Source organism: Nonomuraea monospora (assembly GCF_039531895.1).
GTDB lineage: Bacteria > Actinomycetota > Actinomycetes > Streptosporangiales > Streptosporangiaceae > Nonomuraea > Nonomuraea monospora.
Window position 1 is genome coordinate 115343 of sequence record NZ_BAAAQX010000006.1, and the last position, 115343, is coordinate 230685.

Annotated in this window: 97 protein-coding genes and 3 pseudogenes (2 of these 100 running past the window's edge); 49 read left to right on the forward strand and 51 right to left on the reverse strand. The window is 70.6% G+C overall.

The window, feature by feature from the left end; all coding sequences use genetic code 11:
* A protein-coding gene (locus tag ABD331_RS13895) for an RHS repeat domain-containing protein (RefSeq protein WP_344474441.1) crosses the window boundary here: on the reverse strand, positions 1 to 856 show its 5' portion. Its footprint begins 434 nt before the window's first position; the window shows 856 of its 1290 coding nt (coding positions 1–856); its start codon is at positions 854 to 856; its stop codon lies beyond the left edge, outside the window.
* A gap of 147 nt (positions 857 to 1003) precedes the next feature.
* Here ABD331_RS13895 and ABD331_RS13900 point away from each other — a divergent pair, with 147 nt between their 5' ends.
* Positions 1004 to 1783 carry a hypothetical protein gene (locus ABD331_RS13900; protein WP_344474443.1) on the forward strand — a complete coding sequence of 260 codons (780 nt, stop codon included), beginning with the start codon at positions 1004 to 1006 and terminating at the stop codon, positions 1781 to 1783.
* Between the two features lie 305 nt (positions 1784 to 2088).
* A pseudogene (locus ABD331_RS13905) lies at positions 2089 to 2619 on the forward strand (SMP-30/gluconolactonase/LRE family protein); the annotation flags it as partial.
* A gap of 76 nt (positions 2620 to 2695) precedes the next feature.
* Here the strand turns inward: ABD331_RS13905 and ABD331_RS13910 are convergent.
* The 10 genes from ABD331_RS13910 to ABD331_RS13955 form a co-directional block, all read right to left on the reverse strand.
* Entirely contained in the window at positions 2696 to 3763 is a 1068-nt protein-coding gene (locus ABD331_RS13910) for a PrpF domain-containing protein (RefSeq protein WP_344474446.1), read from the reverse strand.
* 11 nt (positions 3764 to 3774) lie between these two features.
* Positions 3775 to 4560, reverse strand: a complete 786-nt coding sequence (locus ABD331_RS13915; RefSeq protein WP_344474448.1) for an N-acyl homoserine lactonase family protein — start codon at positions 4558 to 4560, stop codon at positions 3775 to 3777.
* Positions 4557 to 5429, reverse strand: a complete 873-nt coding sequence (locus tag ABD331_RS13920; protein ID WP_344474451.1) for an NAD(P)-dependent oxidoreductase — start codon at positions 5427 to 5429, stop codon at positions 4557 to 4559. The genes ABD331_RS13915 and ABD331_RS13920 overlap by 4 nt, the downstream gene beginning before the upstream one ends.
* Positions 5426 to 6289: an isocitrate lyase/PEP mutase family protein gene (locus ABD331_RS13925; RefSeq protein ID WP_344474454.1), complete on the reverse strand. Its 864-nt coding sequence runs from the start codon at positions 6287 to 6289 to the stop codon at positions 5426 to 5428. The genes ABD331_RS13920 and ABD331_RS13925 overlap by 4 nt, the downstream gene beginning before the upstream one ends.
* On the reverse strand, positions 6286 to 7785 hold the full coding sequence (gene tcuA, locus ABD331_RS13930) for an FAD-dependent tricarballylate dehydrogenase TcuA (protein WP_344474457.1): 1500 nt from the start codon (positions 7783 to 7785) through the stop codon (positions 6286 to 6288). The genes ABD331_RS13925 and tcuA overlap by 4 nt, the downstream gene beginning before the upstream one ends.
* 28 nt (positions 7786 to 7813) lie before the next feature.
* Positions 7814 to 9124, reverse strand: coding sequence for an MFS transporter (locus ABD331_RS13935; RefSeq protein WP_344474460.1), 1311 nt, complete (start codon positions 9122 to 9124; stop codon positions 7814 to 7816).
* 54 nt (positions 9125 to 9178) lie between these two features.
* Complete coding sequence (locus ABD331_RS13940) at positions 9179 to 10642, reverse strand: aldehyde dehydrogenase (RefSeq protein WP_344474463.1); 1464 nt, start codon at positions 10640 to 10642, stop codon at positions 9179 to 9181.
* Positions 10639 to 11397 (reverse strand): GntR family transcriptional regulator, encoded by a 759-nt coding sequence (locus ABD331_RS13945; protein WP_344474466.1) that lies wholly within the window; start codon positions 11395 to 11397, stop codon positions 10639 to 10641. The genes ABD331_RS13940 and ABD331_RS13945 overlap by 4 nt, the downstream gene beginning before the upstream one ends.
* 80 nt (positions 11398 to 11477) lie before the next feature.
* Positions 11478 to 11774 (reverse strand): hypothetical protein, encoded by a 297-nt coding sequence (locus ABD331_RS13950; RefSeq protein ID WP_344474469.1) that lies wholly within the window; start codon positions 11772 to 11774, stop codon positions 11478 to 11480.
* Positions 11775 to 11817: 43 nt separating this feature from the next.
* A complete protein-coding gene (locus ABD331_RS13955) occupies positions 11818 to 12810 on the reverse strand; it encodes an AraC-like ligand-binding domain-containing protein (protein WP_344474471.1) in 993 nt (330 codons plus the stop codon).
* Between the two features lie 292 nt (positions 12811 to 13102).
* On the opposite strand from ABD331_RS13955, the gene ABD331_RS13960 reads away from it, so the two are divergent.
* On the forward strand, positions 13103 to 14446 hold the full coding sequence (locus ABD331_RS13960) for a hypothetical protein (protein ID WP_344474474.1): 1344 nt from the start codon (positions 13103 to 13105) through the stop codon (positions 14444 to 14446).
* 28 nt (positions 14447 to 14474) lie between these two features.
* Here the strand turns inward: ABD331_RS13960 and ABD331_RS13965 are convergent, their stop codons facing one another.
* Positions 14475 to 14993 (reverse strand): hypothetical protein, encoded by a 519-nt coding sequence (locus tag ABD331_RS13965; protein ID WP_344474477.1) that lies wholly within the window; start codon positions 14991 to 14993, stop codon positions 14475 to 14477.
* Positions 14994 to 15039: 46 nt separating this feature from the next.
* Between ABD331_RS13965 and ABD331_RS13970 the strand changes: the two genes are divergently transcribed.
* The 13 genes and pseudogenes from ABD331_RS13970 (at position 15040) to ABD331_RS14030 (ending at position 40760) form a co-directional block, all read left to right on the forward strand.
* Positions 15040 to 15909: an SseB family protein gene (locus tag ABD331_RS13970; RefSeq protein WP_344474480.1), complete on the forward strand. Its 870-nt coding sequence runs from the start codon at positions 15040 to 15042 to the stop codon at positions 15907 to 15909.
* Entirely contained in the window at positions 15906 to 16295 is a 390-nt protein-coding gene (locus ABD331_RS13975) for a hypothetical protein (protein ID WP_344474483.1), read from the forward strand. The genes ABD331_RS13970 and ABD331_RS13975 overlap by 4 nt, the downstream gene beginning before the upstream one ends.
* 103 nt (positions 16296 to 16398) lie before the next feature.
* Positions 16399 to 16806: a YbaB/EbfC family nucleoid-associated protein gene (locus ABD331_RS13980; RefSeq protein ID WP_344474486.1), complete on the forward strand. Its 408-nt coding sequence runs from the start codon at positions 16399 to 16401 to the stop codon at positions 16804 to 16806.
* Positions 16803 to 17147, forward strand: coding sequence for a hypothetical protein (locus tag ABD331_RS13985; protein ID WP_344474489.1), 345 nt, complete (start codon positions 16803 to 16805; stop codon positions 17145 to 17147). The genes ABD331_RS13980 and ABD331_RS13985 overlap by 4 nt, the downstream gene beginning before the upstream one ends.
* On the forward strand, positions 17147 to 29548 hold the full coding sequence (locus tag ABD331_RS13990) for a WXG100-like domain-containing protein (RefSeq protein WP_344474492.1): 12402 nt from the start codon (positions 17147 to 17149) through the stop codon (positions 29546 to 29548). Before ABD331_RS13985 ends, ABD331_RS13990 begins: the two co-directional genes overlap by 1 nt.
* Complete coding sequence (locus tag ABD331_RS13995; RefSeq protein ID WP_344474493.1) at positions 29545 to 32991, forward strand: toxin glutamine deamidase domain-containing protein; 3447 nt, start codon at positions 29545 to 29547, stop codon at positions 32989 to 32991. Before ABD331_RS13990 ends, ABD331_RS13995 begins: the two co-directional genes overlap by 4 nt.
* Positions 32992 to 33005: 14 nt before the next feature.
* Entirely contained in the window at positions 33006 to 33308 is a 303-nt protein-coding gene (locus ABD331_RS14000) for a YrhB domain-containing protein (protein ID WP_344474495.1), read from the forward strand.
* Positions 33309 to 33677: 369 nt separating this feature from the next.
* Positions 33678 to 34844, forward strand: a complete 1167-nt coding sequence (locus ABD331_RS14005; RefSeq protein ID WP_344474497.1) for a S8 family serine peptidase — start codon at positions 33678 to 33680, stop codon at positions 34842 to 34844.
* Between the two features lie 75 nt (positions 34845 to 34919).
* The gene (locus ABD331_RS14010; RefSeq protein WP_344475022.1) at positions 34920 to 36950 is read left to right on the forward strand and encodes a serine/threonine protein kinase; all 2031 of its coding nucleotides are present in this window, start codon (positions 34920 to 34922) and stop codon (positions 36948 to 36950) included.
* A gap of 273 nt (positions 36951 to 37223) precedes the next feature.
* Positions 37224 to 38114 carry an IS630 family transposase gene (locus tag ABD331_RS14015; RefSeq protein ID WP_425565997.1) on the forward strand — a complete coding sequence of 297 codons (891 nt, stop codon included), beginning with the start codon at positions 37224 to 37226 and terminating at the stop codon, positions 38112 to 38114.
* 626 nt (positions 38115 to 38740) lie between these two features.
* Positions 38741 to 39001: pseudogene (locus tag ABD331_RS14020) on the forward strand (reverse transcriptase N-terminal domain-containing protein); the annotation flags it as partial.
* A 230-nt stretch (positions 39002 to 39231) separates the two neighbouring features.
* Entirely contained in the window at positions 39232 to 40485 is a 1254-nt protein-coding gene (locus ABD331_RS14025; protein ID WP_344474499.1) for a reverse transcriptase domain-containing protein, read from the forward strand.
* Complete coding sequence (locus tag ABD331_RS14030; RefSeq protein ID WP_344474502.1) at positions 40482 to 40760, forward strand: hypothetical protein; 279 nt, start codon at positions 40482 to 40484, stop codon at positions 40758 to 40760. The genes ABD331_RS14025 and ABD331_RS14030 overlap by 4 nt, the downstream gene beginning before the upstream one ends.
* On the opposite strand, the gene ABD331_RS14035 is transcribed toward ABD331_RS14030, so the two are convergent.
* From ABD331_RS14035 to ABD331_RS14050, 4 genes are read right to left on the reverse strand one after another with little or no spacing between them, the layout of a single operon-like run.
* Complete coding sequence (locus tag ABD331_RS14035; RefSeq protein ID WP_344474505.1) at positions 40757 to 41440, reverse strand: hypothetical protein; 684 nt, start codon at positions 41438 to 41440, stop codon at positions 40757 to 40759. The genes ABD331_RS14030 and ABD331_RS14035 overlap by 4 nt on opposite strands.
* Positions 41437 to 42795, reverse strand: coding sequence for a hypothetical protein (locus tag ABD331_RS14040; protein WP_344474508.1), 1359 nt, complete (start codon positions 42793 to 42795; stop codon positions 41437 to 41439). The genes ABD331_RS14035 and ABD331_RS14040 overlap by 4 nt, the downstream gene beginning before the upstream one ends.
* 15 nt (positions 42796 to 42810) lie before the next feature.
* Entirely contained in the window at positions 42811 to 44091 is a 1281-nt protein-coding gene (locus ABD331_RS14045) for a WXG100 family type VII secretion target (protein WP_344474511.1), read from the reverse strand.
* A 1-nt stretch (position 44092) separates the two neighbouring features.
* The gene (locus ABD331_RS14050; RefSeq protein WP_344474513.1) at positions 44093 to 44473 is read right to left on the reverse strand and encodes a hypothetical protein; all 381 of its coding nucleotides are present in this window, start codon (positions 44471 to 44473) and stop codon (positions 44093 to 44095) included.
* Positions 44474 to 44568: 95 nt separating this feature from the next.
* On the opposite strand from ABD331_RS14050, the gene eccB reads away from it, so the two are divergent.
* Positions 44569 to 46020 carry a type VII secretion protein EccB gene (gene eccB / locus ABD331_RS14055; RefSeq protein ID WP_344474515.1) on the forward strand — a complete coding sequence of 484 codons (1452 nt, stop codon included), beginning with the start codon at positions 44569 to 44571 and terminating at the stop codon, positions 46018 to 46020.
* Between the two features lie 4 nt (positions 46021 to 46024).
* Here the strand turns inward: eccB and ABD331_RS14060 are convergent, their stop codons facing one another.
* The 8 genes from ABD331_RS14060 to eccD form a co-directional block, all read right to left on the reverse strand.
* Positions 46025 to 46810: a WXG100 family type VII secretion target gene (locus ABD331_RS14060; RefSeq protein WP_344474517.1), complete on the reverse strand. Its 786-nt coding sequence runs from the start codon at positions 46808 to 46810 to the stop codon at positions 46025 to 46027.
* Positions 46811 to 47962, reverse strand: coding sequence for a hypothetical protein (locus tag ABD331_RS14065; protein ID WP_344474519.1), 1152 nt, complete (start codon positions 47960 to 47962; stop codon positions 46811 to 46813).
* Positions 47959 to 49293, reverse strand: a complete 1335-nt coding sequence (locus tag ABD331_RS14070; RefSeq protein ID WP_344474521.1) for a hypothetical protein — start codon at positions 49291 to 49293, stop codon at positions 47959 to 47961. Before ABD331_RS14070 ends, ABD331_RS14065 begins: the two co-directional genes overlap by 4 nt.
* A gap of 2 nt (positions 49294 to 49295) precedes the next feature.
* Complete coding sequence (locus tag ABD331_RS14075; RefSeq protein WP_344474523.1) at positions 49296 to 49673, reverse strand: hypothetical protein; 378 nt, start codon at positions 49671 to 49673, stop codon at positions 49296 to 49298.
* A gap of 69 nt (positions 49674 to 49742) precedes the next feature.
* Positions 49743 to 50048: a WXG100 family type VII secretion target gene (locus tag ABD331_RS14080; protein WP_344474525.1), complete on the reverse strand. Its 306-nt coding sequence runs from the start codon at positions 50046 to 50048 to the stop codon at positions 49743 to 49745.
* Positions 50049 to 50066: 18 nt separating this feature from the next.
* A complete protein-coding gene (locus ABD331_RS14085; RefSeq protein ID WP_344474527.1) occupies positions 50067 to 50405 on the reverse strand; it encodes a WXG100 family type VII secretion target in 339 nt (112 codons plus the stop codon).
* Positions 50406 to 50611: 206 nt separating this feature from the next.
* Entirely contained in the window at positions 50612 to 51055 is a 444-nt protein-coding gene (locus ABD331_RS14090) for a YbaB/EbfC family nucleoid-associated protein (protein WP_344474529.1), read from the reverse strand.
* Between the two features lie 38 nt (positions 51056 to 51093).
* Positions 51094 to 52479, reverse strand: a complete 1386-nt coding sequence (gene eccD / locus ABD331_RS14095; RefSeq protein WP_344474531.1) for a type VII secretion integral membrane protein EccD — start codon at positions 52477 to 52479, stop codon at positions 51094 to 51096.
* A gap of 189 nt (positions 52480 to 52668) precedes the next feature.
* On the opposite strand from eccD, the gene eccCa reads away from it, so the two are divergent.
* The 13 genes from eccCa (at position 52669) to mtnB (ending at position 67672) form a co-directional block, all read left to right on the forward strand.
* The gene (gene eccCa / locus ABD331_RS14100; RefSeq protein ID WP_425565999.1) at positions 52669 to 56649 is read left to right on the forward strand and encodes a type VII secretion protein EccCa; all 3981 of its coding nucleotides are present in this window, start codon (positions 52669 to 52671) and stop codon (positions 56647 to 56649) included.
* Between the two features lie 30 nt (positions 56650 to 56679).
* Entirely contained in the window at positions 56680 to 56994 is a 315-nt protein-coding gene (locus tag ABD331_RS14105; RefSeq protein ID WP_344474535.1) for a hypothetical protein, read from the forward strand.
* Positions 56991 to 58106, forward strand: coding sequence for a transglycosylase SLT domain-containing protein (locus ABD331_RS14110; RefSeq protein WP_344474537.1), 1116 nt, complete (start codon positions 56991 to 56993; stop codon positions 58104 to 58106). Before ABD331_RS14105 ends, ABD331_RS14110 begins: the two co-directional genes overlap by 4 nt.
* Before the next feature lie 110 nt (positions 58107 to 58216).
* The gene (locus ABD331_RS14115; RefSeq protein ID WP_344474539.1) at positions 58217 to 58627 is read left to right on the forward strand and encodes a hypothetical protein; all 411 of its coding nucleotides are present in this window, start codon (positions 58217 to 58219) and stop codon (positions 58625 to 58627) included.
* Positions 58628 to 58665: 38 nt separating this feature from the next.
* Entirely contained in the window at positions 58666 to 59490 is an 825-nt protein-coding gene (locus ABD331_RS14120; protein ID WP_344474541.1) for an alpha/beta fold hydrolase, read from the forward strand.
* Positions 59491 to 59741: 251 nt separating this feature from the next.
* Positions 59742 to 60767 (forward strand): BMP family ABC transporter substrate-binding protein, encoded by a 1026-nt coding sequence (locus ABD331_RS14125; RefSeq protein WP_344474544.1) that lies wholly within the window; start codon positions 59742 to 59744, stop codon positions 60765 to 60767.
* Positions 60764 to 62497 carry an ABC transporter ATP-binding protein gene (locus ABD331_RS14130; protein WP_344474546.1) on the forward strand — a complete coding sequence of 578 codons (1734 nt, stop codon included), beginning with the start codon at positions 60764 to 60766 and terminating at the stop codon, positions 62495 to 62497. Before ABD331_RS14125 ends, ABD331_RS14130 begins: the two co-directional genes overlap by 4 nt.
* Positions 62494 to 63549, forward strand: a complete 1056-nt coding sequence (locus tag ABD331_RS14135) for an ABC transporter permease (protein WP_344474548.1) — start codon at positions 62494 to 62496, stop codon at positions 63547 to 63549. Before ABD331_RS14130 ends, ABD331_RS14135 begins: the two co-directional genes overlap by 4 nt.
* Complete coding sequence (locus ABD331_RS14140) at positions 63546 to 64403, forward strand: ABC transporter permease (protein ID WP_344474550.1); 858 nt, start codon at positions 63546 to 63548, stop codon at positions 64401 to 64403. Before ABD331_RS14135 ends, ABD331_RS14140 begins: the two co-directional genes overlap by 4 nt.
* Positions 64400 to 65437: a s-methyl-5-thioribose-1-phosphate isomerase gene (locus ABD331_RS14145; protein ID WP_344474552.1), complete on the forward strand. Its 1038-nt coding sequence runs from the start codon at positions 64400 to 64402 to the stop codon at positions 65435 to 65437. Before ABD331_RS14140 ends, ABD331_RS14145 begins: the two co-directional genes overlap by 4 nt.
* Positions 65434 to 66381 carry a nucleoside hydrolase gene (locus ABD331_RS14150; protein WP_344474554.1) on the forward strand — a complete coding sequence of 316 codons (948 nt, stop codon included), beginning with the start codon at positions 65434 to 65436 and terminating at the stop codon, positions 66379 to 66381. The genes ABD331_RS14145 and ABD331_RS14150 overlap by 4 nt, the downstream gene beginning before the upstream one ends.
* Positions 66378 to 67043, forward strand: coding sequence for an acireductone synthase (mtnC, locus tag ABD331_RS14155; protein WP_344474556.1), 666 nt, complete (start codon positions 66378 to 66380; stop codon positions 67041 to 67043). The genes ABD331_RS14150 and mtnC overlap by 4 nt, the downstream gene beginning before the upstream one ends.
* A complete protein-coding gene (mtnB, locus tag ABD331_RS14160; RefSeq protein WP_344474558.1) occupies positions 67040 to 67672 on the forward strand; it encodes a methylthioribulose 1-phosphate dehydratase in 633 nt (210 codons plus the stop codon). The genes mtnC and mtnB overlap by 4 nt, the downstream gene beginning before the upstream one ends.
* 23 nt (positions 67673 to 67695) lie before the next feature.
* Here the strand turns inward: mtnB and ABD331_RS14165 are convergent, their stop codons facing one another.
* From ABD331_RS14165 to ABD331_RS14205, 9 genes are read right to left on the reverse strand one after another with little or no spacing between them, the layout of a single operon-like run.
* Entirely contained in the window at positions 67696 to 67836 is a 141-nt protein-coding gene (locus ABD331_RS14165) for a hypothetical protein (RefSeq protein WP_344474560.1), read from the reverse strand.
* Complete coding sequence (locus tag ABD331_RS14170; RefSeq protein WP_344474562.1) at positions 67823 to 68293, reverse strand: hypothetical protein; 471 nt, start codon at positions 68291 to 68293, stop codon at positions 67823 to 67825. The genes ABD331_RS14165 and ABD331_RS14170 overlap by 14 nt, the downstream gene beginning before the upstream one ends.
* Positions 68286 to 68777, reverse strand: a complete 492-nt coding sequence (locus ABD331_RS14175; protein WP_344474564.1) for a WXG100-like domain-containing protein — start codon at positions 68775 to 68777, stop codon at positions 68286 to 68288. Before ABD331_RS14175 ends, ABD331_RS14170 begins: the two co-directional genes overlap by 8 nt.
* On the reverse strand, positions 68768 to 69088 hold the full coding sequence (locus ABD331_RS14180; RefSeq protein ID WP_344474566.1) for a hypothetical protein: 321 nt from the start codon (positions 69086 to 69088) through the stop codon (positions 68768 to 68770). The genes ABD331_RS14175 and ABD331_RS14180 overlap by 10 nt, the downstream gene beginning before the upstream one ends.
* A complete protein-coding gene (locus ABD331_RS14185; RefSeq protein WP_344474568.1) occupies positions 69085 to 69573 on the reverse strand; it encodes a YbaB/EbfC family nucleoid-associated protein in 489 nt (162 codons plus the stop codon). The genes ABD331_RS14180 and ABD331_RS14185 overlap by 4 nt, the downstream gene beginning before the upstream one ends.
* Positions 69570 to 70745, reverse strand: coding sequence for an S-methyl-5-thioribose kinase (mtnK, locus tag ABD331_RS14190; protein ID WP_344474570.1), 1176 nt, complete (start codon positions 70743 to 70745; stop codon positions 69570 to 69572). Before mtnK ends, ABD331_RS14185 begins: the two co-directional genes overlap by 4 nt.
* Positions 70742 to 71767, reverse strand: a complete 1026-nt coding sequence (locus ABD331_RS14195; protein WP_344474573.1) for an ABC transporter permease — start codon at positions 71765 to 71767, stop codon at positions 70742 to 70744. Before ABD331_RS14195 ends, mtnK begins: the two co-directional genes overlap by 4 nt.
* Positions 71754 to 73334, reverse strand: a complete 1581-nt coding sequence (locus ABD331_RS14200; RefSeq protein ID WP_344474575.1) for a sugar ABC transporter ATP-binding protein — start codon at positions 73332 to 73334, stop codon at positions 71754 to 71756. The genes ABD331_RS14195 and ABD331_RS14200 overlap by 14 nt, the downstream gene beginning before the upstream one ends.
* Positions 73331 to 74416, reverse strand: a complete 1086-nt coding sequence (locus tag ABD331_RS14205) for a substrate-binding domain-containing protein (RefSeq protein ID WP_344474577.1) — start codon at positions 74414 to 74416, stop codon at positions 73331 to 73333. Before ABD331_RS14205 ends, ABD331_RS14200 begins: the two co-directional genes overlap by 4 nt.
* A gap of 50 nt (positions 74417 to 74466) precedes the next feature.
* On the opposite strand from ABD331_RS14205, the gene ABD331_RS14210 reads away from it, so the two are divergent.
* Positions 74467 to 75057 (forward strand): 1,2-dihydroxy-3-keto-5-methylthiopentene dioxygenase, encoded by a 591-nt coding sequence (locus ABD331_RS14210; RefSeq protein WP_344474579.1) that lies wholly within the window; start codon positions 74467 to 74469, stop codon positions 75055 to 75057.
* A gap of 104 nt (positions 75058 to 75161) precedes the next feature.
* Here ABD331_RS14210 and ABD331_RS14215 read toward each other — a convergent pair whose 3' ends face one another.
* The gene (locus tag ABD331_RS14215; protein WP_344474581.1) at positions 75162 to 76355 is read right to left on the reverse strand and encodes an acyl-CoA dehydrogenase family protein; all 1194 of its coding nucleotides are present in this window, start codon (positions 76353 to 76355) and stop codon (positions 75162 to 75164) included.
* Complete coding sequence (locus tag ABD331_RS14220; RefSeq protein WP_344474583.1) at positions 76352 to 76894, reverse strand: DUF4242 domain-containing protein; 543 nt, start codon at positions 76892 to 76894, stop codon at positions 76352 to 76354. The genes ABD331_RS14215 and ABD331_RS14220 overlap by 4 nt, the downstream gene beginning before the upstream one ends.
* Positions 76895 to 77023: 129 nt before the next feature.
* Here ABD331_RS14220 and ABD331_RS14225 point away from each other — a divergent pair, with 129 nt between their 5' ends.
* The 9 genes and pseudogenes from ABD331_RS14225 to ABD331_RS14260 all read left to right on the forward strand — a co-directional run bounded on the left by ABD331_RS14225 (position 77024) and on the right by ABD331_RS14260 (position 85998).
* A complete protein-coding gene (locus tag ABD331_RS14225) occupies positions 77024 to 77590 on the forward strand; it encodes a TetR/AcrR family transcriptional regulator (protein ID WP_344474585.1) in 567 nt (188 codons plus the stop codon).
* 117 nt (positions 77591 to 77707) lie between these two features.
* Positions 77708 to 78181: pseudogene (locus ABD331_RS60920) on the forward strand (ATP-binding cassette domain-containing protein); the annotation flags it as partial.
* A 96-nt stretch (positions 78182 to 78277) separates the two neighbouring features.
* A complete protein-coding gene (locus tag ABD331_RS14230) occupies positions 78278 to 79783 on the forward strand; it encodes an ABC transporter substrate-binding protein (RefSeq protein WP_425566000.1) in 1506 nt (501 codons plus the stop codon).
* Positions 79780 to 80607 (forward strand): ABC transporter permease, encoded by an 828-nt coding sequence (locus ABD331_RS14235; RefSeq protein ID WP_344474588.1) that lies wholly within the window; start codon positions 79780 to 79782, stop codon positions 80605 to 80607. The genes ABD331_RS14230 and ABD331_RS14235 overlap by 4 nt, the downstream gene beginning before the upstream one ends.
* A 232-nt stretch (positions 80608 to 80839) precedes the next feature.
* On the forward strand, positions 80840 to 82189 hold the full coding sequence (locus ABD331_RS14240; RefSeq protein WP_344474590.1) for a hypothetical protein: 1350 nt from the start codon (positions 80840 to 80842) through the stop codon (positions 82187 to 82189).
* A gap of 99 nt (positions 82190 to 82288) precedes the next feature.
* Complete coding sequence (locus ABD331_RS14245; protein WP_344474592.1) at positions 82289 to 82762, forward strand: hypothetical protein; 474 nt, start codon at positions 82289 to 82291, stop codon at positions 82760 to 82762.
* Between the two features lie 60 nt (positions 82763 to 82822).
* Positions 82823 to 84223 (forward strand): hypothetical protein, encoded by a 1401-nt coding sequence (locus ABD331_RS14250; RefSeq protein ID WP_344474594.1) that lies wholly within the window; start codon positions 82823 to 82825, stop codon positions 84221 to 84223.
* Positions 84224 to 84517: 294 nt separating this feature from the next.
* Positions 84518 to 85198: a HEAT repeat domain-containing protein gene (locus tag ABD331_RS14255; protein ID WP_344474596.1), complete on the forward strand. Its 681-nt coding sequence runs from the start codon at positions 84518 to 84520 to the stop codon at positions 85196 to 85198.
* Positions 85189 to 85998, forward strand: coding sequence for an MOSC domain-containing protein (locus ABD331_RS14260; RefSeq protein WP_344474598.1), 810 nt, complete (start codon positions 85189 to 85191; stop codon positions 85996 to 85998). Before ABD331_RS14255 ends, ABD331_RS14260 begins: the two co-directional genes overlap by 10 nt.
* A gap of 183 nt (positions 85999 to 86181) precedes the next feature.
* On the opposite strand, the gene ABD331_RS14265 is transcribed toward ABD331_RS14260, so the two are convergent.
* The 4 genes from ABD331_RS14265 to ABD331_RS14280 all read right to left on the reverse strand — a co-directional run bounded on the left by ABD331_RS14265 (position 86182) and on the right by ABD331_RS14280 (position 91094).
* Positions 86182 to 87975, reverse strand: coding sequence for a discoidin domain-containing protein (locus tag ABD331_RS14265; protein WP_344474600.1), 1794 nt, complete (start codon positions 87973 to 87975; stop codon positions 86182 to 86184).
* Positions 87972 to 88817 carry an SGNH/GDSL hydrolase family protein gene (locus ABD331_RS14270; RefSeq protein WP_344474602.1) on the reverse strand — a complete coding sequence of 282 codons (846 nt, stop codon included), beginning with the start codon at positions 88815 to 88817 and terminating at the stop codon, positions 87972 to 87974. Before ABD331_RS14270 ends, ABD331_RS14265 begins: the two co-directional genes overlap by 4 nt.
* 66 nt (positions 88818 to 88883) lie before the next feature.
* Entirely contained in the window at positions 88884 to 90050 is a 1167-nt protein-coding gene (locus ABD331_RS14275; protein WP_344474604.1) for a hypothetical protein, read from the reverse strand.
* A gap of 180 nt (positions 90051 to 90230) precedes the next feature.
* Positions 90231 to 91094: an intradiol ring-cleavage dioxygenase gene (locus ABD331_RS14280; protein WP_344474606.1), complete on the reverse strand. Its 864-nt coding sequence runs from the start codon at positions 91092 to 91094 to the stop codon at positions 90231 to 90233.
* An 81-nt stretch (positions 91095 to 91175) separates the two neighbouring features.
* Between ABD331_RS14280 and ABD331_RS14285 the strand changes: the two genes are divergently transcribed.
* From ABD331_RS14285 to ABD331_RS14310, 6 genes are all read left to right on the forward strand, one after another.
* Positions 91176 to 92636 carry an alpha-L-fucosidase gene (locus ABD331_RS14285; protein ID WP_344474608.1) on the forward strand — a complete coding sequence of 487 codons (1461 nt, stop codon included), beginning with the start codon at positions 91176 to 91178 and terminating at the stop codon, positions 92634 to 92636.
* 362 nt (positions 92637 to 92998) lie between these two features.
* Positions 92999 to 94297, forward strand: a complete 1299-nt coding sequence (locus tag ABD331_RS14290) for an ABC transporter substrate-binding protein (protein WP_344474610.1) — start codon at positions 92999 to 93001, stop codon at positions 94295 to 94297.
* The gene (locus tag ABD331_RS14295) at positions 94294 to 95232 is read left to right on the forward strand and encodes a carbohydrate ABC transporter permease (RefSeq protein ID WP_344474612.1); all 939 of its coding nucleotides are present in this window, start codon (positions 94294 to 94296) and stop codon (positions 95230 to 95232) included. Before ABD331_RS14290 ends, ABD331_RS14295 begins: the two co-directional genes overlap by 4 nt.
* A 10-nt stretch (positions 95233 to 95242) precedes the next feature.
* On the forward strand, positions 95243 to 96118 hold the full coding sequence (locus tag ABD331_RS14300) for a carbohydrate ABC transporter permease (RefSeq protein WP_425565998.1): 876 nt from the start codon (positions 95243 to 95245) through the stop codon (positions 96116 to 96118).
* Between the two features lie 9 nt (positions 96119 to 96127).
* Positions 96128 to 97579, forward strand: a complete 1452-nt coding sequence (locus tag ABD331_RS14305) for an RICIN domain-containing protein (protein WP_344474614.1) — start codon at positions 96128 to 96130, stop codon at positions 97577 to 97579.
* Between the two features lie 58 nt (positions 97580 to 97637).
* Entirely contained in the window at positions 97638 to 99059 is a 1422-nt protein-coding gene (locus ABD331_RS14310) for a pectinesterase family protein (RefSeq protein ID WP_344474615.1), read from the forward strand.
* Positions 99060 to 99103: 44 nt separating this feature from the next.
* Here the strand turns inward: ABD331_RS14310 and ABD331_RS14315 are convergent, their stop codons facing one another.
* From ABD331_RS14315 to ABD331_RS14325, 3 genes are all read right to left on the reverse strand, one after another.
* Complete coding sequence (locus ABD331_RS14315; protein ID WP_344474617.1) at positions 99104 to 100753, reverse strand: amidohydrolase; 1650 nt, start codon at positions 100751 to 100753, stop codon at positions 99104 to 99106.
* A complete protein-coding gene (locus ABD331_RS14320) occupies positions 100753 to 100878 on the reverse strand; it encodes a hypothetical protein (protein WP_344474619.1) in 126 nt (41 codons plus the stop codon). Before ABD331_RS14320 ends, ABD331_RS14315 begins: the two co-directional genes overlap by 1 nt.
* 101 nt (positions 100879 to 100979) lie before the next feature.
* Positions 100980 to 102953 carry a primary-amine oxidase gene (locus tag ABD331_RS14325; RefSeq protein ID WP_344474621.1) on the reverse strand — a complete coding sequence of 658 codons (1974 nt, stop codon included), beginning with the start codon at positions 102951 to 102953 and terminating at the stop codon, positions 100980 to 100982.
* A 99-nt stretch (positions 102954 to 103052) separates the two neighbouring features.
* Here ABD331_RS14325 and ABD331_RS14330 point away from each other — a divergent pair, with 99 nt between their 5' ends.
* Entirely contained in the window at positions 103053 to 103676 is a 624-nt protein-coding gene (locus ABD331_RS14330) for a TetR/AcrR family transcriptional regulator (protein ID WP_344474623.1), read from the forward strand.
* Here ABD331_RS14330 and ABD331_RS14335 read toward each other — a convergent pair.
* From ABD331_RS14335 to ABD331_RS14370, 8 genes are all read right to left on the reverse strand, one after another.
* Positions 103661 to 105262 (reverse strand): GMC family oxidoreductase, encoded by a 1602-nt coding sequence (locus tag ABD331_RS14335; RefSeq protein WP_344474625.1) that lies wholly within the window; start codon positions 105260 to 105262, stop codon positions 103661 to 103663. The genes ABD331_RS14330 and ABD331_RS14335 overlap by 16 nt on opposite strands.
* Positions 105255 to 106745: an aldehyde dehydrogenase family protein gene (locus ABD331_RS14340; RefSeq protein WP_344474627.1), complete on the reverse strand. Its 1491-nt coding sequence runs from the start codon at positions 106743 to 106745 to the stop codon at positions 105255 to 105257. Before ABD331_RS14340 ends, ABD331_RS14335 begins: the two co-directional genes overlap by 8 nt.
* Positions 106742 to 108160, reverse strand: coding sequence for a purine-cytosine permease family protein (locus ABD331_RS14345; protein WP_344474629.1), 1419 nt, complete (start codon positions 108158 to 108160; stop codon positions 106742 to 106744). Before ABD331_RS14345 ends, ABD331_RS14340 begins: the two co-directional genes overlap by 4 nt.
* A 122-nt stretch (positions 108161 to 108282) precedes the next feature.
* On the reverse strand, positions 108283 to 109197 hold the full coding sequence (locus ABD331_RS14350; protein WP_344474631.1) for a LysR family transcriptional regulator: 915 nt from the start codon (positions 109195 to 109197) through the stop codon (positions 108283 to 108285).
* 144 nt (positions 109198 to 109341) lie between these two features.
* Complete coding sequence (locus ABD331_RS14355) at positions 109342 to 110487, reverse strand: M20 family metallopeptidase (RefSeq protein WP_344474633.1); 1146 nt, start codon at positions 110485 to 110487, stop codon at positions 109342 to 109344.
* Between the two features lies 1 nt (position 110488).
* A complete protein-coding gene (locus ABD331_RS14360; RefSeq protein WP_344474635.1) occupies positions 110489 to 111157 on the reverse strand; it encodes a DUF1028 domain-containing protein in 669 nt (222 codons plus the stop codon).
* Positions 111154 to 111594, reverse strand: coding sequence for a RidA family protein (locus tag ABD331_RS14365; RefSeq protein WP_344474637.1), 441 nt, complete (start codon positions 111592 to 111594; stop codon positions 111154 to 111156). The genes ABD331_RS14360 and ABD331_RS14365 overlap by 4 nt, the downstream gene beginning before the upstream one ends.
* On the reverse strand, positions 111591 to 112874 hold the full coding sequence (locus ABD331_RS14370; protein WP_344474639.1) for a flavin-containing monooxygenase: 1284 nt from the start codon (positions 112872 to 112874) through the stop codon (positions 111591 to 111593). Before ABD331_RS14370 ends, ABD331_RS14365 begins: the two co-directional genes overlap by 4 nt.
* 97 nt (positions 112875 to 112971) lie before the next feature.
* Here ABD331_RS14370 and ABD331_RS14375 point away from each other — a divergent pair, with 97 nt between their 5' ends.
* Together ABD331_RS14375 and aztA are read left to right on the forward strand one after the other, a co-directional pair.
* Positions 112972 to 113472, forward strand: a complete 501-nt coding sequence (locus ABD331_RS14375; RefSeq protein ID WP_344474641.1) for a DUF4760 domain-containing protein — start codon at positions 112972 to 112974, stop codon at positions 113470 to 113472.
* A 32-nt stretch (positions 113473 to 113504) separates the two neighbouring features.
* A complete protein-coding gene (gene aztA / locus ABD331_RS14380; protein WP_344474643.1) occupies positions 113505 to 114206 on the forward strand; it encodes a zinc ABC transporter ATP-binding protein AztA in 702 nt (233 codons plus the stop codon).
* 273 nt (positions 114207 to 114479) lie between these two features.
* On the opposite strand, the gene ABD331_RS14385 is transcribed toward aztA, so the two are convergent.
* Positions 114480 to 115343, reverse strand: partial view of a FecCD family ABC transporter permease gene (locus tag ABD331_RS14385; RefSeq protein WP_344474645.1) — the 3' portion only. It continues 216 nt past the right edge of the window; the window shows 864 of its 1080 coding nt (coding positions 217–1080); the start codon falls outside the window, past its right edge — the gene reads right to left on this strand; it ends in the stop codon at positions 114480 to 114482.

Sequence of the window (115343 nt, forward strand, 5' to 3'; positions counted from 1 at the left end):
ACGGCAGAGCGTATTTGGCGGCCAGTTTGCCCGCGAGTCCCCCGGCGAGCGAGCCGAGAATGTTCAGCGCGGTCTCACCGCACGCCCCCAGGTCGCCGCTGGTGAAACACTTGATGCCCGCCGTGATGCCCAACTCATCGGCGGCGATCTTCGCGATCGCCATGATCGAATTCAGCAGGGCTTGCAGTTGACGGTTGACCTCGGCCATGGCGGCCTTGACGCTGGCCTCTGCTTGTTTCTTGCGTTCGATCTTGCAGGCGGTGCTCTTGGGCTTGGCGCAAGGGTCGGCGGGGCCGGCGTCGTCGATGACCTTCAGGCCGGTCGGGTCCGACGCGCCGATGGGGTTGTTGCCGGCATAGGAGTAGGGATTGCTCCATTGCGGCTTGGAAAGATCGAGCAGCGGATCGGCAGAGATGAACCTGGCAAGGGACGGATCGTAGTATCGGGCCGACAGGTAATCGAGACCCGTGGAGGCGTCCTCGGTCTTCCCGAGGAAGCCGCGGTCCGTCAAGGGCAGATCGTCGATGCCGCGACGCTGGCCGAAGGGCAGGTAGCGTTCGCGGGAAACCTGTCCGGAAACGCCGTCGATGACCAATTGGGTGGAGCCATGCAATCCCGAGGCCATCCAATTCAGGCCGGTGCCGGTACGCATGGCGACGACGGCGCCATCCGGGCCGGTGTAATACCGGGTGGCCTTGACGCCGGCGTCACTGGTCCGGATCTCCATCGGGCCGAGATAGAGCGTGGCCGTGCCGTCGGGATCACGACGGATCATCCGTTCGCCGTCGGCGTCGTAGAGCATCGACGTTTCCTGGCCATCGACGACGGCCTTGTCCAGCTGCCCGAGGGAACGCATTTCCGCGGAGCTTCTTGCTGAAAGTTTCCCCAGCCACAGCCCCTCCACCAGCACCGTTGCCGACGGCCTTCGCGCGTACCCCATCACTCGACGCTGAATGCCGTACCTTACCTTCGCTCACCACATTCGCCTCATGAAGGAGTCGTCGTGCGTACATGGCCGGCCCGCGCCCTTGTGCCCTTCCTGCTGGTTCCGCTGACGGCGGCCCCCTCCGCCTCGGCTCAGACGGACGCGCGCACGTGCGCGAGAGCGAGCCTGCTGTTTTGCGAGGACTTCCAGGCCATGCCGCTCGGCGGCGCGAGCAGCCTGCGCTGGGGCATCGACACCAAGCACGGCACCCTCACCGTCGAGCCCGGCGGGCGGCGCGGGCAGAAGGTGCTGCGCGTGCACACCGAGGGCAACGGCCGCGCGTTCCTGAAGGTGGATGACTTCGCCGCCCCGGGCAACAGCTTCTACGGCCGCGTACGGTTACGGGTCGCCGCGTTCCCGGCCGCGCCGGACTGGGCGCACTACACGCTGGTCGAGGCGACCGGCGACGGGCCGGAGATCGTCCGCCCGCTCGGCGGCCAGTACGCGCCGCCGCCCCACGGCGGAGCCGCGTACTGGGGCGTGGGCGCGGACGGCGGCCCCACCGGCGACTGGACGAACTGGCGGACCACCGCCCCGTCCGTCGCCGGGGCCTGGACCTGCGTGGAGTGGCGGATGGACGCCGCCGACAACCGGGTCTCGCTGTGGTTCGACGGGGTGGCCAAGCCGGAGCTGACCGTGTCGACGCGGGAGCACGGCGGCAATCCGGTGGACTTCGTCTTTCCCCGGTTCGACACCGTCAAGGTGGGGTGGCAGCTCTACCAGGCGAACCCGTCTCCCGCCGGCTTCGACGTGTGGATGGACGACATCGCGTTGAGCAGCCGGAGGGTGGGCTGCTGACCGCCGGTCCGGAGGTCAGCCCCGCATCCTGGTGTACAGGAACAGCGCCAGGCCGCCGAGGATGGCGACAAGGCCGAGGACGGACAGGCCGAGCGCGTACGTGCCGGTGGCGGGACCACCCGGGCCGAGATCGAGGAGTACTGCTTCTGCGAGCGCTGCCTGCGCGGCTTCAACCAGTCCACCGGCAACGAGCTGCCGGTGGACGACCCGCGCAAGGCCGCGGCGACTTCGGCGACGCCGTACGGGAGGTGCTCGGCCAGGATCTCGGGGCCTGATCTCGCGAGAGGCCGAGCACACCGAGCGGCGAGGTGCGCACCCTGCTGGACGCCATCGACGGCATCCCGCTCAACGCGCCGAACGACCTCTGCTTCGACCAGCACGGCGGCTACTACTTCACCGACCCCGTCTGGGCGCAACGCGACGAGCACGGCAGCGCCCCCGCCGCCACCTCCCCGCCCGGCGACCTCTGCTACGTCAGCCCGGACGGCACAGCCCGCCGGATCCACCACGGCCTGCGCTTCCCCAACGGCCTGCACGTCACCCCCGACGGCCGGACCCTGCTCGTCGGCGAAACCGGCACCGGGCTCGTCCACCGCTTCGACCTCACCGCACCGGGTTCACTCGGAGCACCCACCACCTACGTGGACCTCGGCCCCGGCAGCTTCCCCGACGGCATGTACTTCGACCGTGACGGCCGGCTGCTCGTCGCCGGCACCGGCTCCGGCGCCGTCTTCGTCGTCGCCCCCGGCGGCGGCACCGTCGAGGACACCATCCGGTTCGCCGACCCGGACGTCACCAACGTCTGCTTCGGCGGGCCCGACTGGCGCACCCTCTTCGTCACCCAGGCCTCACTCGGCCGCGTGGTCGCCGTCGAATGGCCGGTGCCCGGCGAGGCCCTGTGCGCCGGCCGATCTAGAAGGGGCCCGCCGGATGAACCGTGCCCGCCATCAGGCGGCGGGCGGTCCTGGTCACGCCGACCGACCGGACGGGCGAACCGCCTGAGGGATCGACGTCGGCCAGAACCTCGACCACCCCCTGCGGATGCCTGATGCGGACCTCCTCCCCCGTCACACCCGACGCCACCGCGGACGGGACGGTGCCGGGCAGGCGGACGGCGGCGGCCAGGCACAGCGCGCCGGTCATCGGCAGCGTGTGATGGATCTTCCCCATGGAGACGCCGAGCGCCGTCACGTGGTGCCCGTCGTCGGCGGGCTCGCCGACGAGGACGATGCGCGGGACGATCGGCGACTCCTGGGCGGCCCGGTCCGGGGAGGTGGCGCGGCCGAGAGCCACCGCCGCCGCGCCACGCAACCGCTCCACCCGGACCAGCAGATCGGCGTCCCCGTTCAGCTCGGCCGGCCGCGGGGCGGCGAGGTCCACGCCCAGGTCGCGGGCCAAGGCGAACACGTACGGATGCGTGACGTCGAGGATCGTCACCCCGGCCGAGCCGTCGAGCACCTGTGACGACGCCTCGCCGCGCCCTGGATCGAGGTAGCGGGTGACGACCGGCGCGCCGGACCGCCGTACGCCCGGGATGTGGTGCTCCCCGTCGGCGCGGGCGCGCCCGTCACGCACCGGCACCTCGGCCAGCACCCGCACGCCGGTGTTGCCGTTGCGCAGCCGTACGCGCGTCACCGGCTCGACGGCGGCCACCAGTCCCTCGTCGATCGCGAACGGGCCGACGGCCGTGGTGAGGTTGCCGCAGTTGCCCGACCAGTCCACGATCGGCTGGTCGATCCCGACCTGCGCGAACCAGTAGCACACGTCGTCGCCGTCGCGGCCGGGCTCGACCACGATGACCTTGCTGGTGCTGGAGTGGGTGCCGCCCAAGCCGTCGATCTGCATCGGGTCGGGGCTGCCCATCAGGTCGAGGATGAGGGCGTCACGGCCGGGGCCGGGCGGTGGCAGGTCGCGGGCGTGCAGGAACAGGCCCTTGCTGGTGCCGCCGCGCATCAGCACGGCGGGGATCGGTTCGTTCACGGTGGCTCCCGTCAGGCGATGCGGACGGCCCGGCCGTCGAGGCCGTCGACCGGGTCGAACCTGGTCAGGACGGCGGGGTCGTGTCCCGGCACGATGAGGTCGGGCGAGGTGGCCAGGCCGCGCATCAGGTCGAAGGTGTCGTACATGGCGGGCAGGTCGGTGAGGACGCCGAAGGGGGCGTCGTCCTCGACGTTGGCATACAGGTGGGCCGCGTCGGCCGCCAGCACGACGGTGCCGCGGGCGGTGGCGACGCTGACGATCTGCAGCCCGGCGGTGTGCCCGCCGACGTGGTGCACCCGCACGCCTGGCACCACCTCGCGCTCGCCGTCCACGTACAGCAGCCGCCCGTCGAGCCCGTACCCGGCGAGCCGCTGGATGTCCTCGCGTTCGACGAGTCTGCGGAACTCGTGGCGGGCGGCGTGCCGGCCCGTCCAGAACGCCATCTCCCTGGCCTGGACGACGAACCGGGCGCCGGTGAACGCCTCGACGTCGCCGACGTGGTCGTAGTGGAAGTGGGAGAGGATCACGTACGGCACCGCCGTGCGGTCGACGCCGAGGTCGGCCAGCGCCCGCGACGGCGCGTACCAGTGCTCGCGGCGGCGGCGTGCCGCGGTCTCGGCGGTGAAGCCCGCGTCGAACACGATGTCCTGGCCGGGCGACCGGATGAGCCAGACGAAGTAGTCGAGCTGCGCGGGTTCGTCCATCGGCTCGGCGGCGGACCCGTAGAAGTACTCTCCGTGCTTGCCTGAGGGGTGCTGGCCGAACTTGACGGCGTAGACCTCGTGCGTCGCCGTCACCGCTGCTGCTCGATCACGCGGACGACGACGGTGTGGTACGCCTCCGCGTGTCCCTGTTCGCAGGCGTCGCCGAGCAGGTCGTGTGCCAGGTTCCCGGCGGGCAGCCGCACCCCGGTCTGCTCGGCCAGGTCGAGGACGTACCCGATGTCCTTGCGCATGTAGGCGGCGGGGAAGGCGCCGCGCGGGTGGGTGTTGGGCAGCAGTGCCTTACGGCCGTGGTTGTCCAGCACGAAGCTCGCCGCCGACCCGGCCCCCAGCGCGTCGAAGAGCGTGTCGTCGCCGACCAGCCCGGTGCGGCGGGCCAGCGTGACCGCCTCCGCCAGGGCGACGACGGTCTCGAAGACGACCAGGTTGTTGAGCAGCTTGATCAGCGCGCCGGCGCCGGGCGGGCCGCAGTGCCGTACTTCGGTGGCCATGCAGCGCAGGTACGGCTCGACGCGGGCGAAGGCGTCGGTGCTGGGGGCGCCGACGGTGATGCTCAGCGTGCCGTCGACGGCCGCCTGCCGGGTGCGGGCGACGGGTGCGTCGAGGAAGGTGAGGCTCTCTCCGGCCAGCATGGCGGCCAGGCGCTGGGCCAGTTCCACGGGCGAGGTGCTCAGGTCCACCACGATCTGGCCGGGGCGGGCGTTCGGCAGCACGTCGTTCAGGACGACGGACTCCACGTGGGGTGCGGCGGGCAGCGACAGGAAGACGATGTCGCTGCGGCGGGCCACCTCGGCGGCCGAGCCGGCCTGGTCGGCCTCGCAGGCGTCCAGGGCTTCGGCGTTCAGGTCGAACGCCGTCACCGGCACGCCGGAGCGGCGTACGAGGTTGCGGCACATCGGGCCGCCCATGACGCCGAGGCCGATGAAGCCGAGTCTGATGCTCACGGGGTTCCTTCCTGAGTGGTGTAGCGCGCCTCCAGTTCCTCGAACTCCGGCCGTCTGACCAGCCGTTGCCGCTCGGCCCAGCTCGCGAGCTGCGACTCCCCCGGCGCGGTTCCCCCGCGCAGGGTGTGCAGGGCGTCCTGGATGCCCTTGATCCCGGCCAGCAGCGGCAGGTTGGCGTGCAGGGCGATGGCGAAGCCCAGCTCCCGCAGCCGCCGCTCGGGCAGCATGGGGGTGACGCCGCCGTGCACGAGGTTGATGATCTGCGGCCCCCGCACCCGGGCCGCGACCGTCTCGACCTCGGCCTCCGATCGCGGCGCCTCCAGGAACACCACGTCGGCGCCCGCGTCGCGGTAGGCGTTGGCCCGGGTGCAGGCCTCGTCGAGGCCGGCCACGGCGCGCGCGTCGGTGCGGGCGACGATCAGCGTGTCGTCGTCGCGCCTGGCGTCCACGGCGGCGCGGATCTTGGTGATCATCTCCTCGGCGGGGATGACGTTCTTGCCCGCGAAGTGGCCGCAGCGTTTGGGGAAGGTCTGGTCCTCGATCTGGATCGCGTCGGCGCCAGCCCGCTCCAGGTCCCGTACGGTGCGGCGGACGTTGATCGGGTTGCCGAACCCGGTGTCGGCGTCGACGATGAGCGGCACGCTCACCGCCTCGCGGATCGCCGCCACGTGCGCGACCAGTTCGCTGAAGGTCAGCAGCCCGATGTCGGGCACCCCGAGATGGGTGTTGGCCAGGCCCGCGCCGGTGACGTAGACGCTCTCGAAGCCGCAGTCCTCGATCACCCGCGCGGTCAGGGCGTTGGCGGCGCCGGGCACGACCAGCAGCCGTCCCGAACCGACCAGCGTGCGCAGGGTGCTCACCCGGCATCACCCGCGGCTCGCGCCGCCGCGTTCCGTCCGGCGATCCTGCCGAACACCGCGCCGCGGACGAGGCCCGCCCCCGCGGCGTAGTTGTGGTAGAAGAAATCGCCGGCGATCTCGCCGGTGGCGTACAGGCCGGGCATCGGCCGTCCGGTCGTGTCCACTACGCGCGCCTGTGTGTCGATCTTCAGGCCGCCGTAGGTGAAGGTGATGCCGCAGGTGACGGCGTAGGCCACGTACGGGGGCTTGTCCAAGGTCTGGGCCCAGTTCGACTTGGGCGGCTGTCCCGGCGGGCGGGCCGCGAGGCCGTCGAGGCGCATCGGGTCGAATCGGGTCGCCGCGTCGCCGGCGACCGCCTCGTTGAAGGCCGAGGCCGTCTCGGTGAGCGCGCCGTCGGGCAGGCCGAGCCGTTCGGCCAGCTCCTCCAGCGTGTCGGCCTGGACGGGCGTGCCGGTGCGGTAGCGGGGCTCCAGCAGGTGGGCGGTCTTCTGGTCGAAGATCTGGTAGGCCACTCCCCCGGTCTGGCGCATGATGGCGCTGCCGGTCTTGGCATAGGTGAGCCAGACCTCGGTCTCGCCCTCGTCGACGAAGCGCCGCCCCTCGGCGTTGACGAGGATGGCGTACGGGTAGGAGTAGCGGCTCAGCTTGTCGGTCATGCGCAGGTCGCCGACGGGCGGGTGGGCGGCGTCCTGCGGGCTGGCGTGGCAGCCGCCCCAGTGGCCCGCCGGCAGCGCCCCGGCCAGCAGCGCCTGGGTGAGCATCGTGCCCGTGTTGAAGCGGGTGCCGCGCACCCTGACCAGGTCCCAGCCGGGGCCGAGGTAGCGCAGCCGCATCTCCGGGTTGGCCTCGAAGCCGCCGCTGGCCAGGACGACCGCGCCGCGTACCTCGTCGAAGCCGTCCTCGCGGCGCACCAGCACCCCGTCCACGGTGGCGCCCCTGGTGATGAGGCCGGCGGCGGGGGCGTCGTACCTGACCTCGATGCCGGCCCGCTCGACGGCGGCGAACAGCCGCTCGATCAGGCCGACGCCCTCGCCCTTGGCGCGGATCGCGCCGCCGGGCGGGATGACGTTGACGCGGTCGAGCTTGTCGAGGTCGAAGAGCTTGTTGGCGGTCAGCTCCCACTCGACGCCTTTGGCCCGCATCCACTGGAGCGTCTCGAAGGAGTCGCCGACGACGGTGTCCACCAGCTCGCGCGGCGGGCGGCCCATGGAGGTGGTCAGCCAGTCGTCGGTGTAGCGCTGCCGGGTGTACGGCGCGACGGACACCCGCGGCAGCACCTTGTCGTCCGACTCGGTGAGCAGCGGCCGGATCGAGTCGAGGCCGTCGTGGGCGGCGCGGAAGATGCCGCCGGAGAAGCGACTGTTGCCGCCGCGTTCCTCCTGGCTCGCCGCTTCGAGCACGATCACGCGGGCGCCCGCCTCGTGCGCGGCCAGCGCGGCCACCAGTCCTGCGTTGCCTGCGCCGACGATGACGACGTCGGTCTGCGTGGTGGACAAGGGTTCTTCCTTTCGTCGGGAGGTGAGGTCAGCGGCTCGGCGCCGGGTCGGAGACCCGCTGCGGTTCGGTGAAGCGCAGCCGTGAGGTCTCGGGCGCCAGGTACGCGGCCACCGCGCTGATCACCGCGGTGAGCACCATGTACCCGGCGAAGAACCACGGCCGTCCGTCGCCCGAGGTGACGAGAGCGGTGGCGATGAGCGGCAGCGGCCCGCCGAACAGCGCGCCGGCCACCTGGTAGCCGAGCGACAGACCGGTGTAGCGGACGGAGGTCGGGAACAGCTCGGAGAAGAAACTCGCCTGGGTGCCGTACACGGCGGAGTGCCCGACCGCCATGCAGACGGCGATACCGGCGAACAGCAGCGGGGTCGAGCCGCCGTCGATCAGCCAGAAGAAGGGGAACGTGCACACCGCGAGGAAGACCAGGCCGCCGATGTAGACCGGTCTTCTGCCGAGGCGGTCGGACAGATGGGCGAAGGCCGGCAGCGTGCCGGTCTCGATCAGCGCGGCGACGCTGACCGCGATGAGCACGGTGCTGGTGGAGTAGCCGAGCGTGGTCGTGGCGTAGGTCAGGATGAAGGTGGCGAAGGTGTAGAAGTAGGTGTTGGGCGCGATGTGCGCGGCGATCAGCAGCACGACCCTGCCGGGGTGGCGCCTGATCACCTCGGCCAGCGGCATGCGCACCACCGTGTGCGCCTGCTTCGCGTCCTGGAAGGCCGGGCTCTCCACGATCCGCATCCTGATCACGAGGCCGACCAGCACCAGCACGAAGCTGAGCAGGAACGGCACCCGCCAGCCCCACGACTGGAAGGCGTCCTCGGACATGCCGGTGAAGAAGGCGTAGAAGACGGCGGTGCCGAGCACCAGCCCTGCGGTCACGCCCATCTGGGGCCAGCTCGCCGCCAGGCCTCGCCGGCCGTCGCGGGCGTGCTCGACGGCCATGACGACGGCGCCGCCGTACTCGCCGCCGACCGCCAGCCCCTGCAGCACGCGCAGGGTGACCAGCAGCGCGGGCGCGGCCACGCCGATGCTCGCGTAGGTCGGCAGCAGGCCGATGAGCATGGTGGCCACGCCCATCCCGATGACGGTGACGACGAGCATGGTCTTCCTGCTCAGCCGGTCGCCGAAGTGCCCGGCGAGCACGCCGCCGATGGGGCGGGCGAGCCAGCCGGTGGCGAACGTGGCGAAGGCCAGCAGGGTGCCCGCGGTGGGTGAGAACTCGGGGAAGAACAGCTTGTTCAGGACGAGGGCGGCCGAGGTGCCGTAGATGAAGAAGTCGTACCACTCGACGGTGGTCCCGATCAGCGTCGCGAGTGCGACGCGTCGGCTCTGTCCGGACATGGGTCACCTCCATGAAGGGGTGCTGTGGGGGTGAGGAGGCTGCTGCGCGAGGTTTCAGGTGCGGATGGAGAACGGGTCGCGGGCCGCGCCGGAGTAGTCGATCATGACGTTCTGGACGTAGGTGTACTCGGCGAGCGCTTCCTCGCCGCGCTCGCGGCCGTAGCCGCTGCGCTTGACGCCGCCGAAGGGCGCCTGGGCGGCGGTGCTGCGGTAGGTGTTGATCCAGACCGCGCCGGCCTCCAGCCGGTCGGCGACGCGATGCGCCCGGTCGATGTCACGGGTCCAGACGCCGGCGGCCAGGCCGTAGTCGGTGTCGTTGGCGATGTGGACGGCCTCGTCCTCGTCGTCGAACGGGATGATCGACAGCACGGGGCCGAAGATCTCCTCAGTGGCGACGCGCATGCCGGGCGAGACGTCGCCGAAGACGGTCGGCTGCACGAACAGGCCCTTGCCGTGCCCCTCGGCGGCCCGCCCGCCGGTGAGCAGGGCGGCGCCCTCGCCCCTGGCCGCCTCGATGAGGCCGAGAATCCGGTCGAACTGGGGACGGTTGGCCACCGGGCCCATCTCGGTGGCCGGGTCGAGCGGGTCGCCCAGGCGGATCGCGGCCGCCCGCCGTACGACGGCCTCGCTCACCTGCTCGTACACGCGGCGGTGCACCAGCAGGCGGGAGCCGGCCACGCACGTCTGCCCCGCCGCCCCGAAGATGCCCGCCACGGCACCGCCGACCGCGCGGTCGAGGTCGGCGTCGTCGAAGACGATGTTGGGCGACTTGCCGCCCAGCTCCAGGGTGAGCGGGATCAGGCGGCGGGCGGCCGTTTCGGCGATGCGGGTGCCCGTCGCGCTGCCACCCGTGAAGCTGATCTTGTCGATGCCCGGATGCGCGGTCAGCCAGTCTCCGACCTCGCCGTCGCCGGTGACGACGTTGACCACGCCCGGCGGGAACCCGGCCTCGATCGCCATCAGGCCCAGCTCGCAGGTGGTCACCGACGCGTGCTCCGACGGCTTGACCACCACGGTGTTGCCCGCGGCGAGTGCGGCGGGCAGCTTGTTGGCCAGCAGCGCGATGGGCGAGTTCCAGGCGGTGACCAGCTCGGCCACACCGTACGGCCGGCGGCGGGTGAAGTCGAACATGCCGGGGTGGTCCAGTGGAACGGTCCTGCCGTAGATCTTGTCGGCGTAGCCGGCGAAGAAGCGCAGGTTACGCGCGGCGAAGACCATCTGGTTGCTCGTCTCGCGGATGACCTTGCCGTTGTCGCAGGTCTCCGCCCGCGCCATGTCGCCGGCGCGGGATTCGAGCAGGTCGGCCAGGGCCGTCATCAAGCGGGCGCGCTGCAGGCCCGGCGTGGTCCGCCAGGTGTCGCGGAAGGCCCCGCGAGCGGCCTCGACGGCGCGGTCGACGTCGCCGGCCGTCGCCGCGGGCACGGTCGCCCAGGCCTCGCCGGTGTACGGGTTGATCGACTCGAACCGGTCGGTCCCGTCCTCCGGGCGGCCGTCGATGACCATGCGGGCCTGCCTCACGGCCGCTCCCCTTCCGGCCGGCCCAGCTGCAGGCCACGACCGGCCGCCCGCTTGCGGTCACCGGCGGCGCCGTCCAGCAGTTGCCTGACGCTCTGGCGGGAAGCGTCCAGGTGGGCGTGCATGGCCGCGCCTGCCGCCTCCGCGTCCCGCGCCCGGATCGCCTCGAAGATGCGGAAGTGCTCCTCATAGGCGGCCTTGGCGCGGGCCGGCGCCTCACCGGAGCGCGCCCTGGCGAGCTGGAACTGCAGCCCCACGCTCCTGGCCGTCTCCACCAGCTTGAGGTTGCCACTCATGTCGAGCACCTGCTGGTGGAAGTCCAGGTCGCGGGGGTAGGGCTGGCTCGGGTCGGCCAGCGCCTCCTTGGTGCTGGCCAGCAGCCGCCCCAGCGCCTCGATCAGGTCGTCGTCCGCCCGCTCCGCCGCCAACGCGGCCGCCTTGCACTCCAGCGCCTGCCGCACCTCGACGAGCTGGTCGAAGGTGTCGGCGTCGAAGGCGGCCACGAACATGCCGCGCCCCGGCACCGCCCGCACCAGGCCTTCGGCGGCCAGCGCCTGCAGCGCTTCGCGGATGGGCGATCTGCTGATCGACAGCGTCTCCGCCAGGTTGAGCTCGTTCAGCCGCTCGCCCGGCTCGAACTGGCCGGACAGTATGAGCTGCCGGATGATCGTGGCAACCTCGTCGGCGAAGCGCCGGGCCTGGAACACCGAACTGTCGAAGCCTTCCGGCAGTCCTTTGCGGTCACGTGCGGGGGACATCGAACCTGCCAATCTTGTCGTCTGTCGACAGACGACAAGTTACGGCTTCAACGCTCCTCTTCACAAGCCCTCGCGGAGAACTATGAGCCGATGTAGAGGCACGCCTGCACGAAGTTGCCCTTCACGTGCTCCCTCCACGCCTCGGAAATGCTGCCGTCCGGGTTGTCGGCGGGCAGGTCGTCGCCGGCCCCGCTGCTCTCGTAGACCTGCTCGCAGTGCGCGACGTCGATGGGGACGTCACGGCTGCGAAGCCACTGGCGGGCGTCGGCGCCACGGCGTGCGGCCTCCCGCAGGTGGCTCAGGCGTTCGTCCACGGTGATGCCGCAACCGGCGACGGCCATGGCCGTGACGACGGCGATCGCCACGGCGCCGCGCACCGTTCTCGTCCTTGACGGTCCAGCGTGATGGCGGCCCATGCCGTCACGCGAGGGGCCCGGCGAGCTGGGTGGTCTCCCGCCTGCCGGAGAACGCCTGCTGCCGGTGTTCGCGAGGGCTCAGGTCGTACGCTGCGCGGAACGCGCGGCTGAAGTCGGCGGTGGTCCTGAAGCCCCGGCCAAGCGCGATCTCGCCGATCGGCCGGTCCCTCAGCCGCGGGTCGGCGAGGTCGGCTCGGGCGCGTTCGAGCCGTCGTCGCCGGATGGTGGCGCTGACGGTCTCAGGCCGCTGCTGGAACAGGACGTGCAGGGTGCGTACGGAGATGTGATGGTGCGCGGCGATGACGGCCGGACCCAGGCCGGGATCGCCGAGGTGGCGGTCGATGTAGGCGTCGATACGTGCGGCGAGCACGCGGTGGTGGCTCCCGCCCGGGAGCGGGCGATCGGGCTCGAGATGACCGGCGAGGAACGCGGCGGCCAGGTCCATGCCGATGGTGCCCAGGCGGGGCAGCTCCGCCGGATGGCAGGCAGCGGCCTGCTCGCGCAACCCGGCGAGGAAGCCGGTCAGGATCGCTCCCATGCCGGTCCTGGCGGGCAGTTTGCGTGCCAGCAGCCGGTCCACCTTGCCGTGCGGGAGCGGCAGCGCCTCCTTCGGCAGGAACATCAGCGTCAGCCGGGTCAGCTCGCCGGTGTCGGCGAACTCCGTGACGAAGGGGTGAGAGGTGCTGAACAACGCGATGTCGCCGGCCTCCAGCACGGAGTCGTCGCGCCCCTGCTCCAGCCGTACGGGACCGTTGTGGACCAGGAAGAGCCAGTAGCCGCCGGGGTCGTGGCGCCGGACGTGAGCCGGGGTGCGGCGGCCCTTGAGCGGCGAGGTCGCGTACTCCGCCACCCGCGCGCCCGTCAGGTCGACCGAGTACGCCCGGCCGCGGAAGTCGTCGGCGTGTTCGGTGGACAGGGCCAGCGGCACGATCTCGTGCGCGGACAGGTGCGCCCACCAGGCGAGGCGGTCGGGCTTCGGCACCAGGTCGGTGGACACGGAAGCCACGGAACCACGTCCGGCGGCGCGATGGATCCACGAGGTGCCGAACGAATGATCGCACTCCGTCTCCACGCCCTCCGGCTCGGCGGCGGCAACGCCACCCCACTGCATGCCCCTCACATCCTTTCAACGCGTCTGAGCACCGGAGTGTCCGAGGCTGGCAGGCCCGGCCGTTGTCCGTAACGGTTCGGCATGAAATCGCTGATGAAGTGCGGACAACGCATTGTCCGCGGACAAGCGTTTCTGCTGCACTGATCAACGGTTCGAGCGAGAGAAGGGGGCTACTGCGGTGACCGGCAGAGTGGGCAGACGTCAGGGTCGGGCGAGAGGCAGCACCGAGCAGGCGAACGCGCTGGCGGAGTTCCTGCTGACGCTGACCGAGGGGACGACCGTCCGTGAGCTCGCCGCGCGCTACCCCGTGGGCAAGACGTTGTGGGGCGAGTACCGGGCCGGCGAGAAGATCATCCCGCTCGATCTGCTCGTCCAGCTGGTGGAGGACCGCACAGCGGATGAGCGCTCACGCCGGCAGCGGATGGAGACCGCCGCACGACTGCACTCCGCGGCTCTCGACCCGGCGACCCCCACGACCGCGGCCCCGCCGGTGCCGGTCTCGGCGGATGCTCCGCCGGTCTCCGTGTCATCCGGCGATGATTCGTCCACGAAGGACGCGGAAGCGGGCGAGGCGCCCGCCAAGGCACGCCGGCGCAGCCGCCCGCTGCTCTTCGCCGGCAGTGGCCTGGTACTCGTCGCCTTCGCGCTGCTCATCCCCCTCGCCTGGCCAGGCCCGGCGAGTACACCTGACACCGGCACCACCGTGTTCGCCACCGGACCGGGCGGACAGGGTGTCTTCCAATGGGGCGGCACGGACACGACCGGATGGACCAGGATCGGCGAGAACGCCACCCGCCTCTGGTCCGGGCCCGCGGGCCTGTTCGCCGCCGGGACGGGCAACCGGCTCCTCAAGTACGGCGGACGGCCCGGCCTCTGGACAGCCATCGGCGACGCGGGCCAGGACGTCGCGGTCAGCGGCTCCGGTGTCTACCGCCTCGACGCGGACCGCAAGGCCGTGCGGGTGTGGGACGGGCATGGCACGTCCTGGACACAGATAGGCGGTCCTGCCGCACGCTTGTACGGCGGCGAGCCCGGCCTGTTCGCGACCGACCCGGACGACGGCCGGATCTTCCGCTACCTGGGCCGGCCCGGTGATTGGGAGTTCGTCGGCACCGCCGGCGCCTCGTTCGCGCTGACCAGCGGCGACCTGTACGGGCTCAATCCGGAACGCACAGCCGTGAACCGCTGGGTGCCCGACCAGCGACCGGCCCCCGTGCTGCCCTGGGTGCACGCGGCCGGCCCGGCGGGCACCCTGTACGGGGGCGCCGCGGGGCTCTACTCCACCGACCCGTCGGGCAGGAGGCTGCGCGTCCTGTCTCCCGACCCCGCGAGCCCGGGCACCGGCCAGGGCTGGCAGGACATCGGCGCGGCGGGCGCGGAGGTCGGAGTCGGCCGGCGGGAGGTGTACGTCCTGACCGCTGACCGCTCGGAAATCGTCCAGTGGTCCCGTGACACGGCTGCCTGGCGCCGCATCGGCGGCCCGGCCCTGAGTCTGGCGGTGGGCACGCCGTCCGGACGTTGAGCCGCCGCCTCACCGTCCCGATGCGGGGCTACCGGTCGGCGAGATCGCGGTAGGTGTCCCTGACGACCAGCAGGCGGTCGCGGCGGAAGCGGGGCGGCTCGGCGTCGCGCACCTCCTGCCCGCGCGCGGACCAGAAGGCGTCAGCGGGGACGTCGTCCTGCCCTTCGGGGATGAACTTCAGCACTTCCTCCACCGCCGCGCGTGCCATGGAGAGCGTGCGGCGGGCGTTCGCCGCGTCCTCGGGGACGTTGCTCGCGGTGAAGTCGGCGAGCCACATCCACTCCCCCGCGTCGAGGAGCTGGGAGGGTTCGGGGCCGCCGAAGGCCGGCCAGTCTCTCGGCATCACCTCGCGCCGGGGCAGCGCGAAGTAGTGCTCCCGCTCCGTCCGGCAGCCTCCGCAAACCCCCGAATAGCACTTGACCAGCGATCCTTCGATGCTCAGTACGCCGCTGTCCCATTCGGTCTCCACTGAGCCGCACGCGCACGGGTTCAGGTCGAGGTACACGAGAGCTTCGTCGCGGGTGCGGGCAACCGGCCATTGCGTCACACGCGCAACCTACAGGGAGCCGGTGTGAACGCACTACTGTGTCGCCATGCGGGCACCCACGCCATTGGAGGAGCGGCTTCAGGAGGCGCACGAGCGGGCGGACCTGACCGCCTGCCTCACCCTGTTACGTTTCGCCGACTTCGCCTGCCCGGTGAGCGACGCCGCTGCCAGAGGCGAGCGGCAGGTGGCCTGGCCCACCGTGACGGGCGCCGACCGGGTCTGGGTGGCGGTCTACACCTCGGCGGAGGCGATGCGCGAGGCCACCGACGACGTCGTCGGGCACTTCCGGGTCCTCTCGCTGGCCGAGCTGGCGGCGGGCTGGCCCGATCCGCGCTGGGGGCTGGCGGTCAATCCAGGGCTCGAACCGTCGTTCCTGCTGGAGCCGGGTACGCTCGCGCGGCTGGCGGTGCCCACGCTGGAGCAGGACCTGGCGGCCGAGCCGGACAGCGGCCTGCCGGTCGTGCAGAAACTGCTCCCCGTAGCGCGGCTCCAGGAACTGCTGGACAGCGAGCGCCCGCGGGTCTCCGGCTACTGCCATCACGCCCTGGACGTCGCGCACATCGCGACGCCCTCCGTCCTCGCCGACGCACTGCTCCAGGAGGACGCGCTCACCGCGGAGGGCACGGTCAACCTGTTGCGCTGGCCGGCGATCGGGCTGGAGCTCTATCGCACCCCGTACGGCGGCACCGACGAGGCGGGCCGCGCGGCCGTGGCGGGCTGGGTGATCGAGGAGCCGCCGTTCGTCGGGATGGGCCTGGTGGCGAACGCGGGTCAGACCATCAGGGAGTACAAGGTCGACGCCGTCGCTCTCCCCCACGCCGCCGAGATCGTGGAGCTGGGGGCCGACGGCCAGGAGCGTACGCGTGCGAGGTACGACGCCGACCACGGCCGCTGGATCCTGGTGGAGAGCGGGTGAGGCAGCCGTCGTATCGGGCCCGCTGGGCCGAATCGGACTACGAGGCGTCGCCGGACCTCGTCGGCGGCCGGCTCTGGATCCGCCTGTACGGCACGGCGCCCGAGGACGGCTTCGAGGAGATCGGCCCCGGCCGGTTCCTGCGCAGAGTGCCGGCGGCGGACTGCTCCGCGATCTGGCATGTGACCACGGTCTGCGAGTGGCGTGGCGCTCCCTTTCTGGTGCACACGGCGCACGGGACGCGGTTGCTCGTCGAGTACACCGGCGGCGACGCGCTTCAGGCCGCCGCGCTCGGTCTGGAACGGGTCGACCGTGGCGTGTACCGCCGCTGGGTGCGGCGCGACGAGGTGATGGCGATGAAGGAGAAGGCCGTGCCGGTGAGGACGTAGCACAGAGCGCGGTGTTTGTTGGCATGTGACGCAGAAGGTGCTCGCGGACCTTTCTCACCATGATCCATCGCGGCTATGGTCACCCCCAGCTAGGGGGTGCGCGTTGCTGGAAGAGCGTGATGTGGCAGGGCTGCGGGCTTACGCCGACGAGTTGCGCGACACTTTCATGCGCATGCAGCGCGAGGCGAGCGACCTCAACGCGCGGGCCCAGGCGATCCAGATCACCGAGAAGTCGCTCGACGGGCTGGTCTCGGCCACCGTCAGCGTCCGCGGCGAGCTGATCAGACTGGATCTCGACCCTCGGGTGTTCCGGCGTCCCGACGCCAGAGGCCTGGCGGACACGATCACCGACACGGTGCGGCGCGCCACGGCCAGGGCCGTGGAGGAACTGGTCAAGCTGTTCGAACCGGTGATACCACCCGAACAGTTACGCGCCCATCTGGACGGCGACCTGGACACCGTTCTGGATCAGCTCTCCAGCGGCATGTCAGGGGAAGGACGCCGCCGATGACCGCCGGCGACTCCGCGGACGTGCACGTGCGCGGCACGATCTCCTCCAGCCTGAACCACTGGGACGCCATGGCGGCCGACCTGAGCACCTCCTGGCCCGGCATCGCGGCACGCATCCGCGCGTTGAACGCCGCCCACCCTCAGGGCGACGGGGCCGACGGCAGGTCCTTCGACATGAACTACCTGGCCGGCGGCGGCCCGGAGAAGTTCCTGCGTGACACCGAAGAGCTGATCAAGGAGATCTCCGGCTCCGGCCCGCTGCTGCGTGCGACGGTGACCAACACGCTCACCGCCGAGCAGGCGATCGAGCTGGGCCTCAAGAACACCTACCGCCAGGCATGATGGCGAGCAGAACCAATGCCGGCGACGCACGCAAACCCGCGGCGAGCGCCCACGCCTTCGACGGCGGCATCGCCACCAAGGACGTCGAGCCCGTCTGGCAGACCGAGGCGCTGCCCGGCTGGGTGGTCCACCACCTGATCCCGCTCCTCACCGCCGGCCAGAGCTGGCCCAAGGGCAGCGAGAGCAGGCTGTGGGAGCTGCGCGTCGAGTACGTCAAGCTGATGAACCTGCTCATCGGCACCCTCGACCCCACCGCCGCCACGGTGCAGACCCTCAACGGCAGCCTCCAGTCGCCCGCCAAACCGGCCGTCTTCAAACGACTCGCGGCCCTGTCCGACGACAAGGCCGGCGTGGTCGCCAAGGCGCAGGAAGCCTTCTCCTACGCCAAGATGGTCGACAACTTCGCCCGGGAGACGCAGTACTCCAAGCTGTCGGTCAACGTCGCGTTCTGGGTCGCGGTGATCGCCGCGTTCATCGCCCTGGTCGCCGCCGGCTTCACCCCGCTGGCGGGCCTGCTGGTGCGCAGCGCGGGCACGGCGGGCGCGAGCAGGATCGCCCTGATCATGCAACGCCTGGTCCTCGCGGCCTCCCGGGCCGGAACCGCCGCCAAGAGCGGCCAGATCACCAAGCTCGCCGCGGCCGGCACCGGCGGCAAGTTCCTCAACGGAGCGCTGCTCTACGAACTGTTCGAGGAGATCACCGAAGAGGTCTTCATCGACGTCTGGGCCCAGTACCAGCAGATCAAGATGGGCACCCGCGACACCTGGGACTGGAAGAAGATCCAGGCCGCGGCGATCGGCGCCGGCACCGGCGCGGTCATCGGCACCAAGCTCGGCGGGCCGATGTCCCGCTTCACCAACGACCTGCCCGGCATCTCCCGGCTGAACAGGATGGCGGGCGACAAACCCGGCGTCGGCAACGCCTTCCTGCGCTTCCCCGGCCGCGCCCTGAACACCGGCTTGAACAACATGGCCGCCTCACCCGCCGGCAGCATCGCCGCCAACTACGTCGTCTACGACCAGTTCGCGCTGCCCGGCGCCGAAGGCTTCTACGGCGGCTTCCTCGGCGGCGCCGGACGCACCGGCACCATCAGCCCGTTCAACCCGTCCGTCGCGCTGGCGATCGGCAACCCGCTGTCCACCCTGAGCAGCAAACTCGACACCGCGATCACCACGCCACCCGACCCCCACGCCACCGCTGACGCCCTCCTCGCCGTACCCCGTCCCAGCTCTCCCGATGGCGCCGCCGCGCTGGCCCTCCCACCTCAGCAACAGACAGCCGACCTCACCGGCCCGGCCCGGCGCGACCGGGCCGCCACGTTCACCGAGCCCGCCCTTCCGCACTCCACCCCCAAGCGGACACCGACCGCGCCCGACATCATCACGCCGGACGCCATCCCGTCCAGGGCCGCGCAGAACAACAGCGCCAAAACGCAGCCGGACCTCCCCGCACCACAACACCGGCCGGAGCCCGCCGACCAACAGGATCCGCAGCCGGAGCCTCAGCCCGCTGCGCAGGACAACCCGCCCGTCCACCGACAGCCCGCAGCCACGCGGGACCAGGCTCCTGCCGAACCTCCAGCCGTACCCACCGGACCACCGCAGACCAGCAGCGCCCCCGAGCCAGCTGACGTCCCGGAACCCGCCAACGCCCCGGAACCCGCCGCCGCTCCAGAACAGGCCACCGCTCCAGGACAGACCACCGCTCCAGGACCGGCCGACATGCCGGACGGCACCGGCGAACCTCAGACCGTCCTCCCACCGGAAGCCACCGGCCCCCCGCAGGACACCGGCACACCCGGCACCACCACCGAGACGGCCTACACCACCGGCTCCACGACGTCACCGACGTACGCGGGACCCGCGGCCTCCCCCATGCCGACCCCGCAGAACCCAAACGGCGCTCCCGCACCAGGCCTGCTCACCCGCCTGATCGGGGCGGCCCGCCGTACCAGGGACTCCTACGCGCTCGTCGCCGGCCGCCCCGACAAGAACAGCGGATTCGTCGCCGACGGCCGCCACCCTGACGTGCCCTCGCTCACCGTGCAGGAGGCCAGGGCGGCGTTCGAGGCCGAGGTCCGCGCCTCTGACCTCGGGGCGACGGTCATCGGCCTGCGCTGGACCGGCCCCGGCACACTGGTGGTCGAGCTCAGCGACCTCCCCGCTCAGACGTTCGTCTTCGAGGTGGGCCCGGTCCGTCGCGGGCGTCTCGGCCGTACCGTGGTGGGTGAAGGCAATGTCAACGAGGTGCGCCTGGCTCCGCGCGTCGCCCCCGACCAGGTGGCCCGGCTGGTGCTGCACGAGATCGTCGACACCCTGCACGCCAGGAACCATCCTCGCCAGCATCTGCTCCGGCGGTTGGGCGGCCTGCTCAGCAGCCGGAACGAGTGCCTGACGGCCCGCCGGCACGAGGAGGCGTTCCTGACCCGCAGGATCGGCGAGGTGAGCGCCGCCGAGCAGCCCGCCCTCATGGCGCAGCGTGACGCCGTGCGCAATATCCTGCTGGCTCACGGCCTGCCGAGGCTGCCGGTCACCGGCCCTCCACCGGATCCGGCGCAAGCTCCCTCGCCGGTGGCCGACCCGCTCACCCGGCTGCGCGAGCGTGATCAGGCGGTCGCCTCGGCCCGCCTCGATCTGGATCAGGCGCTGGCGGAACAGATATACCGGCTCCTGCGGATCGAGAGGGCCCTCATGATGCAGGAAGTGGCGGCGATCGGCACGGCTGCGAGCCCGCTGCTGATCGCGGTCTCGCAAGCGAGGGCCGCTTACGAGGCCGCTCAGTCGCTCCTCCACACCGCAGGCGGTTCCACCACGCGGGTGACCGGCTTCGCCCAGGCGTTGCACACGGCTCGCCGGCTCCACCTGCTTTATGAGGAGCAGGTGGACGCGATGGCCACGGAGCCCGCCCTGCCGGTGACGCCGCAGGACCCGGATGCGCTCCGCCAGCACATCGCGACTTTGCGTAGCGTCGCTGCCAACCTCGCCGGCGCGGCGCGGACCCCACCCGGCACGGCGGCGGATCGGCAGGCCGCGGCAGCCTCAGCGGTGCGAGCCGCCGAGACCTATCAGAGCCTCCTGGACCAGGTGGACGCGGGGCGGGTGGTGCTCGCTCCGCCGAATGTGCTGGTCACACAGCTGCTCCGGCTCGGCGCCACCTACGAGCGGCACCACCGGCAGATCGCGGTGCGGGATCGGGTGGCGAGCGCGCACGGCGCCCAGAACATCGACGACCTGCACCGTGCCCTGCTCGAGCACGTTTCCGGCCGTCAGAGCGCGGCCGTGGCACTGCGCGCCACCATCGAGTCGCTCGCCGAGACCGTCAAGGCCCAAGGCAACACGGTGACCGCCTACAATCTGGCGGCAGGCCACGCCTACGCCCTCGCGGCGGAAGCCCTGGCCGGGCAGCATCTCAGCGAGGCCCGCCTGTGGCGGGCCAGGGCGGAGAATCTCAGCCGGATCGCCGAGTTGCACAGAACGGCCTGGGAGTTGGCCAAAGCCGCCCGTGACGCTCACCGGGAGCTCGCCGACCCGTTGGCTGAGGTGATCGCGGGCACATCGATCGGCGACACCCGATTGGGCGTTCTCACGGACGCGGCCGCCGCGGCCCTGCGAAGCTATCAAGAGGAGATCGACCAGCTCCCACCGGCCGTACCACCCGACCTCCCCAAGCTCTCCGAAGTGCCGTCTACAGCACGGACACGGCTCTGGACGCGGACTCAAGAAAGAGCCGAGGCGCTGGAGGCCGCCTACTTGCACAACGTCGACCTCAGTCTCAGGCACTGGCGCGACGCCGAGACAGCGAACCTGGACGCGCTCGACGCTCGGAACAAGGCGGCTGAACACGCTCAGGCTCACGACGACAGCGCCGACGAGCGCGCTCGCAGGGAAGAGGCGAACGCCAAGGTGGCGGCGTCCACCGCGGACCACCACCTTCGCATGGAAGAACGCTACGCGGCCGCCGCGGCGGCTGCTCTGCACGCGCTCCAAGCCATCGAGCCGGTGCTGGCCGCCCTGGCCGAAGTGACCACGCAGCATGATCCCGCGACCCCGCAGGTCGAACTTGCCCTGAACGAGCTGACGACTCGGGAGGGGGCATACGACTCGGCGTACCGGGCGACTCTGCCGCCCGTGGAGGCGCTGCCGGGGAGCAAGATCGCGGGGCCGGTCGCGAACCTCACCGCGCTGACCGAACTGGTCAATGAGATGCTCACGCAGCAGGGAGTGGCCGGGCGGATCACCGAGGAAGAGCTGCGCTGGTCGATCCGCCAGGCCTTCCACACCGCGCTCTCCTCGGACGGCATGGTCTTGCGCCTGAACACGGCCACCGGCGCGCAGCTTCGCCTGCGGTTGAAGCTGGACGACCTCAAGGAGGTCGCACGACCGGACAGCTCGCACTCCGAGACCATGTTCGGGCTGCTGCGTCAGGGCGGTGGTCAGAGCGCCATGACCGACCTCCGCTCGCTCAGCGGCAACATGAACCTGCCTCTGATGGCCTGGCTCCGAGCGTTTCTGGACGCGATTCCGATCGGCACCGCCTGGCCTGCCGATCTTGCCAGGGCAGTGGCGTATTTCGGTGTGCTGAACGTCAACCTCAGGCGGGGGCGCACCCACGCGGTCACCATCTCCGCGCAGGACACCGGGCTGGGCGGCAACGTCGAGGACAACCGGGGTATGGCCGCGATGTTCGACGCCAGAGCCACCTGGGAGGTGGAACTGCTCACGCCGTCCGGCCGCCCGGTCTGGCGAGCGCTTCCCGCCGACGATGAAACCGCGCGCCAGAGACTGTGGGTCTCTCATGCCTACCTTTCCGGCCCTGCCGACACCATCCAGCTTCCGGAGGCCGACCGGCGGCAGACCCCCTTCCCTGAACACGTCGTCTCCGACATGACCGGCCTGTCCACGCTGGCCGACAAGGTGACCGACCGGCTCGAGAGCGCCGGGCTCAGCCCTGTGGCCCGTGACCAGGTCACCACAATGATCACCGAGGACCTGCCCAGTAACCTGGGGGAGGCCATCAACAACCCGTCGGGCCTGCGCCGGATCATCACGGTCAACGGTCAAGTACGAGCCGTGGTCACGGTACACACCACAGTGGTCTCCGAAGGAGAGCTCGTCGGCGGCCCGACCACCAAGCACCACCAGGAGCGCCTGCGCAACGCGTCTTCGAACGCCGGCCAGAGCCGGTCTGACGGCCACAGCGGAGGCGTGGGAGCGGCGGTGGGCGCCAACGCGGATCCGGAGGGCAAATCCGCAGGGGACTTCGCCCCGCATGCCACCGTAAGACGTGATCCGGGGCAGTCGTCCTCGGTATCGACCAGCGCGAACGCGGTGGCGATCCACCCGAGCGTGCAGCGTTGGGCGGGCCACACCCAGGGCTACCTGCTGGATCTGGAGCACACGGTGACGATCCAGGTGTTCGGCAAGGGCTCGGAGACGGTGTCCCTCGATCCCGCGAAGAGCACCGGGCTGTTCCGCGTTCCGGAACCGGACGCCTACCGCTACGGCCTGCCGGTCGACGCGGCGGCGGAGGCAGGGCACGCCCCGGACGGCACTGTCCTCCTCAGGGACGACCCCGTCCGGGAAGACCCGCCCGGCAGAGTCCGCAAGCTGCCCTCCATGCTCGGTGACCGTGAAGGGCAGACTCGCGGCGCGGGCCCCGCACTGGTACAGCAGGTCACCGGCATGGACGCGATCCGCGCACGGGTCGAGGAACAACTTCGGGCCAGGGGCCTGCTGCCCAAACTCAAGAACGGTGTGTCCGTCTACTCCTTGATCCCGTGGGTCAGAGCCGGCCAGATCGCCAACGAGCAGCTCATCGCCGAACAGTTCTCGGCGTCACGTCTGGAGGCGGGCTACGACCAGGCGGCGCAGGAAGGCCTGTTCATCAACCTGGTCCATTACGGGGAGGGCTTCGCAGCCAGGCACTACACCCTGCGCATCAAGCTGACGCAGGACTTCGGTCGCTTCGACTATCAGGGCATCACCGACGCCGAGCCGGTCGTGGACCTGGACATCGGCTCGGACACCCACGTCGTGACGCAGACTCGCGGCACGTCTTCGGCAATCACCTGGCGGGCCGGTGAAGGCTTCAGTAACGACCCCGGAATCGACGCCAGCGCGCTGGACGGCTCTTACAGCCACGGCAAGGGCGGCCAGACCACGGTCACCACCGCCACCACCGTCAATCAGGTCACGCTCATGGAGGGCAGCGGGCTGACCGCGGTCTTCCGCATCCCGCACACCATCAGTGTCGATCTCCTGATCGGCCCCAGCCACGAGGAGAGCTTGGTCAAGGGGCAGGCGGGTGACGCGCGGATCCTGCTTCCCGCCGATCTGCTTCCTCTCGCTCCATCGGACGACGGGCACCCCCGGCCGGAGAGCCCTCGTCATCCGACGTCGAAGAAGGCCATCCGGCTGGCCAGAGTCATCCACCTCGACGTCGGCGACACGGCGACGACCGCCGCGAACATGCTCGCCGACCCGCTTGACCGCGATTCACCCCAGTTCCAGCACCTGGCGGCGTTCTTCAACGTACGCAACCTGATCAGCCACCCCGAGGTGATCTCCTCCGGCTCCCTTGAGACGTCCTCCTCCGGCCACCGCACCGGAGTGGACACCCTGACCGCGACCGGGGAACCGCAGAACCAGCCGGTCTCCCTCTCCCTGGCACCGGGCGAGTCCCGCTTCCTGTCAGCCACCGATCTGGTGATCGGCGACATCAACCTCACACTCGGCTCCCACGCCGGCCTCACTCAGCAGTCCAGGTCTCGAGGGCTCGGAGTGACGACCGGGGTGCCGGTGCCGGGCATGCTGGGCTCCGAGGGCGGCATCGGAGGCTCTCTGTCGACGACGACCACACGCGAGCAGAAGGTCATCTCCGGCCCGGAGCGGCTGGGTATCGACACGGGCAAGCAGTACCTCTTCGCGATGGACGTCACATCGGAACTGACCGTGGGCGTCGGCGCCGAGGCAGTCGAGACGGACACGGGTACTGTCATCTACCGGCTCGCTGAGCGCGACGCGCTCGACCTGTACGCGAGCGGAGAGGTGAAGCTGCCCCTGCACCAGGCGGCCGACGCGGCCGAACGGCTGATGAACGGCGACCTGCGGCTCAGCCGCCGGGTCGCGGTCAGGTTCCTGGACCGCTACTTCGAGGACCTGGCCGACGCGCGAGCGCGGAACGCGGGCCGGCCGGTGGTGCCCGGTGTCCCGCTCACCGCGTGGCACTTCACTGGGCGGGCTCTCGCCCGGCTCCTTGAGCTGTTCCCCGATGACCGGCTGACCGAGCTGCTGCCGCCGGGCATGCCTCCCGGTCCACCGAGCGAGACGGCCGGCGACACTCGCGACCGCCTGCTGAGCAAGCCCGAGTTCTACCCCTACGTGCTGGACAAGCTGCGAGCCGACGCCCAGCGGCTGGAGAACGGCGAGGTCCCCGGCGAGCTGGCGCCGAACTACAGCGACTCCATCGGCATGAGCACCGTCAAACAGGTCGGCCTCCACCCCGCCGGCGAACCGGACACCGACGTGGATCTGCTGAGCCAGATCAGGGACGCGGTCAACGAGGTGGCGCCGGGCGCGCTCGACCAGGACAACAAGCTGTGGCGGGGGCTGATGACCGACTTCTCCCGCGAGAGCTGGCTGGGGAAGATCGACAGCCTGCTCGACCCTGACTCGCCGGGCAACGACTACACCGTCGAAGTCGACGGCATCGAGGATCTGCTCGAGGTCACCGTCCGGGCCGAGCTGGACGAGAAGGTGGCGTACCGGGGTGAGGTCTTCGACCACGGCCAGATCTTCCAGACCTACTCCATGCTCGAAGAGAACGTCTCGGAGTCTTCGAACGCCGCCGTCAGCCCGAGCGGCAAGCTGGGACAGGAGTCGGCGGAGAACAAGGACTCAGGCTCCACAGCCGCGAATCGCGGGCAGACCGGCAAGGGCTCAAGCAATGCGCAGCAGGCCCGGGTACAGCGGGTGGCCTCGTTCGAGGGTCCCCTCGGAGAGGTGCGCCAGGGCATCAGGCTCTCCATCGAGGTGCGGAGAGTTCCCAAGGCGCAGAAGGCAGGGCAGGGCCAGGGAGTGCCGCGGCTGCCACGGTCGGCCTCCAGGCTCGTGTCGGGCTCCATCGACCGGTTCATCCCGGCGGGCATGGTCTCGCGCCCCGGCACGGTCCCCGCTCCCGCGCCCGCCGTCCCCGATCCCCGGCCCATGCCCGTACCCGAGAACTTCGCGGTCGAGACCACACGCGTCAGGCACCTCGCGGCGACCGTCGAGCAGAGGCTCAAGGAAGAGCTGGGCGTCGACCTCCATCCCGCGGACGCGAAGGCGCTCGCCCGGCTGTTGTCGGGAAACTCCAGGAACAGCCTCTTCGAGCGGATGACCGCCAAGGACGGCCACCTGGTGATCCAGGTGCCCGGCAACGATGGAGAGACCATCGGCATCCGCGTCGGGGCGGTGCTGTCCGAACCCGTGGTGATCGCCGCAGGTCTGAAGGCCACCGAGATCGGCCAGGCCGACCGCCGGCAGTGGACCACCTCGGCAAACGCGGACCGCACCCGGCTGCGTCCGACCGGAGTCACCTTCGGCAGTGACAGCCGCGACGAGTTCCTGCCGTCCGGCTTGTCGGGCGATGTGGCGGCCGGCAACCGTGACCTGACCGTCGACAGCTCCTCGGTCAGCGGCGGCAACCGGGCCGAGACCAGCGTCTTCGAGAAGGCCGACGCCGGCTCGGTCAGGTTCCGGGTCGACTACCACGTACGTTTCGAGGTCTGGTCGGACCCGGGCACCGACGTGAACCCGTCGGACATCACACCGGCGCGGCACGTCGCGACGGGCAACGCCGACGTGCTCCTCTTCGACAAGGTCATGCGGGCGATCCAGCAGCAGGCCGAAAGCCCGGGCGCGACCGCCGCCCTCTCCGGCGGCCCGGGCCTCGTCAGTTTCGGCGCCGACCCGTCCGCTCCCCCGTACGGGCAGCTCAGGCAGGCCCAGTTGCTCTCCCGCGAGCGCGGCGCCGGCGTCCAGATCACCATCCACCCCGCCAACCGGCAGCCGCAGACCTACCTCGCCACCCCCGATGGCCGGCTGCGTGCGAACGGCGGCGACGAAGCCTTCGCGAGGCGGTTCGCCGGCCTGCCGTCCCCCCTGATCGCGGCAGCCGAGCAGCATGGCATCGATCTGCTCGAACTGCACGAACGAGCCAGGACGGACGTCAACGACAGCCTCGCCGAGCACCTGCGGAGAGAGCTGAGCAGGCTGGCCGTCCACCCGCCCGGGCAGGCGCCCGGCTGGCCGGTCACCACCGAACCCGACGGTTCGCCGGAACCCGTTGACCCGGGTCACGGCGAGGTCACCCACGGCTCGCCCGACCCGGCTTCCCGTTTCGTGCCGGACGGCCGTACCAGCCCCGACGACCTCACCCCGGCCGAAGCCAGAAGCCTCAGCGAACCGGACCTGATCCCCGAAGACTTCGGCGACGCCGTCACCGCCATCACCTGGCTCTCGGACACCGAACTCATCGTCCAGCACACCACCCTGGGCCAACTCCGCTTCACCGTCGGAGTCGGCCCGGTCGAAGGCGGCTACCTCGGCCAGACCGAAGCCAGCCAGAACCCCCGCGACGGCAGCCGCTACTACCGGATGACCCTCGCTCCCCGCGTCCACCAGGACCAGGTCGCCCGACTCGTCCTCCACGAGATCAGCGACGTCATCCAGCACCAACTCGACACGACACACACCCACACACCAGGACAAACCACCCGCGACGAATGCCTCACCGCCCGCCACAACGAACTCCGCTACCTGCAACGCAAACAGCAAACCGCCCACGCGGCAGGCGACACCCACCTCGCACAACAACTCGCCCAAGACATCGCCGCCGTCCAGAACGACATCGACAGACGCACCCGGCCATCACCCTCCATCCACGACGTGATCAATTCTGGGCGGCCCGGCCAAGCTGGGACGACGGAACCCGAAGGTGACGCCCCTGCCGCCCGATCAGCACTCGATCACGCCACGCGCACTGCCCAGCTCAACATGAACCCGGCCACCCGGCCGGAAGAACGGCTCGCCAACAGCTACGATCCGCGCGAAGTGCCATGGGCTGCCCAATGGGAGCGCCTGCGCGAGTCGGCCACGCCCCTTCCGGTGACCATCACCGAACCGCCCACGAGGGGGGCCGTCCAGGTCGAAGTACGCAGGTTGCTGGTGCCGTGGAAGGGTTCGACGCGTCCGGTCACGGAGTTCACGCTCCGGGTGCTCTATCGCGCGAATCCCGGCATGAGCCCGGATGAGATCGCCATCGCCCACACGAACCTGCTCGACGGCGTCGACCTCTACTACAACTACCAGCACGAGCTGGCCGACGGATCCCAGCTGCACATCCGGATGGAGTTCGTGCCCGCCCCGGATTCAGCTCCGCCCGACGGCGTCATCCTTCTCTCTCCGGGAACCGGCCACCGCGCCGTGGACTTCGCCGACAGACACCACTGGCACGGCAACGGCGAGGTGATCAGCACACCGCTGAAACAGCTGAGGGACTATGCCGGGCGTCCCGCGATCAACTACATGAGCTGGTACGCGCGGCAGGAGCCGATCGTCTTCGCACACGAGGTGATGCACCTGCTCGGCATGTCCGACGAATACATGAGCAGGTGGGCGGGCGCCGATCGGAACCGGCTCGGCGCCAGTGGTGTCCGTGCCGACGCGACTCTGCTGGGGTCGGCCGTCCTCTTCTGGTCGGACCATGGTCCGGTGCTCGACCGGGATGGCCGTGCCGTCGCAGGGATCAGCAGCCTGCGCGATCGTCATGTGGAGCACATCTACGGGCTCGTGCCAGAACGCGCCCCGCAGCCGAAGGTGCCTCTGCGCCGCCCGGCCGCTCCAGTGGATGGCGCCGAGTGGACGCGTCCTGAGTATCGTCCCGGCGCCCACCTTCCGCACGACGTGCGCGGCCTGCTCGACGCGTTCCCGCCGGAAGACCGCCCGCTGCTGGATCACCTCCGGCTCCTCGAACGCATGGCCGGGCTGTTCCCCAACGTGTCTCCGCTGCTGCTGGAGCATGTGGAGTACACCGACGCGCTTGTCAGGACGGCGCAGCAGATCTACGACACGGGCCCGGAGTACTCCTTCGACCTCTCCGAGCTCGTCCAGTTGAAGAACCTGTTCGACCGTCTCGCGCCCGACGAGGCGCCGGACATTCGCCTGCTGCACCAGGAGATCAACTCGGCTCTGCGACGCCCCGCCCCGGCGCCTGTCGGCCACCGCCTCGTCCAGATCTTCATCACGTCCGCGGAGTCCGGGAAGCCTCAGGGCCGGGAGGCGGCCGCGGCGGCTCTCTACACAGCCGCCGTCAAGGAGCTTCGCCGTCTGGGAGGCACCTTGCAGGAAGCCCTGGAGCGGGGCGACGTCGAGGTTGCGGGCAACCTGACACGCGAGGTGGACGCGACCGCGGAACTGGCACGCGAGATGGAGGCCGTGCTGGAATCCACAGGTGCCGGCTTCGTCAGGGAGCACCTTCCGTACGCGCATCTTTCCGACGCCATGCGCAGCCTGCTCAGAGACTTTCCTCCTGAAGGCAGCCCGCTGCTGGATCACGTCAGGCGGCTGCAACGCATGGCCACCCTGTTCCACGACGCGCCCCGGTTGACCCCGCGGCATCTGGAGCACACCGACGCGCTCGTCGTGATGGCGCTGGAGCTCTACGGCGTCTCTCATGAAGAACGCTTGGGCACCTACGACATCGGCAACGTGAAGGTCCTGTCAGACGTGCTGCTGGGGGACGTCATGCCGGACAGCGACCTGTTGCGCGAGCAGCTCAACGGACTTCTGGGGCGCCGCACCTCCGCGTCTGCCGATCGTCAGGCCATCCAGGAGCTCGCCTGGTACGCGGGGTATGTGTCTCCCCTGACCGGCGAGGCAGGTCCCGCGAGGCTGCTCGAAGGCATCGCCGTCGAGCTCGCCGAGTTGGAGGAGGAACTGCTCGACGCACAGCAGAGCGGTGACACGGCCGAGGCCGCGTCACTGACGCGTCGGATCGAGACCGCCGGCGGCTGGGCGAGCGTGATCGAAGCCGCGCCTGGAAACGCGGGGGAATCCGGCACGAATGAGAGTGGTGTCACCCACGGCTCGCCCGACCCGGCTTCCCGTTTCGTGCCGGACGGCCGTACCAGCCCCGACGACCTCACCCCGGCCGAAGCCAGAAGCCTCAGCGAACCGGACCTGATCCCCGAAGACTTCGGCGACGCCGTCACCGCCATCACCTGGCTCTCGGACACCGAACTCATCGTCCAGCACACCACCCTCGGCGAACTCCGCTTCACCATCGGAGTCGGCCCGGTCGAAAACGGCTACCTCGGCCGGACCATGGCCGAGGACAACCCCCGCGCCGCGACTACACGATGACCCTCGCTCCCCGCGTCCACCAGGACCAGGTCGCCCGACTCGTCCTCCACGAGATCAGCGACGTCATCCAACGCCAACTCGACACGACACACACCCACACACCAGGACAAACCACCCGCGACGAATGCCTCACCGCCCGCCACAACGAACTCCGCTACCTGCAACGCAAACAGCAAACCGCCCACGCGGCAGGCGACACCCACCTCGCACAACAACTCGCCCAAGACATCGCCGCCGTCCAGAACGACATCGACAGACGCACCCGGCCATCACCCTCCATCCACGACGTGATCAACTGGGACGCTGTACAGTCGCCGGCTCCGGGCGTCGAGGGCGAGCCAGAACCGGTCGAGGCGAACCTGTTCAAGGTGACGCTGAGCGACGGTTCTCCCGCGCTGCTACTGGAGCACTCGACCCGCCGGGAGCGGGACCTGTTCCTGCTGATGGCCCGGCTGGCCGGCCGCCTGGGACTGATCACGAACGCCAGGGCGGACGGTGACACGAACATCCTGATCGACTGGGCACCCGCCGACGCCTCGGCCCCGTTCCTGGGCACCCGCGAGGCGGTTCTGACCGGATACCTGATCGCCATAGCCGACATCACGCCGTTCGTCACCGTGCCGGCCTTCCACCTCCACCCGAGCAGCACCCCCCTCCTGGAGCTGTTCCTGCGCGAAGGCACCTCCGGCAAGCGCGAGTGGCTGAGCAACCCGCTGTCCCCGTCGGACGTGCAGACGCTGAGGGCCATGCTGGAGGACTTCCGGGCGAGCTTCGCCGAGCTGGGCCTGCTGGCTCAGTTCGACCAGATCATGGCCCGGCACGAAGCCCTGGCCGGCGGTCCGCTCGCCGTCAACGCGATCGGCGCGCAAAGCGTCGTGGCAGCCGCGCCGAAACAACTCCTGCGCCTGGGCGGCATCGGCCGGCTCACGGCCCTGAACGAACACCTACTCCCCACACTGGAAGTCACAGGACCGCCTCCTGGCGGCCGGCTCATCAACGCGGCTCACCGCCTCCGCGGCAACCTCCGGCACGGCGTCTTGGAGACGCGGGACATGGCACTGGGCCGTGTGGTCACCTTCTCCGACGGGTCTCAGGCTCTTCAGATTCCTGTCGTCATGGCCGCGCAGGTCCTCGTCCGCGCGCTCGTCAGACAAGCGCTGGGCCTCGCCGGCCCCGCTCTCCACATCGACGAGCACGGGAATGTGTGGCGCACGTTCGGCAGCGACGAACTGCGCAGGAGCCTCACCACCGGCATCAGCCAGGCGGTCAGCGGGTCCGGCCACACCACCGAGGTGATTTTCGGTGACGGGCGGCGAGCTCTGCGCCACGAGTTCCCGACCCGCGCCGCGGCGGACGAGTACGAAGCCGCACTGGAGGAGGCCCATGAGGCCGCGAGTGGCCGGCCGGGCTCGTATCGGGCCTCTCCGTACGTGCTCTACGAAGAGCTCATCGAACCCGCGGGGCCCACCGCCGAGGCGCAGGGCCGCCTGGCCACCCGGGCGCTGTACGCCTTGCTGGCTCACGGCCGGCCGATGGACCTTACGACGCTGCGGCGGCTGCTCGACGCCAACCCACTCCTGGCCCGGTTCGGCCAGGTCTCCGAACAGGGCTTCCGGGTGGGCGCTCCCGTGCTGTCGGCCGATGACGTCGCCGGCCTCACCGCCCGGTTCGCGACATTCCGTGCCGCCTTCGACACGCTCGGCCTCAGCCGCCATCACGACCAGATATTGAACACGCTCAGGAGCTTCACCGGTTCCGGCGACACCGGGCTGATCCCGCTCGCGTTCTCCGAGGATCCGGCGACGCCCGAGTACCGCGTGCCCGCGTGGCAGCCGCCACCAGGGCCCGTCCTTGCCGACCTGCTGCGAAACGACCACCTGGTGCAATTGAACGCCCGCCTGGCACAGGCGAAGGCGCTGCAGTGGAGGGAGATCCACCGGAACCTGACCGATGTGATCTCGCGCGCCGACGCCGAATTGGCGGAGCGGCCGAGCGCCGAGGGATACGTCTACGCCTGGGTGCGCTCCACCTTGATCCCCCGGGACATCCGGCCCGGCGAAGGGTTCGCCGCTGACACCCTGCTCGACGGCGTGGACAGCGCGGAAATGCTGGCCGAGAACCCGCGTTGCGAGAGAGTGACCATCCTGGCATCCGACTACCTACCGGTCGGCGACCTGTCGGGCAAGCCGCATCATGCCGTGTTCAGGCCCGGCACCTACTTCACCGTGACGAGCATGCTGCATACCGACGACGGTGAGACGCACTTCATCCTCACCCAGCAGCCGACCCGCACTCGAGAGGAACCGGTGGTCACGCCGACCATCGGACTCACCCCTGGCCTGGCCCACGACCTGGCGCGCGAGATCGAGAGCGCGGTCAGCGGCACCAGGGCGGGAGTACGCGTCCGCAACGGGCCGGGCCACGACACGCGCCCCGAGATCCGCCCCGTCGGCGGCGCCTTCGTGGTGGAAGGCCGCTACACAGAGGACGGCATGATGGTCGGCGGCCGGACTCTCCCGGTCGAGGCGATCGCGGCGATGCTGCTGAACTCCCCCGATCTGCCTCCTGACGCCGCGATACTCCTCACCGGCCCCCACGACGGAGCCGCCGGCTTCGCCCGAGATCTCGCCCGGTTCACCGACCGCGTCGTCCTGGTCGTCGATGGCCCGATGGAGACCGCCCCGCAGGGCGATCTCCGTGCCGGGAACAACCGGTCGCCGGAACTGCGGATCTTCCTGCCCGCCCGTACGTCGGGCATCGTCGCAGCGCGACTTCGCGCATGGCTCGGCCCGGCCCTCTCGGATGCGAACCGGCTCCCCTCCACTCACCCTGACGTCAGGGTGAGAGATCTCCATGCCGTGCTCTCCGAATTGCGCCCTCGCGGAATAGCCTTACTTCCTCAGTCCCCGCGGATGACCGAGGAAGAACACATTCTGATGCACGATGCCTACCAGGAGATCTGCCGGATTCTGGCGGCGACCGGCGGGCGCGCACTCGACCTCGATGTGATGCGAGAACTACTGCCGCACGTCAATCCCCTTCGAGCCAACCACAACTGCGTCGAGGTGGCACTGACGATCGACGACATCCTGAGCGGCCGGCCCGCCGTCGCTGGACCCCGGGCAGGAGTCGAGAACGGTACAGCCGCACGGATCTATCACGGTCGCGCCCATCAGGTACTGCCGGCCCAGCCCACTCTGAGCGAGGTGGAAGCCGTCATCCTGTCGAATCCCGGCTCACGCGGAATACTCATGGGCAGACGCGTCAACACGATCGGTTATCTCCGGGCCGCGGACGGACACGCTTACAATATCGCCAACGTGGACGGCAGGCTGACTTATCTGGACGGTCAGCCCGGACCGACAAGTCCCGTCGAACGGATGAGTTCGTCCAATATGCATGCCGATGAATTCGTCAGTTACTATTTTTATCGGACGGCCTGACAGAGGGAAGGGCAATGATCGACGAAGACGAAGCCGGACAGATCGCACGCGAGTTCGTCCGCAGGCTGTCTCCCGAATACGGCGACGACCGGCTCGTCCTCAACGAGGCCGCGACAATCGAGAAGCCGTACGGTTGGCTGTTCACTTACACCACCGCCGCGTATCTGCGTACCCACGACCAGGAATACGCTCTCATCGGAGCCGGCCCCGTGCTGGTTCTGCGGGAGAGCGGCCGGGTCATCGACTTTCCCTCGTATCGCTCACAGGAGTCCGTGCTGAAGGCCTACGAGGAAGAGCTCGACACGGGAAGCGATTGAGCCGAGGTCTCAGGCCCAGGCCTCACCCGCGGTCTTGAGCGCTCCGGTCTCGTCGCGGGCAGCGCGCCTACCGGGGCGGGGCCACCGTCAGCAGGCCGACGCGAGCAGGACGACGAGACACGCGCGTATCTTGGCCCTGCCATCCCTGCGTGCGCACATCTTTCCTCGATCGGGTCGCCTCCGCCCGAGGCGATCCTGCTGGATCCGGCCTTCGGTGTCCTTGGCGGAGAGCGCAGTGTGTGTGGGCGTTGAGCGCAGATCGGCTCTCGGACCGAAACGCGTTTCCCCAGGTCAGGCCCATTGCGTGAAGGAGCCGCGCGGGTAGAGGATCTCGCTTCGAGGCGTCCGGGCGCGCTAGGGTGCTCCGTCATGATCGGTCGAGCGTTTCTGGCGGCCGGGCTGGCCCTCGGTCTCGTTCCCGCTCCGGCACTGGCCCGCCCGGCTGCCGCCGCGTCGGTGGTGGAGGAGTGCGACCCAGAAGTGGGTGTGGTGAAGTTGCCCGATCAAGAGCCATGGGCGCAGCGAAGGCTCGACGTCAAGACCGCATGGCGGCTGAGCACCGGCGCCGGCGTGCGGGTGGCGATCGTTGACAGCGGCCTCGACGCCGAGCACCCTCAACTGCGCGGGTTCTCCGCCTTCGTCGACATCACCGGCACCGGCTACACCGACTGCGTCGGCCATGGCACCGCCGTCACCGGGATCATCGCCGCTCGCGTCTATCCGGGTGTCACCTTTCATGGCGTGGCCCCGCAGGCGACCGTCATCGAGCTCAAGCAGAGCAATCAGCCCGAGGGCCATGTCGCCAATCTGGCCACGGCCATCGACACGGCGGTGCGGCTGAAAGCCGATGTCATCAACATCTCGATCAAGGCGGCCGACAATCCCACACTCAAGGCGGCGGTGCGCAACGCCCTGGCCAGCGACGCCGTGATCGTCGCCGCCGCGGGCAACATCACGCAGAAGAACAAGGACGCGCCGGCCTATCCGGGCTCGTACGAGGGGGTGCTGGCCGTCGGCTCGGCCACTCCCGACGGGCGGCGCGCGGACTCCTCCAGCACGGCGACACCCGTCGGCGTTCTCGGGCCGGGCGTTGGCATCACCGCTCCCTGGCCGCGTGGCGCGTACAAGCTGGATCTTGAGGGGTCCAGCTTCGCCGCCGCCTACGTGTCCGGGACCGCCGCACTGGTGCGCGCCCGGTTCCCGCACCTTGACCAGGAGCAGGTGCGGCGGCGCATCATCGCCACGGCCGACGGCTCCGTCGGCCAAGGCACAGGAGCGGGCATGGTCAACCCGGTCCTGGCGGTCAGTGCCGTACTGCCCTTCGAACCCGCGGGCCGGCCAGTGGTGGCCGCGCCTCCGCCCGCACCGATCCCGGCGGACGTGTTCGCCAAGCTCCCGCAGGAAGATGCCGTGACCAGAGACCTCGCGCTGGCGGTCTTCGCGGGAGCGCTGATCCTCGCGGCCGTGATCGGCGGGCTCGGGCTGGTGCTGCCGCTCGGCAGAAGCCGGGGCTGGCGCGTCGATCCGCCGGCTTAGCTCCGTCGGCGCGGCCGGTTCAGCCGTCCTCCTTACATCTTGGTACGCCACGCTCAGAAGCGAAAGGATCACGATATGCACCCGTTACAGCCGGGTGACCCCAAGAGGCTGGGCGACTACGTCCTGTCGGAACGACTTCCGAGCGGACCGCGCGGGGCGGCCTTCCTCGGACAGAAGTCGGACGACGCGCCCGTCCGGGTGATCAAGTTGTTGACCGGTATGCCGGAGCACGACACGGAAAGTGTCGCGCGCTTCGCCGCGACCCGGCGGGTTTCCAGCTCGTACGTCGCAAGAACCGTGGACGTCGGCCTCCACGACGGCCACCCCTACGTCGTCCGGGAGCACGTGAAAGGGCGCAGCCTCGCCGAGGCGGTGGCGGCCGACGGGCCGCTCGGCGCCGACGCTGTGGAACGGGTGGCGGTCGCGGCGCTGACCGCGTTGACCGCCACCCACATGGCGGGCATCGCGCACCGCGGTTTGACCCCGAACAATGTCATTCTGGGCGCCGACGGTCCTCGGGTGACCGACCTGGACCTCGGCGACGCCGCCGGGGAGATCGGCTACCGCTCACCCGAGCAGTTGACGGGTGGGCCGCACAGTTCCTCCGCGGACCTGTTCTCCTGGGCAGCCACGGTGGTCTTCGCGGCCACCGGAAAGGCGCCGTTCGACCACGAGGCCGACGCGGTGCTGACCGGGGTGCCCGCGCTGGGCGCACTGACCGAGCCGCTGCGCGGAGTCGTTCTCGCGGCGTTGTCCAAGGACGCCGGCCAGCGGCCTACCACGTACAAGGCGATGTTGCGCCTGCTCGGTGGCCAGGAAGCCGACCCGGGGGCCACGGCGAAACTGTCGACGGCGCAGGAGCCGGTTCAGCTTCCGCTGAACGGGCCGCTGCCTCTGCCGCCAGGAAGCGGGAATCCGCTGCTCGAAGGCGTGCCGTTGCAACCGCCGCCCCCGCCACCGCCACCGCCGATGCCTCCCCGAGCGTGGGGGCCGCCACCGACGCAAGAGCCACCGCATCGGCCCAGAATGTGGCGGGGCTCGGTCGTGGACGAGCCAGGCCCGCGCCGCAAGTTTCCCGTCGCCCTGGCGGCATCCGTGGCCGCGCTGATGGTGCTGTCAGGCGTAGGTCTCTGGGGCGCGAGCCACTATGCGGACGCCCAGCGCATCAATGCGGTAGGCGTGGCAGCGGACGGCAAGACCACCGGCGACGCCGGCAAGCCGGCTGACGCGACGAAAAGCGCGGTCACGGATCCCGGCGACGGTACGGTTCCGCGGTTGGACGAACCGGACAGCGGAGTGCCCCAGGCGGAGGTGACCGTGCCCTGGGCCACCTCCAGCGACGACCCGTACGGGGTGGGCCCGCTCGTCCTGCCCACCGAAGAGCCGTCGGACAGCCCCACCGCGCCCGTGTACAGCACGGTGCCGACGCCCTCCCCGCCGCCGACCCGGCCCGTCCCCACGGTGCAGCCGACGGCCACCGTGTCGAAGAGCCCACAGCCGTCGGCTTCGCAGGCGACCAAGACCGTCACGGCGAAGCCGACGGACAAGGCCACCACGACGCCTGAACAGTCTCAGGAGCCGAAGGCGTCTCCCGCGAAGAGCACCGAGGCCCCGCCCGCGACGCCGTCTCCCTCCAAGAGCACGCAGGCTCCCGCGCCGGCGCCACCGTCCACCACGCAGGCACCCGCTCCCGCGCCGGAACCCACCAAGACCGCGGCACCGCCGCCCGCGCAGCCGGAGCCGGCCGGCAGCGCGGCACCGCCACCCGCGCAACCGGAGCCGAAGAACCCCTACACGGCGGCTCAGGTGTGCGGGGCGGGGTTCTACGTGCAGCGTTCACAGCCGTTCAACGGCGGTGAGACCTTCCAGCTCTACAACACCGGCACCAAGCAGAACTGCGTGGTGACGATGAAGTACGCGGGTGTGGGCGCGGCCGGCCCCGTCAGCGCGACACTCGATGTCCAGGGTGGCGAGAGCGCGACCGACAGCGGCAACTACAAGTACTATGCCGGGCCGGTGAAGCTGCCCGCTCCTGGCAAGTGTGTGAAGTTCTCCGGCAGCGTGGGTGCGGCAAGCACCAGCGCGGGCTGGGCGAACTGCGGCTGATCCGGCGCACGGCTACGGCTCCACCTGGAAGGCATCCCGGGTGGAGCCGTCGCCGTCGTAGCCCTCAGGCCCGCCAGGCAGCCCGGACGCGGCGGGTGCGGTTGACCGCGCGTTCCGCCGTGCAGAACCGGTTAGTGAGCTGGCTTTGAGGTCTGTGGTCACCACTTGTGTTGCTTCATGTAACTGGGTGGTGACTTCGGAGCCGGGCGGGAGTGTGCTGAGGATGTGGGAGACAGCAGACTGCCGCCGCTGGTACTGACCGCGGGCGAGCGGATGACCTCGCAGGGCTGGGCGTCTCGCCGGTCGACGGCACAGGGGCTGGCGTTACGTGCGCGAATCGTGCTGGAGTGCGCGCGAGGTGACTCCAACCTCGCCATCGCCGCGCGGCTGGGGATCGCGCGGGGCACGGTCACCAAGTGGCGGGCCAGGGTCATCGCCGCCCGCCTGGACGGGCTGGCCGACGAACCGCGGCCCGGTGTTCCGCGCACCATCACCGATGCCCAGGTCGAGCAGGTGGTGGTGGCCACGCTGGAGACCACACCGCCGGGCGAGATCCACTGGTCCAGACGGCAGCTGGCCGCCCGCGTGGGCATCTCGCCGACCAGCGTCGCCCGGATCTGGAAGGCCTTTGGGTTACAGCCCTGGCGGACCGAGACGTTCAAGATCTCGCCCGACCCGCTGCTGATCGACAAGATCCGCGATGTCGTCGGCCTCTACCTGGCCCCGCCGGCCAACGCGGTGGTGTTCAGCGTGGACGAGAAACCGCAGATCCAGGCGCTGCAGCGCAGCGCTCCCGTGCTGCCGATGATGCCCGGGGTGCCCGAGCGGCGCACTTTCGACTACGTCCGGCACGGCACCGTGGACCTGTTCGCCGCCTTCAACGTCGTCACCGGGGAAGTGGTGAGCAAGGTCACCGCCCGGCACACCGCGGCCGATTTCCGTGACTTCCTGGCCGACCTTGATGCGGTCGTTCCGGCCGGCCTGGACGTGCACGTCGTCTGCGACAACCTGTCGGCTCACAAGGCACCGGTGGTGCAGCGATGGATCATCGCCCATCCCCGCTTCACCCTGCACTTCATCCCCACCTACTCAGCCTGGCTCAACCAGGTCGTGCGACACGAAGTCGCATGCGAAGAGTGGAATATGCCGAAGGAGGTCGCTTGATGTCGACGGCATAATGCCCGGTCCAGTGCGCAATGGACCGTCCCCGCCCCGGCGTGCGTCATGGGTGACCGTGAGGTGCGAAGCCCGGGGAAATGCCCAAGAGCCCTCGTTCCATCCGAGGAGCACAGGCTGGGGAAGACCGGACGGGTGAACGCAAGTGAAGCCTCGATGACGCCTCGTCATTAGCACTCCCGCAGATGGGTCGCAGGAGCGGGAGATAGGGACCGGCCGCTGGAAGGCGGCGGGTGCCGACCGGAGGAATCTGGCCGGTCGGGAGCGCACCACCGTCCCCGGGGTTCAGAGGACGCCCTCCCCGGTCGCATCTCTCGCATGCGGAACGTGACAATCCCGATGGGGTCCAGGCCGTGCAATGCGGGCTGGTAGGCCGACCGTGAGGAAGACGCAACTCCCCAGCGGGCGCAGGAAGACCCGAGAAGCGAATGCCGGTAGCCGAAAGGCTGCAGGAAACCGGCACCCGAATGCCGGCTCCTCCGCCGGCGGGTGCCGCATAACTGGCCGGATAGGGGCTGATGCCCTGGCCTGAAAGGGTGCTGACGCGGGTCTGGTGAGCCTGCGAAGACGAGATGACCGAGACGCCCGAACCGAGGGACAAGTTGGACACCGGCATGGTGAACGGACCTGAGGACGACGGCTTGGACTGGGACCGGATCGACTGGGGCCAGGCCGAGCGGGAAGTACGGCGGCTGCGGCAGCGGATCTTCGCGGCATCGCAGGCCGGAGACCTCGCCAAAGTGAGGAATCTGCAGAAGCTGATGCTCCGCTCGCGCAGCAACGCTCTGGTGAGCGTGCGGCGCGTCACGGAGATCAACGCTGGCCGCAAGACGGCCGGGATCGACGGCAAGACGGCCCTGCTGGCCGTCCAGAAGGCCGAGCTGGCTGACTGGATCCAGCATGAGACTGCCGCGTGGTCGCCCCGTCCCGTCAGGCGGGTGTATGTGCCCAAAAGCAACGGACGCCGCCGCCCGCTCGGCATTCCGGTGATCGCTGACAGGGCGTTGCAGGCCCTGGCGGTGAACGCGCTGGAGCCGGAGTGGGAGGCCCGGTTCGAGCCGAAATCCTACGATTCCGGCCGGGCAGGGGCTGTCATGACGCGATCGTGGCCATCCACACCACGGCGAGCCGCAAGGACGCCAGACGGCTGTGGGTGCTCGACGCCGATTTGGAGGCGGCATTCGACCGGCTCAGCCATGATCACATCCTGCAGTCGCTGGGCTCCTTCCCCGCTCGGGGGTTGGTGCGCCGGTGGCTGAAGGCGGGGGTGATCGAGGATGGCCGGTTCACCTCCACCGGGGAGGGCGCTCCCCAGGGCGGGGTGATCAGTCCCGCGCTCATGAACGTGGCATTGCACGGCATGGAACAGGCGGCCGGAGTCAGGTACTGGGAGACCAGCGGCGGCCTGCGGGCCACCCCGGACTCGCCCGTCCTGGTGAGATACGCCGACGATGTGCTCGCCCTGTGTCACTCCCGTGAGCAGGCCGAGAATATCCAGCAACGCCTCGCGAACTGGCTGGAGCCCAGGGGTTTGGTCTTCAACCAGGCCAAGACCCGGATCACCCACCTGGACCAGGGGGTGGACTTTCTGGGCTTCGAGATCCGCCGGTTCCGCGGCAAGTTGCTGACCAAGCCGAGTAAGGACGCGTTACGGCGGATCCGCAAGCGGCTGTCCCAGGAGGTGACGGCCCTGAGAGGGGCCAACGCCGACGCGGTGATCGCCAAGCTCAACCCGATCATCAAAGGATGGGCCGCCTACTACCGGATCGGGGTGTCCAAACGCGCCTTCGGCGCATTGGACGCCCACCTGTGGAGACTGGTCTACAAGTGGGCCAAGATCTCCCACCCGAACAAGCCGAAGCGCTGGATCATCGCCCGGTACTTCGGCATGTTCAACACCGCCAGGCGCGACAAGTGGGTGTTCGGGAGCCAGGAAACCGGCTTCTACCTGCGCAAGTTCGCCTGGACGAAAATCGTCCGGCACCGGATGGTCGCAGGCCGGGCCTCCCCCGACGACCCGGCCCTGACCGACTACTGGACCGAGCGGCGCCGCCGCACCAGGATCCCGGTGGACGCCGCCACCTGGCGGCTTCTACGCCAGCAGAACGGCCGATGTCCGCTCTGCCGGGGCCTACTGCTGCACGCCGACCACGAGCCACAAAGCCCGACCGAGTGGCAGCAGTGGCTCACGGCCACGCGCACGGCGATCCGCAAACAGGCGATCACCAGCGCCGTGGATCTCGGAAACCCGGACGAACACGCCGCAACACGTCTCATACACGCCCACTGCCGCCGCCGACTCGGCGACGGCACCAACCCAGCATTTCCGCACGGCCTCGAACCTTCAGGGCTTGCTTGAGCCGGTTACCTGGAAAGCGGGCACGGCCGGTTCTGAGGGGGCCGGGGCGCGGTAACGCGCTCCGGCTACCCGACGAGCGCTGGTTCGCCGAGCTTCAGCGCCGCTGCCTGGACCGCGGGGTGTTCTGCTCGGTCGAGCACCTCACCACCGCGCTCCACGACTGGATCGACGCCTGGAACGACAACCCCCGCCCATTCATCTGGCGCAAGACCGCCGACCAGATCATCGACCGTATCTGCCACTACTGCTCACGAATTTCCGGACCAGCTCACTAGGCCTGGTTCGGCACGGGCAGGTCCCCGATGACGACCTGCTCGAAGGCGGGAGCGTCCTTGACGGTGACCGCATCCGTCGTGCCAGGGTCCACGAACTGGCCGAGCAGCATGCTGGCGAGCAAGGCCAGGGCGGCGGCCGAGCCGTACACCGTGAGCATTTTGAGTAGTACGCCCATCGCCTTCCGCTCCGCCTGAGTGGCCGCCGTGGTCGTCACGCTGTTGGCGAAAGGATCAACTGGAGCGGATCGAAAGGCGAAAGCGAGGACGAGCAGCAAACCGCCCAGCGAGGCGGATGTCAGCGCGGCGGTGGCGGACATCTTCGCCAACTGGTCGAGGGCTGCGGCCAACTCCCTGTAGACGTTCCCGGTTTTCGTCACCTCGCTGGTGAAGCGCTCGGACTCATCCGTCATCTGCGGCCGGCCCATCTGTTCCCAGTGTTCGGTCTCGGCGAGGAGTGTCGTCACTCTCAGTTTCGCCTGATCGACGTCGTGAGTCACGGCCCGCACATCGCGAGCCCTGTCACGGATGTCCTCCGGGTCGGACAACATCGTGCCGATGATCGCGGCACATAGATCGCAGATGATGGCGAACGCCGGATTGGTCGTGGTGCGGGCGGCCGCGGCGCAGCCGGACACTCCCAGCACATAAAGGGTCGACCCGTCCTTGTAGTGATCATTCACTTCGGTTTCTCCGGCGTGCTGTTGGTCTCGGCGTCTCGCATCACCTTGGCGCCTTCGGTCAGTTGCTGCTGCCAGCGGCTCAGCCGGTTCTTGGCATGCTTGAGATAGTCGGCGGCGGTGTTGCGCGCCGACGCGTAGGCAGGGTCGAAGGCCACCTTTCCGACAAGGCCGAAGCCTGGGAAGCCGGGTGTGGCGTGTCTGATCGCGTTCTCCGCCGCGGCGAACTGGTCTCCCGGTGAGGAGGAACCGCCCTCGGGGGAAGGCGCAAGGTCACTACCCAGCTTCTCCAGAGTCGAGGGAGATGCTTCGCGCCAATCGCCGTATACGCCCCCGTCGCGCAGAATAGCCGCTCGGTCCTTGGGAGGCTCCGCCTCGGCCGTGTCCTTGCCTGCGTCGGCGTCCGCGGCTCCGGTGGTCGGGGCTGCGGTCGTCGGGGCTCCGGTCGTCGGGGCTGCGGTCGTCGGGGCTCCGGTCGTCGGGGCTGCGGTCGTCGGGGTGCCCACAGCCGGGGCGCTTGGGATCCCGCCACCACCGCTGGAGGTCTGCGCGTTGTCTCCTGAGCCCTCACCGCCCTCGGGCGCGCTGCCGGTCGAGGTCTTCGGGGCGGACTGCGCGGGGGCGCTCACCGTCGGAGCGGGAGCGGGCGCGACCGGTTCCGCAGGGCTGGTGGCCTGAGGGGGAGTATCGGCCGGGTCCTGTGCCATCGGCGACGTGGACGAGGGTGCTGTCGTGGCTGGCGTCCCTGTGGTCGGGGCTTCTGTCGTGGGCGGTGTTTCCGCGGCCTGGGTCGCTGTCGGTGAGGTGGTTGCGGGGGAGTCGGGGTGGGAGGTACCGGAGCCCGGGGAAGACTCGGCCTCGGCGGGCCACTCCGGATTCGGCGGCTCCGCGACGCTGTCGTCCGGCCGCTCCTCGCGCGAGCCGGGATCCACGGTGTCGTCGCCCGCATCGGAATCGGCCGGTTCCCATGCCGGATCACCGGTCGCGGCGCCCGGCTCGGCGAGCACGGGTTCGCCGCCCGGCTGCCACGCCGGGTCTCCGACCGCCGCTTCCGGCTCCACGAACCCAGGCTCTCCATGAGAGCTGCTCATATGAGCGGGGCTGTATCCGCTGGTGGTGTCGGCAGGGCCGGGGTGATCCGGGGAGACGTCAGGGGTCGTCGAGCCCGGCGGGGCGGAGGCGGTGACCATGGTCACCGCACCGTCCGCGAGTGACTGCTGGTCCTCGGGCGTGGCCCAGTTGAGAAGGCTGTCTATGCTTCCGAACTCGGCCATCCGCGCCTCCGCCGGGTCGGCGGTCTTGGTGCCGCTGTCGCGGGCGGCTTGACCGCGCTGGTCGTTGTCTTCGTTGAGGGTCACACCCCTCTCTTCCCGCTAACCGATCTGCTCAGAGACGGCGTCGTCCGTGTCGGCGCCCCAGACGTCGTCATCCTCGAGAAGCCAGGTGGTCTTCTCTCTTTCCTCGGATTCCTGGGCTCCCGTCCCTGCGCCCGCCATCGGCATGAACGGCATGCCGCCGCTGGTCATGGAGGCAAGCCTGGCGTTGAGCGGTCCTGCTCCTGAGCCGGTCATGACGTTGCCACCTGTACCGGGGCCGGCGGGGGCGGCGTAAGGGTGGCTGCCGTTGGGCTTGGAGGCGGGGTCGCCCGGATCCCAGCCGGCCGGGCGTTGGAAGTCCTCGAGCGTGGTGCTGGCGCCTGACGGTTTCCCGGCGCTGGCGTCCGGTGTCCCCGCGTTGGTGGTGAGATCCTGATCAGGGGTGTTGACCGTGCCTGGAGTGCCGGGGTTGCCGTCGTTGAGGTTGCCGTCACCTGGCAGGCCGCCAGTGGAATAGGTGCTGCCGGGGACGTCGCCGTTCGTCCCGGTGCCGCTCGAGTCCGCGTCGCCATCGGGGTGGGTCAGGTCCGGAGAGGTGCCGTCCGGCAGGTTGGGCAGGTCTGATTCGACGGGTGGGGGCATGCCGGTGCCGTCCAGGCCAGGGCCCTGAAGGTCGCCGCCGGGCGGTTCGATCAGGTTCGGATCGATGTGGTAGTCGTCTCGCTCCGGATCGAACGTGAAGTCCGGGCCGGGAGGCGCGACGGGGTTGAGGGCGGGAATGGCCTTGCGCACAGTGGCGGGAAGTTGTTCGTAGATTCCGAGCAGGTCATCGTTGAGCAGCCGGAGATGTTGGCCAGCGAGCTCGTCCCGCGAGCCCCATTCCCATCCCCCGTTCATCGTCCGGTAGTAACCGGGGATGCTGTCGTCCCAGGTCGCGTAGTTGTGCGTGCTCCACGACCCGCTCTTGTCCTGGACGAAGTCCTGGTGCTGCCGTAACCGCTTGCTGAGCGCCTGCAACGGCGAGCCCACTGCCTTGAACTTTGCCGCCAGTTCGCGGGCGGTGGCGTGCAGGGCGCGCAATGACTGCTGCGATTCGACCGACGGCGTCCCTTCCCAGACCTGAGCCATCACCACCGCTTGCGACATCAGGGTGTCCTGCAGCGTGGTGAGTTTGCCCGCGGCGGCCAGGTAGGAGTCCGCCATGCTTTCGATGGCCGCCGGGTCGATCTTCATGAAGAAACGCGTGACGTCCGCGACGCTCCGGTCGTCGTCGTCGACGGAGAACGACACCGGTCCGTCGGGGCGAAGGTCGGTCTTCCCCGTCAGGTTCTCAGCCATCTCATCTCTCGTTCGCCTCGTTGGCCTGCTTGTAACTCGCCGCGCTCGCGCCGATCAGCTCGACCGCGGTATCGGCTACCCTGTCGAGCTCGCTGTAGATCGCGGTCAAGGCTTCGTGGCTCTTCTTCAGTGCGTCGGCGAAGCGCGCGCCGCCTTCCCACTCGTCTATACGCTCGATCGCATTGACGAGCGTGTTCACCGTGACGCTGTGAAATTCCACATCAGAAAGGGAGCCTTCGCCGCTGGATAACCCGGTCAGCGCACTCCGAAGGGCGGCGACCACGCCGTTGAAGGCATCATGGTCATATCGGACGGTGTCTCTGTCCGCAACAAGTCCAGGCCAGTTATGCTCCAGTTCCGGCCCGTCATCCGCTGCTGCCATAATATCCTCCCGCATGCGGTTGATCGCATCAGACTACTCGACTTTCGTTTCCTTGTGTAGAAGTGCGGCATTCACCCCTACCAATGTCCTGCACAATGTGCGTACCATTGGTCGGCGTGCAGACCCGTAAAGACCTCTACCAGGCCCACAAATTCTTGACCCAGCGCCTGGGACTGGCGTTGCTGCAGGGTGAACCCGACCTCCCGGAATCGCCCATGCGGCGATACAACGTGGCGACGTTCGCCGGCATTCTTCTGATGGTGCTGATAATCGCCGGGTTCGGAATTTGGGGCATGCTTCAGCCCGGCGGGGCCACCGAACTCAAAGAGGCAGGCCAATTACTTGTCGAGGAAGAGACCGGCGCCTCCTATATCTATAATCAGGGTGACGGCAGGCTGCAGCCCGTGGCGAACTACGTCTCCGCCAGGCTCGTGCTGGACAGTCAGGAGATCAAGGTCCGCACGGTGTCGGCCAAGTCGCTGGCCGGCCTGGCCAGGGGCCAGAAGATCGGCATCCCCGGCGCGCCCGACTCTCTGCCCGGTCCGGAAGAGATGATCAAGTCGCCCTGGACGGTCTGCGTCGTCGAGCAGACGGACGCGACCGGGATCCGCCGGTCGTACGTCACACTGCTGGGCGGGATCGACGTCGGCGGAGCACCCGTGGGCGGTGACGCGCTGGTCGTCAACGACGGGCAGCAGAGCTGGGTGCTGTGGAACAACCACCGCATGCTCGTCAAGAACCTGCGGCGGCTCACCGACCAGGCGCCGCGCAAGGTGCCGGCTTCCTGGGTGAACGCCATTCCCGCCGGGCCCGACTTCGCCGCGCCCGCGGTTCCGCAGCGCGGCAAGCGGGTGACGGGCCCCGGCGGTTTCCCCGCGCGGGTCGGACAGGTGTTCACGATCGCCTCCATTCCCGGCACTCCGGATCGCTGGTACGTCCTGCTCGCCGACGGTCTCGCGCCGATCAGCCGCACACAGGCGTCGCTCCTCCTGCAGGACCCGGACAGCAAGATCGCCTACGGGAAGGGGCAGGTGCGTCAGATCGCCGTCGACGCGGCCACGGTCAACGCCGCCGAGATCTCCGGAGTTCGGATGCTGGGAGGCGGGCTGCCGGTCACCATGCCGCGCTTCCGCACGCCGGAGGCGTCCACTCCCCTGTGCGCGGTGTACGCCGACACGGTCAAGGGCTCGGTCCAGGCGCGACTGACGACCGGCGCGACGATGACCCTCCCCAAGCCCGCGAACAGCGGCGGCCCCGACCACGTCGACCAGGTGCTGCTGCCCCCGGGCGGCGCGGCGCTGGCCGGTCGGCTCCCCGGGGAAGGCCAGGCGGGCGGGGTCAACGAGTACTCCCTCATCACCGACCAGGGCATGCGGTTCCGGCTCGCGACCGCCGAGGTCGTGGAGAAGCTCGGCTATGACGCCACTCATGTGGCACCGGTGCCCGCGCACCTGCTGCGGCTGATCCCGGAAGGGCCGCTGCTGGACCCGGCCTCGGCACGGATGCCCGTCACGGAGGTGAGCGCCGGTCGTCTCACCGGCCGGTGAGCCATCAGCTCTGCCCGGGCAGGGAGATGCCGCCGTCCGCCAGGCCGGATTGAGGCGGAGTGAGTTTGCCCGTCTCCTCGTTGTAGACCAGGCTGGCGGTGTCGCCGAATTCCGGCATGCCGCCGGACTTCAGCACGTCGAGCTCGGTGGGTATCGCCGTCAACGTCGGGAACATTTTCCCCGCGGTCTCCGATTGCGCGGTGACCGTGTAGAGCAGGCCCAAGAACAGGGTCAGCGCCATACCGTGCTTGATGAGCAGGTTCTTCCCCGCCTTTTCCGCGGTCTCACCGAGCCACTTCGACAACTTCTCGGCGGCGGAGATGGTAAGGAGGTTGCGGCGAAGGACCTGCACGGCCACACCGATCGCCATCAGGGTACTCGCGATGACCATGCAGGCGATCGCCCCGGCGTGATACAGCTTCGCGCTCTGGTCGACCGCTTCGCCCGTGGTGTCGCGGGTCGACTTGAGCGACTCTATCGACTCGGTGAAGGCGTCGTACGCCACCTGGAACTGCTCGAACGCGCCACCTTCCCAAGTGCCCTTCTCCTGCAGAGCGGCTTTCAGCTCTTCGAGCCTTTTCTGCAGGTCGGCCAGCTCGGAAGCGGTTCCGCCGTTCTCGGTGGTCCGCCAGATTCTCGCCGACTGCGACATCTGCCCCGGGTCGGAAATCATGACACCGATCATCGCGACGATGTAGAACGCCCACCGTCGCCTGATCAGGGCCGTGGCGGCGAAGGACGCCATACTGAACGCCACCCAATACAGTGTCTGACCATTCTCCTGACTCATCTATCTCTCCTGGCCGATGACCTCAGGCGCGATGTCCTCGTCGCCGTCCCACACACCTTCGTCCTGTGACAGCAGCGAGCTTCCCTCCCGGTCGCGCTCGTCGTTGCCGTTGGCGGCGCCGGACATGGGCATCATGGGCATCATCGGCATGCCGCTGCCCATGCTGCCCGCCGCGCTCATGCCTGACGGGCGCAGACCGGCGCCGGCGCCGCTACCTGTCGGCGAGCCGTACGTGGTCCCGGGACGCGTGCTCGTATCGACCAGGCTCGGGTTCGGCACGCCATTGGGCTGCTGCGTCCTCGGGTCGAACGATGAAAGATCGGTCTTGTCCTGTTGTGGGTTGAGAACGGAATCCAGGTCAGGGACTTTCGTGTTCAAGTCGTCAGGGGAGCCGGCACTCGGGACCTGCGCCGTGGGCAGATCCGTGCCGGGGGTGCCGGCATCGGGCAGGTCCGGACTCAAGGAATCGGTGCCCGGCAGGTCCGTGTTCGGCAGGTCCGTGTCAGGAAGGCCCGAATCAGGCAGACCCGAATCAGGCAGGCCCGCGTCCGGAAGGCCCGCGTCGGGCAGGTCGGGACTGGAAGGATCGGCCTCCGGCATCTCCGGCATTTCCGGGCCCGGGGTCCCGTCAAGGCCAGGCCCTGGCCCCAGCGTCGGGTCCGGGCCGGTCTGTGTGGGTGGCGGGGCGCCTCCCGCGTCATCGGCATCCCGATAGTTCGCGGCGGCCTTCTTCAGCGCGACCTTCCAGCTCTCCAGCGCCTTGTTGCCTTCTTCCAGAGCGGAGGAATGGCGTTCGATCGCCTTGTCGTGGATGATCGCGACCTTGTAGCCGATCACGCCGAAGCTGGGGAACGGAACACCCAGGTCACCGGACTTGGCTCGCAGCGAGTCGATGGACGCCTTGGGTGCGTCGATCCGCTGGCTCGCGACGTCCAGACCGTCCGCGCTGAAGGAGATGTGTGATGAAGGGGGCTTCGGGTCCTCGGCGGCGACCGGCATGCCGCCGTACGTGGTGCTGTACACCAGCTGACCGGTTCCGGGGATCTGCTGCGTGGTGGCGGCAGGCTGCTGTCCCTGCTGCTGAGCGGCCCCCGCACCGGCAGGCTGTTGTGCCTGCTGCTGGCCGGAGCCGGTCTGCTGCTGGTCGCTCATCCGATGACCGCGTCTGTCACGTCCTGGCTGCCGCCGTTCCAGGATGACTTGTCCTCCGGCACGTACGTGCCGCGTTCCAGATCGCCGCCGGTGTCGTTCCCCATCACGCCACCGGCCCCCATCATCGGCAGATACGGCATGCTCGACACACCTGTCCCGCTTCCGCCCCGTATCGAGGCGAGTGCCGCAGCGGGTGTGTACGAACCGGTCGAAGGGCCGATCACCGAGGGGGCGGCGGCAGGGGGCGCCGTGCTCACCGGGAGTTCGCCGATCGTGGCCGGTGCGACGGCCGCGGGTTGCTGATAGGCCGAAGCCTCGGTCCGGGTGGGATCGATGTCGGCGGGCACGTCGTCGGGGCCGGTCCTGTCCTCGGCACCGATCACCGGTGGGGTGGGCTCGTCCCCCGTGTCCGCTTCAAGGTCGCGATCCCGATCGGCGTCCTGCCCGCCGGGCCGCTCCTGGGCGGCGGGGTCGCCTCCGCCGTCCGGCTGCTCCTGAGCACCACTTCGGTCTCCGCCTTGGTCCGGCTGCGCCTCCGGCCGGGTCGCGGGCGGGGAGCCGGGGTCCGCGGCCGGGCGGACTTCGTCCTGCTCGCCGCCCGTGAAACCCTCGTCTCGGCCGTGCGCCTCACCGGTACCGCTGGTGCCTGCGGCGTTCCCGCCATCCCGGTCAGTGGTAGACGCGCCGGACGGGGTCACGTTGCTGTTCTGGTGGGCGACCGTCGCCGAGGAACCAGGCACGGACGGGTTCGTCACCGTCGGCAACTCGTAGGTGACGCTGGACGGCAGCGAGGTGATCTGAAGGTTCTGGATCTTCTCGTTGAGCCTCTTCAGTGCCTCCTGCGCCATGCCGTTCTCGACCAGGGTGACCTCATCTCCAGCAAGGCTGAGCCCTCTGCTGAATTTCTCGTTGAATTGGATGAGCGCCTGGACCCGCTCGTGGTTCCTGTCCACCTTGATGCCGTCGACCTCGGCGATCGCCGTGGCGGTGAACTCGGCGTAGCGTTGCAGGCACCACCCTGTGTCGGCGCACTTGAGCGCCAGTTCGCGCCCGGTCACGTAGATGAGCTCCAGTGCCACGCGCGCCTTGTCGGCATCCGGCCCCTTCCAGATGGTGAGGATCTTGCCCGCATGGGTCATGATCCCCACGGTGGCGGTGACGAGAGCGTTGGCCAGCATGTCGTACGCCGATGCGGCCTTCATGATCTGCTCGTGCTGAGCCGTCCCGAGAAGCTGCCGGATCGTGTCCTTCGGATGTAGCTCCGTCTGGCCGGTGGGGGGCGGGCCCGACCAGATGGTGAGGGTTTTCCGCTCCGCGCCGCTGCTGGCCATGGTCAGGCGCCCTCGCTTCGCATGTCCGCTTCGGCATGGTTGCTCGCGCTCGCCTCGACTGCCGCGACCACGCTCTTGTATGCCTTGATGAACTCCGCGTAGACCTGTCCGAGCTGCTGTCCCGCGCCGTCGCCCGCCGCCGCGCCGAAGGTCTTGGCGTCGGCCCACTGCCCGAACGGTGTGGCACCGACGTGGATGTCGGCGACGGCCGATCCGTCGCCGCCGGCCTTCTCGACAGCCTCGATGCTCTTGGCCAGTTCCCCGGCGACTGCTCGCATCGTGGAGGGCTCGTGAACCCTCCCGTCGCTTTTGATCAGCTCAGCCGTGTACGGATCGATGAAGAGCGGATCGACTGGCGGATCGGCATCCGGCGTACCCATTGCTTACCCCTGCGGACGAGAGCTCCCGGCCACCGCGGTGACCGAGAGCGAAGGCGCGGACGATGACGGTCAGTTCGTCCAGATGGCGATGTTGCGCTGCTCGGCGGCCTGGTAGTTGCCCTTGGCGATGTTGACGGCCTTGGCCGCCTCGAACAACTGCAGGCCCATCGCCTGCTCGTGCTTGTTCCACTCGTTCTTCACGGTGTTGAAGAACTGCTCGGCTTCGCCCTCCCAGCTGGCGCCCAGCTCCTTCTTGATGTCGGCGAACAGATCGTCGGTAGCCTTGTCCAGCTCGGTGACGATCTTCTTGAGCTGCTCGTACGCCTGCTCCATGTCGCCGAACTTGACGAACGTGTGATCATCGGGAACGGTCATTGCGATCTCCGTGGGCTGCTAGCTGTTGATCACTGAGTCGATCCGGCCATAGCCGTCCCTGGTCAACGACCCTGACAGGTCCATGTTCTGATCCGCGGCGTTGCGGTAGACGCCCGCGCCCATGTTCAGCCGGTCGTGGATGTCCTCCAGGATCCTGATCACCGCCTTGAACTCGACGTCCCAGCCGTCGAGCGCGCGACCGAACTCCACGGACGCGCGGCCCCGCCAGCCCTGCGTGGTCAGCTCACCCTTGATCTCCTGCACCCGCTGACGCATGCCCTCGATGTACTGCGCGGTGTTCTGGCAATACCCCGCCGCATTGGTCAGCTGCGTCGGACTCGCTCCATACAGCGCCATTGCACCTCCAACAGACCTGATGGCCGGCAGCCCGCATGAAACGGACCGCGCCGCAAAAGAACAACGATCCGCATGCTAGCCATCACCAGACTCATCGATCACAGCAATTCGCCGCGAGAAACAACTCTGCGCTCATTCACAAAAAGCCCTGCGCGCTACGCCAAAAGTGCGGGGGCGTGAGAATGGAAATGAGCCCGGATCCCGGCTCAGAGTTCCAGCCGCCGCCGAATACGGTCGAGTTCACCCATGACGTCATCGAATGTCCGGTTATATGCGGCCTCTGCTTCCTTCAACTGCTTGGTGGCCGCCTCGGGATCGTTGATGTAGCGCATCGGGTTGTCCGCCTCGCCGAACGCCGCGGTCATGCCCTCGGTGATCTGGCGCTGCAGGTCGGCGGCGGCCTCTTTCACCGCCGTCTTGATGAGCTCGGCGAGATCGCCGGAGGGCAGGCGCAGGGCCTTGGGGTGCAGGTAGAGCTCACGGAGCCCCTCCTGGCCGTACTCGACGACGATCAGGCCGTCCTCGTCCTGCGCCCGCCCGACGTAGGAGTCCATGTCCTTCTGGAACTCCTCCATCCGCGCGAAGTGCTCGTCCGCCTTCTTGATCAGCCTGTCGATGTCGATGTTGGCGAAGTCACCGAATCCCTGCACGGCTCTCACTCCTCTGCCTGAAAGGGGGCAGCAACGTATCAGCCGGACAATCCGCGAACCCAGCTGTAGATCTCCAGCACGTCGGCCGCGAGCGGGAAGAGCTCGACGACCAGCACCACTTCCAGGATGTCCACGGCCCTCCCCCAGAACGGCGAGGGTTTGCCGGTGGCCAGCCTCGTCCCGACGCCCACCGCCAGCAGGGCCGCCCACAGCAGGGCCAGCGCCACGACCAGCGCGCCGATGACTCCGCCCTTGGCGCTCAGCGCGCACGCCACCATCGCCAGGCCCGCCACCCCGGAACCGATCAGCCAGATCCGCTGACCGCGACCGGAGAAGACCCGAGCGCGCAGGATGAGCGTCACGGAGAGCGTGACGGACATGATGTACGAGGTCAGCGCGTCGTGCGGCACCAGCAGCGACTGGGCGAGCAGCACGGACAGGGCGACCGCGATGACCAGCCCCGTGGCGTTGCGCTGGGCGATCAACGTGCGCTCCTGGACCGCCGCCGCGTCGAGCCGCTGGTTGTCGGCGCGCAACTCTTCGGCCGTGGTGGGCAGGGCGGGCAACGGCACCCGGGCGAGCCGGAAGGCGATCGACGGCACCAGGGGGCTCAGTGCCAGCAACACGGCGATGGCCACGGCCGCCACCCCGGCCGGCGCGGCTCCCGTCACCATGACCACGGCGGCACCGCTCGCGCCGCACGACGCGGCGATGGCCGTTCCGAGGAAGCCGGAGGTGCCGGACGCGATCGCGGTCCCGGCCAAGGCCGAGGTGAGCGCCGTGCAAGCGAGCGCGGCGAGCAGATGAGGGGCTCCCGTCCCCGCCGGGTTCGCGCTGCCGGCGAGCGCGAACAGCCCGGCCAGGAAGCCGTACGGCAGCGCCGCGTACCCGATCAGCGCTCCGGACATGGACGCGCCCAGCGCGCGCGACAGCACGGTCCCCGTGGCGATCAGCAGCAGGGCGAACACCGCGAAGACGATCGTGCTGATCAGCGGGGGCAGGCCCGCCAGCGCCAGGCCGGCGGCGCCGAGGACGAGCAGGGCCGCGGCGCTGGCCGCACCGGCGGTCCTGGTGTGTGCCGCCGTCCAGTTCCCCGGCCCCTGACGCACCCCGGTGGCGACGACGTCGGCCACGTCATCGAAGATCGCCGGCGGCAGCGGCGACTCGCGCGGGCGCAGGTAGAGGATCTCGGCATCGAGCACGCCCAGGGCGCTCAGGCTCTGTTCCAGGTCGAGCGGCTCTCCGCCGAGCCGCTGCAACACCCATCCCGGCGAGGACGCGGCCTCACCGCCCACCTCTCCGAGCATGCGTAGAAGCCCGGGCAGTACATGCGGCAGCGGGATATCGGCGGGCAGCGTCAGGTCTGCTTTGCGGCCGGGCCCCACGATCGTGACCTGGCACACGATGGGCAGCGGCAAAGGCACCTGCGCGAGAGCGCCTTGCTGAATTGGCCCTGAGCGCGCCGGGGCGGACGTATCAGGCCCTTCTACAGCAGAAATAGACTCCGGCGGAGGATTTTTAATCATTGATCCCACGGTCCACTCCGTCTCACCTTCATCATGGACAGGAAGAACATAGCGGGTTATATCTGGTAAGAACTTCGCGTGAGCAAAGTGGTTGTCCGGCGCCCGGAGCGCCGCCCCGGCCCCAAGCCACCTCGCGGAGAAGTCATGCTGGAGTCTCCGCCGGAAATTCCAGAGGTCCAGGGCCAAGGCTTTATGCTGGTGCTCGCCTATCTGCCCATGCTGGCCGGAGCGGCGGCGATGGCGTTGATGTTCACCTCGGGCGGCAACGCCAACCCGATCATGTACGTGGCCAGCGGCCTGTTCGCCGTCTCCATGCTCGGCATGACCATCAGCCAGATGGGCCGCCAGGCGGGCGAACGCAGGTACCGGCTGAACGGCGCCCGCCGCGACTACTTCCGCTACCTCGGGCAGGTCCGCAAGAACGCCAGGCGCACCGCCAGGCAGCAGCGCGAGGCCCTGGAGTGGAGAGGCCCCGAGCCGGCATCGCTGTGGTGGATCGCCATGGGCCCGCGCCTGTGGGAGCGGCGGCCACGCGACGACGATTTCAGCACGGTACGCCTCGGCACCGGCGTGCAGAAACTCGCCGTCCAGCTCATCCCCCCTGACTCCAAGCCCGTGGAGGACCTGGACGCGCTGGCCTCCGGCGCGTTGCGCAGGTTCATGCGCGCCCATTCCACGGTGTCCCACCTGCCCGTGTCCGTCGCGCTCTCCTCCTTCGCGCGCATCCGGCTCAGCGGTGACCTCACGACCGTGCGCGACCTCGTACGGGCTCTGATCGGCCAGATCGTGGTCTTCCACTCCCCCGACGACATGCGCGTCATGGTCTGCGCCGCCCCCGGACGCATGCCGCACTGGGAGTGGGCCAAGTGGCTGCCGCACGCCCAGCATCCCGACGCGATGGATGTGGCGGGGCCCGTACGGCTGATGGCCGAGGACCTCGGCGACCTGGACCGGCTCGTCGGGGGCGAGCTCAGGGAACGGCCCAGGTTTCAGCCGGGTGCACCCGCCGGAGCGCTGCCGTACCACGTGGTGATCGTGGACGGCGGGCACATGCCGCACGACTCGCAGCTCGGCAGCGACGCCATCCAAGGCGTGACCGTCATCGACCTCACCGGCTCCACGGGGGCGGTGGAGGAGGAGATCACCCTGAGGCTCGACATCCAGCCGGGCGACCTGCACATGGTGAAGGTCGACCACGCGGGCAAGGAGCGCAAGACGCGGCTGGGCGCGCCGGACAGGCTCTCCATGGTGTCGATGGAAGGCCTGGCCAGGCAGCTTTCCCCGCTCCGCGCGTCCTCCATGAGCGGCGGCGACGGCGAGGACATGCTCTCGATCAACACCACGCTCGCCGATCTGCTGGGCATCAGCGACCCTCATCGGCTGGATCCGGCGATCACGTGGCGGCCACGGGCCGGTCGTAACAGACTGCGCGTGCCGATCGGGCTGAGTGCGGACGGCCGCATGGTCGAGCTGGACATCAAGGAGTCGGCGCAGGGCGGCATGGGCCCGCACGGCCTGCTGATCGGAGCCACCGGCTCCGGCAAGTCGGAGCTGCTGCGCACGCTGGTGCTCGGCCTGGCCGTCACGCACTCCTCGGAGATACTCAACTTCGTCCTGGTCGACTTCAAGGGCGGCGCGACCTTCCTCGGGCTGGACTCCCTGCCGCATGTCTCGGCGGTCATCACCAACCTGGAGGACGAGCTGCCCCTGGTCGACCGCATGCACGACGCCCTGCACGGCGAGATGGTGCGCAGGCAGGAGCTGCTGCGCGCGGCCGGCAACTACGCCTCCCTGCGCGACTACGAGCGGGCCCGCGAGCAGGGCGCCGAGCTGAAGCCGCTGCCCACGCTGTTCGTCGTGCTCGACGAGTTCAGCGAGCTGCTGTCCAGCAAGCCCGAGTTCATCGACCTGTTCGTGATGATCGGCAGGCTCGGCCGCTCGCTCGGCGTGCACCTGCTGCTGGCCTCTCAACGCCTGGACGAGAGCAGGCTGCGGGGGCTGGACACCCACCTGTCGTACCGGGTCGGTCTGCGCACGTTCTCCGCCATGGAGAGCCGCGCCGTCCTGGGCGTGGCGGACGCCTACGAGCTGCCGTCGGCGCCGGGCAACGGCTATCTCAAGTTCGACACCAGCGGCATGACCCGGTTCAAGGCCGCCTACGTCTCCGGTGTCTTCCAGGCCGACACCAGACGGGTGACGGAGGACGGGCAGCCCGCGACGCGCGAGATCGTCGAGTACGGGCCGCGCTACGTTCGTCCGCCCGCCGTCGAGAAGCCGCCGGCGAAGGACCCCGCGGACGCCGAGGAGAACGGACCTCAGCCCAGCCTGCTCGACATCGTGGTCGGCCGGCTGCGGGGACGCGGCCCCGCAGCGCATCGCATCTGGCTGCCGCCGCTGGGCGAGCCGCCGGCGCTCGCCGACCTGCTTCCCCGCCTGTCGGTGACCCCGGAGCTCGGGCTGTCCACCCCAGATTGGAACGGCAGGGGACGGCTGCACGCCGTCATCGGCGTCATCGACAGGCCCTTCGATCAGCGCCGCGACTCGTACTGGCTGAACCTGTCGGGCGCGGCGGGCCACGTCGGCGTCGCCGGCGGCACGCAGAGCGGCAAGAGCACCGTGCTGCGCACCCTCATCAGCAGCATGGCGCTCACGCACACCCCCCGTGAGGTGCAGTTCTACTGTCTGGACTTCGGTGGTGGCGCGCTTTCCGCGCTGGAGGACCTCCCGCACGTCGGTGGCGTCGCCAACCGGCAGAACGCGGAGAAGGTCCGCCGTACGGTCGCCGAGGTCTCGGCCATCCTCCAGCAGCGCGAACGGGACTTCGGGCAGCGCGACATCGACTCGATCGCCACCTACCGCAAACGGCTGGCCGACGGCGCGATCGAAGGCGACGGCTGGGGGGACGTGTTCCTGGTCGTGGACGGCTGGCTGACGATCCGGCAGGACCACGAGGCCCTGGAGCAGCAGATCACCGACCTCGCGGTGCGCGGGCTCGGCTACGGCATCCACGTCGTGGCGACCACGAACAAGTGGTCGGAGTTCCGGCCGGGCATCCGCGACCTGTTCGGCACCAGGATCGAGCTGAAACTCGGCGACGCCTACGAGTCGGGGATCGGCCGCAACGCCTCCGTGGCGGTGCCCGACGGCACTCCGGGGCGCGGGCTCACCAAGGACGGCATGCATTTCCTGTCGGCCCTTCCCCGGATCGACGGGCTGCGCAGCGCTCCTGACCTCGCCGACGGGATGCGTGCCCTGGTGGACAGCGTCAAGACCGCCTGGCACGGCCCCGTCGCTCCCCCGGTGCGGCTGCTGCCGTCGCTGCTGCCCGCAACCGGCATGCCAGGGCCGGAGCAGACCGGCCCGCACCGCATCGCGATCGGCATCGACGAGGCGACGCTCTCCCCCGTCGCGCTCGACTTCGAAGCCGACCCGCACTTCATCGTCTTCGGCGACACAGGGTGCGGCAAGTCGAACGTGCTCAAGCTGATCATGGAGGGCATCGTGGCGCGCAAGACGCCCAGGGAAGCCAGAATGGTGGTGGTCGACTACCGCCGCTCCCTCCTGGACACCGCGGCCACCGAACACCGCATCGGCTACGCCGTGGCCAGTGTGGCAGCCGCCGAGCTGATGCAAGAGGTGCGCACGGCCCTGCTCAAGCGCCTTCCGCCCGCCGACCTCACCCCCGACCAGCTCCGCCGGCGGAACTGGTGGCAGGGATCCGATCTCTATGTCGTGGTGGACGACTACGACCTGGTGGCCACCTCGAACAACCCCCTGCAACCGCTGGCGGAGTTGCTGCCGCAGGCGCGCGACATCGGCCTGCACCTGATCGTGGCCCGCCAGATGGGCGGCGCCGGCCGGGCGCTGTACGACCAGGCGGTGCAACGGCTCAAGGAGATGGCCAGCCCGGCACTGATCATGTCAGGCAACCGGGAGGAAGGCGTGCTGTTCGGTAAGACCCGGCCGCAACCTCTCCCGCCCGGACGGGGTTTCCACGTGGACCGGAAATCCGGGGACCGGCTGATTCAGACGGCGTTCCTGGAAACGCCGGAAAACGCCTCTGACTAAATCCGGCGGTATCCAGTATGCTCCATTTCCATGACCACAGGATTTGTAGACGCCTCCTACCAGGCATTCGACGAGTGCCGGACGCGGGTCCGCACCGCGTCCCAGGAGTTCAATGTCGCCGACATTCTCAAGGACAGTAAGTCGAAGACTCCCGCCGAACGGACGGACCCCACACTCTTCGGCATGCTCAACAATGTCACCGACCTGACCGCGCAAATGGACGCGACCTGGGCCGCCGTCCGGGCCGAGATCGAGAGCGGCCGGCTCAGGCTGGCGGAGGTGGAACGGGCGCTCAGCGACGTCGAGACCAATCTCCGCACGGCCGCGACGGCATCCGGCGCATGAGCCTCGACGCGCCCGAGATCACCCAGTTGCCCGGCGGCGATGTGCTGTCAGGCCTGCTCCAGAAGGTCATGGGCGTCCCTCAGGGCATCAGGGACATCGCCTCCGCCTGGCGAGCGTGCTCGTTCCAGGCGGCGAGCACCACCGCCGCACTCGTCAGGCATGTGAACGACGTCGACCTGAAATGGGAGGGGGATTCCGCGGACGCCTTCGACACACACATGCGCCGCTACCCGAAAGCCGGCGAGGAATTCAACGCCGCCATTCGCGGCGGCGCCGAAGCACTCGTCAACCTCGCCAATGCGATGGAAAACGCGCACAACAATGTCGAGGCGCTGTGCAAGCAGGCCCTTACGACCGCGGTCACGCATATGACCGGGTATCGCGCCGCCAATCCCGGCAAGGACGAGGCCGCCGTACTGGCGGCACTGAGCATCAATCCCAGCATGGTCAGCGTCATGAACAGCGCCATCGAATCGGCCAAGGGGCACGTGAAAACGGCCGAGGACGCGGTCGTCGCCGCCAGGGACACCTTGAAAGGCCACCTCGACGCCGGGTTCCGTTTCTTCACCGATATCCCCTCACCCGGCGGGCCGGACTTCGTTCCCGGCGAGGAGAAGGTCGTCTGGACCAGGACGCCCTTCCAGGAGCAGGCTCAATCATCGGGTTCCGGCGGCGGCGCCTCATCAGGAGGAGGTACCCCCGCGCCCAAGGCCGAGGTCGTCGAGTGGATCAAGCAGGCGCTGACGATCATCAGGTCGCCCGAGATGGCGGACATCATGCGCGAACGCGCCATCGACGTCGGCGATCTCGACCCGAACGACCCCGACGACGTCAACCGCATCTGGACGATCATCTACCACGAATCCGGCGGAAACCCCGGCGCCATCAACACCTGGGACATCAACGCCCAGAACGGCGTGCCGTCCCAGGGCCTGATGCAGACCATCCCGCCGACGTTCAACGCGCACGCCCTGCCCGGCCACGGCAGGATCCTGGACCCGGTGGACAACATCATCGCGGGCGTCCTGTACACCTACAGCCGCTACGGGAACCTCGGCGGCCACCCCGGCATCTCGTCCCTGGAGCAGGGCGGCGGCTACAAGCCCTATTGAGCTGCGCCGATCTCCACAACAGTCTGCGTTCCACGCTAACGACACGGGGCGACCGGCGCCGCATCATTACCCCTGCGGCACATCCCTCTGCGTTCACCTGGAGATGAAGCATGACGTTGATGAAGACGGCGGCCGGCGTGGCCGCGCTCGGCCTCGCCGTTGTCTGCACCACCGCCACCGCGTCGGCATCACGCCAGGCGGCCGAGACACCCGCCGTGGTCTGCGGCCCGGGTTACCAGGTCGAGCGTGAGGCGTCGTTCACGGGTGGCGTCGCGTACCTGCTGTACAACGCCGCCAAGCGGAACGCGTGCGCGGTGACCTTCAAGACCAAGGAGGTGGGTGCGCGCACGCTGGTCTGGTCGGCGGTGGACGTGAAGGGAGCCGGGGTGGTGAAGAACGAGGAGATCACGCCTCTCCACACCGTGCCCGTCTACCACGCCGTCCCGGCCGGCGCCTACGTGAAGTTCTCCGGCGGGACGAAAACCGCCGACTCGGGCGGCGGGTACGAGCAGGTCAAGTGATCGCCGGGCCGCGTTCGACGCAGAACGAAGGAGATCCTGTGCCGGAGAGCACGATCAAGGCAGGCTCGCTGACCTTCGATGCGCTGGTGGACGGCCCGCCGGACGGCGAGCTGGTCATCCTCCTCCACGGCTTCCCGGAGAGCTCCCGGCAGTGGACCGCGCACGTCGCCGAGCTCGCCGCGGCAGGCTGCCGCGCGGTGGCCTTCGACCAGCGCGGATACTCCCCTGGCGCACGGCCCGCGGAGGTGGCGGCGTACCGGATGCCGCACCTCGTTCAGGACGTGCTGGACGTCGCGGACGCGCTGGGCGCCGATCGTTTCCATCTGGCCGGGCACGACTGGGGCGGCTCCGTCGCCTGGTGCACCGCTTTCGCCCATCCCGCGCGGGTGGCGACGCTCACCTCGTTCTCCACGCCGCATCCGCGTGCCTTCGCCGACGCGGTGCGGGAAGGCGCGCAACCGGTGCCCGGCTACCATCGCACGTTCGCGCCGGAGGGCGCGGAGGCGATGCTGCGTGACAACCTCGCGTGGATCCGCGACTCGCTCGGATCGGCGATCCCCGCCGGCCACGCGCAGGAGTACCTGGCGCGGCTGAGCCGTCCCGAAGCTTTGAGAGCGGCGTTGAGCTGGTTCGCCGCCAAGGATCCCGCGGACGTGGCGATCGGTCCGGTGAGCGCGCCCAGCCTGTACGTGTGGAGCGACGGCGACCCGGTGGTGCGCCGCCGCACCGCGGAGCTGACGGCGAAGTGGGTGACCGGCCCCTACCAGTTCGTGGCGCTGGAGGGGGTCGGCCACTGGATCTCGGAGGAGGCGCCGGAGTCCACCGCGCTGCTGATGGCCGAGCACGTCCGGAGGTACGGATAGCGCGCTGTGATGCTCCTGGCCGCGAGCCGTGGCGATGCCTCCCAGATCGAGCAGCGACTCCTCGGGCCGGCCCAGCTCACCGAGGAGCCCGCCGACCGCGCGTTCGGCGCCGGCGTCGTCCCCGGAGAGGACGATCGTGCTCGGGGTTCTCCAGCGAGCCGGGCGCGGAACGCCTTCTCCCAGTGCGGCCGCCGGTTCCGCGCGGATGAATGCGACTTTTCCTACCTAATATGCATGTTATTCTCGCTCGCATGCGCACCATCCCTCCTGCGGTCGTCCTGGCCACCGCCGCCCTCACGCTGACCGCGTGCGGCGGGACCGGCCAGCCGGCCGGCTCCGCCCCCGCCGGCAAGTCGGTCATCCTCATCACCCCCAACCCGGTGGGGACCAACAGTTTCCTCCAGCTCAGCGTCAAGGGCGCGGAGGCGGCGGCCAAGGAGATCGGCGCCTCGTTCAAGCTGTACGAGAGCAAGGACCCGACCAGCATCGCCCAGAACCTCGACGCCGCCGTCAGGGCGAAGCCCACCGTGATCGTCGGGGTCAGCTTCTCGTTCGACGACCTGTTCGCCACCGTTCCCAAGCAGCAGCCCGGCCAGCAGTTCCTCCAGGTCGACTCCTGCGCCAAGGAGCAGGCGGCCAACCTGACCTGCGTGTCCTTCAAGGAGCACGAGGCCGCGTACCTGGCGGGCGTCGAGGCCGGGCTGCTGACCAAGAGCGGCAAGCTCGGCGTCGTGGCGGCGATCGACTCGCCGTTCGTGCACCGGTGGATCGACCCGTTCTTCGCCGGGGCCAAGTCCGTCAAGCCCGACACCGCCGGCACGCCGCTGTACGTCGGCGGCAGCAACCCGTTCAGCGACCCGGCGCGGGCCAAGTCGCAGGCCCAGACGCTCACCGGGCAGGGCGCCGACATCGTGGCCGCCGCCGCGTCGGCCGGGAACCAGGGTGTGTTCGAGGCCGTGGCCGCCGCCGAGGCGAAGTCGTTCGGCGTGGACGTCAACCAGTGCGCCCAGAGCCCCGGCAACGTCATCGACAACGTGCTCAAGCACGTGGACGTCGCCGAGAGCGCCGCCATCAAGGACATCGCGGCCGGGAAGACGGGCGGGGTCAAGGTGTACGGGCTGAAGGAGGGTGGCGTCGGGGTCAACGCGCTCGGTGACGATCTCGCCTCGTCCGGCTGCACGGTCGCTGGTGAGGCGGAGGTGGTGGCCAAGGTGAAGCAGGTTCGCGATGACATCGTGGCCGGTAGGGTCACCGTCACCGACCCGCTGGCCGGATGAGTGTGCCCGCCGTCGAGTTGGTCGGGATCACCAAGCGTTTCGGTGGTGTGCTCGCCAACGACGGCGTGGACCTGGCCGTGGAGCGAGGTGAGGTGCACGCCGTCGTGGGTGAGAACGGCGCCGGCAAGTCCACCCTCATGTCGATCCTGTACGGGCTGCACCGGCCCGACGCCGGGCACGTGCTGCGGTCCGGGGCACGGATGCGGCTGCGCTCCCCCGCCGACGCGATCGCCCACGGGCTCGGCATGGTTCATCAGCGCTTCCGGCTGTTTCCCGGGCTGAGCGTGGCCGAGAATGTGGTCATCGGCGCCGAACCGATGCGGCGCGGGATGCTCGACCGTGCCGCCGCCCGTCGTTCGGTCGCTGACCTGGCCGAGCGGTACGGGCTCGGTGTGGATCCCGGTGCCCGCGTCGGCGACCTGCCCGTGGGGACGCGTCAGCGGGTGGAGATTCTCAAGGCTCTGTACCGGCGGGCGGAAGTGCTGATCCTCGACGAGCCCACCGCTGTGCTCACTCCCGGTGAGGCGGCGGGGCTGTTCCGGATGGTGCGGGAGCTGGCTGGTGAAGGGGTTTCCGTGCTGCTGGTGACGCACAAGCTGAACGAGGTGCTGGCCGCTGGGGATCGGGTGACGGTGTTGAGGGGCGGACGGGTTACCGGGCGCTTCTCGACCGCGGGTACGTCGGCGGATGAGCTGGTACGGGCGATGATCGGGCGGTCGCTCGCCGCCGCTCCGCCCACAGTGACAGAGCCGTCCGCTGTGACAGAGCCGTCCACTGTGACAGAGCCGTCCACTGTGGCGAAGGCCGCCGGGGCGGAGGTGACCGGGGTCGAAGCGACCGCGACCCCGGTGCCGGTGCCCGGCGGTGTCGCTGTGGGGATGCCTGCTGACCCGTACCGGCTGGAAGTGCGTGACCTGCATGTACGCGACCGCGACGGCGTGACCACCGTCGCCGGGGTGTCGTTCGGGGTGCGTCCCGGTGAGATCGTCGGCATCGCGGGTGTCGCGGGGAGCGGGCAGCGCGACCTCGTGGACGCCGTGACTGGACTCCGCCGCCCGCACTCCGGCACGGTGCTCCTCGACGGACGGCCCGTGACTGGCTCCAGGGAGCGGCGCGTGGCTTACGTCCCCGGTGACCGGGCCGGGCGTGCCACCGCTCCTGAGCTGTCGCTGGCCGACAACCTGCTGATGGGAGATCAGCACGGCTTCCTCCTCGACCCGGGCGGGGTTCGCCGCCGGGCGACCTCGCTGGTTGAGCGGTTCTCGATCAGGGCGGCTTCCGTGCGGGTGCCGATCGCGCAGTTGTCCGGTGGGAACGCGCAGAAGGCGGTGCTGGCCAGGGAGCTGTCCAGGGACACGCCCGTGCTGGTGGTGGAGGAGCCCACGCAAGGGGTGGACGTGGGGGCCCAGGAGCAGATCCACGCCCTGCTCGCCGCCGCTCGCGATGGTGGGCGGGCGGTGTTGTTGCTGTCCAGTGAGCTGTCCGAGTTGCGGGTGCTCGCCGATCGGGTGCTGGTCATGTTCGAGGGCCGCGTGACCGCCGCCCTGCCGGTGGCGCAGGCCACGGACGAGCGGCTCGGCGCTGCGATGACCGGCGCCGCCATGACCGGTGCCGCCATGACCGGCGCGGCAACGACCAGCGCCGCAACCACCAGCGCCTCGACGACTGGCGCGGCAACGACCGGCGCGACGGTCGACGTTCGGGGACAGGCCGGGGAGAGCGCCGGATGACCTCCCTCAAGCCCGACGCGCGCGCCCGAGCCGTCGCCCGCCGTATCGTGACGGCCCCCGCCGTAGTCTCGCTGGCGGGCGCGCTGGTCCTGACCACCCTCGTCATGCTCGCCGTAGGCGTGGACCCGTCCCTCGCCTACCCCGCCCTCCTGCGCGGCGCCCTCCTGGACGGCAACCTCGAATACACCCTGGCCGCCTACGTCCCCACCCTCGGCATGGCCGTGGCGTTCGCGATCCCCCTCCGCGCGGGCGAGTTCAACCTGGGCGGTGACGGCCAACTGGCACTGGGCGGCATCACGGCCGCCGCATTGGCCCTGTTCACAGGGGGTGCGGGGTCGTTCGTCGTGCCGCTGGTGGGGGCGGTGGTGGCGGGCGGGTTGCTGGCCGGGCTGTCCGCGCCGCTGCACACGAGGCTGGGCATCCCCGCCATCGTCAGCACGCTGCTGTTGAGCGCGCCCGCGGTGTCGCTGGCCTCCTATCTGGCCCGGTTCCCGCTGGCCGAGCAGGGGACGGGGCTGGCGCAGACGCCGCTGCTGCCGGACGCGGCCCGGTTGCCGTCGCTCGGCGGGAGCACGTACCTGACGATCGGGCTGCCGCTGGTGGCCGTCCTGACGGTGCTGTGGTTGCTGGCCGACGCCCGTACGGTCCCCGGGTACGAGATCCGCGCCCTCGGCGCCAACCGGGAGTTCGCCCGGTACGGCGGCGTCCGGGTGAACCGGCTGGCCGCGCTGACCCTGGCGGCGGGCGGCGCGTTCGGCGGGCTGGTGGGCGGGCTGATCGTGCTGGGCGCCCCCTACCGGTTCGTGGACGGTGCGCTGACCGCGCCCGGTTACACGTTCACCGCGATCGCGGCGGTGCTGCTGGCGGCGGGACGTCCGCCGGCGGTGCCCGCGGCGATGGCGTTGCTGACGATTCTGCAGGCGGGGGGCCAGGGGATGGAGCGGGAGGCCGGGGTGCCGAGCCAGCTCACGCAGATCGTGCAGGGCCTGATCATCGTGATCGTCGCGGTGGCGGCGGTCGCGAAGGCCCGGTCATCTGGGAGGCGGGCGTGACCACGTTCCTCGCGGCGGTTCTGACCGCCACCGCGCCCGTGGTCCTGGCCGCACTGGGCGGCCTGCTCTGCTCGATCTCCGGCGTCTTCAACATGGCGCTGGAGGGCCAGCTCTTGTGGGCCGCGTTCACGGCGGTGCTGTTCAGCCACCTGACGGGCAGCGCCTGGCTCGGGGTGGCGGGCGCGGTCCTGTGCACCACCCTGTACGCCGCGCTGCTGTCGATCCCGGCGGTGACGTTCCGCGCGGACCCGGTCGTGGTGGCCGTCGGCACGAACCTGCTGGCGCTGGGGCTGACCGCGTTCCTGATGCGGCAGATCTTCGGCAGCGGCGGCACGTTCAGCTCCCCCGACCTCGCCGGGCTGCCGACGCTGGACCTACCTGTGGCGGGCTCGCAGTCGCCGCTGGTTCCGGTGGCGTTCCTGCTGGTGGCCGTCATGGCCTGGTGGCTCGGTCGTACCCGTTCGGGGCTGCGGTTGCGCGGCATCGGGCAGCACGCGGAGGCGGCCGAGTCGATCGGGCTGCGGGTGCCGCTCTACCGGCATGCGGCGGTGCTGGGCGCGGGCGCGCTGTGCGGGCTCGGCGGGGCGCAGCTCGCGCTGGGCAACGTGACGCTGTTCAGCGAGGGGATGAGCGCGGGGCGCGGGTGGGTGGCCGTGGTCGCGGTCATGCTCGCCGGTTCCCGGCCGTGGCTGGGCCTGGGGGCCTGCCTGCTGTTCGGGGCCGCGGAGGCGCTGGGGTTCCGGCTGCAGGGGCTGGGGCTGCCGCAGCAGGCCGCCGACGCAGCCCCGTACCTGATCACGCTGCTGGCCCTGGTCGTGGTGGCGGCGGCACGACGGAAGGAGGCACCGGTATGACCGGTCCTGTATTGGCAGATTCGGTGCGGTTCGCGGGGGACGTCGTGGAGATCCTCGATCGCCGCGTCTTTCCGTTCGAGGTGAGCTGGGTTCGCTGCGTGACCAGTGAGGACGTGGCGGTCGCGATCGAGCGGATGGTGACGCAGAGCTCCGGGCCGCTGTTCGCGGCGACGGCGGGGATGGTGCTGGGCGCGCGCGAGGCGAGGAACGAGCCGCCGGAGCGAGCGGCGGAGCGGCTGCGCGCCGTGGGGGCGCGGCTGGTCGCGACCCGGCCGACGAACAACCACATCAGGGACGCGGTGCACGCCGTCCTGTCGACGACGGTAGGCACCGGACAGTCCGGGAACAAGCCAGCGGTCGGCGGCGGGCTGGCCGGGAATGAGCTGGTGGCGGCGGTCGAGGCCGCGGCCCGCGCGCACGACGACGGTTATCGCGCCCGCAGCGCCGCGCTCGGCGAGCACGCCGCCTCGCTGCTCCCCGACGGCGCCCGCGTCCTCACGCACTGCTGGGCGGACGCCTACCTCATCGGCACCGTACGGGCGGCGCAGGCGGCGGGCAAACGGCTGGAGTTCGTCTGCACCGAGACCCGTCCGTACCTCCAGGGCGCCAGGCTGACGGCGGCCACCCTGGTCGAGATGGGCTACCGGCCGACGCTCATCACGGACGGCATGGTCGCCGCCGCGCTGTCGGACGGCCTGGCCGACGTGGCGCTGACCGCCGCGGACCGCGTGACGCTGGACGGCCATGTGATCAACAAGGTCGGCACGCTCGGCGTCGCGCTGGCGGCGAGCGCGTTCGGCGTGCCGTTCTACGCGCTGGTGGACGCGCCCGACCCGCAGGCGCCGACCGCCGCCGACGTGGTGATCGAGCGGCGCGACGGCGACGAGGTGCTGCACACGCTGGGCGTCCGCACCGCCGCCGACGGCGTGCGCGGCCACTACCCGGCCTTCGACGTGACCCCGCCCCATCTGGTGACCCGCATCGTGACAGAACGCGGCGTCCACCAGCCCGACCAAGTGAAGGAGAGCCTGTGAGACGCGTCGTGGTCGACACCGACACCGGCATCGACGACGCCCATACCCTGCTGTACCTGGCGGGCCGGCCCGACGCCGAGATCGTCGCGCTCACCTCGGTGTACGGCAACTGCACCGAGGAGGACGCCACCCGCAACCTCGGCTACGTCAACGGCCTGCTCGGCCTGGACGTGCCCGTGGCCAGGGGCGCGGCCGAGCCGTTGCGCGGCCCCGCGCACATCGCCGGGTACGTGCACGGCAAGGACGGCCTGGGCGACCTCGGCCGCGACCGGCCGCTGCCGTCGGTGACCGCAGAGTCCGGCCCGGAGCTGCTGGTACGGCTGGCGAACGAGCAGCCGGGCGAGCTGGACCTGCTGGCCCTGGGCCCGCTCACCAACCTGGCGCTGGCCCTGCGCCTGGATCCCGAGCTGTTCACCAAGTACCGCTCGGTCGTCCTGATGGGCGGTTCCGGCCCTTATGCCCCGCCGGGCACCCTGCTGATGATCGACGCCAACGTCAACAACGACCCGGAGGCGGCGCGGGCGGTGTTCGCGGCGCCGCGCCGCGAGCTGGTCATGGTGGGCGTGAACGTGACGGCGGGCACCATCCTGGACGAGCGGGCCATCGCCGCCCTGCGCGCCTCGCCGACGCCGGTGGCCCGGTTCGCGACCGAGATCCTGGACGCGTACCTGGACTTCTACCAGAACGAGTGGGGCCGCCGGATCATCCCGCTGCACGACCCGCTGGCCGCGGGCGTCCTGCTGGACCGCACGTTCGCGACCGCCTGGACGGACGGGCCGGTCAACGTGCGCGGCGACGGCTTCCTGTGGCGGGCCAGGCTGATGCGCACGCACGACGGGCTGCCGCCCGCCTTCCCGTACGATTCCGCGCCCGCCACCAGGGTGATCACCGCCGTGGACGCGCCCAGGTTCGTGGCCGACTTCGTGGAGGTGCTGACCCGATGACCACCATCGTGCTCGACATCGAGGGGACGACCAGCTCGACGGAGTCCGTGCACGTCGGCCTGTACGCCTACGCCCGGCCCCGGCTGGGCCCGTACCTCGAAGCCCACCGCGACGACCCCGAGGTGCGCGCGGTCCTGGCCGAGATCGGCGCGGACGGCGCCGCCGAGGCCGTCAAGGTGCTGCACGGGTGGATGGACGGCGACGTCAAGGCCACCCCGCTCAAGACGCTGCAGGGCCGGATCTGGGCGGAGGGCTTCGCGGCCGGCGAGCTGACCGCGCACTTCTTCGCCGACGTGCCGCCCGCGCTGCGCGCCTGGCACGCCGCGGGCCACCGGCTGGCGGTGTTCTCCTCCGGGTCGGTGTCCAGCCAGCGGCCGTGGTTCGGGCACGCCGCGGACGGGGACCTGTCGGTGCTGGTCTCCGGCTGGTTCGACACCGTCAACGCGGGGCCGAAGCGGGAGCCGGGCTCGTACGAGCGGATCGCCGCGACGCTCGGCGACCCGTCCGAGCTGCTGTTCCTGTCCGACGTCCCGGCCGAGCTGGACGCCGCCGCGGCGGCCGGCTGGCGCACCACCGGCGTGCGGCGGCCGGGCGAGCCGAACGCCGCCGTGCCCTTCGGCGGCCATCCCATCGTCACGACCTTCGAGGAGATCCACCCATGAGCAGCGTCGAGGTCGCACTGGCGGCCGAGCAGGTGCACGCCGCCGGCGGCCGGCTGGCGGTCGAGGCGGCCCGTTTCACCGGGTACGGCTGGATGCGCGGCACCTCGGGCAACATCTCGGAGGTGGTCTCCCGCCACCCGCTCCGGCTGGCCGTCACCGCCAGCGGCCTGGACAAGGGCGAGCTGCTGGCCACCGACGTGGCCGTGGTGGGCCCGCTCGGCGAGTCCGTCGCCGTGGAAGGGGTCGAGCCGCTCAGGCCGTCGGCCGAGGCCGGGCTGCACGCCCGGGTGGCGGCGCTGACCGGCGCGGACGCGGTCGTGCACGTGCACGCGCTGAACGCGGTCGTGGCCGGGCGCCGCTGGCCGGGCGGGGTGCTGCTGCGGGACGTGGAGACGCTCAAGGGCATCGGCCGCCTGGCCCACGACGACGAGGTCACCATCCCGGTGATCCGCAACAGCCAGGACATGGCGGAGCTGGGCGACTGGTTCGAGGGGGCCTACGACCCGCGCACGCCCGCCGTGATCGTCGCCGACCACGGCCTGTACGCCTGGGGCGCCGACCTCACGCACGCCCGGCACGTCACCGAGTGCGTGGAGTGGCTGCTGGCGTACGCGCTGGCCACGGCCTGACCCTTGCCCTTGGGGGGACGGGGCTACTCGTCCCCCTCCTCGTTCCGGCCGTCGCGCTCCTCGCGCAGCTCTTCCGCCAGGCCCTTCGCCCAGGCGAGCCGCTCCTCCTCCGGCAGGTCGAAGTAGCCTTCCGGCAGCGCGGCCTGGATCTTACGCCTCCTCAAGAAAGCCACCGGCGCCTCCCGTCCCGATGTAGTCGCGGGTCCTCACATCGTAGACGGCGATCTGGTCGGTCTCTCTGGCCAGCTTGATCGCCGTTTTCCTGCGGGGGATGTTCATGGACGGTTCGAGCCACACCTTTCCGTCCTCGATCCAGCAACCCAGGTAGATGTTCTTGCGGTTCTCGAAGACGTCCCTGTTGTCGCGGAGGTAGCGGTCGATGGCGCGGGCCGCGACGTCCGGGTCGTCCAGGATGCTCTCGGGGAACTGCGCGGTACGCCCGGTCGTGGCCACCATGTACCCCCTGGCCGGAGGGCGGCCGGTGGCCGGTGACCAGGAGAAGCCGCCGCTGCGCCGGGCGTCCCTGACCAGGCCGCCGAGCGGAACCGGCTTGGCGCCGCGGAAGAACCTGGCGGCCCGGCGGGCGATGAACCCGGCCGCGCCCGCGGGCGCCCTACGCAACCAGCACCCGCGACGCCTGGTTCATCGACAGGTTCAGCAGCGCGCCAGTGAGCTGCTTGAGCGCCGGGATCGCCAGCAGCGAGCCGCCCGACGTGGCCGGCGCCGCCGCGACCGCGAGCCGCATCCTGACCAGCAGCGTGACGAGCTGAACGAACAGCACGATCTTCAGCGCGAGCACCAGCGCGGCGCAGACCACCAGGCAGACGCCGACGACCTGCGCGCCGGTCACGCCTTCCGCGATGGCCGTGCGCGGCGCCTCGTCCCCCTTCCACGTGGTCAGTAACGCCTCCACGGCCTCCCCCGCGTTACCGCGGCGCACGGCGTCGGCGACGAGGTCGGCCTGCCCGGTGATGCCGGCGAGCCGGCCGCCGAACCCGGCCCAGGCGGTGGCCAGCCGGTGCAGCGACTCCTCGTCCACCTCCGGCCAGAGGTAGCCGAGCTCGTTGAGCAGGACGGACAGCGGCGACGGCAGGGTCAGGCCCATGCGGCGCCCGCCCTGATCGCGGCGGCGGTGTCCAGGTCGGTGCCGCGGTAGGTGGCCGCCATGGACGTGAGGCCCTCGCCGTAGCCGCCCAGCGCGGTGACCGCGTCGGCGATCGAGCCGGCCGCGATCTCCTGGATCGTCTGGTACGCAACGGCGATCATGGCGCTGATGTCGTCGTTCTGCGGGATCGTCCCGTCGGTGGAGACCGTGGCGAGCAGGTCGTCCAGGGCGGTGCGCACGTCCGAGGCGACGCCGCCGAGGTCCGTTCCCGCGTTGTGCAGCACGGTCGTGCGGACTTCGTATCCGATCATCGGTCGATGCGCCTTTCGAGTTGCCTGAGCAGGTCGGTGATGGTGTCGGCGAACAGGCCGAAACGGTCGGCGGAGAAGTGCTGGAGGTCGGCCAGCTCCGCCGACAGCGCGGCCAGGTCGGGGGCCGCCGCACCGGCTCGCGCGTCGCCGTCCGGGCCGGAGGCCGCCGATCCGGCTCGCGCTCGGGCAGCCGCGTCAGGGGCCGCCGATCCGGCCGCGCCTTCGATCGCCTCGTTCACGGTGCGTACGATCAGCGCGGCCAGTTCGGGCGACTCCAGCCGTCTGACGCGGGGGTTCAGGTCGAGCGAGCGCAGCCGTACGCCGTCGGGCGACAGGACGGCGGTCGCGCGGACCAGCCCGTCGCGTTCCTCGGCCGTGTGCTCGGCTGTGGCGGGGGCGGGCGGCGCGGTCCTGGCCGTGTCGACGGCGCGCCTGGCGGCCTCGATGAGACGGTCGAAGTCCCCCGCACCGAGAAGGCCGCTCATCGGCTTGCCTCCGCCAGCACCTGCCCCACCCGCTCGAACAGCGGTTTCGGCTCGCCTCGCGGCCCCGGCGCGGTCAGCAGCAGCCGGGCGGCGGCCAGCACGGCGCGGATGGCGCGCACGCGCAGGTCCTCGGGCAGGGACTCGATGTCGCTGACCGCGGAGAAGCCGATGACCCGCCGGGCCGCCTTGGCCGCCGCGAACGGCACCGCGTCGGCGTACACCTGCGCCAGGTAGGGGTCGAGGTCGATGATCCGGGTGTCGGCCCGGCCCGGCCACAACTGCGTGAACTCCCCGGCGAACCCCTGCCAGGTCTCCTCCGCCTGGGCCAGCACCCACGCGGCGTGCGCGTCGTCGCCCAGGACGACGGCGCGGGCGGCGGCCAGCACGTAGTTGCCCCACAGCGCCCCCACGTCGAAGCCGACCGGGCCGTAGAAGGCGAACTCGACGTCGAACGCGCGCGCGGAACCGTCGCGGACGAGCACCGACCCGGTGTGCAGGTCACCGTGGATCAGCGCCTCGGCGTGCGTCAGGAACGCGAGCTTGGCTGCGCCGATGGCGGCCCGCACGTCAGGGTCGTTCGCGTACGCGGCCACGTCCGCCACGTTGGCGGGCAGGATCCGGTTGTGCTCATGGGTGATGTACGGCTCGGTGAAGACCAGGTCCTCGGTGATCTCGCACAGCTCGGGGTTGGCGGCGGTGGCCAGCGCCGCCTTGTGCCCCTTCGCGCCGAGGCCGAACACCGAGGTGCCGAACGCGACCTTCGCCACGTACCGGCCGAGGTCGGCCGCCGCGCCCTCGTGGCGCAGACCCTCGTTGAGCGCGCCGCGCCACACCCGGTGGTCCGACAGGTCCTCGATGGCGATGACGTGCCGGTCGGGGTCGGCGTCGTAGATCTCCGGGACGAGGCCGGGCGCGACCCTGTTGTGCACGCGCAGCGCCCGGCCCTCGATGCCGTTGCGTTCGGGGGTGATGGGCCAGGTCGGATCCACGCGCACGTACGGGAGCGCCTGCTTGAGCACCAGCCCGCCGCGCTCGGCCTCGGCCACGAACACCAGGTTGAGGTTGCCGTCACCGACTTCGCGCACCTGCGACACCGCGCCGAAGCGGGCCAGCGCGGGACGCGCGGCGACGTAGCCGGCGACGGTGTCGACGGTGAGGAGCTCGTAGCTCACCTGATCCTCCTGAGCGTGTAACTGGTCACCAGCGCGCCGGCGAGCAGCGCGCCCTGGACGAAGGTCTGGGCGTAGTAGGGGGCGTTCAGCATGGTCAGCCCATTGATCACGACGCCGATGAACAGGGCGCCGACCACGGTTCCGAGCGCGTTGGGCCGGTTGGCGCCGAGCACCGCGAACCCGATCAGCGCCGCCGCCACGGACTGCAGCAGGTACGGGTCCCCCGCGCCCACGTCGCCACGGCCGAGCCTGGCCGACAGCAGGATCCCGGCCACGGCCGCGCACAGCCCCGACACGGCGTAGGCCAGCGCGCGGTAGCGGGCGACGCGGATGCCCGCCAGGCGGGCCGCCTCCGGGTTGCCGCCGATCGCGTACAGGGCCCGGCCCCAGCGGGTGTGGTTGAGCAGCACGTACACGAGGGCCGCGAGCAGCACGAACACCACGACGGGCACCGGGACCGAGGCGATGGTGCCGCCGCCCAGCCAGGCGAAGCCCTCGGTGTACCGTCCGGGGGCCGGCGCGCCGTCCACCGTCATGCCGGGGGCGACCGACTGGCCGCCCGTGACGATCAGCGCCAAGCCCTGGAACAGGAAGAGCGTCCCGAGCGTGGCGACCAGGTCGGGCACCTTGGCGACCACCGTCAGCAGCACGTTGACGGCGGCCACGAGCAGGCCGGTCAGCAGCCCGGCGACCACCGCCGTGGCGCCGGTGAGGTTGAACCTGACCATGGTCAGCGCGGTCACCATGACCACGGCGCCCACGCAGGCGCCCGCCGACAGGTCGAAGCCGCCGGTCGTCATGGAGACGGTGACGCCGAGCGCGACGACCCCGACCACGGCGACGGACTGCAGGACGATCAGGGCGTTCGGGAAGGTGGCGAAGGCGGGGCGGAGCAGGGCGAACACTACGAGCATGACGGCCAGCACGACCAGCAGCCCGTACCGGTAGGCGACGGCGGCGGCCCGCGAGGCGACCCGCCGGGAGGCGGGCTTCGCGGCGGGGGCCGCGTCAGTGACGGTCATGCGCTGCCTCCGTGGGAGCGGGCCCGCCCTCGTGCCGGGCGGAGGGGTTCGAGGGGGTGTCGGGCATGAGGGCGGGCCGGTCCGAGGAGGTGCCGGACATGAGGGCGGCCAGGCGTTCCGGGGTCGCCTCGCCGATCGGGAGCTCGCCGACGGCGGAGCCCTCGTACAGGACGAGAACGCGGTCGGCCAGGCCATGCAGCTCCTGCGGGTCGGAGGTGGCGACGACGACGGCCGACCGGGCGGCGCGCTCGCGTACGACGCGGCCGATGTCCGCGCGGGCGGCCACGTCCACACCACGGAACGGCTCGTCGAGCACCAGCAGCCGGGGATCGCCCGCCAGCCAGCGCCCGACCACGACCTTCTGCTGGTTCCCGCCGGACAGCGCCTCGATGGGCGCGTCAGGCCCGGGGGCGCGTACCCCGAACAGGTCGATGACGTGCCGCGCGGCGGCCGTCTCGGAGCGCCGCGCCATCAGGCCGGACGTGCTGTGCCTGCGCAGCCAGGGAAGGGTGACGTGCGCCCGCACGGACCAGCCGGGCACGATGGCCTGGGCCGCCCGCTCCTCGGGCGCGAACACCACCCCTCTGTCTATGGCGTCGCGCGGGTCCTTGGGCCGGTACGGCTTCCCGTCGAGCAGCAGCCGTCCCGAGACCAGGGGCCGGGCGCCGCCGAGTTGCTCAAGCAGCTCGCTCTTACCGGCTCCGACCAGCCCGGTCACGCCCAGCACCTCGCCCGCACGCACCCGCAGGGTGAACGACCGCCCCCGGGGAACGGCCCGCACCTCCTCAGCGACCAGCACCTCACGGCCCGGCGGCGAGCCTCCCACGGGTGAGGGGTTCGCGGCGGGCCGGGGGTGCGTTGCGCCGAGCATGGCCGTCACGATGGACTCGCGGGACAGCGGCGCCGTGAACGTCGCGACCAGCTCCCCGTCCCGCAGCACCACCACCCGATCGCACAGCTCCTCGATCTCCGACAGCCGATGCGACACGTAAAGCACCGAAACGCCCTGCGACGCCGCCTCCTTCACGCGGGCGGCGAGCGCCGCGCCCTCCACCTCCGACAGGGTCGAGGTCGGTTCGTCCAGGATCAGCAGCCGCGCCCGGCGGGCCAGCGCTCGGGCGATGACGATCTGCTGCCGGGCGCTGGCGGGCAGGCTCTCCACGGGAGCGTCCAGCGGCAGCCCGAGGCCGGGCGCGACCGCCGACGCGGCGGCGCGCACGCGGGCGCGGGTCAGGAACCAGCCGCGCCCGGCCAGCGAGTCCAGGGTCAGGTTGTCCGCCACGCTGGCGCCGGGGATCACGCCGTCGTCGATGTTCTGGTGCACGGTCTGCACCCCGGCGGCCTGCGCGTCGAGCGGTCCTGCGAAGGTCAGGGGTTGTCCTTCGTACGACAGCGTCCCCGACGTCGGGGCCGTGGCGCCGGAGAGGATCTTGATGAGGGTCGACTTGCCGGCCCCGTTCGTGCCGATGAGCCCCAGGATCTCCCCCGGCCGCAGCTCCAGCGTGATCGACGACAGCGCCCGGGTGGCCCCGTACACCTTGGAGACGGATGTGACCGCGAAGGTCACGACGCCGCCCAGGGCACGCGCGCCACGTCGGGCGTGGTGAGCGTCGGGAAGGCCCGCGTGAGCTGCTCGACGCTGGTGATCCCGGCGTCCCGCAGGCCCTTCTGGGTGATCAGCGACGGCGGGATGGTCAGCGCGCGGTCGACGTTCTCCCCTGCGACGAGGAGGGCGGCGGCGCGTACCGCGATGCGGCCGACGTTGGCGGGGTCGGTGGCCGAGGTGGCCACCCAGGGGCTGCCGGGCTCGGTCATGACGCCGATGTCGGCGGTGGAGATGTCCGCGCCGTAGATCTTGACCTTGTCCGCCAGCCCGAGCTCCTTGACGGCCAGCGCGGCGCCCTTGGCGAACTCGTCGTACGGCGCGAAGATCGCCTTGATCCCGGGGTTGGCCTGGAGCGCGGCCTTGGCCTGGTCGGCGACGGCCGAGGCGGTCGAGCTGTTGACCACGCCGATCTGCGCGACCTGCTTGATGCCGGGGTTGTCCTTCTTGAACTGCTCCCAGGTCTCGTTGCGGCGGTCCAGCGGGGCGAAGCCGGCGACGTAGACGTAGAGGACCTCGCCTGAGCCGCCGGTGTCCGTCTTCAGCGCGCCCAGCGCCTGTTCGGCGATCTGGTGGTCGTCCTGCGTCAGGGTCACGGCCTCCGGGGAGCCGGGGTCGACGTCGAACGCGACGAGCGGGATCTTGGCGGTCACCGCCTTCTTGACGGCGGGCTGCACGGTCTGGGCGAACCCGTGGTCCACGATGATCGCGTCGGACTTCGCCGTGACGGCCTGCTCCAGGTTGAGCGCCTGCTTGTCGTTGTTGCCGTCGCCACTGGAGACCTCGAGCCGCACGTTGAGCACCTTGGCCTCGGCCTGCGCGCCGGACAGCCACTGCTCGAAGTAGTCGCCCGACGAGAGCTGCCGTACCAGGGCGATCCGGACGTTCCCACCGGCGAACGTCGCGGGCGGGGAGACGGATGGGGCGGCGGACGCGGACGTGGAAGCGGAGGCCGCCGCCGGGGCGGAGGGCGTGGCGGGCGCGCCCTGCGAGCAGCCGGCCAGGGCGAGCAGGGCGACGACGCCCAGGAGTCGTGCGGGTTTCACACGGCGGACTATATCCCACAATTCATGCATGTATTGTAGGATTAATGGTCATGACGTACCTGACCGTGTACAGCGACCACGAACAGCCCGAAACCCTCCTGGAGACCGAGGACCCGGCGGAGATCGAGGCGGCACTCAAGGACATCGACGTCGTCCTGCGCCACTGGCAGGTCGTCGATGACCTTCCCCAGGACGCGGGCCAGGAGGAGATCCTGGCCGCCTACCGGGCGGAGATCGACCGCGTCATCGCCGAGGAGGGCTACACCTTCGTCGACGTCGCCAAGCTCCACCCCGACGGCGGCGCCGACTGGCCGGAGCGGGCCGCCGCCGCCCGGCAGAAGTTCCTCGCCGAGCACACCCACGACGACGACGAGGTCCGCTACTTCGTCTCCGGGTCCGGGATCTTCTACCTGCACGTGAACGGCAAGGTGCACGCGGTGCTGTGCGAGGCCGGGGACCTGCTGAGCGTGCCGAAGAACACCACGCACTGGTTCGACATGGGCACCGAGCCGGCCTTCACCGCCATCCGGTTCTTCCACGACGACGACGGCTGGATCGGCGACTTCACCGGCAGCCCGATCGCCGAGCGCATCCCGGACTTCGACACCATCGCGGCCACCCGCGCCACCAGAACGGGCTGAGGCCCAGCCGGCGGCTCCCCGCTCGGGATCACGGGCGTTCCGGTCGCCCCGGATGGCACGCCGCCCGGCCCCATGCCGACCGGCCGGGCCGGGGCGGGAGGCGGTCAGGTCGTCGCCTGTGACAGCTCCCACCGCAGTTGCGTCTCGCTCGGCGACTGCACGGGAAGGAACGCCGCCTCCCGCAGCCGCCGGTTGACCGCCGTCCCGGTGGCGTAACCGCGCCCGCCGCTCGCGGTGGCCTCCAGCCGGGTCGCCGCCAGGGTGAGCCGCGCGGCGTCGTACCGCAGCCGGGTGATCTCAAGGGGATCGGCGTCGGCGGGCGCGCGCTGCGCCCGCCGCGCCCGCTCGGCGAAGTCGTCCAGCCGCGCCGCCGACTCCTCCAGGTCGGGCAGCAGGACGGTGGCCTCGCCGCGGATGAGCTGACGGGCCTCGTCCAGGGACCGCCGGGCCAGCCCCAGGCAGAACGCGGTCTGCAGCAGCAGGAGCACCGGCCGGGCCCGCCGGACGAACCCGGCCAGGTCATCGGTGACGACGTGCCCGGCCTCCACGTGGACGCCGGTGAGCGTGATCGACGATGAGGCGGTCGCGTTGAGGGCGAGCAGCCGTTGCGGCGGGGCGACCGCGACGCCGGGATCGCCGACCCGGACGACCGCGACGATCCGCCCCGCACCGTCGCCGACGCGGGCGGGCAGCACGACCGTGGCCCCCGGCACCAGGTTGGAGGCCCATCTGATGGGCCCGTCCAGCCGGTAGCCGCCGCCGTCCGGTGTGGCGACGACCGGCACCTCACGCAGGCCGGCCAGCTCCTGCAAGGCGGCGGCCATCGCGGTGGAGCCGACCTCGGTGCCTGCGGCGAGCCCGGCCCGGACTGGTCCGAGAGGGTCGCCGCTCTCGCGCAGGTACTCGATCACCATCCGGTGCGCCCAGAGGGAGAAGGCCGAGCTCAGGCACTCGGCGGCGATCAGCTCGATCAGGGCGGCGGCCTCGGTGACGCCGGTGTCGCCGGGTGCGGCGTCCAGGCTGAGCAGGTTCCGCTGCCCGAGGTGCCGCAGCAGCTCCCGCGGGCCGCCACCGCCCGGATGCAGCGGGTCGCGTGGCCTGCCACCCCCCGGATGCAGCGGGTCGCGCGGCCTGCCACCGCCCGGATTCAGCGAGTCGCGCGGCCCGGCCTCGCCCGGTTGCGGTGGGTCGCCGGCGTCCGGTTGGGGTGCCTGGTCCACGGCCGCCGCCCGGCCGGAGACGTGGGCGAGGACCTCGGGCAGGTGCTGCCGCCAGTGGGGCGCCATGACCTCGGTCATCCCCGCTCCCCCTCCTGGTCGAGGGCGTAGAGCCGGCTGATCGGGGTGGACACGGCAGCGCGTGCCCGGCGCACCGCCGACTCGTCGGGCCCGGCGTACAGGCACAGGCATTTGCTGGTGTCCTCACGCACGTAGGTGCGCAGGAAGCTCACCTCGGGCACCTCCGCGTACAGCGGCGCCTTGGCCTTCTTGCGGGCGAGGTAGTCCTCCATCCCGATCTCGTCGGGGATGTCCCACTCCACCAGGTAGCCGACCGTCCGCTTGGCCGCCTTGACGTCGTCGAGGCCGGCCCCGACGAGCCGCACCTCGTCGGGGCCCGCGATCGCGGAGACGCCGGGCAGGGCCGCCGGGTCGAGCCGCAGACCGGCGCAGGAGGCGGCCTCGATGACGACGTAGACCGGGGACAGGCCCCTCGCCACCTGGGACTCGATCAGCTCGCCGCCGAGTGCGGCGGCCTGACGGGCGACCTCCGCGATGGCGGCCTCCACGGCGGGCCGGTCGCCGGTGGTCGTGGTCAGTTCGATCAGGTAGAGCGGCACAGGGCCTCCAGTCGTCGGTGCGCCTGCCCCGTGCGCCGACGGGGCGGATCTGACGTAAGACTGTAAAACAGATCTGTCTTATAGGGAACAGCGAGGGTGAGCCCGGCCGGCCCGGCGTACACTCCTGGGATGGCCTCACTCCGCCCCGCCGACCGCCTTCTCGACGCCGCCACCCGGCTGTTCACGCTGCACGGCATTCGCGCGGTGGGCATCGATCAGGTCATCGCCGCGGCCGGGGTCGCCAAGTCGAGCCTGTATCAGGCGTTCGGCTCCAAGGAGGCGCTCGTCGTGGCCTATCTCGAACGCCAGGACGCCGCCGACCGGGCCGCCTACCGGGCCGCGGTGACCGGCGTGCGAGGCGGGGTGGAGCGGGTGCTCACCTCGTTCGACCTGGCCATTTCCGGGGCGGCGCGGCGGTCGTACCGTGGCTGCCTGTATCTCAACGCGGCCACCGAGTTCCCCGAGGCGGACCATCCGGTGGCGGAGGCGGTCGAGGCGCACCGCGCGTGGGTGCGCGCCCGCTGGTCGGAGGCGCTCGGCGCTCCCGACCCCGAGCTGGTCGCGCGGATCCAGGTCCTGTACGACGGCGGGATCGCCGGGGTGAAGTGCGCGCGCTCGACGGCGCCGATCGTCCTGGCGCGCGCGATGGCGGCCGAGCTGCTGGCCGCTCACACTCCAGAGAACGCCTCTCGATAAAAACCTTCTTGTCTGGTAGGTTTTGCGGCCGAAGGTGGTTCCGGAGTATCCGCCTGTCCGTTCACCGTGCGCGCCAGACGACCGGCGCCGCTCACCGCTCCCCCGGGGGACAGCCGCATGCAGCAGAAGATCGCCGAACTGGCCGGCGTCAGCGTCCGCTACGGACGGCACGACGTGCTGTCCGGCATCGACCTGCGGATCGAGCGGGGAGAGTTCCTCGCCCTCGTGGGGCCGTCCGGAGCCGGGAAGTCGACCCTGTTGCGGGTGCTGTCCGGGCTCCAGGCGCCGACCTCGGGCACCGTCCACCGCCCGGAGGACGACGGCGGCGCGACCCGGTCGGTCTTCCAGTACCCGCACCTGCTGCCGTGGCGGACCGTCGCCCGCAACGTGCGGCTCGGCCTGGAGTACCGCGCCAACGGCGGGCGTCTGTTCGGCGGCAAGGAGGCCGCCGACCGGCGGGTGCGCGAGGTCCTGACCGAGCTGGGCATCGGCGAGCTGGCCGGCCGCTACCCCGCCCAGCTCTCCGGCGGCCAGGCCCAGCGGGTCGCGGTGGCCCGCGCGGTCGTCGCCGGGCCCTCGCTGCTGCTCCTCGACGAGCCCTTCGGCGCGCTCGACCCGCTCACCAGGGCCGACCTCCAGGACTGGCTGCGCTCGGTGCACACGGCACTCGGCCTGTCCACGGTGCTGGTGACCCATGACCTGGACGAGGCGCTGCTCCTCGGCGACAGGATCGGCCTGCTGCGCCCCGGAGGGCGTCCCCTGGAGTCGGTGACCTCGCCGGTGACGCGCCGCGAGCAGCTCACGGACGGGTCGGCGCGCAGGGAACTGCTCGCGCGCTTCGGCTCCCCCGCCGAACGCGACGACCTGAGCGGCCGCGACGGCCCCGCATCGCCTCCTCCCTCCGCAGCCGGACGCGACGAGCTGGAGGATCACACCCGGACGAAGAGCGACGAGCCGGGCAGGCACCACGGCGCGGCACCGGACGCTCCCGCCGCAGCGGGGAGCGCAGGGGCCGCGAGCACGCGGCGCGAGGCACTGACCATCACCGGCTCTCTCGCCCTGCTCGCCGCCCCCGTCGTCGGCTCCCTCCTGAGCACCGGCGACCGGACCGCCACCGCCGCCACCCCGGCGAGACCAGAGGCGGCCCTGCGCATCGGCTACCTCCCGATCACCGACGCCGCCCCGCTGCTGCTCGCCCACGACTCCGGCCAGTTCGGCAGGCGCGGCATCACCACCCCTGCCCCCGTCCTGTACCGGGGATGGGCGCCTCTCGTCGAGGCGCTCCAGGGCGGGAACGTGGACCTCGTCCACCTGCTGATGCCGCTGGCGATCCAGCTCCGCTACGACGCCAAGGTGCCGGTCAAGGTGCTGGCCTGGAACCACGCGAACGGCTCCGCCCTCACCGTCGCCAAGGACGTCGGGCGGGTGGAGGACCTGGCGGGCACGAAGGTCGCGGTCCCCGCGTGGTTCTCCGTCCACAACGTCGTGCTGCAGAAGCTGCTGCGCAAGGCGGGCATCAAGCCGGTGCTCGACTCCGCACCGAGCGCCCGGGACCGGACGGCCCAGCTCGTCGTGATCCCCCCGGCCGACATGCCGACCGCGCTGCAGTCGGGCTCGATCTCCGGGTACATCGTCGCGGAGCCGTTCTGCGCCGCCGCCGAGGTTCTCGGGATCGGCAAGATCCTGCGCTTCACGGGTGACGTGTGGAAGGACCACGCGTGCTGCGTCACGGTCGTGCGCGAGCAGCTCGTACGCGACCAGCCGGACGTGGCGCTCCGCGCGACCGAGGCGATCATCGCCGCGCAGCTCGCCATCCGGGGCGACCGCGAGGGCTCCGCCCGGAGGCTGTCGGAGGGCCGCTACCTCCCGCAGCCGCTGCCCGCGCTGCAACGGACGTTCGCCGCCCGCCCCGACCCGGCCTACCTGTCGTCCGGCGCCATCCGGCACCCCGAATGGGACTCGCGCCGCATCGACTTCCAGCCTCACCCCTATCCGGGCTACACCGGCGAGCTCGTACGCGCGATGAAGGAGACGGTCGTGGACGCGAACGTGACCTGGCTCGAAGACCTCGACCCCGCGGAGGTGCACGGCGACCTGGTGGCCACCGACATCTCGGCGGCGGCACTCGACGCCGCCGGCGGGCTGACCGCCTTCGGCGCGACCCGCGTGCGCACGGAGGTCATCGAGCCGTGACAACCTCGGCCGACACCCTCAGCCCCGCGACCGCCGTGCCCGCGCCGCCGGACCCGCACCGCCGCCGCCCCGCGATCTGGGCCGCCTGGCGGGCGGCCGTGGTGCTCCTGGTGGTCCTGCTGTGGGCTCTCCTCGCGGACGTGATCTTCGCAGGCAACGCCGTGCTGTCCCGCATGGGGCCGATCTCGGCGGCCGGCGCGCTGGCGGGCATGCTCGTCGAGGACGTCACCCTCGCGGCGGTGACCGCCTCACTGGGGCGCCTGCTGTCCGGCCTGCTGATCGCCACGGTGATCGGCGTGCCCCTGGGGCTGCTGTTCGGTTCCAGAGCCCTGGTCGAGTACGCCACCGCGCCGGTCGTCCAGTTCCTGCGCATGACGTCCCCGCTCGCCTGGGCCCCGCTCGTCATCGTCCTGCTCGGCTCGGACGACGCGCCCGTGATCACCCTCATCGCGCTCGCCGCCCTCTGGCCGATCGTCCTCGGCGTCTCCTCGGGCACCCGCGCGCTCGACCCGGGCGCGGCACTCGTCGCCCGCTCCCTCGGCGCGACCCGGTGGGAGGTGATCCGCAGCACCGTCATCCCGGGGCTGGCGGGGCCGCTGCGGACCGCCCTGCGGGTGGCCCTCGGCATCGCCTGGGTGGTGCTGGTGCCCGCCGAGATGTTCGGGGTGTCGAACGGGCTGGGGTACGCGGTGCTCAATGCCCGTGACAACCTCGACTACGAGCGGTTGGCGGCGACGATGCTGCTCATCGGGGCGATCGGGTTCCTGCTGGATCGGATACTCGGCGGCGGGGCGCAGCGCGGACACTCTGCCATCGGTTTCTGAGCACGGCGTCACGTCGGATGGCGTTCGGTGAACCGGCGGACGACCGGCGGCACGCCGCCGCCTTCGGCATCCGGTATTCGCGGGAGATTAAACCGGCTTGGTGATGACATGTGCCGCCATTGACTTTCTGCGGTTCAATGGACTGGCGACTCCACCCCGCACATCACGTTGAATGTCCGGATTGCGTCATATGAAACAAATATGGCATCCCGTCTCGCGAAAAGGGTGACCCATGCCAGATGACGCCGAAGCTCCCGTCAATCCCGCACAGCATTCGGAAGGATCATCGCCTTTCCACCGCATGTCAAGTCACGGCCTGCTCGTTCTGGGCATGCCTGTGCTGATTCTCGGAGGAGGCGATCTCTTCTTCGCCGACGGCTTCGGATCGAAGTCCGTAGGGGCGGCTTTCATGGCCATGGGGGCAGTCGCGGTAGCGGGAACTTTACGGGTCATCCTGCGAGGCAGGCGCGGCACGCGTAGTCAGCTGGCCGCCGCCATCGCGGTCCTCTTCGCCTACACGTCGCTCGCACTGCAGACCTCGGTCGGGTTCACCGCGCACCCACGCCTGGTCGCCGTCCTCATTCTGTCGGTCCTGGCCGTCCTGACCGCTGCGCTGATCATGATTGTGGACGCCCGGTGGCTGTGGCGGAACCGGCGCAGCTCCTGGATCAAATGGCCTACTCACGACCTGGGCGCCGCGGCGATCGGGGCGATCGTCACGCTCGTGGTGAGCGTCATCGCCCTGTCGCAGTTCTGGTACTCGGTGCGATACCTCCCGGCGCAGACCCATCCCGCGCTCAGCATCAGAAGCCAACTGAGGGTCACCGGGGCGCAGAAAGATCGACTGACAGCCACCGCGAACATAAAGGTGGTCAATACGGGGAGCCCCGCAGTGCGGATACTCGCCTCCATGTACACAATCATCGGGTCGAGGATCATCGAGCACGTCTACACGCAGGCGCGACCGGTGGACGGCATGGAACGACTGGATCGAGCCACACTGCGAAACTACGGACCGTCCGCTCGCTACAATCCCACCTTCGAGGAGACCTCTCCAGAATTGATCCAGACCGGCCAGGTGAGCGCCGACTTCGTGAATCTGGAGAAAGGCGAGAGTGTCGAGACCACGTTGGTGGTCCATGTGCCGAAGGACAGGTACGACGTCATCAGGGTCGCCACGGATGTGCATTATTTCCGAGCCGACAGTATCGACGCCGAAGAGGAACTAGGAGATTCTCGCGGCCCTTTGGAGGAGTGCGTGATCGAGGCGGGCGAGGGAGGAGCCGCGGCGCCGCTCGCGTGGCGTTATCGGGTGTCGCGCTGGCCGATCACCTATGACAACCTGCTGAACCAGCTCACCGAGGACGACCGCGAGGCGGTCGCGGTCTGGGTGGTGGACGGCGCGTCTCCCCTGCCGCGGAACCCCTGGGAGCCGGAGTTCCCCGTGATGAAGACGTCGATCCAGCGGGCGGGCAAATCCTGCGGGCATCCGTTCCGGGACGGCTCGGACGGATTGGAGGACGCGTCGATGCTCGGGCGTTCGGAGTCCATGGCGGAAACGGTCGCCGCCGTTCAGGAGTGAGCTCCCGTCAGAAGGCGGCGAGCACGCCGGACCCGCCCCTGTACGAGACGCCCTTCCCGATGTCCACTGGTCGCAGCAGGAACTCACCGAGGAGGGACCATGGGGCACCAGACCGGCTGGCCGCTTCCGAGCAACCTGACTCGCGCCCTTCAGCGGGTCCTCATGCTCTGCGTGCTCATCATCTCCGCCGCGGCCGTCAACGCCGGCCGCGCCGACGCCGCCGTCACCGTGCACGAAGCCTGGCACGGCTCGGCCGTCAGGCTGCACATGTGGCTCAACTACGACCCGGCCAACGGCGAACGGCTGCGCGCCTGGGCGACCGTCACGGACACCGCCGGCGGGGCGGACTACTCGGTGTCCATCGTCTCGGTGGACGGACAGCTCGACGCCGACGGGTGGGGCGGGTTCTGGCCGGAGACGGACACGGGCAACGGGCCGTTCAGGTACTGCCCGGAGGTGGGCGGGATCTGGATCACCTACCGCGTGGAGTACGCGTGGATCAACTCGGCGGGCCAGATCACCAGGAACTCCTTCACCGAGCCGGCGGGCGGCGGTCTGCGGGTGTGCGACTGACGCGCGAGCCTCTGAAGCGGCATACCCGCGACATACCACCGCCGCCTAGCGTCTTCCGGCATGGAAACCGCCATGGAGACCGGCAGCGAAACCGGCAGGGAACCCGGCAGGGTCAGCCGCCCCCGGCAGCGCGTGACCCGAACGTTCAACCCCCTTGTGTCCGGTGCCGCCGCCCTCGTGCTGGCGACCGCCGTGTTGTCCGCCCCGCACCCCGCGTCGGCCGCCACCACCGCGCCGGTGGCGTGCGACCCCTCCGGGGAGACGGCGGCCGACGCGGAGGTGGCCGCGCAGCTCAACGCCACGCTCAGCGGCACCATGCGCGGTTCCATGGACGCCTACCGCGTCTCCTGCGCCCGCATGGTGATCAAGGCCACCGCGCAGCTCGGACGGCCGGAGCGGGCCGCGGTGATCGCGCTCGCCACGGCCATCGTGGAGACCGGCGTCCAGAACCTCGGCGAGGATCCCGGCGACGACGCCCTCGGCCTCTACCGGATGCGGGCGGCGTGGGGGGAGACCACGCGGCGGCTGGATCCCGTCTGGGCCACGCAGGCGTTGCACAGCAGCGTGCTCGGGCTCTACCCCGACCGGGCCTGGCTGACCGCGCCGATCGGCGAGGTGTGCCAGGCCGTCCAGGGCGCGGCCTCCCCCGACGCCTACCAGGGGCAGGCCGCCGACGCGCAGACCATCGTCAACACCGTCTGGCCGCTGGTCAGCGGGCCGACGGGGACGGCCTCGGTGTTCGGGGTGCTGCCGAGCGGGCGGCTGACGTACACGGCGATCGACGCGGCGACGGGGACGCGCACGTCGGACCCGGTCCACTCGGCCAGGACGCTGGGCTTCACGCCGAAGGCGATGGCGACGTTGAACGCCAACACGCTGCTGGTGACCGAGGCCGGCACGGCGGGCAATCTCTACCGGGTCGACGTGCACGACGTGACGGACTCCTTCCAGTTCGGGAGGCCGAGGCTGCTCGGGAGCGGCTTCACCCACGACCTGCTGACCTACGACGGCACCTTTCTGTACGGGATCACCGGTGGCGTCCTGCGCCGGTACACCATCGCGGCGGCCAAGCCATCCCTGACCGACATCACGGGCAACACGCTCATCGGGACCGGCTTCGCCCTGAAGACGCTCGCCGCCACCGGTCTATCGGGGTACCTCGTGGGCACGACCACCGCCGGCGCGCTGCTCTCGTACAAGATCCTCGGGGCGGACAGCTGGACGCGTTACCAGTTGCGGGCCTCCACCTGGCAGGGGTTCGACCAGTTGCTGTCCCCGGGTGCGGGCGTCTACTACGGTCACAAGCCTGACGGGTCGCTGTATCGCTACTTCGACACCCATCCCTACGACGGCCAGGGGGCGGACGTGTCCGGGCAGGGCGCGGTCGACACCTCGGGCTGGAATCAGGTCCTGCTGTCCGCTCAGCCCGCCACCGTGACCCGGGTGCCGGTCACCGGCTGACGCCGTGGCACCATGCCGGGGCCGCCTTCCCGCGCACCTGCGCGGAGGCGGAACCCGGCCCGCCGATCCACCGCGACCGCCCCGTTGACGAGCACGTAGTCGATCCCGGCGGTCGGGTGGGCGCTGTCCGAGCTGGCGGTGGGCGCGGCTCAGACGGTGGACGTGTCCGCGTTCGCGCCGGATCGCTTCGCCGAGGGCAAGCCCATCACGCCGCCGTACGGGTACAGCGACGACTGATCGGGCCGCGCGGAAAACGCATGGCCGGGAGGCCGACGATGGGCGACCATTCGTTCCATGGAACTGATCGCGGAAGCGGTCGAGCTGATCAGGAACGCCACCTGCCCGGGCGACCACGACCAGGCGTGGGAGCTGGTGGCCAAGGCCACGGACGACCCGGTGCCGGCGTCCAGGCTGGGGTTCTCCCTGCTGAGCTCGGACGACCGCGTCGAGCGGAAGGTCGGCTGCGACCTGCTGGGCAGCCTGGCGCAGGTCGACGCGTCGCTGCGGGAGCCGGTGCTGTTCGCGGTGCTGGGCCTGCTCGCGTCGGAGACCGACCACGCGGTCCACGCCTCGATCGCGCGGGCGCTCGGCTGCACGGGCGATGAGCGGGCCGTTCCCGGGCTGCTGCGCCTCGCCGGGCATCCCGATGGGGACGTCCGCGCGTACGTGGCGTGGTCGCTGCCGATCAGCCCCGACGCGGACGACGCGGTGATCGAGGTGCTCATCCGGTTGAGCGCCGACCCCGAGGACGAGGTGCGCAACTGGGCGACGTTCGCCCTGGGCACCCAGTGCGAGGCCGACGGCGCGGCGATCCGGGACGCCCTGTGGGCGCGGGTCGGCGACGCGTACGGCGAGGTGCGGGAGGAGGCGGTCGCGGGCCTGGTGCGGCGCGGGGATCGCCGGATCGTGCCGTCCGGCGCGTGGCGCCCATATCCCCGGAGAGCGCTTTCTCCTATTCTTGGCCAATGGAATTAGCGGAGATCCGCACCTATCCCATCAAGTCCGTCCAAGGCACCCCCCGCCTCTCCGCCCAAGTCCTCCCCTGGGGTCTGGAAGGCGACCGCCGCTGGGCCGTGGTGGACCCGCGCGGCGAGCTGATCTGGGTCGGCGAGAACCCCCGGCTCCTCCTGGTCTCGGCCGCCGAGACCCCCGAAGGCCACCTCATCCTGTCGGCTGAAGGCATGGGCGAGCTCAAGGTCGCCCCGGCCGCCGGCGACACGCTTCCCGTGAGCTTCGCCAACTTCGAACGGGGCGTCCTCGCCGCCGACGACGCCCACGAATGGTTCACCGCCCTGCTCGGCAAGCCCGCCCGCCTCGTGTGGCAGGACGGCCTGCGACGCCACCCCACCTCCGGGGAACACGACGGCCTCTCCTGGGACGCCGCCCTCCACCTGGTGTCCCGCAGCTCGCTGCGGCGGCTGGACGACTGGATCGCCGAGGCCGCCATGGAACGGCAGGAGCAGCCGCCGGAACCGCTCGACATCACCCGGTTCCGGCCCAACGCCATCATCGACGGCGCGGAGGCGTTCGAGGAGGACGCCTGGGGGGCGGTGCGCATCGGCGAGGTCGACTTCCGGGTGTCGGAGTTGTGCGACCGTTGCGTGGCGATCACCTGGGATCCCGCGACGCTGGACGGGGGTCAGGAGCCGTTGCGGACGTTGGCCAAGCGTCATCGGTGGGACGGGCAGTCCTGGTTCGGGGTCCGGCTGGTGCCCAGGAACCTTGGGACGCTGCGGGTAGGGGACGAGGTGCTGCCGGTACGGGCGCGGGCGTGACGTGACGGGGGTGCGTCGGTGCTGGGCGCGTCACCGCGGGCGTGTCACCGCGGGCGTGTCACCGCGGGCGTGTCACCGCGGGGCGCGTCATGCGGGGCGCGTCATCGCGTGCCGACACCGGCGCATGCCCAACACCGGCGCATGCCCCAAACCGGCGTTCAGGGGCAGCCGGACGGGAGCACGTCACCGCGTGCCCAGCACCGTGGCGCCTCTCAGGTGGGCCGATCCTCGGGTGGTGGTGATGCGGACGAGTCGGCCGAGTGCGGTGAACTCGACCCGGTCGCCGGTGACGGCGCGGGCCGCGGTGGTCCAGCGGCGGCCGTCGCGGGAGGTGTCCACCCGGTAGGTGACGTCGCGGGTGAACGCCGTCCGGACGCCGGTCAGCTCGCGCTGCCTGCCCAGGTCCACGCGCCAGGTGTGCGGGCCGGTGCGGGACCAGCGGCGGCCCTGGGCGTGGTCGGCGGGGATCTCCTCAGCGGTGTAACGGCTGTAGTTGTACAACCGCTTGGCTTGCGGGAGGGGCCGGCCGGTGACCTTGGCGGCCAGGTCGCACGGCCCGCCGGCATACAGGTAGGCGTGGTCGCCCATCACGTAGTCGACCACCTCGGTGCGGTCGTCGCCGCAGATGTCGCCGCGCATCATCCGCCCGTCCACGGGGAACGTGGCGACCCGCCGGCCGTGCCCGTCCCAGATGCCGGCCACCTCGCCGCAGCCACGGTTCCAGGACAGCAGCAGGTCGGAGTAGGTGCCGTCCCAGTTGTGCAGCGGCTCCATGACGGTGCCCCAGCAGCCGAGCGTGGTGCGGTTCTCCTTCCACAGGGTTTCGCCGGTGGCCGAGACCAGGTAGAGGGCGTCCTTGCCGGTGGTGGCGGTGCGGTCGACCCGGTCCAGGCCGGCCACCTCCAGGCCGGGCAGGTCGGGACGGAAGTCGCCGAGGCCGATCTGCTGGGCTTCGACGGCGTCCAGGTTCTGCCAGAGCAGGGTGCCGTCGGCGCGGTAGGCGTTGGTGCTGTCGCCGCCGAGCCCGGCGCCGCCGAAGACGATGTCCTCGCCGCCGTCGCCGTCGATGTCGCCGACCGCGATCGAGTCGGGGTGGTCGGCCATGGCGGCCGTCCAGACCAGGTCGCCGTCGGGGGTGACGAAGTCGTACCCGGCGAGGAGTTCCTGGCGGCCGTCGTCGTCGAAGTCGTGCGGGTAGGGGCGGTGGCCGGTGACGCCGGTGTGGGTCCACAGCAACTCGCCGTGCTGGTCGGTGGCCCACACCTGGTTGTAGCGGTCCTTGAAGACCAGGTCCTGGGGGTGGGGGCGGCCGCGGAAGTTGGCGATGATGATGGTGTCCCAGGCGTTCGGGCCTGGTACGGGGAACTCGCGGACGAGGGTGCCGGTGCGGCCGTCGAAGACGCGGAACATGCTGTCCATGACGGCGAGCACCTCGTTGTCACCGTCGCCGTCCAGGTCGTAAATCTCGGCCGGGATGTCGGTGCCGTTGTTGGTGACGCGGGGGTCGGGGGTACCGACCTGCCACAGCGGGGCGCCGCCACCGAAGTCGTAGGCGGTCAGGGCCTGCACCTGGCGGCCGATGTAGCGGTCGTCGGCCGAGTAGGTGGGCTGCATGGTGACCAGGTCGAGGCGGCCGTCGCCGGTGACGTCGCCGAGCAGCAGCCGGGCGCCGGTGCCGCCTGCGCTCGTGTCCACGCTGGTGATGAGCTGCGGTTCGATCGAGGCTGCCCGGGCCGCGCCGGTCGGCAGAAGCGCGGCCAGGACGACGGCCACGGTGGCAGCCACGGTGGCAGTTCGGACGACGGGCACGGCAGCCCGCAGGGTGGCGCGCAGAGTGGCGGCCCGGGCGACAGGCAAGGCGGTAGGTAAGGCCGCGCGCGAGGCGGCGGGTGGGGCGGCGGGTGGGGCGGCGGGTGGGGCGGCGGGTGGGGCGGTGGTCCGGTTGGGGGTCATGGGGGTGCCCTTCTCGGCGTTCATAGCAGCGATCCGGCCAGCGGGATGTTCTGTGTCCGGAGCGCGCCGGTGACCAGCCGGGCGATCCGCCGGGCGCCGTACGCCTCGAAGTGGGTGTGGTCGTTGCAGAAGAACTGCCCGACCGGCCCGGACGTGTAGTCGCCGTTGTTCGGGCACAGGCCCAGCGAGTTGTAGTAGGCGACGCTGAGGCTCTGCAGGTCGATGACCGGGGAGCCGGTGGCGGATCCGGCGGCGAAGGTCTGGGTGACGAAGCCCCGGTTCTTGACCGCGGTGCTGCCCGAGCAGGTGATGGCCGCGACGGCGGTGAGGAGGACCGGGTGGGCGCCGCGGGCCAGTGCCGTCTGCGCCATCATCGTCATGAGCTGCTGGTAGCGGGCGGTGCCGACGTGCCGGGGGCAGGTCGTCGAGCCGTCGTTGATGCCGAACTGGATGAACAGGTAGTCGCCGGCCTTCATGCCGGTGAGCACCTGCTGCCAGCGGGAGGAGTAGGCGGTGGAGCTGAGCGCGCATTCGCCGTCCGGGCCGATGGTGGACGTCACGTTGCCCTCGTACAGCCAGGTCTGGATGCTGCGCCCGCCGACGGCGAGGTTGTTGACCACGATGTTGCTGTGGAACAGCGAGTCGAACTCGGTGCCCCAGCCGACGGGGCAGGTGGCGCTGGGGTTGGCCATGGTGGAGTCGCCGGCCAGCCAGACGGTGGTGGTCGCAAAGGCGGCTGAGGTAGGACCGGTGCCGATGCGGGTGTCGCAGGTGGCCGAGGCGGCGGCGCTCGGGGCAACAAGGACCAGGGATGACGCCAGGGATGACAGCAGGGCGGTGACGATGAGGAGGCAGACCTTGCGCATGCTTGCTCCTGTCAGCGAAAGAAGAACCGCGCCGGCGACTTGCGGGTGGCCGCCGACGCGGCCGGTTCAGCACCAGGTGAGCGTCGAGTTGACCCGGGTGACGTTGCTGATGGTGTTGTTGCTGCCGGTGCAGGGGCTCCACCGGATGTTGGTGTTGGAGACCGTCAGGTTCTGGAACCTGATGCCGGACGAGGGGGCGAACTCGGTGCGGGCCGCGATGCGCACCTCGCCGCCGCCGCTGATCGTGCCGGACGATCCGGCGATGGTGACGTTGTAGCAGTTCTCCACCAGGACGGAGTTGTTGCCGGTGTTGGCGAGGTCAACGCGGTCGATGGTGGCGCCGCCGCTCTCGGAGACGCAGAAGATGCCGCGCCCGCCGCCGCGCGCCTTGACGGTGCCGACGCGGATGTTGTTCGGGTAGGAGCTGCCGACCCGGCCGTTGCGGTTGGCCATGCGGAAGGCGGCGTAGCCGGTGCCCGCGCCGGCGTTGTCGGCGTCCACGGTGCCGACGGTCGCGTTGATGGTCTGGTTGAGCAGCAGGCCGGACTCGCCGACGCTGCGGGCGGTCACGGTGCCGACGGTGAGGCCGTCCACGCCGTACGTCTCCATGGCGTGCGAGCTGGCACCCTGGACGTAGACGTTGTCGACCCGCACGTTGCGGGTCCACTGGCTGGTGTCGCCGCGGTTGTCGATGCGCACGCCCAGGCCGGCGCCGAGCCGCATGTCGATCTGGCCGAGCCAGACGTTGGTGACGTTGCGCAGGAAGATGCCGTAGATCGGCGTGCCGGTGACGTTGAGGTACGGGACCTCGATGTTGCTGGTACCGCGCGAGTAGATGGGCGCGTAGTCGCCGGAGCCGGAGCCGGTGACGTTGATCGTGCCGCACACCGACAGGGACGTGTAGCTCGGCAGCGAGATCCGGGTGCCGGCGCTCATGGTGCCGTTGCCGCGTACCACGACCCGCTGGATGGAGGTGCGCCCGGCGGTGAGGCTGCCGATGCCGGCCTGGACCGCCGCCCGGAAGTCGGTGCCGCTGTAGACGCTGCTGCCCGCGCTGTTGCGGGCGGTCCAGGTGCTGCCACTGACCGTGACCTGTGACTGGAAGGTGCCGTCGCCGCAGGCGGCGGACGCCGGGGCGGTGCCGATCACGACACCGGTCGCGGCGCCGGCTGTCAGGGCGGCCAGCGCCGCGACGATCCTGGCGGACCGGCGGCGGGGGGTGGCTGTGGTCATGGGGGTTCTCCGTGACTGACGACGGGGGCGGGGTGCTGAATCGTTTCAACGAACAGGCCTGCGGTAAGCGCTTTCCCGAGTTCCGTTCGCGACACTAAATTTGCCCGGCGATCGTGTCAAGGACATGTCAAGGCGGCGGCCGGGCCGCCCAGCGTCCGGCGCCCCGGCCGCATGAACGTTTCATTCGCGCAGCAGGGCGACGTCGAAGTGCACGGTGCGGAACGGGTTCGGCAACCCCGCCTCGGCCGCCCGCCGCGCGTCGTCCACGACGGGGAAGCTCCGCACCAGGCTCTCCTTGACGCCGAAGACCGCGTCGGAGTCCAGGTAGGGGCTGTCGTCCACGAACAGGTGCGTGGTGACAGGGCGGTGGCCGGGCGCGGTCACGATGAAGTGCACGTGCGCCGGCCGGTTCGGGTGGCGTCCCGTCGCGGCCAGCAGCTCGCCGACTGGCCCGTCGTCGGGGATCGGGTAGTAGCGCGGCACGATCGTGCGGAACCAGAACCTGCCGTCCTCGTCGGCGGTGAACAGGCCGCGCAGGTTCAGCTCGGGCTGCACGCCGGGCTGCTGCACGTCGTAGAAGCCGTCGGCGTTGGCCTGCCACACGTCCACCTGGGCGCCGGACAGCGGCTCGCCGCCGGGCCCTGTGACCCGGCCGGTGACCAGGCACGGCTCGCCCTTGCCGTCCAGCGCGATGGTGTCGCCCAGCTCGCGCGGCGGCGACTCGACCATGTGGAACGGGCCCAGCACGGTCGACTCGGTCGAGGCGCCGCCGGTGCGGTGGTTGATCGTCTCGACCAGCATGGAGACGCCCAGCACGTCGGAGAGCAGCACGAACTCCTGCCGCACGTCGTCGCACTGCTGCCCGGTCCTGGTGAGGAAGCCGATGGCCGCGCTCCACTCCTCCTCGGTCAGCTCCACCTCCTTGACGAAGGCGTGCAGATGCCGCACCAGGGCGGTCAGCACGTCCCGCAGGCGCGGGTCCGGCGTAGCGGCGAAGCTCCCGGCGACCACGTCCGCCGAACGCTCTTCGCTGAACAGTTCCATGCGTCTCCTCCTCGGTCACCCGGCTCTGCGTACGATCCTTCCGGCCCGGGGTGCGGGTCCGGAAGAGCGATGGAGGAAGCCGTGCAGTTCACACCGTCATGGGAGTCTCTGGAGAGCCGCGGGACGCCGGAGTGGTTCCCGCGGGCCAAGTTCGGCCTGTGGGCGCACTGGGGGCCGCAGTGCCAGCCGGGTTTCGGCGACTGGTACGCCCGCAAGATGTACCTGCCCGGCACCGACGCGGCCGAGTTCCACCTGAAGCGTTACGGGCATCCCTCGCGGTTCGGGTTCAAGGACGTGATCAACGAGTGGACGGCGTCCCGCTGGGACCCCGAGGAGCTGGTCGCCCTGTACGCGCGTACGGGTGCCAGGTACTTCGTGGCAATGGCCAACCACCACGACAACCTCGACCTGTGGGACAGCCCGCACCACGCGTGGAACTCGGTCCGGGTCGGCCCGCGCCGCGACGTCGTCGGCGAGTGGGCGGCGGCGGCGCGGGCGCACGGGCTGCGGTTCGGGGTGAGCGTGCACGCCGCGCACGCCTGGTCCTGGTACGAGCCGAGCCGGCGCTACGACGGACGGCTCACCGCGGCCGACGGCGTCGGCACCTGGTGGGACGGGCTCGACCCACGCGAGCTGTACGCCCAGAACCACCACCCGGTCCCGGGCTTCGACCAGCAGAAGACCGTCAACGGCAACTGGGACTGGCCCGACCCCGAGCACTGGCCGGACGCCGCCTACCAGGCGAGCTTCAAGGCCAGGACGCTGCAACTGGCGCAGGCCTACCGGCCCGACCTGGTGTACTTCGACGACACGGTGCTGCCGCTGCACCAGTGCGGCCCGGTCGGCCTGGAGATCGCGGCCGAGCTGTACAACCTGCACGACGACCTGATCGTCTGCGGCAAGGTGCTCGACGAGCGGCAGCGGCGCGCCCTGACCTGGGACGTGGAGCGCGGCGCCGCCGGCCGGATCGAGCCGGAGCCGTGGCAGACGTGCACCTGCCTGGGGCAGTGGCACTACGACGACCGGGTCTTCGCCGAGCACCGCTACAAGAGCGCGGCCGAGGTGGTCGGCATGCTGGCCGACGTGGTCAGCAAGAACGGCAACCTGCTGCTCAGCGTCCCGATCACCGGCGACGGCGAGATCGACTCCGACGAGCGGGCGATCCTGGCGGGCGTCGGCGAGTGGCTCGCGGTCAACGGTGAGGCGATCTTCGACACCGTTCCCTGGAAGGTCTTCGGCGAGGGCCCGTCCGCCGAGGACCCGCCCGCGCTGAAGGAGCAGGGCTTCAACGAGGGTGGCGCGATGACCGCCGCCGACATCCGCTACACCGCCACCGGCGCGGCTCTGTACGCGACCGCGCTCGCCGTCCCTGACGGGCCGGTGGTCCTGCGGCGGCTCGGCCGCGCGGCGGGGCTGCTCGACCGCGAGATCATCGCCGTGCGCGCGCTCGGCGACGACCGGCCCGTGCGCTGGCGGCGGGAGGAGCAGGCGCTGGTCATCGAGTCGGCGGCGCAGGTCCACCGCATCGAGCTGGGAGGCTGACCGCGGTCCCCGTCATCGAGCCAGCAGGCTGACCGCAGCCCCCGTCACCAGGCGAAAGGCGCCCCTGCGATGAAACGTTCATCGCAGGGCCGCCCGCGGGATCCCGAAATTTTCGGAATACGACCTGCCGGACACCTCACCGCCACCGCGCGGGCACCCGGCCACCCTGCCCTTTTCACCATCATGACCAGCCAAAGTGCCCGGAAAGAACCGGGGAGACAAGGCGATCAGACCCGCCTCGCCGCCCGTGTCAGGTGGATTGACTGTGTCAGAAACGCGGCCGTAACCTCACCCCACTGACGCGCGGGACGGCGTGGCCCGCGTTCTGAACCCCCCTCTTTTGCCTCGTGAAGGGCATGCCCATGACTGTCTCCAGACGGGACCTGTTGCGAACGGCCGGGCTTTCCACCATGGCGCTCGGGCTGGCGGCCTGCGGCCGCGGCTTCGGCGGCGGCGGCTCCTCGGGTGGCGGCGTGCAGCTCAACATGGTCTGGTGGGGTGACGCCACCCGGGCGAAGAAGACGCAGGCCGCGCTGGACCTCTGGCTGCGCGAGAACCCCGGCGTGACGGTGCGGACGGAGTACCAGGACAGCGGCCCGTACAAGGACAAGCTGGCCACCCGTTTCGCGGCGGGCGACCCGCCGGACCTGATGATGATGCGGATGGACAGCGTCCGCGAGTACGCCGACCGCGGCGTGCTGATGGACATCAAGGCGCAGAACGGCGCCGTGGACGTCTCGGCGCTGAGCGAGCCCGCGATCGGGCTGGCGAGCGTCGGCGGCAAGTACTTCGGCATCCCCTCCGGGCTCAACACGATCGGGTTCGTGGTGAACAAGTCGACGGCGGCCCGGTACGGCGCGCAGGTCCCCGACGGGAACACCTGGAGCTGGAAGGACCTGGCGGCCTTCGCCCAGGGCATCACCGAGGCCAGCGGCAAGAAGGTGTACGGGGCGCACTTCGACGCGGGCACGCTGGCGAACCTGATCGTGTTCGTCCGGCAGAAGGGCGAGGACTTCTACACCGCCGACGGCCACCTGGGCGTCAGCGAGGCGACCATGACGGCGTGGTTCGAGATGTTCGACGAGCTGCGGGCGGCGGGCGCGATCCCGCCGGCCGGGTTCGTCGAGAGCCTGGGCGCGTCGGCCGAGCAGTCGCCGCTGGCCAAGGGCCTGATCGCGGCGCAGATCATCCCGACCAACAACTTCGCGGCCAACCAGGCGGTCACGGGCGGCAACCTGGCGCTGCTGCGCATCCCGGGCGAGACCACGGAGAAGCGGCGCGGCCAGTCGATCGACACGCCGGCGTTGTGGTCGGTCGCGGCGGCGTCCAGGCATCCGAAGGAGACGCTGAGCCTGCTGAGCTTCCTGATCAACGATCCCGAGGCGTCCAAGGCGACCGGCACCACCCGCGGCGTGCCCGCCAACACCTCGGTCGCCTCGGCGATCAAGCCGGTGCTCTCCGCCGACGACCAGGTGGCCACCGACTACCTGCTGGCGCTGCAGAAGGAGGAGCTGCCGCGCGCCTACACCTACCCGCCGGGCTCCAGCAGCATCGCCGCGAGTCTGACGACGATCGCCGCGGAGGTGGAGTTCGGGCGGCAGACGCCCGCGCGGGCGGCCAAGGCGTTCATGGAGGCCGGCAGGAAGGCACTCGGCAAGTGAGCACCACGCTGGACGCGCCGCCGGCGGTCGCCGGGGCGCGCCCCTCGCCCGCGCGGCGGCGCCAGAAGCCGCGGCGCGACCGGGCGGGCTACCTGTTCCTGCTGCCGTGGTTCGCCGGCATGCTGTTCACCGTCATCCCGTTCTTCGCCTCGCTGTACCTGGCCTTCACCGACTACAACCTGCTGAACGCGCCGCGGTGGATCGGCCTGGGCAACTTCACCGAAATGTTCGGCGACGCGGTGTGGGTGCAGTCGCTGAAGGTCACGTTCGTCTACACCTTCGTGTCGGTGCCGCTGTCGCTGGCGGCGGCGCTGGGCGTGGCCATGGTGCTCAACCGGGGCGTCAGGGGGCTGGCGCTCTACCGGGCGGTCTTCTACCTGCCGTCGCTGCTGGGCGGCAGCGTCGCGATCGTGCTGCTGTGGAAGTACGTCTTCGGTCTCGACGGCATCGTGAACGGCTTCCTCGGCTGGTTCGGCATCGACGGGCCGGGCTGGACCTCCGACCCCGACTACGCGCTGACCACGCTGATCGTGCTGCACGTCTGGACGTTCGGCTCCCCCATGGTGATCTTCCTGGCGGGGCTGCGGCAGATCCCGGTCATGTACTACGAGGCCGCCGCGATGGACGGCGCCTCCAGGTGGCGCCAGTTCCGCTCGATCACGCTGCCGCTGCTGAGCCCGATCGTCTTCTTCAACCTGATCCAGTCGCTGATCTCGTCGTTCCAGACCTTCACCCAGGGCTACGTGATGAGCGGCGGCGCGGGCGGCCCGGCGAACTCCACCATGTTCTACAACCTCTACCTCTACCAGCAGGGGTTCTCCCAGTTCCGGATGGGCTACGCCGCGGCGATGGCCTGGATGCTGCTGGTGATCATCGCGGCGTTCACCGCGCTCAACTTCCTGACCGCCAGGTACTGGGTCCACTACGACAACTGAGGTCTTCGCCATGTCGGCTCCGTCCTTCGAACAGGACAGCTATGTCGAGCGCATTGGAAGCACCCGGCGCAGCCGTTTCGTCAGGCACGTGCTGCTGTGCCTGGCCGGCGCGGTCATGCTCTATCCGCTGGCCTGGCTGGTGTCCAGCTCGCTGAAGCCCAACTCGCTGATCTTCAAGGATCTGTCGTTGTGGCCCGCCGAGTGGGACCTGAGCAACTACAGCCTCGGGTGGGACGCGCTGGAGCAGCCCTTCAGCGTCTACCTGGTCAACTCGCTGGTGATCGTGGTGCTGAGCATCGTCGGCAACCTCGTGTCGTGCTCGCTGGCCGCGTACGGGTTCGCCCGGCTGAACTTCACCGGCCGCAAGCTGTTCTTCACGCTGATGCTCGGCACCATGATGCTGCCCGGCCACGTGCTGCTGGTGCCGCAGTACATCGTGTTCGCCAAGCTCGGCTGGCTCAACACGTACTACCCGCTGCTGGTGCCGAACTTCCTGGCCACCAACGCCTTCTACATCTTCCTGATGGTGCAGTTCATGCGCTCTCTGCCGAGGGAGCTGGACGACGCGGCCCGCATCGACGGCTGCGGCCCGTTCCGCATCTTCTGGAAGGTGATCATGCCGCTGTGCATGCCGGCGTTCGCCACCACGGCGATCTTCACGTTCATCTCGGTGTGGAACGAGTTCTTCGGCCCGCTGCTGTACCTGACGGACACCGAGCTGTACACGGTGCCGCTGGCGCTGCGGCAGTTCATCGACTCCGAGGGCCAGTCGCAGTGGGGGCAGATGTTCGCCATGTCCTTCCTGTCGCTCGCCCCGGTGATCGGCTTCTTCATCGCCGGTCAGAAGTACCTGGTCAAGGGGATTGCCACGACCGGTCTCAAGTAAGGAAGGCTCATGAACCCCCTGTTAAGAATGCTCAGCGTCTGCGCCACTGCGGCTCTGGTCGCCGCGGTGACGGCGGTTCCCGCGCGGGCCGCCGTCCCGGTGGCCAACGGCGTGTACGTGCTGGCGTCGGGCGCCAGCGGCAAATGCGTCGAGGTCGCCGGCTCCTCACCGGACAACGGCGCGCCACTCACCCAGATCGCCTGCTCCACCACCGCCACCAACCAGCAGTTCAAAGCCGTCCCCCAGGGCAGCGTCTACAACCTCGCCAACGTCGGCAGCGGACGCTGCATCGACGTCCCCAACTCCACCACCACCTCCGGCACCCAGCTCCAGCAATGGGGCTGCGGCGACGGCAGCAAAACCAACCAGCAGTGGACCTTCACCCCCTCCACCGCCGCCACCGGCAAGTACCTGGTCAAGAACGTCGCCACCGGCCTGTGCCTCAGCAACAAGGACGGCTCCACCGCCGGCGGCAACCCCATCGTCCAGGAAACCTGCTCCGACCTCGCCCGCATGCAGTGGACCTTCAACCCCACCAGTTCGGGCGGCGGACGCACCTGGTCGAACAACGCCGACGGGTTCGCCGCGACCAGCGGCAGCGGCCTGTCCACCACGACCGGCGGCGCGGCCGGCGCCACGGTGACCGTCACGACCTACGCCGACCTGGTCAGGTACGCCACCGCCGCCGCCCCGTACGTGATCAAGGTCGGCGGCCCGATCACCGTCACCCCGTACGGCACCGAGATCAGGGTCGCCTCGAACAAGACCATCGTCGGCGCAGGCACCAAGGGCCACATCGTCAACGGCGGCTTCTTCCTCGGCTCCGGCGTCAGCAACGTGATCATCCGTAACCTGACGATCCGCGACACCCGGATGGCCGACGACGACCCGGGTGACGACGCCTACGACTACGACGGCATCCAGATGGACACCGCCCACCACATCTGGATCGACCACAACCACATCACGCGGATGAACGACGGCCTGATCGACAGCCGCAAGGACACCAGCTACCTGACCATCTCGTGGAACGTCCTGGCGGACAACAACAAGGCGTTCGGCATCGGCTGGACCGAGAACGTCACGTCCCGGATGACCATCCACCACAACTGGCTGCACGACAACAACCAGCGCAACCCGAGCACCGACAACGTGGCCTACGCGCACCTGTACAACAACTACCTGCAGAACATCTCCGGGTACGGCAACTACTCGCGCGGCGCCACCAAGATGGTGATCGAGAACAGCTACTACGACAACGTCAAGGACCCGTACTACCGCGACGACGCCGCCCAGCTCCGCCAGAGCGGCAGCATCGTGGTCAACTCCACCGGCCAGCAGGAGACGGGCGGCTCGGCGTTCACCCCGTCGTCGTTCTACTCCTACACGCTCGACCCGGCCGCCAGTGTGCCGTCCCTGCTCAGGACGTACGCGGGGCCCCAGGCCAACATCGGCACGTGATCAGCCTCCGGGCCGGTCACGCGGCCGGCCCGGGCACCTCCCGAGAAAGGGTCGCATCATGCGTCAAGGCATTGTCGCGGGCGGGCTGGCCGTCCTGATCGCGTCAGCCGTCCTGGGGACGGCGGTTCCCGCGCGGGCCGCCGTCCCGGTGGCCAACGGCGTGTACGTGCTGGCGTCGGGCTCCAGCGGCAAGTGCGTCGAGGTCGCCGGCTCCTCACCCGACAACGGCGCGCCACTCACCCAGATCGCCTGCTCCACCACCGCCACCAACCAGCAGTTCAAAGCCATCGCCCAAGGCAGCGTCTACAACCTCGCCAACGTCGCCAGCGGACGCTGCATCGACGTCCCCAACTCCACCACCACCTCCGGCACCCAGCTCCAGCAATGGGGCTGCGGCGACGGCACCAAGCCCAACCAGCAGTGGACCTTCACCACCTCCACCGCCGCCACCGGCAAATACCTGATCAAGAACGTCGCCACCGGCCTGTGCCTCAGCAACAAGGACGGCTCCACCGCAGGCGGCAACCCCATCGTCCAGGAAACCTGCTCCGACCTCGCCCGCATGCAATGGACCTTCAACCCGACATCCTCGGGCGGCGGCACCCCGACGGTCGCCTCCGACGGGACCGGCCGCTACCGGACCGTGCAGGCCGCCATCGACGCGGTGCCCTCCGGCAACACCGGCCGCGTGGTGATCACCATCAAGCCGGGCAGCTACCGCGAGATCGTCACGCTCAACAAGCCGTACGTGACGTTGCAGGGCCTCGGCTCCTCCCCGGCCGACACGCTGATCGTCAACAACCGCTCGGCCTACACCAGCGGCACCTCGGGCAGCTTCACGGCGCAGGTCTCCGGCCGCGACGCGACGCTCACCAACCTGACGGTCTCCAACGACCTGGACGAGAGCACCATCCCGAGTGGCCACCAGGCGGTCGCGCTGCGGCTGGACGGTGACCGCACCACGATGACGAACGTCCGCGTCCTCGGCGACCAGGACACGCTGCTGGTCAACGACTCGGCCCGGGCGTACGTGAAGAACTCCTACGTGGAGGGCACCGTCGACTTCATCTTCGGCGGCGGCACGATCGTCTTCCACAGTTGCGACATCCACGAGAAGCGCAGCACGGGCGGCCCGATCACGGCGGCCAGCACCGCGGCGGCCAAGACGTACGGCTTCCTGTTCTACAAGTCGCGCGTCACAGGGGCGGGCACCGGCAACACGACGCTGGGCCGTCCGTGGCGGCCGGACGCGCAGGTGCTGTACCGGGAGTCGACGCTGAGCGCCACGATCGCCACCGCGCAGCCGTGGACCGACATGTCCACCAACTCGTGGAAGAACGCCCGCTTCTCGGAGTACCGCAACAACGGCTCGGGCGCGACCGTGAACGCCAACCGCAAGCAGCTCACCGACAGTGAGGCGGCCAATTACACGCCGCAGAAGTACCTGGCGGGCGGCGACGGCTGGAACCCGGCCGGCTGAGGCAAGCGCGGACGAGACACCCTGCCGGGTGTCTCGTCCGCCACTCAGCGCTCGCGGTGCACGGCCTGCCCGTCCACCAGTGTCAGGACCGGCTTGGCCGCGCTGACCTCCTGGAGGTCGTCGAGGATGGGCCGGTCGAGCAGCACCAGGTCGGCCCGGCGCCCCACCGCGATGGTGCCCGTCTCGTGCTCGGCGTGGTTGGCGTAGGCGGAGCCCGCGGTGTAGGCGTCCAGCGCCACCCGCAGGTCGAGGGCCTGGGCCGGTTCGAGCGGCTCGGTCAGTGCCCCGTCGCCGACGGCGTGCGGATCCTGCGGCGGGCCGAGGCGGGTGGCCGCGGTGTAGATCGCCCACAGCGGGTTCGGGTCGGTGACCGGCCAGTCGCTGCCCATCGCCAGCCGCGCGCCCGCCCGGTGCAGCGCGCCGAACGGGAAGTGGTGCGGCTCGCGGTCGCGGCCGAGCAGCGGCAGCTTGCGTTCCACGATCTCCTTGTCGCGGCGGGCCCACAGGGCCTGGAGGTTGGCGATCACGCCGAGGGACGCGAAGCGGGGCACGTCGGCGGGGTGCACCACGTCGAGGTGCGCGATCTGGTGGCGGTTGTCCTGGTCGGGGCCCGCCTGCCGGGCGGACTCCAGCGCGTCCAGGCACTCCCGGACGGCGCGGTCGCCGACGGCGTGCAGGTGGATCTGGAAGCGCCGCCGGTCCAGCTCGCGGCAGATCTCGCGCAGCTCCTCCGGGTCGATGAACGACAGGCCCGACGGAGTGCCGTGGTGCGGGCCGCCGGAGTACGGCTCCAGCATGGCTCCGGTGCAGTTCTCGCAGACCCCGTCCTGCATCACCTTGACCGACGTCGCGCGGAAACGGCCGATCGTGCTGGTGGCCCGCCGCTGTTCGAGCGACTCCAGTTGCGCGAGGCCTTCCCCGGCCTCCCACCACAGCGCGCCGACGACGCGGGCGGTGAGCCTGCCGTCGGCGGCCAGCCTCTGGTACGTGGGCAGCGGGTCGGGCAGGCCCCACAGCGGGCCGACGCAGGCGTCCTGCCAGCCGGTGATCCCCATCGCGTGCAGGTGCCGCTGGGCCGCGAGCACGGCCCGCTCGGCGAAGTCGCCGGTGACCGGCGGCAGCAGGTCGGTGACCAGGTCGCCGGCCCGCTCCACGAGGATCCCGGTGGCGGCGCCGGACGCGTCCCTGTTGATGCGGCCGTTGACCGGGTCGGGCGTGCGGTCGTCGATCCCGGCGCGTTCGAGTGCCCGGCTGTTGGCCCAGACGCCGTGGCCGTCGTGGCTGATGAACGCGGCGGGCCGGTCGGGCACCAGCTCGTCGAGGAAGGCCCGGCCGGGCAGGCCGCCGGGGAAGGTGTCGCCGTACCAGCCGTTGCCGCTGATCCACTCCAGCTCCGGATGGGCCTCGGCGTAGCCGCCGATGGTGGCGCGGTACTCGTCGGGCGAGTGCGGCAGGCGGGACAGGTCGCAGGTCAGCAGTTGCACGCCGGCGGCGAGCGGGTGCACGTGCGCGTCGGTGAAGCCCGGCAGCAGGGTCGCGCCGCCGGCGTCGACGACCTCGGTGCGCGGCCCGGCGAGCCGGTGCAGCGGCTCCGGGGAGAGCGCCGCGATGCGGCCACCGGCGACGGCCACCGAGGTGATGCCGGGACCGGCGGAGTGCACCTGGGCGTTGACGATGATCGTGTCGGGGCTCATCAGGCGGCCACCACGGCGGGCTCGGCCGCGCGCGTCGCGGCGCGGCGGGCGACCAGCAGGTACGCGCCGCCGGACACGGCCAGGCCCACCAGCCAGGCGTCCGGAGGGGCGGTGTCAGTACTCACGGTGAGGCCTTTCGCTGGGGGGAGGGAGGGGCGGCGGTGTCGCTTGTGTCGCTTTGAGCGCTCGTCATGCCTGTGGGTGGCCGTGTCGCTTTGGGCGCGCGTCATGCCTGCGGGTGGCAGCACGCGGACTCGGGTGCCGCGCCGGGCTGCCGGTGGGCTCGCGGCGCGGGGGTGTCGAGCGCCGGGTTGGCGTCGAAGAAGCCGGTCGGCTTGAGGACGAACCCGGTCCGGTCGACCGGCATGATCGGCCAGTCCTCCGGTCGCGGGAAGTGGGTGAGGCCGAAGGTGTGCCAGAGCACGACGTCGGCGCCGTCGAGGTCGCGGTCGGCCTGGATCCAGGTGTCGATGCCGGTGCGGCCGTCGTTCTGGTTGACGTACTCGCCGGAGGGGAAGCGCTCGTTCTCGTCGTAGGCGGTGACCCACAGGTGCCTGCGGGTGAACGCGGCCCGCCGGGCGATGGAGGAGCCGTCGTCGGCGAGCAGCGTGGGCAGGCCCTCGGGGTGCAGCGTGTAGGCGACGGGGTGGCCGAGCGCGTTGCGCGACTCCGCGTTGCTGATCTGCCAGACGCGGCCCCGCAGGCCGTCGGCGAGCCTGGCGGCCTGTGACTCGCGCCGCAGCCGGGTGACGCGGCGGGTGAAGCCGTTGCCGTACGGGTTGCCCGGCCCCATCGGGACGCGCTGGGCGTCGATCTCGTCCACCGCGTTGCGCACGCCGTCCACGGTCATGTCGAGGCGGGCCGAGAAGAGGTGCTGGTGGAAGGGGGCGGCCACGCCCGGCGCGATCTCGCTCGCCCACGGGTACTCGCCCCCGGGGTGGGCGGAGGCGAAGACGACGCCGGTCGCCTTGCACTCCAATTCGATCGTGCCGTCGAGGTAGAAGTACCAGTAGAAGCCGTAGTCGTAGTTGCCCACCGTGATGAAGAACGACACCACCATGCGCCGCTGGCGGCGGGTGGACACGCTGCCGTTGTAGGCGTCGGTGTGCTTCCACAGCACGCCCGCGTCCTCCTCGTGCATGCAGATCGCGTTGCGGATGACGCGCGGGTGGCCGTCGTCGTCGTGCAGGGCCGCGTCGAGGTAGTGGATCTCGCCGAGGCAGTCGCAGCCCAGGGTGAGCGAGTTGGCCTCCTTGCCGAGGGAGTACTCTCCGGCGTCGAAGTAGTTCTGCCAGAAGCGGATCGGGCCCGGGTCGCCGTACGGCACCACCATCTCGGCGACCGACGCCCGGTACACGATCGGCCGGACGCGGTCGCCGTCCTGGAACCCGATCTGGTGCAGGGTGAGCCCCTCGACGGGGTTGAAGCCGACCCTGAACTGCCACTTCTCCCAGGTCACGACGTCGCCTTCGACGGTGAAGCTGGGCCCGTCCGGCTGGGTGATGACGATGGGCCGCTGCGTGGTGCGGGCCGGGCGGGCGGGGTCGTCGAGGTGGTAGTCGTAGGAGGCGGCGGGGACGGGCATCGGGCCCTCGTCGATCAGCTCGCGGACGCGGCAGGCGATCAGGTCCACGTAGGCGACGACGCCGTCCACCGGGTGGGCCCACACGTTGTCGTCCGGGCCGAGCTGCTGGAAGGCCAGGCAGCGGACCAGGCGCAGGCCCTCCTCGCCCGGCAGGTCGAAGCAGCCGGCGCTGAGCGCGGAGACGCGCACGGCGCGCGGGTCGTGGATGCCGCGCCGCGCCATCGCCGCCGCCCACCCGGAGTCCTTCCACAGGATCTCCTCGACCAGGTCGAACTCCTCGTGCAGGATCGGCGGCTGGCCCTCCGCGACGACGTCCACCTCCCGCTGCCGCACCACGGACCCGGTGGTCAGCGACACCACGACCTCGTGCACCGCGCCGCTGCGCCGGTCGAGGAGCAGCGATCGCACGCGGCGCTCGACGCGGTCGCCGGGCGTCCAGGCCAGCACGTCGGCCTTGGCGGGCTCGTGCAGGCCGACGAGCGCGAACCGCGTGTGCGCGGTCACCAGCCCGGCGTCGGTGAGGAGGGCGCGGTTCGCGGCGATCTCCTCGGCGGTCAGGCGGTCGAGTGGGTGCGTCATCAAGTTCTCCTGCTTATTCTTTGCGGCGTATCGCAAAGAATGCGCGGTGTTGCCAGCCCGTGCAAGGCCTGGAAACCTGTTGTTTACACAGAGAAGCGTGAGGTTTTTCGATGGCTGTCATCAAAAATTCCGAACATGGCGCGACCTAAGGAGCAGACCCGCCGCCGCAGCGAGCTGGTCGCCGCCGCGGGGCGGGCGATCGTCAGGCGCGGGCTGGCGGGGCTGCGGGTGCGCGACGTGGCCGAGGAGGCGGGGCTGTCGGCGGGGCTGGTCAGCTACTACTACCCGGACGTGGACGAGCTGCTGCTGGAGGTGCACCAGGACGCGGTGGACCGCTTCTACTGGGCGCGGGCCCGCGCGGCGCAGGCGGAGCAGGACCCGAGGCGGCGGCTGATCCGGCTGGTCGGGGCGGGGCTGCCGGCCGGTGAGGACGACCCGGTGTGCCGGGTGCTGTACGAGACGCACGTGCACGCGGCGCGCAGCCGTACGCACGCGGTGCTGATGACGGCCCTGTGGGACAGGGAGGTGTCGCTCTACATGGCGGCGCTGCGGCACGGCAGCGACAGCGGCGTGTTCCGGCTGTCCCTGCCGGTGGAGGACGTGGCCGCGAACGCGGTGGCGCTGGAGGACGCCTACGGGCTGCACATCGTCGGCCGCAACACCAGCGTCCCGGCGGCGCGCGCCCGGGAGCTGGTGCTGCGCTTCCTGGAGACGCAGACGGGCTGCCCGCTCGTGGAGCCCTGTCAGCCCTTGGGGTGATCCGCCGCGATCAGGTCTGCCGCCCGCTCCGCGACGACCATCACCGTCACCACGGGGTTGACGGAGGTGAGCGTGGGGAAGACGGACGCGTCGGCGATCCGCAGCCCCTTGACGCCGTGGACGCGCAGGTCGGGGCCGACGACCGCGGCGGCGTCGCCGGGCGCTCCGATGCGGCAGGTGCCCGACGGGTGGTAGACGGTCTGGTGGGTCGCGCGGGCCACGGCCGACAGCTCCTCGTCGCTCGTGAGGTCGGGGCCGGGGAACACCTCGCGCTTGACCCACGACCGCATCGGCTCGGCCGAGGCGATCCGGCGGGCCAGGCGCACGCCCGCGACCAGCATCGCCTCGTCGTGCCCATCCGGGTCGGTGAAGGAGCGGAACTCGATGGCCGGAGGCGCGTCCGGGTCGGCTGAGCGGACCCGGACCCGGCCCCGGCTGTGCGGGCGGGCCACGTTGGGGGCGATCGCGATCGTCCGCTCCGGCAGCGGCGGGGCCCCGGTCTCCGCCAGGTGGCGCTCGGCGTGCACGGCCCACGGTTCGACGGGGAAGTGCATGAGGACGTCGGGCCGCCCGTCGCCGCCGAGGCTCACCACGGCGCCGGCGTCCCAGCCGCTGGCGCAGGTGGCGGGCGGCACGCGGGTGGCCTCCCAGACGACCAGTCCTTCGACGTGATCTTGCAAGTTCTCGCCGACGCCCGGCAGGTCGAGTGCGACGGGGATGCCCGCGTCCTGGAGCACCTGGCGCGGGCCGACGCCGGAGAGCTGCAGCAGGCGCGGGGTGTCGATGGCGCCGGCGCACAGCACGACCTCGGCGGCGGCGCGCAGGTCGCGCTCCGCGCCGTCGGCGTCGCGCACGCGGACGCCGCACGCGCGCAGGCCACCGCCCTCGTCCCCGCCCTCGTCCCCGTCCCCGTCCTCGTCCTCGTCCTTGTCCTCGAACAGGACGCGCACGGCCCGGAGCCCGGTCAGGACCGCCGGGCCGCGGCCCTCGGCGCGGGCCGGGTGCACGTAGTGGATCGAGGTCGAGGCGCGCACGTTGGTTCCCGGGGTGTAGCCGACCTCGAAGAAGCCGACGCCGTTGGGCGACTCGTCGAGGCGGCCGTCGTTCCAGCGTTCCTGCACGGGCAGCCCGAGCGCGGCGGACGCGCTGGTCACCACGTCGGCCACGTACGGGTTGCGGTCCTCGGGTGCGACGGGCTGGATCGGCGTGCGCAGCCGGTCGTACAGCGGGAGGATCGTGTCAGGGTCCCAGCCCTTGGCGCCCAGGGCCACCCACTCCTCCAGGTCGCCGCGCAGCGGCCGCCAGGAGATCATCGTGTTGGCGGTGGAGCAGCCGCCGAGTATGCGCAGCCGGGCGAGCCTGATGTGGGAGTTGCCGCGCGGGTTCGGCTCGCTGCGGTAGTCGAGGTCGTACTCGCCTTCCAGCATCTCGGCCCATCTGCGCAGCTCGCGGGCGCGGGGCTCGTGCTCGTCGTCGGGGCCCCACTCGACGAGCGCCACGTCGTGCCCCTGCTCGGCCAGCCGGGTCGCGAGCAGCGACCCGGCCGTGCCGCCGCCGACGATGAGGAAGTCGCAGGTGTCAGCCATGGTGGATCCAGGTGGTCTTGAGTCCGGTGAACTTGTCCAGCGCGTGCAGCGAGAGGTCCCGCCCGTAACCCGACTGGCCGAACCCGCCGAACGGGGTGGCGACGTCGAGGGCGTCCACGCAGTTCACCGAGACGGTTCCGGCGCGCAGGCGGCGGGCCACGCCGTGGGCGCGGCTGAGGCTGTCGGTCCACAGCCCCGCCGCCAGCGCGTACGGAGTCCCGTTGGCGACGGCGACGGCCTCGTCCACGGTGTCCACCACGTGCACCGACAGGACGGGCCCGAACACCTCGGTCTGCGCGATGGGCGCGTCCGGATCGACGCCGAGCAGCACCTGGGGCCGGACGTAGGTCGGCGCGGGCATGCCGGGGACGAGCCCGCCGCCGTGCGCCTCGCGCGCCTGCGCCGCCCCCGTCTCCATGAGCGCCAGCACCCTGGCGGCCTGACGTTCGCTGACCACGGGGCCCATGCCGGTGGCGGGGTCGAGCGGGTCGCCGACATTGATCGCGGACGCGCGGGCGACCACGCGCTGCACCAGCTCGTCGGCCACCCCGCGTTGCACGACGAGCCGTGACGTGGCCGAGCAGACCTGCCCGGTGTTGGTGAAGATGCCCGCGGCCACGCCGTCGGCGACCGCGTCCAGGTCGGCGACGTCGTCGAGCACGACCACGGCGCTCTTGCCGCCGGCCTCCAGCCAGACCTGCTTGAGGTTGGACTGGCCGGCGTACTGCTGGAAGAGCTGCCCGGTGCTGGTCGAGCCGGTGAACGTCACCACGTCCACGCCGCGGTGCCTGCCGAGGGCCCGGCCGACCACGGGGCCCGCGCCCGGCACGACGCTCAGCACCCCGTCGGGCAGCCCGGCCTCGGCGGCGAGCCCGGCCAGGCGCAGCGCGGAGAGCGGGGAGTCCTCGGCGGGCTTGAGAATCACGCTGTTTCCGGCGGCGAGCGCCGGGGCGATCTTCCAGATGGCCATTTCGAGGGGGTAGTTCCACGGCACGACGGCGGCCACCACGCCGAGCGGCTCCCTGGTCACGACCGCCAGGTCGGCTGCGCCGGTGGGGGCGACCTCGCCGTACACCTTGTCCAGGGACTCGGCGTACCAGCGCAGGATCGCGGCCGAGCCGGGCGCGTCGATCGCGAGGGTGTCGGCGATGCGCTTGCCTGCGTCGAGGCTGTCGAGCAGGGCCAGCTCCTCGACGTGCTCCTCGATCTTCCGCGCGATGCGGTGCAGGACGGCCGCCCTGTCCCTGGGCGAGGCCGCCGACCAGGCCCCGCCCTCGAAGGCGCGCCGGGCGGCGGCGACGGCGGCGTCCACGTCGTGCTCGTCGCACTCGGCCACCTCGGCGAGCACCGCGCCCGTGGCGGGGTTGACGGTCGTCCGCGTCGCCCCCGACAGGGACGGCACGGGGCCGCCGATCCACGCGGTGGTCGCCGGCTCGATCTTCGCGGCCAGCGCGAGCCAGTCGTCGTGCGTTCGCTCGGTCATACGCCTTCGGCCTCCGCGAGGTCGGGGGCCGTGGCGTGCGCGCCGGTGGAGCGGCGCAGGCCACGAACCCAGAAGTAGTAGAGAGGGCTGATGATGGCCAGCCCGGCGATCCACGAGACGTCCACGCCGTTCAGGGCCTCGGCCAGCGGCCCGACGTACAGCGCGTTGGACAGGAACGGGATCTGCACGGCGATGCCGATCACGTAGCAGCCGATCGCTGGGACGTTGTAGCGGCCGTAGACGCCGCCGTCCGCGCGGAACAGCGCGGAGATGTCGTACTCGCCGTGCCGGACGAGGTAGTAGTCGACCAGGTTGACCGCCGTCCACGGCACGAGTGCGCACAGCAGCAGCAACATGAAGTTCACGAAGTTGGTGAGGAAGTCGCCCTTGCCGAGCTGCGCCAGGCCGAGGGCGACGACGAACAGGGCGACCACCACGACCGACCGCGCCTTGGCCTGCGGCTGCCATCTCGACCGCAGCGTCTGGCCGATGGTCAGGACGGACAGCGCCCCGCAGTAGAGGTTCATCGTGTTGGTCGTGACGATGCCGATCACGAAGACGAGCAGGACGACCGCGCCCGCGGGCCCGGCGCCCGCCCGCACGGCGCCGACCGTGTCGAGCGCGGGGAAGGCGGCGCCCAGGACCGCGCCGAAGATCATCGGGATGATCGAGCCGAGCGTGCTGCCCGCGTACGTGGCCCAGAACGCGGCGCGCACGCCGGTGTCGCGCGGCAGATAGCGGGTGTAGTCGGACACGTAGGGCGCGTAGGCGATCTGCCAGAGCGCGGCCAGCGACACCGTGCCCATGAAGCCCGCCCAGCCGAACCCGCCCGACGACCAGGTGGCCGCCGGGAGGTCCACGAAGGCCAGCAGCATGACGAACGCCAGCACGAGCAGGCTCCCGGCCACCACCGACATCACGCCGGCCATCGCGTGGATGATCTTGTAGCCGAAGATGGCGCCGGCGGCGGAGATGGCCCCGATGACCGTGATGGCCAGGGTCTCGTTCAGCCCCGTCAGGTTCGACAGGCCCTGGCCGCCCAGCACCATGTTCGAGGCGAAGAACGCCGTGTACATGGCGACCACGATGACCACGACCAGCAACGACCCCTGGGAGCCGAACTGGGCCCTGGTCTGCAGCATCTGCGGCACGCCCATCTGGGGGCCCTGCGCCGCGTGCAACGCCATCACGACGCCGCCCGCGAGGTTGCCGAGCACCAGCGCGGCGATCGCCCACGGGATCGACAGCCCGTAGACGAGCGTGCCGAGCAGGCCGGTCGCGATGGTCAGCAGCATGATGTTCGACCCGAACCAGATGGTGAACAACTGCGACGCCCGGCCATGCCGTTCCGCGATCGGGATATGTTCGATCGTCCGGATTTCAAGAGCCTCGTGGGAGGGCGCTGGAGTGCTCATCAACTCTCCTTGTGCAGCACAGTGACCAAGTACACCCTGTGCCAACGGCGAGCCATCTGTCTAACGCGAGAAACCGATCACTTGCATCAAGGAATTCGATGCAGTAACACGCCCGACACAATTCATCCGGTAAGCGCGGCTCCCACTTCCCGGCAGACCTCTACAAAGGCCTCCGCCTTTCGGGTGAGCCGGGCCTGTCTCATCCGCACCGCGACGACGTCGAGCGCGGGGAAGTCGTCGGCCAGGGCGACCGTCACCAGCGCCCCGCCGCCGTAGGTGAAGCTGTGGGCGGGCCGCTGGTTGAGGATCGCGTAGCCGTGACCTGCGGCGACCATCGAACGCACCGTCTCGTACCCTGCGGTGCGGTGCCGTACGCGCGGCTCGACGCCGACCTCCTGGAAGAGCGAGTGGAAGTAGGCGGAGGTGTGCGGCAACTCCAGCATCACCACCGGATCCTCGGCCAGCTCGGCCAGGTGGATGCGCTTTCTGTGCGCCAGGCGATGGCCCGGCGGCAGCAGCAGGTACGGGGGCGCGGAAGCGACCCGGGTGGTTTCGAAGTCCTCGCCGAGTTCGTAGGCGTACATCAACGCGACTTCGCAGGCGCCCGATCGGAGATTCTGTTTCAGGGCGGCGTGCGGGGCTTCGAGAACCTCCATGCTGACGGCCGGATGTCGCGTGCCGTACTTCGCGACGAGATGCGGCAGCCAGAAAGGCGCGAGCGTGTCGAAACAGCCGACGATAAGCGCGCCTACCAGTTCTCTGCCCGCATTCGCGGCGCTGTCGGCCAGCTCCTGGCTGTGCGCGAGAAAGCCGCGCAGCTCGGTGTAGAAGGCCCGGCCGGCGGGCGTCAGCGCCAGGCCGCGCGCGTGATGGCGCAGCAGGAGCTGGACGCCGAGTTCCTTCTCCAGTTGCGCGACCGCGGTGGAGACGGCCGACTGGGAGACGACCAGCTCGCGGGCGGCGGCCGTCATGCTGCCCAGCTCGGCCGCCGCCGCGAAGTAGCGGAGCTGCACCAGGGTGAACGAGGGGGCCTTCACGCTGCCCTCCTCCTGCACTCGGCCCGGCGACCTGCCTGAACAGGCACGATGCTACCGGCAGCGTGACGGCCAGGGCCAACGGCTTCCCACGGCGGACGGCAGGGGCCGACGGCTTCCCACGGCGGACGCCGCCGCCAGCGGCTCTCAGCCGGCGGCGACGTCCAGTGCCGTCCAGGCGAGCGCCGTCGCCGCGTCGAGCAGCGCCCTCTCGGCGTCACCGCCGACGCAGTGGGCGGCGAACTCCGGCTGGTGGTTCAGCGCCGGGAGCGACCCGATGCCGACGTACGGGTGGATCGCGGGCACCAGTTGCGACACGTTCCCCATGTCGGTGGAGGCCCGGTTCATCCGCCGGGCCGGCGAGCCGTCGTCGAAGCGGCGGCCCAGCCGCTCCGCGTTGCGCCGGTAGGCGGCCAGCGCCCGCTCGTCGTTGCGGAACTCCGCGTACGGCTTGCTCTCCGGGGTGATGTCCAGCTCGCAGCCGGTGGCCAGGGCGCCGGCCTGGAAGCACCGCCACACCTTCTCCTCCGTCTCGGCCAGCCCCGCCAGGCTGCCGGCGCGGACGTACCATCTGCCCTCGGTGCGGGCCGGGATCGCGTTCGGGGCCTCGCCGCCGTTGGTCATCACCCCGTGCACGCGGACGGTGTGCGGCAGTTGCTGGCGCAGCAGCCCGATCGCGACCTGGGCGATGGTGAACGCGTCGGCGGCGTTGACGCCCTGCTCGGGGTAGGCCGCGGCGTGGGCGGCCCTGCCACGGAAGAAGACGTGGGAGTGCGAGACCGCGAACGCCTCCGCCTCCGCGACGTCCACGGGGGCCGGGTGCGCCATCATCGCCAGGTCCAGCCCGGCGAACGCGCCGCGTTCCAGCAGCTCGATCTTCCCTCCCCCGCCCTCCTCGGCGGGGGTGCCGTAGACCTCGATCGTCAGCCCGGCCGTGTCGGCGAGCGGCGCGAGGGCGCGGGCCGCGCCAGCGGTGATGGCCGCGATCAGGTTGTGCCCGCAGGCGTGCCCGAGGCCGGGCAGGGCGTCGTACTCGGCGCACAGGCCGAGGCGGAAGGGCCCGCTGCCGTACGTCGCGTGGAAGGCGGTGTCGAGCCCGAGGTAGGCCGGGGCGACGGTGAAACCGGCCTCGTCGAGCGTCTCGGCCACCCAGCGCGCCGACCGGTGCTCCTGCCAGGCCGTCTCCGGGTGGGCGTGCAGCCGCTCGGACAGCGCGATCAGCCGCCCGGCGTCGGCGGAGACAGCCTGCGCCACGCGTTCCTTCTCTGCGGCCGTCATGTCACTGGCCGTCATGTCACTCGTCCCCCGGCACGCCGTACGAGGGCGCGGCGGTCGGGTCGAGGCCCCGGGTGACGTAGTCGTCGCGCTGCGGCAGCCACAGCTTCAGCAGCTCGCCCAGCTCGCCGACGGGGTCCTCGCTCCAGTCGACCCGCAGGTCCGTCTCACGCCACGGAACCGTCCGTACGACCGCCAGCCCCGCCGAGTGCACGGGGCCCGCCTCTCCCCCGGCCGCCAGCCCGGCGGCGAGCCCGGCGAGCAGCCGCTCCTCCAGCTCCCCCGCCGAGCGTTCGAAGCCTTCGACGACGGCGTCCACCACGCCGGTGTCCGCGAGCATGTTGCCCGCGGCGACGACGCCTGACCCGGCCCGCGCGTGGTGCACGCCGAGGGTCCTGTCGCCGGAGAACGTGGCGGCCTCGCCGTTCAGGGTGAGGACGGTGAGCTGCCGGTACTCGATCAGCTCACGCCCGCGCACGACGCCGTCCAGCGCGTCGCGGGCGCCCGCGCCGGCCTCCAGGGCGTCCAGCAGCTCCGTGCCGAGCCGCGGGTCGGTGACGTTCTGCGAGGCTGCACCGCCGACGCCGGCCCGCAGGTGGACACAGCGGGCCGCCACGGCCGGGCTGGAGGAGGTGACGGCCATCCCGACGGCGCCGTCGCCGTCCACGGCCAGGATCGAGAACGTCACCGCTCACCCTCCGGGATCACCGCGACGGCGTCCACCTCGACCAGCCACTCGGGGCGGGCCAGCGCCGAGACGACCAGGCCGGTGGAGATCGGGTGCACGCCCCTGGTCCATCGGCCGATCGTGCGGTAGACGGGCTCGCGGTAGCGCGGGTCGACGAGGTAGATCGTCAGCTTGACCAGGTGCTCCATCCGCGCGCCCGCCTCCCTCAGGAGCAGGTCGATGTTGGCCATCGCCCGCTCCGTCTGGGCCTCGACGTCGCCGACGCCGACCGACTCGCTGGTGTCGAGGTCCTGGCCGATCTGGCCGCGCACGTAGACGGTGTTCCCGGCGATCACGGCCTGGCACAGGTCGTTGTCGAGGTTCTGCTCGGGGTAGGTGTCGCGGGTGTTGAACGGGCGGATCCGGGTGTGTCCCCCGGCGACGATGGGTGCGTTCACGTGGCGGCCTTCACAGCGATGTCCGTCAGGTCGGCGGCCGTCTCGTAGGAGAGGTAGCCGCGCTGGGTGGTGATGTGGTCGGCCACGTACCGGGCGTCGTGCCACACCCCCCAGATGAAGCTCGATCCGCGCCGCGACAGCCACGGCAGGCCGAGGAAGTAGACGCCCGGCTCCGACGACACGCCGCGCCGCTGCCGCGGCCTGCCGTTCTCGTCGAACGCGTCCACCTGGAGCCAGCCGTAGTCGGTGGCGAAGCCGGTGGCCCAGACGATCGAGGTGACGCCGGCGGCGGCGAGGTCGAGTTCGAGCAGCGGGTCGGTCACGCACTCCGGGTCGGGCCCGAATCGGCGGGCCTGCGGCTCCTCGGGCAGGTCGAGGCCGTTGCGCGTCACGTAGGCGTCGGCCTCGTCGAGCAGCGCCAGGTAGTTGGCGTCGCCCGCGGCGATGTTCCTGCCGAGGTCGGGCGAGAACCGCACCACCCCGTCGTCGTACGAAGCGGTCAGGCCGGTCAGGTGGATGCCCCGGGCGGCCAGGTCGCGAAAGTCGACGGTGTGGCCGCCGCGCGCGCCGCTGACCGCGATCGTGACGTGCTCCGCGCCCTGGGGCGGGGTCTCGGCGTCCCACTTGCCGAGGACGCCGAGCCACCAGCAGAAGTCGCGCCCCCGGTAGCTGCGCGGCGGCCGCTCGTGGGGGCCGACGGACAGGTAGACGGGCCTGCCGGACCGCCGCAGCTCGTCGGCGATCTGCACCCCGGACGAGCCCGCCCCGACCACCAGGACGGCGCCGTCGGGCAACTGCGCGGGGTTGCGGTAGTCGCTGGAGTGCACCTGCACGGGCACCGCGCCGTCGGGGACGATCGGCGGGATGACGGGCTTCTGGAACGGTCCTGTCGCGGCGACGACGAACCTGGCGTCGATGACGCCGTCCGAGGTCTCCACGCGGAAGCCGGGCCGCCCGTCGTGCTTGCGCACCGACGTCACCTCGACGCCGCACCGGATCGGCGCGCCGATCTTCTCCGCGTACGCGACGAAGTAGTCCGCGATCTGCTCCTTGGACGCGAAGGCGTCGGGGTCGAGGTCGAGGAACTCCAGGCCGGGGAAACGGTCGTGCCAGGCGGGCCCGTTCGCCACCAGGGAGTCCCACCGCTGCGAGCGCCAGCGCTCCGCGACGCGGTGCCGTTCCAGGACGAGGTGCGGCACTCCGCGGTCGGTCAGATGCTCGCTCATCGCCAGGCCGGCCTGGCCCGCGCCGACGACGAGGACTTCGACTTCTTCACTCAAAACCCACAACCTCCACTTCGACTGGAATCCTCGCCCGCCGGGAAGACCCCTGTCCAACAGAAGTTGTTGCGCTTCTACATCTGATTTGTTGATAACCATGGACATCCCGTTAGCGTTGAGCATCGCCGGCGCCCTGGCCGCAGTGGCGGCGGTCGTCATCTCGATCCGACAGGCGCGGGCGAGCGCGCGTCAGGCTCTCATGCCCGTCGTCCTAGGCACCTTCCAGGAGGCGCGCAGCCCGGAGTGGTTCGAGGCGCGTGACTACATCTTCGAGCGCCTGGCCGCCGAGCACTCGCCGGAGCGCGGCATCTCGGGCCTGCCCGAGCCCGCCAGGACGGCCGTGCGCAAGGTCGGTTTCCTCTTCGACAACGCCGGGCTGCTGATCGTGCACAAGGCGGTGCCCGAGGAGCTGATCCTCAGTTTCTTCGGGGAGAGCCTGCCGAAGTTCTGGCAGATCATGGAGCCCTTCGTCCGCAGGGAGTCGGAGATCAGGCAGGTCAAGACGATGGTCTTCTTCGAGCACCTGGTGGCGCGGTCCCGGATGCGCCCGGCCGGCGACCTCCGGCGGCGGCTCGGGCTCCTCTCGGCAGACCCTTAGAATGAAAACCGTTGTCATTATGAGGGGGTCTCATGCAGGTCAGCGACGCTGTCGTGCTCAGGGACGTCACGGCCGGTTACGGCCGCAGGACTGTCCTGCGCGGGCTGTCGGCTCGCCTGCCGCGCGCGGGCGTCACCGCCGTCGTCGGCCCGAACGGCTCCGGCAAGTCCACCCTGCTCGGCGTGCTCGCCGGGACCATCCGGCCGGTCCACGGCACGGTGGAGCTGAGCGGCGCTGGGCGGCCCGGGTACGTGGTGCAGCGCGACGCGGTGTCCGACGCGTTGCCGATCACCGTGCGGGAGACGGTGGCGATGGGCCGGTGGGCGTCGCGCGGCCCCTGGCGGCGGCTGACGGCGCACGACCGGGCGGTCGTGGACGCCTGCATGGCCGCGCTGGACGTGTCGTCGCTGGCGGGGCGGCGGCTGAGCACGCTGTCCGGGGGGCAGCGGCAGCGGGTGCTGCTGGCGCAGGGGCTCGCGCAGGAGCCTGACCTGCTGTTGCTGGACGAGCCCACGACCGGCCTGGACGCGGCGGCCAGGGAGCACATCGCGGGGGTGATCGAGCGGGAGAGCGCCCGTGGGGTGACGATCGTGCACGTCACCCACGACCCGGCCGAGGCCTCCCGCGCCGACCACTGCCTGCTCCTCAACGAGGGGCGGCTCGTCGCCCAGGGCCCTCCCACCGAGGTGCTCGCCGCCGCCACGGGCACTCCGGCGCAAGCGCGGCTCCAGTGACAGGCGCGGCTCCGATAACAGGACGCGGCTCCTGCGACAGGACGTGTGCTCGCCGCCGCCAGGAGCTTCCGACGCGAGTGCGGCCCCGGTGACAGGGCGCGTGCTCGCCTCCGCCAGGAGCGTTCCGGCGCGAGCGCGGCCCTGGTGACAGGGCGCGTGCTCGCCTCCGCCAGGAGCGTTCCGGCGCGAGCGCGGCTCCGATGACAGGACGCGTGCTCGCCGCCGCAGGCGTTCCGGCGCGGGCGCGGCTGCGATGACGGTGGCCGGTCGCGGTCAGCGGCGCCTGGTCCTGGCCAGCAGCCACAGCAGCAGCGGCGCTCCGAGCGCCCCGGTGACCACGCCGACCGGCAGCTCCACGTCCGGGATCAGCAGCCGCGCGACCAGGTCGGCGCCCAGCACGATGAACGCCCCGGTCAAGCCGGACGCCAGCGGCGGCGGGGCGGCGGCGCGGGCGAGGCGCTGGGCGATCTGCGGCGCGGCGAGGGCGACGAAGGCCACGGGCCCGGCCGCCGCCGTACCGAAGGCCACCAGCGCCACGCCCGTCATGAGCAGCGCCAGCCGCGCCGCCTGCACGGGCGCGCCGAGCACGACCGCCACCTCGTCCCCGAGTTGCAGCACCCGGGTCCAGTTGCCGAGCAGCAGCGCGACGGGCACCAGCACCGCCAGGGCCAGGGCGAGCGGGGCCACGTGGTCCCAGGTGCGGCCGTTGAGGTTGCCGAACAGCCAGCCCAGCGCCTGCTGGGCCTGGAAGTCGCCGCTGGTGACCATCAGGTACTCGGTGGCGCTGGTGCACATCCACGACAGCCCGATGCCGACGAGCACGATGCGCCCGCCGGTGGTGCCGCGCCGCCAGGCCAGCAGGTACGTGACCAGCGCCGCCGTCACGGCCCCAGCGAAGCCCAGCAGCTCCAGCCCGCTGCCGGCCCCCAGCACGATCCCGGCCACCACGGCCACCCCGGCGCCCTGGGTGACGCCGATCATGTCGGGGCTGGCGAGCGGGTTGCGGGTCATGGTCTGGAACAGCGCGCCGGAGACGCCGAACGCGATCCCGGCGAGCAGCCCGGTCAGCGCCCTGGGCAGGCGCAGCTCGTGCACCACGAACGCGGTGCCCTGCTCGCCGCCGCCGAGCAGCGCGGC

Coding starts and splice junctions, on each gene's coding strand:
- eccB (WP_344474515.1), top strand. CDS start 44,569: ATGTGCGTACCATTGGTCGGCGTGCAGACCCGTAAAGACCTCTACCAG.
- ABD331_RS14250 (WP_344474594.1), top strand. CDS start 82,823: ATGGAAACCGCCATGGAGACCGGCAGCGAAACCGGCAGGGAACCCGGC.
- ABD331_RS14270 (WP_344474602.1), bottom strand. CDS start 88,817: ATGCGCAAGGTCTGCCTCCTCATCGTCACCGCCCTGCTGTCATCCCTG.
- ABD331_RS14175 (WP_344474564.1), bottom strand. CDS start 68,777: ATGGGCCTGACCCTGCCGTCGCCGCTGTCCGTCCTGCTCAACGAGCTC.
- ABD331_RS14345 (WP_344474629.1), bottom strand. CDS start 108,160: ATGAGCACTCCAGCGCCCTCCCACGAGGCTCTTGAAATCCGGACGATC.
- ABD331_RS14305 (WP_344474614.1), top strand. CDS start 96,128: ATGAACCCCCTGTTAAGAATGCTCAGCGTCTGCGCCACTGCGGCTCTG.
- ABD331_RS14115 (WP_344474539.1), top strand. CDS start 58,217: ATGACGTTGATGAAGACGGCGGCCGGCGTGGCCGCGCTCGGCCTCGCC.
- ABD331_RS14105 (WP_344474535.1), top strand. CDS start 56,680: ATGACCACAGGATTTGTAGACGCCTCCTACCAGGCATTCGACGAGTGC.
- ABD331_RS14080 (WP_344474525.1), bottom strand. CDS start 50,048: ATGACCGTTCCCGATGATCACACGTTCGTCAAGTTCGGCGACATGGAG.
- ABD331_RS14225 (WP_344474585.1), top strand. CDS start 77,024: ATGGCCTCACTCCGCCCCGCCGACCGCCTTCTCGACGCCGCCACCCGG.
- ABD331_RS14280 (WP_344474606.1), bottom strand. CDS start 91,094: ATGGAACTGTTCAGCGAAGAGCGTTCGGCGGACGTGGTCGCCGGGAGC.
- aztA (WP_344474643.1), top strand. CDS start 113,505: ATGCAGGTCAGCGACGCTGTCGTGCTCAGGGACGTCACGGCCGGTTAC.
- ABD331_RS14045 (WP_344474511.1), bottom strand. CDS start 44,091: ATGGCTGAGAACCTGACGGGGAAGACCGACCTTCGCCCCGACGGACCG.
- ABD331_RS13985 (WP_344474489.1), top strand. CDS start 16,803: ATGACCGCCGGCGACTCCGCGGACGTGCACGTGCGCGGCACGATCTCC.
- ABD331_RS13935 (WP_344474460.1), bottom strand. CDS start 9,124: ATGTCCGGACAGAGCCGACGCGTCGCACTCGCGACGCTGATCGGGACC.
- ABD331_RS14010 (WP_344475022.1), top strand. CDS start 34,920: ATGCACCCGTTACAGCCGGGTGACCCCAAGAGGCTGGGCGACTACGTC.
- ABD331_RS14275 (WP_344474604.1), bottom strand. CDS start 90,050: ATGACCACAGCCACCCCCCGCCGCCGGTCCGCCAGGATCGTCGCGGCG.
- ABD331_RS14265 (WP_344474600.1), bottom strand. CDS start 87,975: ATGAACGCCGAGAAGGGCACCCCCATGACCCCCAACCGGACCACCGCC.
- ABD331_RS14135 (WP_344474548.1), top strand. CDS start 62,494: ATGACCTCCCTCAAGCCCGACGCGCGCGCCCGAGCCGTCGCCCGCCGT.
- ABD331_RS14210 (WP_344474579.1), top strand. CDS start 74,467: ATGACGTACCTGACCGTGTACAGCGACCACGAACAGCCCGAAACCCTC.
- ABD331_RS14375 (WP_344474641.1), top strand. CDS start 112,972: ATGGACATCCCGTTAGCGTTGAGCATCGCCGGCGCCCTGGCCGCAGTG.
- ABD331_RS14005 (WP_344474497.1), top strand. CDS start 33,678: ATGATCGGTCGAGCGTTTCTGGCGGCCGGGCTGGCCCTCGGTCTCGTT.
- ABD331_RS13970 (WP_344474480.1), top strand. CDS start 15,040: ATGCGGGCACCCACGCCATTGGAGGAGCGGCTTCAGGAGGCGCACGAG.
- ABD331_RS14085 (WP_344474527.1), bottom strand. CDS start 50,405: ATGGCGCTGTATGGAGCGAGTCCGACGCAGCTGACCAATGCGGCGGGG.
- ABD331_RS14340 (WP_344474627.1), bottom strand. CDS start 106,745: ATGACCGAGCGAACGCACGACGACTGGCTCGCGCTGGCCGCGAAGATC.
- ABD331_RS14355 (WP_344474633.1), bottom strand. CDS start 110,487: ATGACGGCCAGTGACATGACGGCCGCAGAGAAGGAACGCGTGGCGCAG.
- ABD331_RS14000 (WP_344474495.1), top strand. CDS start 33,006: ATGATCGACGAAGACGAAGCCGGACAGATCGCACGCGAGTTCGTCCGC.
- ABD331_RS14310 (WP_344474615.1), top strand. CDS start 97,638: ATGCGTCAAGGCATTGTCGCGGGCGGGCTGGCCGTCCTGATCGCGTCA.
- ABD331_RS14070 (WP_344474521.1), bottom strand. CDS start 49,293: ATGGCCAGCAGCGGCGCGGAGCGGAAAACCCTCACCATCTGGTCGGGC.
- ABD331_RS14335 (WP_344474625.1), bottom strand. CDS start 105,262: ATGGCTGACACCTGCGACTTCCTCATCGTCGGCGGCGGCACGGCCGGG.
- ABD331_RS13995 (WP_344474493.1), top strand. CDS start 29,545: ATGACCCTCGCTCCCCGCGTCCACCAGGACCAGGTCGCCCGACTCGTC.
- ABD331_RS14185 (WP_344474568.1), bottom strand. CDS start 69,573: ATGAGCGGCCTTCTCGGTGCGGGGGACTTCGACCGTCTCATCGAGGCC.
- ABD331_RS14060 (WP_344474517.1), bottom strand. CDS start 46,810: ATGAGTCAGGAGAATGGTCAGACACTGTATTGGGTGGCGTTCAGTATG.
- ABD331_RS14145 (WP_344474552.1), top strand. CDS start 64,400: ATGACCGGTCCTGTATTGGCAGATTCGGTGCGGTTCGCGGGGGACGTC.
- ABD331_RS14015 (WP_425565997.1), top strand. CDS start 37,224: ATGACCTCGCAGGGCTGGGCGTCTCGCCGGTCGACGGCACAGGGGCTG.
- ABD331_RS14315 (WP_344474617.1), bottom strand. CDS start 100,753: ATGAGCCCCGACACGATCATCGTCAACGCCCAGGTGCACTCCGCCGGT.
- ABD331_RS14110 (WP_344474537.1), top strand. CDS start 56,991: ATGAGCCTCGACGCGCCCGAGATCACCCAGTTGCCCGGCGGCGATGTG.
- mtnB (WP_344474558.1), top strand. CDS start 67,040: ATGAGCAGCGTCGAGGTCGCACTGGCGGCCGAGCAGGTGCACGCCGCC.
- ABD331_RS14255 (WP_344474596.1), top strand. CDS start 84,518: ATGGAACTGATCGCGGAAGCGGTCGAGCTGATCAGGAACGCCACCTGC.
- ABD331_RS14065 (WP_344474519.1), bottom strand. CDS start 47,962: ATGAGCGACCAGCAGCAGACCGGCTCCGGCCAGCAGCAGGCACAACAG.
- ABD331_RS14180 (WP_344474566.1), bottom strand. CDS start 69,088: ATGATCGGATACGAAGTCCGCACGACCGTGCTGCACAACGCGGGAACG.
- ABD331_RS14245 (WP_344474592.1), top strand. CDS start 82,289: ATGGGGCACCAGACCGGCTGGCCGCTTCCGAGCAACCTGACTCGCGCC.
- ABD331_RS14195 (WP_344474573.1), bottom strand. CDS start 71,767: ATGACCGTCACTGACGCGGCCCCCGCCGCGAAGCCCGCCTCCCGGCGG.
- ABD331_RS13945 (WP_344474466.1), bottom strand. CDS start 11,397: ATGTCCCCCGCACGTGACCGCAAAGGACTGCCGGAAGGCTTCGACAGT.
- ABD331_RS14125 (WP_344474544.1), top strand. CDS start 59,742: ATGCGCACCATCCCTCCTGCGGTCGTCCTGGCCACCGCCGCCCTCACG.
- ABD331_RS13990 (WP_344474492.1), top strand. CDS start 17,147: ATGGCGAGCAGAACCAATGCCGGCGACGCACGCAAACCCGCGGCGAGC.
- ABD331_RS14290 (WP_344474610.1), top strand. CDS start 92,999: ATGACTGTCTCCAGACGGGACCTGTTGCGAACGGCCGGGCTTTCCACC.
- ABD331_RS14215 (WP_344474581.1), bottom strand. CDS start 76,355: ATGACCGAGGTCATGGCGCCCCACTGGCGGCAGCACCTGCCCGAGGTC.
- ABD331_RS14300 (WP_425565998.1), top strand. CDS start 95,243: ATGTCGGCTCCGTCCTTCGAACAGGACAGCTATGTCGAGCGCATTGGA.
- mtnC (WP_344474556.1), top strand. CDS start 66,378: ATGACCACCATCGTGCTCGACATCGAGGGGACGACCAGCTCGACGGAG.
- ABD331_RS14240 (WP_344474590.1), top strand. CDS start 80,840: ATGCCAGATGACGCCGAAGCTCCCGTCAATCCCGCACAGCATTCGGAA.
- ABD331_RS14130 (WP_344474546.1), top strand. CDS start 60,764: ATGAGTGTGCCCGCCGTCGAGTTGGTCGGGATCACCAAGCGTTTCGGT.
- ABD331_RS14330 (WP_344474623.1), top strand. CDS start 103,053: ATGGCGCGACCTAAGGAGCAGACCCGCCGCCGCAGCGAGCTGGTCGCC.
- ABD331_RS14050 (WP_344474513.1), bottom strand. CDS start 44,473: ATGGCAGCAGCGGATGACGGGCCGGAACTGGAGCATAACTGGCCTGGA.
- ABD331_RS14260 (WP_344474598.1), top strand. CDS start 85,189: ATGGAATTAGCGGAGATCCGCACCTATCCCATCAAGTCCGTCCAAGGC.
- ABD331_RS14075 (WP_344474523.1), bottom strand. CDS start 49,673: ATGGGTACGCCGGATGCCGATCCGCCAGTCGATCCGCTCTTCATCGAT.